The sequence below is a fragment of the Variovorax sp. SRS16 genome, assembly GCF_901827165.1.
Classification (GTDB): domain Bacteria; phylum Pseudomonadota; class Gammaproteobacteria; order Burkholderiales; family Burkholderiaceae_C; genus Variovorax.
Window position 1 is genome coordinate 226,157 of sequence record NZ_LR594666.1, and the last position, 111,001, is coordinate 337,157.

At 68.2% G+C, this 111,001-nt stretch carries 111 protein-coding genes and 1 pseudogene (2 of these 112 cut by a window edge); 60 read left to right on the forward strand and 52 right to left on the reverse strand.

Going from position 1 to position 111,001, the window contains the following annotated elements; all coding sequences use genetic code 11:
• Together E5P2_RS01090 and E5P2_RS01095 are read left to right on the forward strand one after the other, a co-directional pair.
• On the forward strand, positions 1-277 hold the end of the coding sequence (locus E5P2_RS01090; RefSeq protein WP_162565337.1) for a molybdopterin cofactor-binding domain-containing protein. Its footprint begins 3,449 nt before the window's first position; 277 of the gene's 3,726 nt are visible here — the last part of the coding sequence; its start codon lies off the left edge, out of view; its stop codon occupies positions 275-277.
• A 62-nt stretch (positions 278-339) separates the two neighbouring features.
• Positions 340-1,524 carry a fumarylacetoacetate hydrolase family protein gene (locus tag E5P2_RS01095; RefSeq protein ID WP_162565338.1) on the forward strand — a complete coding sequence of 395 codons (1,185 nt, stop codon included), beginning with the start codon at positions 340-342 and terminating at the stop codon, positions 1,522-1,524.
• Positions 1,525-1,552: 28 nt separating this feature from the next.
• Here the strand turns inward: E5P2_RS01095 and E5P2_RS01100 are convergent, their stop codons facing one another.
• From E5P2_RS01100 to E5P2_RS01140, 9 genes are read right to left on the reverse strand one after another with little or no spacing between them, the layout of a single operon-like run.
• Complete coding sequence (locus E5P2_RS01100) at positions 1,553-2,707, reverse strand: UxaA family hydrolase (RefSeq protein WP_162565339.1); 1,155 nt, start codon at positions 2,705-2,707, stop codon at positions 1,553-1,555.
• Positions 2,704-2,994 (reverse strand): UxaA family hydrolase, encoded by a 291-nt coding sequence (locus tag E5P2_RS01105; RefSeq protein WP_232080543.1) that lies wholly within the window; start codon positions 2,992-2,994, stop codon positions 2,704-2,706. Before E5P2_RS01105 ends, E5P2_RS01100 begins: the two co-directional genes overlap by 4 nt.
• Positions 2,963-4,396: an MmgE/PrpD family protein gene (locus E5P2_RS01110; protein ID WP_162565341.1), complete on the reverse strand. Its 1,434-nt coding sequence runs from the start codon at positions 4,394-4,396 to the stop codon at positions 2,963-2,965. The genes E5P2_RS01105 and E5P2_RS01110 overlap by 32 nt, the downstream gene beginning before the upstream one ends.
• A gap of 5 nt (positions 4,397-4,401) precedes the next feature.
• Positions 4,402-6,414, reverse strand: coding sequence for a hydantoinase B/oxoprolinase family protein (locus E5P2_RS01115; protein ID WP_162565342.1), 2,013 nt, complete (start codon positions 6,412-6,414; stop codon positions 4,402-4,404).
• A gap of 16 nt (positions 6,415-6,430) precedes the next feature.
• Positions 6,431-7,639, reverse strand: a complete 1,209-nt coding sequence (locus tag E5P2_RS01120; protein WP_162565343.1) for a mandelate racemase/muconate lactonizing enzyme family protein — start codon at positions 7,637-7,639, stop codon at positions 6,431-6,433.
• The gene (locus E5P2_RS01125) at positions 7,636-8,931 is read right to left on the reverse strand and encodes an aspartate aminotransferase family protein (protein WP_162565344.1); all 1,296 of its coding nucleotides are present in this window, start codon (positions 8,929-8,931) and stop codon (positions 7,636-7,638) included. The genes E5P2_RS01120 and E5P2_RS01125 overlap by 4 nt, the downstream gene beginning before the upstream one ends.
• Positions 8,932-8,973: 42 nt before the next feature.
• Positions 8,974-9,684: an FCD domain-containing protein gene (locus E5P2_RS01130; RefSeq protein ID WP_162565345.1), complete on the reverse strand. Its 711-nt coding sequence runs from the start codon at positions 9,682-9,684 to the stop codon at positions 8,974-8,976.
• 28 nt (positions 9,685-9,712) lie between these two features.
• Positions 9,713-11,149, reverse strand: a complete 1,437-nt coding sequence (locus E5P2_RS01135) for an aldehyde dehydrogenase family protein (RefSeq protein ID WP_162565346.1) — start codon at positions 11,147-11,149, stop codon at positions 9,713-9,715.
• Between the two features lie 27 nt (positions 11,150-11,176).
• Positions 11,177-13,243, reverse strand: coding sequence for a hydantoinase/oxoprolinase family protein (locus E5P2_RS01140; RefSeq protein WP_162565347.1), 2,067 nt, complete (start codon positions 13,241-13,243; stop codon positions 11,177-11,179).
• A 304-nt stretch (positions 13,244-13,547) separates the two neighbouring features.
• Between E5P2_RS01140 and E5P2_RS01145 the strand changes: the two genes are divergently transcribed.
• The 5 genes from E5P2_RS01145 (at position 13,548) to E5P2_RS01165 (ending at position 17,980) form a co-directional block, all read left to right on the forward strand.
• The gene (locus E5P2_RS01145) at positions 13,548-14,324 is read left to right on the forward strand and encodes an amino acid ABC transporter ATP-binding protein (RefSeq protein ID WP_162570296.1); all 777 of its coding nucleotides are present in this window, start codon (positions 13,548-13,550) and stop codon (positions 14,322-14,324) included.
• An 85-nt stretch (positions 14,325-14,409) separates the two neighbouring features.
• Complete coding sequence (locus E5P2_RS01150; protein ID WP_162565348.1) at positions 14,410-15,306, forward strand: ABC transporter substrate-binding protein; 897 nt, start codon at positions 14,410-14,412, stop codon at positions 15,304-15,306.
• A 21-nt stretch (positions 15,307-15,327) separates the two neighbouring features.
• Positions 15,328-16,023, forward strand: a complete 696-nt coding sequence (locus E5P2_RS01155) for an amino acid ABC transporter permease (RefSeq protein ID WP_162565349.1) — start codon at positions 15,328-15,330, stop codon at positions 16,021-16,023.
• Complete coding sequence (locus tag E5P2_RS01160) at positions 16,016-16,678, forward strand: amino acid ABC transporter permease (protein WP_162565350.1); 663 nt, start codon at positions 16,016-16,018, stop codon at positions 16,676-16,678. The genes E5P2_RS01155 and E5P2_RS01160 overlap by 8 nt, the downstream gene beginning before the upstream one ends.
• A gap of 192 nt (positions 16,679-16,870) precedes the next feature.
• The gene (locus tag E5P2_RS01165) at positions 16,871-17,980 is read left to right on the forward strand and encodes an ABC transporter substrate-binding protein (RefSeq protein WP_162565351.1); all 1,110 of its coding nucleotides are present in this window, start codon (positions 16,871-16,873) and stop codon (positions 17,978-17,980) included.
• 36 nt (positions 17,981-18,016) lie between these two features.
• On the opposite strand, the gene E5P2_RS01170 is transcribed toward E5P2_RS01165, so the two are convergent.
• A complete protein-coding gene (locus E5P2_RS01170) occupies positions 18,017-19,558 on the reverse strand; it encodes a YifB family Mg chelatase-like AAA ATPase (protein ID WP_162565352.1) in 1,542 nt (513 codons plus the stop codon).
• Between the two features lie 158 nt (positions 19,559-19,716).
• Here E5P2_RS01170 and E5P2_RS01175 point away from each other — a divergent pair, with 158 nt between their 5' ends.
• The 7 genes and pseudogenes from E5P2_RS01175 to E5P2_RS01205 all read left to right on the forward strand — a co-directional run bounded on the left by E5P2_RS01175 (position 19,717) and on the right by E5P2_RS01205 (position 26,525).
• Positions 19,717-20,583, forward strand: a complete 867-nt coding sequence (locus E5P2_RS01175) for a TorF family putative porin (protein ID WP_443083542.1) — start codon at positions 19,717-19,719, stop codon at positions 20,581-20,583.
• 60 nt (positions 20,584-20,643) lie between these two features.
• Positions 20,644-20,982 carry a P-II family nitrogen regulator gene (glnK, locus tag E5P2_RS01180; RefSeq protein WP_162565354.1) on the forward strand — a complete coding sequence of 113 codons (339 nt, stop codon included), beginning with the start codon at positions 20,644-20,646 and terminating at the stop codon, positions 20,980-20,982.
• A gap of 26 nt (positions 20,983-21,008) precedes the next feature.
• Entirely contained in the window at positions 21,009-22,541 is a 1,533-nt protein-coding gene (locus tag E5P2_RS01185) for an ammonium transporter (protein ID WP_174262629.1), read from the forward strand.
• Between the two features lie 163 nt (positions 22,542-22,704).
• Positions 22,705-23,625 (forward strand): SMP-30/gluconolactonase/LRE family protein, encoded by a 921-nt coding sequence (locus tag E5P2_RS01190; RefSeq protein ID WP_162565355.1) that lies wholly within the window; start codon positions 22,705-22,707, stop codon positions 23,623-23,625.
• Between the two features lie 20 nt (positions 23,626-23,645).
• Positions 23,646-24,763: pseudogene (gene glcE / locus E5P2_RS01195) on the forward strand (glycolate oxidase subunit GlcE).
• Between the two features lie 17 nt (positions 24,764-24,780).
• The gene (gene glcF / locus E5P2_RS01200; RefSeq protein ID WP_162565356.1) at positions 24,781-26,019 is read left to right on the forward strand and encodes a glycolate oxidase subunit GlcF; all 1,239 of its coding nucleotides are present in this window, start codon (positions 24,781-24,783) and stop codon (positions 26,017-26,019) included.
• A gap of 86 nt (positions 26,020-26,105) precedes the next feature.
• The gene (locus tag E5P2_RS01205) at positions 26,106-26,525 is read left to right on the forward strand and encodes a carboxypeptidase-like regulatory domain-containing protein (protein ID WP_162565357.1); all 420 of its coding nucleotides are present in this window, start codon (positions 26,106-26,108) and stop codon (positions 26,523-26,525) included.
• A gap of 13 nt (positions 26,526-26,538) precedes the next feature.
• Here the strand turns inward: E5P2_RS01205 and E5P2_RS01210 are convergent, their stop codons facing one another.
• The 3 genes from E5P2_RS01210 to lplT are packed head-to-tail and all read right to left on the reverse strand — an operon-like array spanning position 26,539 to position 29,241.
• Positions 26,539-27,024, reverse strand: a complete 486-nt coding sequence (locus E5P2_RS01210) for a glutathione peroxidase (RefSeq protein ID WP_162565358.1) — start codon at positions 27,022-27,024, stop codon at positions 26,539-26,541.
• On the reverse strand, positions 27,021-27,923 hold the full coding sequence (locus tag E5P2_RS01215) for a DMT family transporter (protein WP_162565359.1): 903 nt from the start codon (positions 27,921-27,923) through the stop codon (positions 27,021-27,023). The genes E5P2_RS01210 and E5P2_RS01215 overlap by 4 nt, the downstream gene beginning before the upstream one ends.
• 13 nt (positions 27,924-27,936) lie before the next feature.
• Positions 27,937-29,241, reverse strand: coding sequence for a lysophospholipid transporter LplT (gene lplT / locus E5P2_RS01220; RefSeq protein WP_162565360.1), 1,305 nt, complete (start codon positions 29,239-29,241; stop codon positions 27,937-27,939).
• Positions 29,242-29,411: 170 nt separating this feature from the next.
• Between lplT and alr the strand changes: the two genes are divergently transcribed.
• Complete coding sequence (gene alr / locus E5P2_RS01225; RefSeq protein WP_162565361.1) at positions 29,412-30,521, forward strand: alanine racemase; 1,110 nt, start codon at positions 29,412-29,414, stop codon at positions 30,519-30,521.
• Here alr and E5P2_RS01230 read toward each other — a convergent pair.
• From E5P2_RS01230 to hpaR, 13 genes are all read right to left on the reverse strand, one after another.
• Positions 30,515-31,492, reverse strand: a complete 978-nt coding sequence (locus tag E5P2_RS01230; RefSeq protein WP_162565362.1) for a 2-dehydropantoate 2-reductase — start codon at positions 31,490-31,492, stop codon at positions 30,515-30,517. The genes alr and E5P2_RS01230 overlap by 7 nt on opposite strands.
• Positions 31,489-32,280 (reverse strand): class II aldolase/adducin family protein, encoded by a 792-nt coding sequence (locus E5P2_RS01235; RefSeq protein WP_162565363.1) that lies wholly within the window; start codon positions 32,278-32,280, stop codon positions 31,489-31,491. The genes E5P2_RS01230 and E5P2_RS01235 overlap by 4 nt, the downstream gene beginning before the upstream one ends.
• Positions 32,281-32,322: 42 nt before the next feature.
• Positions 32,323-34,056: a dihydroxy-acid dehydratase gene (gene ilvD / locus E5P2_RS01240; protein ID WP_162565364.1), complete on the reverse strand. Its 1,734-nt coding sequence runs from the start codon at positions 34,054-34,056 to the stop codon at positions 32,323-32,325.
• A gap of 7 nt (positions 34,057-34,063) precedes the next feature.
• The gene (hpaI, locus tag E5P2_RS01245) at positions 34,064-34,879 is read right to left on the reverse strand and encodes a 4-hydroxy-2-oxoheptanedioate aldolase (RefSeq protein WP_162565365.1); all 816 of its coding nucleotides are present in this window, start codon (positions 34,877-34,879) and stop codon (positions 34,064-34,066) included.
• An 8-nt stretch (positions 34,880-34,887) separates the two neighbouring features.
• On the reverse strand, positions 34,888-35,688 hold the full coding sequence (hpaH, locus tag E5P2_RS01250; RefSeq protein WP_162565366.1) for a 2-oxo-hept-4-ene-1,7-dioate hydratase: 801 nt from the start codon (positions 35,686-35,688) through the stop codon (positions 34,888-34,890).
• A 1-nt stretch (position 35,689) separates the two neighbouring features.
• Positions 35,690-36,094 (reverse strand): 5-carboxymethyl-2-hydroxymuconate Delta-isomerase, encoded by a 405-nt coding sequence (locus tag E5P2_RS01255; RefSeq protein WP_162565367.1) that lies wholly within the window; start codon positions 36,092-36,094, stop codon positions 35,690-35,692.
• Positions 36,095-36,113: 19 nt separating this feature from the next.
• The gene (locus E5P2_RS01260; protein WP_162565368.1) at positions 36,114-36,941 is read right to left on the reverse strand and encodes an extradiol ring-cleavage dioxygenase; all 828 of its coding nucleotides are present in this window, start codon (positions 36,939-36,941) and stop codon (positions 36,114-36,116) included.
• 85 nt (positions 36,942-37,026) lie between these two features.
• Positions 37,027-37,362, reverse strand: coding sequence for an aromatic ring-opening dioxygenase subunit LigA (locus tag E5P2_RS01265; RefSeq protein ID WP_162565369.1), 336 nt, complete (start codon positions 37,360-37,362; stop codon positions 37,027-37,029).
• Positions 37,363-37,378: 16 nt separating this feature from the next.
• A complete protein-coding gene (locus E5P2_RS01270; RefSeq protein WP_162565370.1) occupies positions 37,379-38,353 on the reverse strand; it encodes a tripartite tricarboxylate transporter substrate binding protein in 975 nt (324 codons plus the stop codon).
• A complete protein-coding gene (gene hpaE, locus E5P2_RS01275; RefSeq protein WP_162565371.1) occupies positions 38,350-39,810 on the reverse strand; it encodes a 5-carboxymethyl-2-hydroxymuconate semialdehyde dehydrogenase in 1,461 nt (486 codons plus the stop codon). Before hpaE ends, E5P2_RS01270 begins: the two co-directional genes overlap by 4 nt.
• A 61-nt stretch (positions 39,811-39,871) precedes the next feature.
• On the reverse strand, positions 39,872-40,627 hold the full coding sequence (locus E5P2_RS01280; protein ID WP_162565372.1) for a fumarylacetoacetate hydrolase family protein: 756 nt from the start codon (positions 40,625-40,627) through the stop codon (positions 39,872-39,874).
• A complete protein-coding gene (locus tag E5P2_RS01285) occupies positions 40,624-41,247 on the reverse strand; it encodes a fumarylacetoacetate hydrolase family protein (RefSeq protein ID WP_162565373.1) in 624 nt (207 codons plus the stop codon). The genes E5P2_RS01280 and E5P2_RS01285 overlap by 4 nt, the downstream gene beginning before the upstream one ends.
• A complete protein-coding gene (hpaR, locus tag E5P2_RS01290) occupies positions 41,244-41,675 on the reverse strand; it encodes a homoprotocatechuate degradation operon regulator HpaR (RefSeq protein ID WP_162565374.1) in 432 nt (143 codons plus the stop codon). The genes E5P2_RS01285 and hpaR overlap by 4 nt, the downstream gene beginning before the upstream one ends.
• A 184-nt stretch (positions 41,676-41,859) precedes the next feature.
• On the opposite strand from hpaR, the gene E5P2_RS01295 reads away from it, so the two are divergent.
• The 6 genes from E5P2_RS01295 to E5P2_RS01320 all read left to right on the forward strand — a co-directional run bounded on the left by E5P2_RS01295 (position 41,860) and on the right by E5P2_RS01320 (position 46,177).
• Positions 41,860-43,098, forward strand: a complete 1,239-nt coding sequence (locus tag E5P2_RS01295; RefSeq protein WP_174262630.1) for an MFS transporter — start codon at positions 41,860-41,862, stop codon at positions 43,096-43,098.
• A gap of 25 nt (positions 43,099-43,123) precedes the next feature.
• On the forward strand, positions 43,124-44,512 hold the full coding sequence (gene radA / locus E5P2_RS01300) for a DNA repair protein RadA (RefSeq protein ID WP_162565376.1): 1,389 nt from the start codon (positions 43,124-43,126) through the stop codon (positions 44,510-44,512).
• Between the two features lie 46 nt (positions 44,513-44,558).
• Positions 44,559-45,038: a glycerate kinase gene (locus E5P2_RS01305; RefSeq protein ID WP_162565377.1), complete on the forward strand. Its 480-nt coding sequence runs from the start codon at positions 44,559-44,561 to the stop codon at positions 45,036-45,038.
• Positions 45,039-45,240: 202 nt separating this feature from the next.
• On the forward strand, positions 45,241-45,579 hold the full coding sequence (locus tag E5P2_RS01310; protein ID WP_162565378.1) for a hypothetical protein: 339 nt from the start codon (positions 45,241-45,243) through the stop codon (positions 45,577-45,579).
• 2 nt (positions 45,580-45,581) lie between these two features.
• Positions 45,582-45,956: a hypothetical protein gene (locus E5P2_RS01315; RefSeq protein WP_162565379.1), complete on the forward strand. Its 375-nt coding sequence runs from the start codon at positions 45,582-45,584 to the stop codon at positions 45,954-45,956.
• Between the two features lie 8 nt (positions 45,957-45,964).
• A complete protein-coding gene (locus tag E5P2_RS01320) occupies positions 45,965-46,177 on the forward strand; it encodes a hypothetical protein (RefSeq protein WP_162565380.1) in 213 nt (70 codons plus the stop codon).
• 54 nt (positions 46,178-46,231) lie between these two features.
• Here E5P2_RS01320 and E5P2_RS01325 read toward each other — a convergent pair whose 3' ends face one another.
• Positions 46,232-47,221, reverse strand: a complete 990-nt coding sequence (locus tag E5P2_RS01325; protein WP_162565381.1) for a recombination-associated protein RdgC — start codon at positions 47,219-47,221, stop codon at positions 46,232-46,234.
• Positions 47,222-47,345: 124 nt separating this feature from the next.
• Between E5P2_RS01325 and E5P2_RS01330 the strand changes: the two genes are divergently transcribed.
• Both E5P2_RS01330 and E5P2_RS01335 read left to right on the forward strand, forming a co-directional pair.
• A complete protein-coding gene (locus tag E5P2_RS01330) occupies positions 47,346-48,284 on the forward strand; it encodes a branched-chain amino acid transaminase (RefSeq protein WP_162565382.1) in 939 nt (312 codons plus the stop codon).
• Positions 48,285-48,289: 5 nt separating this feature from the next.
• Positions 48,290-48,502, forward strand: coding sequence for a zinc-finger domain-containing protein (locus E5P2_RS01335; RefSeq protein WP_162565383.1), 213 nt, complete (start codon positions 48,290-48,292; stop codon positions 48,500-48,502).
• Here the strand turns inward: E5P2_RS01335 and E5P2_RS01340 are convergent.
• Positions 48,465-49,736, reverse strand: a complete 1,272-nt coding sequence (locus E5P2_RS01340) for an O-antigen ligase family protein (RefSeq protein WP_162565384.1) — start codon at positions 49,734-49,736, stop codon at positions 48,465-48,467. The genes E5P2_RS01335 and E5P2_RS01340 overlap by 38 nt on opposite strands.
• A gap of 135 nt (positions 49,737-49,871) precedes the next feature.
• On the opposite strand from E5P2_RS01340, the gene E5P2_RS37630 reads away from it, so the two are divergent.
• Positions 49,872-50,603, forward strand: a complete 732-nt coding sequence (locus E5P2_RS37630) for a hypothetical protein (protein ID WP_232080544.1) — start codon at positions 49,872-49,874, stop codon at positions 50,601-50,603.
• Here the strand turns inward: E5P2_RS37630 and E5P2_RS01350 are convergent.
• The 8 genes from E5P2_RS01350 to E5P2_RS01385 all read right to left on the reverse strand — a co-directional run bounded on the left by E5P2_RS01350 (position 50,587) and on the right by E5P2_RS01385 (position 58,613).
• Positions 50,587-51,774, reverse strand: a complete 1,188-nt coding sequence (locus tag E5P2_RS01350) for an ATP-binding protein (protein ID WP_162565385.1) — start codon at positions 51,772-51,774, stop codon at positions 50,587-50,589. The genes E5P2_RS37630 and E5P2_RS01350 overlap by 17 nt on opposite strands.
• Positions 51,774-52,487 (reverse strand): response regulator, encoded by a 714-nt coding sequence (locus E5P2_RS01355; RefSeq protein WP_162565386.1) that lies wholly within the window; start codon positions 52,485-52,487, stop codon positions 51,774-51,776. Before E5P2_RS01355 ends, E5P2_RS01350 begins: the two co-directional genes overlap by 1 nt.
• A gap of 79 nt (positions 52,488-52,566) precedes the next feature.
• Entirely contained in the window at positions 52,567-54,198 is a 1,632-nt protein-coding gene (locus E5P2_RS01360) for an NAD(P)/FAD-dependent oxidoreductase (RefSeq protein ID WP_162565387.1), read from the reverse strand.
• A 10-nt stretch (positions 54,199-54,208) separates the two neighbouring features.
• Positions 54,209-55,075 (reverse strand): beta-ketoacyl synthase chain length factor, encoded by an 867-nt coding sequence (locus E5P2_RS01365; protein ID WP_162565388.1) that lies wholly within the window; start codon positions 55,073-55,075, stop codon positions 54,209-54,211.
• The gene (locus tag E5P2_RS01370; protein WP_232080545.1) at positions 55,072-56,265 is read right to left on the reverse strand and encodes a beta-ketoacyl-[acyl-carrier-protein] synthase family protein; all 1,194 of its coding nucleotides are present in this window, start codon (positions 56,263-56,265) and stop codon (positions 55,072-55,074) included. Before E5P2_RS01370 ends, E5P2_RS01365 begins: the two co-directional genes overlap by 4 nt.
• Positions 56,266-56,400: 135 nt before the next feature.
• On the reverse strand, positions 56,401-56,844 hold the full coding sequence (locus E5P2_RS01375) for a type II toxin-antitoxin system VapC family toxin (protein WP_162565389.1): 444 nt from the start codon (positions 56,842-56,844) through the stop codon (positions 56,401-56,403).
• 61 nt (positions 56,845-56,905) lie between these two features.
• Positions 56,906-57,226, reverse strand: coding sequence for a FitA-like ribbon-helix-helix domain-containing protein (locus E5P2_RS01380; protein WP_162565390.1), 321 nt, complete (start codon positions 57,224-57,226; stop codon positions 56,906-56,908).
• Between the two features lie 22 nt (positions 57,227-57,248).
• Positions 57,249-58,613: an AmpG family muropeptide MFS transporter gene (locus E5P2_RS01385; RefSeq protein ID WP_162565391.1), complete on the reverse strand. Its 1,365-nt coding sequence runs from the start codon at positions 58,611-58,613 to the stop codon at positions 57,249-57,251.
• A gap of 140 nt (positions 58,614-58,753) precedes the next feature.
• Between E5P2_RS01385 and E5P2_RS01390 the strand changes: the two genes are divergently transcribed.
• From E5P2_RS01390 to E5P2_RS01435, 10 genes are all read left to right on the forward strand, one after another.
• Positions 58,754-59,974 (forward strand): MFS transporter, encoded by a 1,221-nt coding sequence (locus tag E5P2_RS01390; RefSeq protein WP_162565392.1) that lies wholly within the window; start codon positions 58,754-58,756, stop codon positions 59,972-59,974.
• Between the two features lie 82 nt (positions 59,975-60,056).
• A complete protein-coding gene (gene atzF / locus E5P2_RS01395; protein ID WP_162565393.1) occupies positions 60,057-61,775 on the forward strand; it encodes an allophanate hydrolase in 1,719 nt (572 codons plus the stop codon).
• Complete coding sequence (gene hpxZ, locus E5P2_RS01400; RefSeq protein WP_162565394.1) at positions 61,772-62,152, forward strand: oxalurate catabolism protein HpxZ; 381 nt, start codon at positions 61,772-61,774, stop codon at positions 62,150-62,152. Before atzF ends, hpxZ begins: the two co-directional genes overlap by 4 nt.
• 115 nt (positions 62,153-62,267) lie before the next feature.
• Positions 62,268-63,380, forward strand: coding sequence for a BMP family ABC transporter substrate-binding protein (locus E5P2_RS01405; RefSeq protein WP_162565395.1), 1,113 nt, complete (start codon positions 62,268-62,270; stop codon positions 63,378-63,380).
• Between the two features lie 27 nt (positions 63,381-63,407).
• Positions 63,408-64,493 (forward strand): ABC transporter permease, encoded by a 1,086-nt coding sequence (locus tag E5P2_RS01410; RefSeq protein WP_162565396.1) that lies wholly within the window; start codon positions 63,408-63,410, stop codon positions 64,491-64,493.
• The gene (locus E5P2_RS01415; protein ID WP_162565397.1) at positions 64,490-65,410 is read left to right on the forward strand and encodes an ABC transporter permease; all 921 of its coding nucleotides are present in this window, start codon (positions 64,490-64,492) and stop codon (positions 65,408-65,410) included. The genes E5P2_RS01410 and E5P2_RS01415 overlap by 4 nt, the downstream gene beginning before the upstream one ends.
• 10 nt (positions 65,411-65,420) lie before the next feature.
• Complete coding sequence (gene biuH, locus E5P2_RS01420) at positions 65,421-66,122, forward strand: biuret amidohydrolase (protein ID WP_162565398.1); 702 nt, start codon at positions 65,421-65,423, stop codon at positions 66,120-66,122.
• A gap of 14 nt (positions 66,123-66,136) precedes the next feature.
• The gene (locus tag E5P2_RS01425; protein ID WP_162565399.1) at positions 66,137-67,777 is read left to right on the forward strand and encodes an ABC transporter ATP-binding protein; all 1,641 of its coding nucleotides are present in this window, start codon (positions 66,137-66,139) and stop codon (positions 67,775-67,777) included.
• A 20-nt stretch (positions 67,778-67,797) separates the two neighbouring features.
• The gene (locus E5P2_RS01430) at positions 67,798-68,463 is read left to right on the forward strand and encodes a cysteine hydrolase family protein (RefSeq protein ID WP_162565400.1); all 666 of its coding nucleotides are present in this window, start codon (positions 67,798-67,800) and stop codon (positions 68,461-68,463) included.
• 10 nt (positions 68,464-68,473) lie between these two features.
• Entirely contained in the window at positions 68,474-69,223 is a 750-nt protein-coding gene (locus tag E5P2_RS01435) for a GntR family transcriptional regulator (protein ID WP_162565401.1), read from the forward strand.
• On the opposite strand, the gene E5P2_RS01440 is transcribed toward E5P2_RS01435, so the two are convergent.
• The 4 genes from E5P2_RS01440 to E5P2_RS01455 are packed head-to-tail and all read right to left on the reverse strand — an operon-like array spanning position 69,220 to position 74,530.
• Positions 69,220-70,806 carry a tannase/feruloyl esterase family alpha/beta hydrolase gene (locus E5P2_RS01440; protein ID WP_162565402.1) on the reverse strand — a complete coding sequence of 529 codons (1,587 nt, stop codon included), beginning with the start codon at positions 70,804-70,806 and terminating at the stop codon, positions 69,220-69,222. The two genes, E5P2_RS01435 and E5P2_RS01440, sit on opposite strands and share 4 nt — an antisense overlap.
• Before the next feature lie 16 nt (positions 70,807-70,822).
• Positions 70,823-72,256, reverse strand: coding sequence for an alpha/beta hydrolase (locus E5P2_RS01445; protein ID WP_162565403.1), 1,434 nt, complete (start codon positions 72,254-72,256; stop codon positions 70,823-70,825).
• A 5-nt stretch (positions 72,257-72,261) separates the two neighbouring features.
• On the reverse strand, positions 72,262-73,224 hold the full coding sequence (locus E5P2_RS01450) for a tripartite tricarboxylate transporter substrate binding protein (protein ID WP_162565404.1): 963 nt from the start codon (positions 73,222-73,224) through the stop codon (positions 72,262-72,264).
• 46 nt (positions 73,225-73,270) lie between these two features.
• Entirely contained in the window at positions 73,271-74,530 is a 1,260-nt protein-coding gene (locus tag E5P2_RS01455; RefSeq protein WP_162565405.1) for a flavin-dependent oxidoreductase, read from the reverse strand.
• A gap of 109 nt (positions 74,531-74,639) precedes the next feature.
• Between E5P2_RS01455 and E5P2_RS01460 the strand changes: the two genes are divergently transcribed.
• Positions 74,640-75,545, forward strand: a complete 906-nt coding sequence (locus E5P2_RS01460; RefSeq protein WP_162565406.1) for a LysR family transcriptional regulator — start codon at positions 74,640-74,642, stop codon at positions 75,543-75,545.
• Positions 75,546-75,573: 28 nt separating this feature from the next.
• Here the strand turns inward: E5P2_RS01460 and E5P2_RS01465 are convergent, their stop codons facing one another.
• Positions 75,574-76,641 (reverse strand): aminoglycoside phosphotransferase, encoded by a 1,068-nt coding sequence (locus E5P2_RS01465; RefSeq protein ID WP_162565407.1) that lies wholly within the window; start codon positions 76,639-76,641, stop codon positions 75,574-75,576.
• A gap of 35 nt (positions 76,642-76,676) precedes the next feature.
• Positions 76,677-77,138, reverse strand: coding sequence for a GNAT family N-acetyltransferase (locus E5P2_RS01470; protein ID WP_162565408.1), 462 nt, complete (start codon positions 77,136-77,138; stop codon positions 76,677-76,679).
• A gap of 88 nt (positions 77,139-77,226) precedes the next feature.
• On the opposite strand from E5P2_RS01470, the gene E5P2_RS01475 reads away from it, so the two are divergent.
• Positions 77,227-78,372 (forward strand): flavin-containing monooxygenase, encoded by a 1,146-nt coding sequence (locus tag E5P2_RS01475; protein WP_162565409.1) that lies wholly within the window; start codon positions 77,227-77,229, stop codon positions 78,370-78,372.
• On the opposite strand, the gene E5P2_RS01480 is transcribed toward E5P2_RS01475, so the two are convergent.
• A complete protein-coding gene (locus tag E5P2_RS01480; RefSeq protein WP_162565410.1) occupies positions 78,354-79,157 on the reverse strand; it encodes an exodeoxyribonuclease III in 804 nt (267 codons plus the stop codon). The two genes, E5P2_RS01475 and E5P2_RS01480, sit on opposite strands and share 19 nt — an antisense overlap.
• A 13-nt stretch (positions 79,158-79,170) precedes the next feature.
• Between E5P2_RS01480 and pyrE the strand changes: the two genes are divergently transcribed.
• Both pyrE and E5P2_RS01490 read left to right on the forward strand, forming a co-directional pair.
• On the forward strand, positions 79,171-79,872 hold the full coding sequence (gene pyrE, locus E5P2_RS01485) for an orotate phosphoribosyltransferase (RefSeq protein WP_162565411.1): 702 nt from the start codon (positions 79,171-79,173) through the stop codon (positions 79,870-79,872).
• Positions 79,873-79,897: 25 nt separating this feature from the next.
• Positions 79,898-80,569 (forward strand): DUF4124 domain-containing protein, encoded by a 672-nt coding sequence (locus E5P2_RS01490; RefSeq protein WP_232080546.1) that lies wholly within the window; start codon positions 79,898-79,900, stop codon positions 80,567-80,569.
• Between the two features lie 43 nt (positions 80,570-80,612).
• Here E5P2_RS01490 and gatB read toward each other — a convergent pair whose 3' ends face one another.
• The 3 genes from gatB to gatC are packed head-to-tail and all read right to left on the reverse strand — an operon-like array spanning position 80,613 to position 83,889.
• Positions 80,613-82,103, reverse strand: coding sequence for an Asp-tRNA(Asn)/Glu-tRNA(Gln) amidotransferase subunit GatB (gene gatB, locus E5P2_RS01495; protein ID WP_162565413.1), 1,491 nt, complete (start codon positions 82,101-82,103; stop codon positions 80,613-80,615).
• Positions 82,100-83,593: an Asp-tRNA(Asn)/Glu-tRNA(Gln) amidotransferase subunit GatA gene (gene gatA, locus E5P2_RS01500; protein ID WP_162565414.1), complete on the reverse strand. Its 1,494-nt coding sequence runs from the start codon at positions 83,591-83,593 to the stop codon at positions 82,100-82,102. Before gatA ends, gatB begins: the two co-directional genes overlap by 4 nt.
• Positions 83,590-83,889 carry an Asp-tRNA(Asn)/Glu-tRNA(Gln) amidotransferase subunit GatC gene (gatC, locus tag E5P2_RS01505; protein WP_162565415.1) on the reverse strand — a complete coding sequence of 100 codons (300 nt, stop codon included), beginning with the start codon at positions 83,887-83,889 and terminating at the stop codon, positions 83,590-83,592. Before gatC ends, gatA begins: the two co-directional genes overlap by 4 nt.
• Before the next feature lie 227 nt (positions 83,890-84,116).
• On the opposite strand from gatC, the gene E5P2_RS01510 reads away from it, so the two are divergent.
• The 4 genes from E5P2_RS01510 to mrdA all read left to right on the forward strand — a co-directional run bounded on the left by E5P2_RS01510 (position 84,117) and on the right by mrdA (position 88,841).
• Positions 84,117-85,160, forward strand: coding sequence for a rod shape-determining protein (locus E5P2_RS01510; protein WP_162565416.1), 1,044 nt, complete (start codon positions 84,117-84,119; stop codon positions 85,158-85,160).
• 145 nt (positions 85,161-85,305) lie between these two features.
• Positions 85,306-86,304, forward strand: coding sequence for a rod shape-determining protein MreC (gene mreC, locus E5P2_RS01515; protein WP_162565417.1), 999 nt, complete (start codon positions 85,306-85,308; stop codon positions 86,302-86,304).
• A complete protein-coding gene (gene mreD / locus E5P2_RS01520; protein ID WP_162565418.1) occupies positions 86,301-86,822 on the forward strand; it encodes a rod shape-determining protein MreD in 522 nt (173 codons plus the stop codon). Before mreC ends, mreD begins: the two co-directional genes overlap by 4 nt.
• A gap of 54 nt (positions 86,823-86,876) precedes the next feature.
• On the forward strand, positions 86,877-88,841 hold the full coding sequence (gene mrdA, locus E5P2_RS01525; protein WP_162565419.1) for a penicillin-binding protein 2: 1,965 nt from the start codon (positions 86,877-86,879) through the stop codon (positions 88,839-88,841).
• Positions 88,842-89,073: 232 nt separating this feature from the next.
• On the opposite strand, the gene E5P2_RS01530 is transcribed toward mrdA, so the two are convergent.
• Complete coding sequence (locus E5P2_RS01530; protein WP_162565420.1) at positions 89,074-90,702, reverse strand: GMC family oxidoreductase; 1,629 nt, start codon at positions 90,700-90,702, stop codon at positions 89,074-89,076.
• A gap of 166 nt (positions 90,703-90,868) precedes the next feature.
• Between E5P2_RS01530 and E5P2_RS01535 the strand changes: the two genes are divergently transcribed.
• The 5 genes from E5P2_RS01535 to E5P2_RS01555 are packed head-to-tail and all read left to right on the forward strand — an operon-like array spanning position 90,869 to position 95,071.
• Positions 90,869-92,038: an MlaE family ABC transporter permease gene (locus tag E5P2_RS01535; protein ID WP_174262631.1), complete on the forward strand. Its 1,170-nt coding sequence runs from the start codon at positions 90,869-90,871 to the stop codon at positions 92,036-92,038.
• On the forward strand, positions 92,035-92,901 hold the full coding sequence (locus E5P2_RS01540; RefSeq protein ID WP_162565421.1) for an ABC transporter ATP-binding protein: 867 nt from the start codon (positions 92,035-92,037) through the stop codon (positions 92,899-92,901). The genes E5P2_RS01535 and E5P2_RS01540 overlap by 4 nt, the downstream gene beginning before the upstream one ends.
• A gap of 5 nt (positions 92,902-92,906) precedes the next feature.
• Positions 92,907-93,893, forward strand: a complete 987-nt coding sequence (locus E5P2_RS01545) for an MlaD family protein (protein ID WP_162565422.1) — start codon at positions 92,907-92,909, stop codon at positions 93,891-93,893.
• Between the two features lie 11 nt (positions 93,894-93,904).
• A complete protein-coding gene (locus E5P2_RS01550; protein WP_162565423.1) occupies positions 93,905-94,582 on the forward strand; it encodes an ABC-type transport auxiliary lipoprotein family protein in 678 nt (225 codons plus the stop codon).
• A 12-nt stretch (positions 94,583-94,594) separates the two neighbouring features.
• A complete protein-coding gene (locus tag E5P2_RS01555) occupies positions 94,595-95,071 on the forward strand; it encodes a metallophosphoesterase family protein (protein WP_162565424.1) in 477 nt (158 codons plus the stop codon).
• Between the two features lie 10 nt (positions 95,072-95,081).
• Here E5P2_RS01555 and E5P2_RS01560 read toward each other — a convergent pair whose 3' ends face one another.
• A complete protein-coding gene (locus E5P2_RS01560) occupies positions 95,082-95,744 on the reverse strand; it encodes a MarC family protein (RefSeq protein WP_443083386.1) in 663 nt (220 codons plus the stop codon).
• Positions 95,744-96,490, reverse strand: coding sequence for an SDR family oxidoreductase (locus E5P2_RS01565; RefSeq protein WP_162565425.1), 747 nt, complete (start codon positions 96,488-96,490; stop codon positions 95,744-95,746). Before E5P2_RS01565 ends, E5P2_RS01560 begins: the two co-directional genes overlap by 1 nt.
• Before the next feature lie 47 nt (positions 96,491-96,537).
• Here E5P2_RS01565 and E5P2_RS01570 point away from each other — a divergent pair, with 47 nt between their 5' ends.
• Positions 96,538-97,185 carry a 2-hydroxychromene-2-carboxylate isomerase gene (locus tag E5P2_RS01570; RefSeq protein WP_174262632.1) on the forward strand — a complete coding sequence of 216 codons (648 nt, stop codon included), beginning with the start codon at positions 96,538-96,540 and terminating at the stop codon, positions 97,183-97,185.
• 2 nt (positions 97,186-97,187) lie between these two features.
• The gene (locus tag E5P2_RS01575) at positions 97,188-97,871 is read left to right on the forward strand and encodes a dienelactone hydrolase family protein (protein WP_162565427.1); all 684 of its coding nucleotides are present in this window, start codon (positions 97,188-97,190) and stop codon (positions 97,869-97,871) included.
• Between the two features lie 31 nt (positions 97,872-97,902).
• Here the strand turns inward: E5P2_RS01575 and E5P2_RS01580 are convergent, their stop codons facing one another.
• The gene (locus E5P2_RS01580; protein WP_162565428.1) at positions 97,903-98,838 is read right to left on the reverse strand and encodes a LysR family transcriptional regulator; all 936 of its coding nucleotides are present in this window, start codon (positions 98,836-98,838) and stop codon (positions 97,903-97,905) included.
• A 212-nt stretch (positions 98,839-99,050) separates the two neighbouring features.
• Here E5P2_RS01580 and E5P2_RS01585 point away from each other — a divergent pair, with 212 nt between their 5' ends.
• Together E5P2_RS01585 and E5P2_RS01590 are read left to right on the forward strand one after the other, a co-directional pair.
• Positions 99,051-99,401, forward strand: a complete 351-nt coding sequence (locus E5P2_RS01585) for an alpha/beta hydrolase (RefSeq protein WP_162565429.1) — start codon at positions 99,051-99,053, stop codon at positions 99,399-99,401.
• A 223-nt stretch (positions 99,402-99,624) separates the two neighbouring features.
• Entirely contained in the window at positions 99,625-99,990 is a 366-nt protein-coding gene (locus E5P2_RS01590; RefSeq protein ID WP_162565430.1) for a DUF4148 domain-containing protein, read from the forward strand.
• 70 nt (positions 99,991-100,060) lie between these two features.
• On the opposite strand, the gene E5P2_RS01595 is transcribed toward E5P2_RS01590, so the two are convergent.
• Both E5P2_RS01595 and hemB read right to left on the reverse strand, forming a co-directional pair.
• Entirely contained in the window at positions 100,061-101,203 is a 1,143-nt protein-coding gene (locus tag E5P2_RS01595) for a magnesium transporter CorA family protein (protein ID WP_162565431.1), read from the reverse strand.
• A 32-nt stretch (positions 101,204-101,235) separates the two neighbouring features.
• On the reverse strand, positions 101,236-102,240 hold the full coding sequence (hemB, locus tag E5P2_RS01600; RefSeq protein WP_162565432.1) for a porphobilinogen synthase: 1,005 nt from the start codon (positions 102,238-102,240) through the stop codon (positions 101,236-101,238).
• A 328-nt stretch (positions 102,241-102,568) separates the two neighbouring features.
• On the opposite strand from hemB, the gene E5P2_RS01605 reads away from it, so the two are divergent.
• The 9 genes from E5P2_RS01605 to tuf all read left to right on the forward strand — a co-directional run.
• Positions 102,569-102,997, forward strand: a complete 429-nt coding sequence (locus E5P2_RS01605) for a CopD family protein (protein WP_162565433.1) — start codon at positions 102,569-102,571, stop codon at positions 102,995-102,997.
• Between the two features lie 5 nt (positions 102,998-103,002).
• The gene (locus E5P2_RS01610) at positions 103,003-104,115 is read left to right on the forward strand and encodes a VanZ family protein (protein WP_162565434.1); all 1,113 of its coding nucleotides are present in this window, start codon (positions 103,003-103,005) and stop codon (positions 104,113-104,115) included.
• Between the two features lie 24 nt (positions 104,116-104,139).
• Positions 104,140-104,493, forward strand: a complete 354-nt coding sequence (locus E5P2_RS01615) for a (2Fe-2S) ferredoxin domain-containing protein (protein WP_162565435.1) — start codon at positions 104,140-104,142, stop codon at positions 104,491-104,493.
• 10 nt (positions 104,494-104,503) lie between these two features.
• The gene (locus E5P2_RS01620; RefSeq protein WP_162565436.1) at positions 104,504-105,136 is read left to right on the forward strand and encodes an alpha/beta hydrolase; all 633 of its coding nucleotides are present in this window, start codon (positions 104,504-104,506) and stop codon (positions 105,134-105,136) included.
• An 83-nt stretch (positions 105,137-105,219) separates the two neighbouring features.
• Complete coding sequence (locus E5P2_RS01625) at positions 105,220-106,332, forward strand: D-alanyl-D-alanine carboxypeptidase family protein (protein ID WP_232080880.1); 1,113 nt, start codon at positions 105,220-105,222, stop codon at positions 106,330-106,332.
• Between the two features lie 396 nt (positions 106,333-106,728).
• Entirely contained in the window at positions 106,729-107,106 is a 378-nt protein-coding gene (gene rpsL / locus E5P2_RS01630) for a 30S ribosomal protein S12 (RefSeq protein ID WP_028249584.1), read from the forward strand.
• A gap of 149 nt (positions 107,107-107,255) precedes the next feature.
• On the forward strand, positions 107,256-107,729 hold the full coding sequence (gene rpsG / locus E5P2_RS01635; RefSeq protein WP_093104188.1) for a 30S ribosomal protein S7: 474 nt from the start codon (positions 107,256-107,258) through the stop codon (positions 107,727-107,729).
• 84 nt (positions 107,730-107,813) lie between these two features.
• Complete coding sequence (gene fusA / locus E5P2_RS01640) at positions 107,814-109,913, forward strand: elongation factor G (RefSeq protein WP_162565438.1); 2,100 nt, start codon at positions 107,814-107,816, stop codon at positions 109,911-109,913.
• Between the two features lie 137 nt (positions 109,914-110,050).
• Positions 110,051-111,001: the 5' portion of an elongation factor Tu gene (tuf, locus tag E5P2_RS01645; protein ID WP_162565439.1), read on the forward strand. It continues 243 nt past the right edge of the window; 951 of the gene's 1,194 nt are visible here — the first part of the coding sequence; it begins with the start codon at positions 110,051-110,053; its stop codon lies beyond the right edge, outside the window.

The following is a 111,001-nucleotide window of genomic DNA, read 5'->3' on the forward strand; positions in this document are numbered from 1 at the left end:
CGGCGATGGCCCGACGCTGCTGGGCGTCAACACGCCGCTCGCGCTCAACAGCAATCTCACCAGCGCACGGCCCGACAACCTGTTGCGCACCATCCTCGACGGCGTGCGCGAACCGGCCGCGCGCGACATCGGCTTCATGCCGGCGTTCGGCGATGCGCTCGACGATGCGCAGATCGCCGAGCTGGCCGGCTACATGCGCGCGCGCTTCGCGCCGCAGGCGCCGCCGTGGAACGACCTCGCGCGCGAGGTCGCGCGGCTGCGCGCCGCCGCGCGCTGAGCGTCCCTTACGATCGGCACCACACGGGCCGACCCGCCGGCTCGCCCTGATGGAGACGCCGCATGCCTTCGACCCTTTCGCCCACTCCGACCCTGCCTCGCGATGCCGAACGCGCCACGCTGATCGGACGCCTCTGGCAGCCCAATGTCGGCCCCGTGCTGGTCGCGGTGCACGAAGGAGGGCTGCACGACCTGTCGCGCATCGCGCCCACCTGCAGCGATCTGCTCGAACGCGACGATCCGGCGGCTGTCGTGCGCCAGGCGCTGCGCGACAAGTCCGCGCCGCATGTCGTCGCACTCGACGCGGCGCTGGCCAACAGCGACGAGGTGAAGCGTGATGCCGCGCAGCCCTGGCTGCTCGCGCCCTGCGACCTGCAGGCCATCAAGGCCAGCGGCGTGACCTTCGTCGCCAGCCTGCTCGAACGCGTGATCGAGGAGCAGTCGCGCGGCGATGCGTCGAAGGCCGAGTCGATCCGTGCCGCACTCGGCAGTGTGCTGGGCGACAACCTCGCGGGCATCGTGCCGGGCTCGCCGCAGGCGCAGAAGGTCAAGCAGGTGTTGATCGCGCAGGGCGCGTGGTCGCAGTACCTCGAGGTCGGCATCGGCCCCGATGCCGAGATCTTCACCAAGGCGCCGGTGCTGTCCGCGGTCGGCAGCGGTGCCGATGTCGGCATTCATCCGGGGTCGGTCTGGAACAACCCCGAGCCCGAGGTCGTGCTCGCGGTCGACAGCCGCGGCCGCACGCTCGGCGCGGCGCTCGGCAACGACGTCAACCTGCGCGACTTCGAAGGCCGCAGCGCGCTGCTGCTCGGCAAGGCCAAGGACAACAACGCATCCTGCGCGATCGGCCCCTTCATCCGCCTCTTCGACGATCGCTTCGGCATCGGCGACGTGCGCCGCATCACGGTCGGCCTGCGCGTCGCGGGGCCGGAGGGCTTCGTGCTCGAAGGCGCGAGCTCGCTGGCGAAGATCAGCCGCGATCCGCTCGACCTGGTATCGCAGGCCATCGGCCCGCACCATGCGTACCCGGATGGCCTGATGCTGTTCCTCGGCACCATGTTCGCGCCGACGCAGGACCGGCACGGGCCGGGCCAGGGCTTCACGCACGTGGTGGGCGACCGCGTGACCATCTCGGCGCCCGAACTCGGCGCGCTGGAGAACCGTGTCGTCCATTCGGACCAGGCGGCGCGCTGGTCCTTCGGCATCGGCGCGCTGATGCGCAACCTCGCGGGGCGCGGGTTGCTCTGATCGCCGCGAGGGCCTGTGTGAACAGGCCCTAGACCGTGGGTTGAATGCGGCTGATCGCGATCTCCTCGTCGCCGAAGATCTCGGCCCGCGTGAGGCGTCCGCTGGCGGTCTGCAGAAGGCATTCGAGCAGCTGCGCGCCCACCGTCTCGAGCGCTTCGCCCGCGAGGAGGGACGAGACATCGACATCGACGTTGTCGGCCAGCCGCTGCGCGGTCCGCGGGTTGCCCGTGATCTTGATCGTCGGCGCGATGGGGCAGCCCATGATGTTCATCTGGCCGGTGGTGAAGACGATCAGCTGGGCGCCGCCCGCGGCCAGGCCGGTCATCGACTCGGCCGCGGGCGCGGGCGTGTCCATCAGGTACAGGCCCTTGCCGGATGCGCGCTGGCCGTAGGGCAGCACGTCCTGGATGGTGCCGGTGCCGCCCTTGATGATGGCGCCCAGGGACTTCTCCTCGATGCTGCTGATGCCGCCGCGGATGTTGTCCGGCACCGGGTTGGCGCCGCGGATGTCCACGCCGCGCGCATGCGCGTCGTCCTCGATCCGCTTCACCGCGGCGAAGATGGATTTCGCCACGCTCTCGTCGCGCGCGCGGCGCGCCAGCACGGTTTCGGCGCCCATCCATTCCGAGGTTTCCGACAGATAGACCACGCCGCCCGCATCGACCACCTGGTCGGCCACCCAGCCGAGCGCGGGATTCGAAGCCAGGCCCGAGGTGGTGTCGGTGCCGCCGCATTCCACGCCGAGCGTCAGCGCCGAGAGCGGACATCGTTCGGGGCGCTGGGCCGTGGCGTTCTGCACCATCGACGCGAGGATGCGCATGCCCTTGGCGATGGCCTCCACGGTGCCGCCCACGTCCTGGATCGAGATGGACTCGACCGGCTTGCCGCTGGCGGCGATCGCCTCCGCGACCTTGCGCGCGGACACCTGCTCCAGGCTCACCACCAGCACGGCGGCGATGTTGGGATTGGATGCGAGTCCGACCTGCGTGCCGCGGAACAGTTCGTCGTCAGCGCCGAACTGCCCCCGGCCGTACCACACCGGCAGCGGCAGCGTGCCGCGCACGAGCTGCGCCAGATGACGGACCACGCCGTTGGCGTTGTCCATCACCGCGAGAATGGCGACGTGGTTGCGGATGCCGACCCGGCCGTCCGGGCGCCGGTAACCCCAGAAGGTGTGCGTCATGGCCGGCCCCCCGCGCTCTGGATGTCGCCGCGTCCGCGCTGGCTCTCGAGGTTGTGGACATGGACCAGCGCGCCTTCGCGGATCTCGCACATCGCTCGGCCGATCGATTCGCCGTACTTGATGATCTCGCCGTCCTGCGCGATGCGGCACAGCGCGATCTTGTGGCCGAAGGGCACTGCCTCGACGGCCGTCACCTGGGCGTCGCGCGTGCGCACGACCTCGCCCGATTCGACGTCGGCCAACAGGGTCGCGACGTTATCCTGCGGATGCAGGACGCTGGCTTTCATGTCCATCGTGGGTCTCCGGGAGTAGGGCGGCTGCAAGTGCCGCGTTGAACCGATCCATGTCCTGCGCATCCGGCAATGCGCGCAATGCCAGATGCAGCCGCCGCGCCGCGGAACGGCCCACGGCCGGTTCGGCGCAGGCGAGAAACTTGGCGCCGAGCTGCGCTTCGTCCATCGGGTTGGCCGGGCTGCCGAGGTTGTGCCGGACGTAGGCCTCGTGCACCCGCCCGCCGCGCAGGGTCACGCGAACGCGTGCGGGAAACGAGGCGGGGTATTCGGGCAGCGCCGCGACCTTCCAGGTCACGCGGCTCGCGATCGCCCGCGCAATGGGATCCGCGCGCTGGGCCGCATCGAAGCTGCCGTTGTCCAGATGACCATCGAGCAAGGCCCGCGCCATGCAGTACGGCGCCGAGAAGCGCGCCTCGTACGCGGTCTGCACGTTCAGCTTGCGCTCGCGCGGTTCGTACACGAGCGGCACGTACAGGTCCGGCACCTCGCAGGCGATCTCCTCGATGTCGTCCCATCGCTCGGCTGCGATCGAGCCGGCCTCGCGCAGCTGAAGCATCGCCTGCACCTGCGGATGGACGCACAGACAGGCGGGATAGGGCTTGGGGCCCATGAGCTCGACTTCCCAGGGCTCGCCGATGCGCGCGTCGATTCGCGACGCATCGACCTCGGCGCGCGCATAGGAACGGAAGATGCCGAAGCGGCCCTCGAACACTGTCGCCGGCCCGGTGAATCCGGCCTTCGCCAGCTGCGCCGCCTTGATGCCGGCCGATGCAGCCCAGCCGGGATGCATCTGCTTGACCGAACTGCCGTCCGCCAGGAATTCCATCGAGCCCGCCGCCATGCTGCCCGCGATGCCGAAGGCATGAAGCGCCTGCGCTGCATCGAGCCCGAGCAGGCGCGCGGCGACGCTGGTCGTCGCGAAGGTGCCGAGCACCGACGTGGACTGGAAGCCATGCAGTTGGAAGCGCCCGGGTGCCAGCCGTCCGAGACGCGCGGCGACTTCGTAGCCCACGATGGCGGCGGCCAGCATCTCGCGCGGACTCGCACCGAGATGCTGCGCGAGCCCGAGCGCGGTCGGAACGATCGCGGCGCTGGAATGCATCACCGCCGCCGCATGCAGGTCGTCGAAATCGAGCGCGTGCGCCAGCATGCCGTTGGCGAGGACCGCGTCGGACAGCGGCGCGCCGAGGCCCGCGCCCCAGACGCTCACCCGGCCCGGGCCGGCCTGCCGCGCCAGCGCGACACCCGCGGTGCCGGCGCCGCTGGCCAGCGCCGCCAGCGCGACGCCGAGCGTGTCTTCCATGCACAGGGCCGCGCGCGCATGCACGCGCGGCGGAATGTCCGACGCGGGCAAGCCGTGCAGCTGATTCACCAGCTTGCTGGCGATCGTTTCCATGGGCGTCAATCGATGCGCCGCAGTTCGAAGCGGCTGCCTTGCTCGCAGCGCAGGATCGCGCAGGCGAAGGGGCCGAGCGGCAGCGCGTCGTTCGAGCGCTGCGCATCGACCCGCACCCAGCCGCGCAGGCTCGGACCGTCGGGGTTGGCGATCTCGCACAGCACGCCGTCTGTCGCGTCCAGCCGTTGGGCCGACGCCGTCGAAAGGCTGAAGATGCGACGCGCGCCGTCGTACTGGTCGCTCTCGGTGGATTGCACCTGGAGCCGGACGCGCGCATCCATCATCGCGCGGCGAAGCCTGTCGGTGGCGCGTTCGTCCACCTCGCCGACGTCGGTCAGCGCCACGCCGTAGCGCGCGCGTGCCATCGCGGCGCTGGTCACGCCGATGGCGACGTCGGCCGCCACGCGGGCCGGTTCGCGCAGCGCCGGGTCGCCCCAGCCGCCGCCGCCGGCGGTCTCGATGCGCAGGATGTCGTCCTGGTGCAACTCGAAGGCCGCGATCTTGCCGGGAATGGGCGAGGTCTCGATCGCCTTGCCTTCGCGCAGCACCGTGTAGCGGTTGCCCTGGCCGGCGCTGGCTCCCGCCACGCCGTAGGGCGGAATCGTGTTGCGGTCGGACAGAACCGAAAGCACGGCCTTCGCGTCCAGCACCCGGACTTCGCGCCGCATGCCGCAGCCGCCTCGGAAGCGGCCGTGGCCGTGGCTGTCGGCGCGGATCGCGATCTGCTCGACCTGCAGCGGCATCTCGCTTTCGATGACTTCCGCCGAGCCGATCGAATTGAAGTCGCCCTCGGTGTAGGTGCGCGTCACGTGGCTGCCGTCGCCGCGCCCGGTCGCTGCGGTGCCGCCGGCCGGGTATTCGTAGAACAGGTAGAAGGGACGCGCGCCCTGGCGGCCGCCGCCGCCGCCGGCGATGGAGGTGTGATTGCCGCTGCCCTTGAGGTCGCCCACCATCTTGGCCGGCACCGCCTGCCCCAGCGCGCCCGCGATGAGCGAGTCCAGCAATGTCTTGACCTCGACCGAGCCGGCACAGGCCACCGGTGCGCGGGCGTTGATGAAGCTGCCCTCGGGCGCGTGCACGCGGATCGGCTGGAAGGAGCCGTGGTTGATGGGCGTGTCCGGGTCGAGGAAGGCCTTCAGGATCGTCCCGGCCGAGTTGATCGCCATCGCCGGCCCCACGTTCGTCGGTCCCGCGGTCTGGGGCGAGGCGTCGAAGAAGTCGACGTCGATGGTGTCGTCGTGCACCGTCATGCGAAGCCGCGCGACCAGCGGTTCGGCCGTGTGGCCGTTGCTCTCCACATAGCCTTCGGCGCAATAGACGCCGTTGGGGCAGGCGCGGATGCGTTCGCGCATCACCAGCTCGGCATTGGCGATCAGGGTGGCGATCGCGTTCAGCATCGTCGCCGTGCCGAAGCGCGTGCACAGCCGGCGCACGTGCTCGCCCGCCTTGGTGGCCGCGCCCATCATGGTCTCGAAGTCGCCGCGCCGCTCCGCCGGTGCGCGCATGTTGGCGAACAGCAGCTCCATGATCTCGCGGTGGATCCTGTGGCCGGTGGCGATCCGCGTGGGCGGTATGCGCACGCCTTCCTGGTAGATCTCGGTCGAGCGGCCGGTGATGCTGCCCGCCGTCATGCCGCCCACGTCGCCCCAGTGGCTGCGCACCGCGGAGAACGCGACCAGCGTCGTGTCCACGAAGATGGGCTGGATCAGCAGGATGTCGTTGAGATGGGTGCCGCCGGTGTACGGGTCGTTGTGCAGGAAGGCGTCGCCGGGATGCATGTCGCTGCCGTAGCTGCGGATGATCTCGCCGGCCGAATGCGGCACCGCGAAGATGTGGATGGGGTTGTCGTCGAGCGATTGCGCCAGCAGCTTGCCGTCCGCCGTCAGCAGCGCGCACGAGAAGTCGTGGCCCTCGTAGATGATCGACGAAAAGGATGCGTGAATCACGTTGGCACGCATCTCGTTGACCACGGACACCATGGACTCGCGGATGAGTTCGAGCTCGCCGAACCTGGACATCGTCGGATCTCCTTGTCTACAACACGGAATGGAACGCGCGGAAGCTGCGCGCTGCGGGCGGGCGGTAGGTCTGCGCGCGGATGAAGGCCTCGTCCACCGTGATGCCCAGTCCCGGCTTGCGGGGCAATTCGATATGGCCCTGGACCGGCACCAGCGCATCCGGGGCGACCTGGTGCGAGATCGATTCCAGCGGAACGAAATACTCGGTGATGAGGAAGTTCGGCATCGTCGCCGCGGCCTGGACCGTCGCGGCCAGCGCCACCGAGGTCGAGTTGTAGTTGTGCGGCGAGACGGCCACCATGAAAGGCTCGGCCATCGCGGCGATTTCCTTGAGCTCGAGGATGCCGCCGACGTTGGACACGTCCGGGTTGATGATGTCCGCCGCCTCGGCCTCGAACACGGGTCGGAAGGCCGACTTGGTGTAAAGCTCCTCGCCGGTCACGATCGGCGTGCGCAGGCGCCGGCGGATCTGGGCCATGGCCTGGAGGTTGTGCGCCTGGCAGGGCTCCTCGAACCAGTAGATGCCGTATTCCTCGTAGCGCTGCGCGAGCGCGATCGCATGCATCGGCGCGAGCCGCCGATGGTTGTCGATCAGGATCTCCACGCCGTCGCCGACCGCGCTGCGCACCTCGGCCAGGATCTTGACGGCGACGTCCATCTGCTCCCGGGTGGCGAAGGTGCGCCAGGGCTTGGGCAGGGGATCCATCTTGATGGCGTCGAAGCCCTGCGCCACCATCCTGGCGGCAGCCTCGGCGTGCTCGCGTGGCGTCTCGAGTCCGTAACCCCATCCGTTGGCATAGACGCGGAAACGCTCGCGCATGGGACCGCCCAGCAGGTTGTAGACCGGTTGCCCGAGCGTGTGGCCCGCCGCGTCCCACATCGCCTGTTCCAGCGCGCTCAGCGCGGCGAAGAACTCGAGCGAGCCGCGCCGCTGCGCAAAGTCGTCGAAGGCGATCTGGCAGAAGTTCTTGATGCCGAAGACGCTGCGGCCCTTCAGGCAGCGGCTCAGCTCGGCGATCTGCTCGACGATCGCCCGATCGCGGTCGTATTGCGTGTAGGCCTCGCCCCATCCGACCACGCCGTCGGCGGTCTCCACGCGCACGAACACGAGGTTCTTGCGCCAGTCCGGATTGATGACGAAGGTCTCGATGCGCTCGATGGCCGTCCCCGGCGGACATGGCGTTTCTGCGATCGCCGTCGCGACGGCCGTCGCTGTCGAGCTCATGATTCGCCGGCTTCCGCGATGCTGGCATCGAGCGCCTCGCAGGCGCGGTCGATCTGCGCATCGGAGATGACCAGCGGCGGCGTGATCCGCAGCACGTTGGCATTGACGCCGGTGGTGGAGATCAGCCCGCCGCGCGCGACCATGGCGTGCTCGATCTTCTTCGCCGCGGCGGCGGCAGGCTCCTTGCCGCCGCGCTCCACGATCTCCAGGCCGATCATCAGCCCCTTGCCGCGCACGTCGCCGAGCATCGGCCTGCGGCGCTGGATGTCCTGCAGGTTCTTCATGAAGCGCTCGCCCGCCTTCTGCGCACGCTCGATCAGGTTCTCGGACTGGAGCACATCGAGCACCGCGTGCGCGGCCGCCATGCCGAGCTGGTTCTTCGCGCCATAGGTGGTGAAGTGGTCCGGCGGGTCGAAGGCGGTGCCGAGTTCCTCGGTCGCGATGAAGCCGCCCAGCGGCACGCCGCCGCCGATCGTCTTGGCGAAGGTCACGATGTCGGGCTTGGCGCCATACCACTCGTGCGCGAACCACTTGCCGGTGCGGCCGAAGCCGACGAACACCTCGTCGTGGATCAGCGTGACCTTGTACCTCGCCAGGATCTCCTGCACCTTTTTCCAATAGCCTTCGGGCGGCGTGATGACGCCGCCCACGCCCAGGATCGGCTCGGCGATCATCACCGCCGCATCGCCCGGCATGCGGGTCTTGATGGCGTCCTCGATGGCGTCCGCGCATTTCATTGCGCAGCTGTCGTTCTGGAGTCCGAACGGGCAGCGATAGCAGTAGGGCGCATGCACGTGCACGACCCCGGGGAAGATGCCGAAGGTGGCCATGCCGCGCTTCTGCTTGGACAGGCCGGTGAGCGCGGAGCTGAGCGACAGCCGGCCGTGAAAGCCGTGGTCGAAGGCGATGATGCCGTAGCCCTGCTTGCGCGTGTTGACGGCATGCTTGAGGCTGGCCTTGATCGCCCCCTCGTTGGATTCGGCGCCGCTGTTGGCGAAGAAGGTGCGCTTCAGGCGGTTGTCCGTGAGCCCGGCCAGCCTCTCGGCCAGCGTGAGGGTCATGCGGCTGTGGTAGCGCCCGGGCACCTGCAGCAGCAGATCGGCCTGCTTCTTGATGGCCTCGACCACCTTCGGGTGGCAGTGGCCCACCGAGGCCACGCCCGGGCCACCTTCGAGGTCGATGTACGAGCGGCCTTCCTCGTCGAAGATTTCCGCGCCGACGCCCCTGGTCAGCACCGGCTCGATGTTCTGGTTGACGACGAGGTAGTCGTTCAGCGATGTTGCGCTCTTCATGGAATCTCCTTGGGTCATGGGTGCGATGCGGTTTCGCGAAGATCAGGCGGGGTTCTTGCGGGGCCGTCCGCGGCGCTTCGGCGGCGGCGGCTCCTGCCGGTCGACGGTGGAAAGAAAGCGGTCGCGGCCGGCGAGGATGTGCTGCTCGAACAGGCGCCCGGCGAGTTCGGGGTTGTGGTCGATCAGCGCGGCGAGGATTTCGCGATGCTCTTCCTTGGAGGTGTTCATGCTGTTGCCCGAACGCAGGCCGCGCAGGCGATAGAGGCGCAATTCCTTGCTGAGCGAGATCTCGAGCTGGGCCAGGCGCGGGTTGTCGCTGAGCAGGAAGATCTGGCGATGGAATTCCAGGTTGAGCGGCAGGTATTCTTCCGCGCTGCTCGCGGCGTCCATGCGCTCGAGCAGGCCGCCGAGTGCCTTCGCGGAGACTGCCGTCATGCGGCGCGCGGCCTCGGTCGCGGCCAGCCGCGCCAGGGCCATGCGGATGTCGAAGATCGCCACCACGTCCTTGAGGTTGACGTTGCGAACGAAGACGCCCCGGTTGCGGATGATCTCGACCAGCCCGATCTGCTCGAGCGCGCGCGTGACCTCGCGCACCGGCGCGCGGCTGACCTTGAGGTTCTCGGCCAGCCGCTTTTCGTTGATGCGCGAGCCGGCCACGAGCTCGCCTCTCACCAGCATGCCTTCGATCTCGCGCTGGATGAGGTCGGTGAGGGAATGCTCTTCGAGGCTTTCGATGCTTTCTTTGTCTGACATGGTGTGTGTGCTTTTTTCGGCGGCATCCTCAGTTCGAAAAGACGACCAGCTTCTGCTCCGTCATTTCCAGGATCGCGTGGTGCGGGCCTTCGCGGCCCAGCCCACTGTTCTTGATGCCGCCATAGGGAACCTGGTCCGGACGGAAGGTGGAGGTGCCATTGATGATGACGCCGCCGCATTCGATTCTCCGGATCGCCTCGAAGGCGGTGGCGATGGAGGCCGTGAAGACGCCGCAGTTCAGGCCGAACTCGGTGCTGTTGATCCAGCGGATCGGCTCGTCGAAATCGTCATACGCGCGCACCACGATGACCGGGCCGAAGATCTCCTGGCAGACCACCTTCATGCTGTCCGTCACGTCGGTGATCACGGTGGGTTCGACGAAGGCGCCGCGGCGCTTGCCGCCGCACAGGATCTTCGCGCCGGCGGCCTCGGCTTCGCGCAGCCATGCCTCGATCCGCTCGGCGGCGGCTTCGTTGATGACGGGGCCGACATCCGTCTTCGCATCCAGCGGATCGCCCAGCACCATCTCGCGCACCACCGGCACGTGCAGGTCGAGGAAGCGGCCCAGCACGCTGCGATGGACGAACAGGTTCTGCACCGAGATGCAGCTCTGTCCCGCCAGCCGGGTGCCGTGCAGCGCCGTCATCCTGGCGGCGCGCTCGAGGTCGGCGTCGGCATGCACGATGTTGGGCCCGAGGCCGCCGAGTTCGAGCAGCACGCGGCGCATGCCGGCGGCCTGCCGCACGGCCGCGCCGCCGCGCGAACTGCCGGTGAAGGTGATGAAGTTCACCTTGGGGTTGCGCACCAGCGCCTCGCCCACGGGCGTGCGTCCATGCAGCAGGTTCACCGCGCCCGATGGCGCACCCGCATCGGCGAACAGCTCGATGGCGAGCCGCGCGCAGCTCGGGGCCTCGGGCGCCGACTTCAGCACCACCGCATTGCCCGCAGCGAAGGCCGGACCCAGCTTGTGGCACGTGAGGTTGAACGGCGCGTTGAAGGGCACGATCGCGCCCACCACGCCGACCGGAAAGCGCAGCATCATCGCAAGCTTGCCGGCGCCCGCTGCGCTGCCATCCAGCGGCAGGTGATCGCCCTGGATGCGGATGGCTTCCTCGGCGCACAGGCCGATCGTTTCGCTGGCGCGGCGGACTTCCTCGCGGGTGTCGCGCAGCACCTTGCCGGTTTCGCGCGTGATGGCCACCGCGATCTCCTCCAGCCGTTCGAGGATCGCGGTCTGCACGCGGCGCAGGACCGCGGCGCGTTCGTAGCCCGGCATCGCCGCCATGGCTGCCTTGGCGCGCGCGGCGGCCTCGACGGCCTCGTCGACCATGGCGCTCGACGCTTCGAGCGCGCGGCTGACGACCTGGCCGTTGTAGGGTGCGACGACGTCGAAGGGCGTGCCCGCATCCGACCAGCGGCCGTCGATGAAATTGCGCGCAAGAGCTTTGGAGGAGTCAGAAGTCATGTGGAAGCATCCCAGGTGGAAACGTGCCTATTCGGCGCTGTCTTGCCATTCGCAGACCAGCGCCTTGGATTCGTGCACGGTGGCGCGCCATCCGGGCGGCAGATAGGTGGTGGCGCCGAAGTCCTCGATGACGGCGGGTCCGTCGAACTGGTCGCCGGTGCGGCAGGCCGCGCGATCGATCACGCCGGCGCTGCGCCATTCGGTGCCGTCGAAGACCTCGCGCGAGATCGAGCCGGGCATGCGCGCGCCCTGCGCGAAATGTGCATAGGTCTCTTCGAACACGAGCGAGGGCTTCTCGATGTCGCCGGTCGCGGCCAGCCGCAGCGTGGTCACTTCCAGCGCGCTTTCGTCGCTGGCATAGCCGAAGGTTTCGCGGTGGCGCTGGTGGAAGCGCGCCGCCAGGTCCGATGCCTGATCCTCGGCTTCGTGCCACGGAATGGACAGCGTGAACGACTGGCCGGCGTAGCGGATGTCCACCGAGTGGCTGAACGAGCGCTGCGCCGCGGCCACGCTTTCCGCTTCCAGATAGGCGTGGCCCTGCGCCAGCAGTTCGACGGACAGCTCGCGCATCTGCGCCACGGCCGTGGCTTCGAGGGTGCCGATCCATGGGACGCTGAAGTCGCGGCGGTAGTCGGCGCACATCTGGCCGAGCGCCGAGATATGGCCGGGAAAAGGCGGCACGATCACCCGGCGCATGCCGAGCTCCGTCGCCACGAGAAAGGCATGCAGCGGCCCGGCGCCGCCGTAGGGGATCAACGCGAATTCGCGCGGATCGAAGCCGCGATGCACCGAGATCTCGCGCACGGCGGCGGCCATTTTCGAGATCGCGATCTCCACGGCGACCGAGGCCAGCTTCACCGTGTCGGGCAGCACGGCCGCGCCCCCGAGCTTGTCGCGCAATCCTTCGAACGCACTCTGCGCCGCCGGCACCGACAGGCGCAGCTCGCTGGCGATCGCATGGTCGGCCGGCAGACGGCCGAGCACCAGGTTGGCATCCGAGATGGTGGGGAGCGTGCCGCCTCGCCCGTAGCAGGCCGGGCCGGGAAAGGCGCCCGCGCTTTCGGGGCCGACGTCCAGTGTGCCGTCCTCGCGTGCGCGCACGATGCTGCCGCCGCCGGCGCCGATGGTGTGGATGTCGAGCTGCGGCGCGCGCAGCGGATAGGCATAGACCTGGTTGTCGAACGACAGCCGCGGTTGCCCGCGATGCACCAGCGCCACGTCGGTGCTGGTCCCGCCCATGTCGAAAGTGATGAAGTCCTCCACTCCCATCTGACGGCCCAGCGCCATCGAGGCGATGACGCCGCCCACGGGACCGGACAGGAAGGTGCCGACCACGAACCTGGCGGCCTGGTCGAAGCTCATGGCGCCGCCGTTGGAGCTCATGATGCTCAGAGGCACGTGCACGCCGCGCGCCACCAGCGCGTCCTCGAGTGCGCCGAGATAGCGCTGCATCGTCGGCATCAGGTAGGCGTTCAGCACGCAGGTGGAGGTGCGCTCGTACTCGCCGCGTTCCCGAACGATCTCGGTGGACATGACGACCGGCACGCCCGGCAGATGGCGCGACAGCATCTCGCACAAGGCCCGCTCGTTGGCCGGATTGCGATGCGCGTTGATCAGGCAGACGGCGACCGCCTGCACGTCCTTCTCAAGGATGCGCTCGGCGAGTGACGACACCTGCGCCGGGTCCACCGGACGCAGGACCTCGCCGCTGCCGGTGATGCGCTCGTCGATCTCGAAGCGCCGGTCGCGCGGCACGAGCGGCGGCGTGCGCCGGAAGAACATGTCGAACAGTCCGCCTAGCAGGCGGCGCGTGCGGCCGACCTCGAGCACGTCGCGAAAACCGGCCGTGGTCACCAGCGCCGTGCGTGCGCCCTTGAGCTCCAGCAGCGCGTTGGTCGAGATGGTGGTTCCGTGCGCGACGCGCATCACGTCGGCGCCATGCACCTGCAGGCTGTCCAGTGCGGACACGATGCCTTTCCATTGTTCGCCGGGAAACGACGGCACCTTGGCCACACGAAAGCGGCGGCTGCGCCGATCGAAACACACGATGTCGGTGAAGGTGCCCCCGACATCGATGCCCACCATCAGGTACATGAAGCGTCCTTGCTCATAAATAATCTCTGATCGTCGACAATATTATCGAATTTCTGCGTTAAGGGTTGCGCGGAGATGTTGGTGATTTCCCTATGAAATTCGATCGAAACAGTCGTTGACCAAGTTGCCGACATAGAAGACGATATTCCATGATGCTTGGTCGTTAGCGAAAAAGGCTGCAGGGCCTCTTTCGGGTCTAAGGAGATATTGCTTGATCTTTGCCGACAATATGGTGGAAATACATCCGCAGACCGGCGAACGCCTCGCCGGTGCCGGCGCCGCGCCGGGCGAGCCGGCGGCGGTGATGGTGCGCATCGAGGGACTGCGCAAGTCCTTCGGCACCCAGGAGGTGCTCCGGGGCATCGATCTCACGGTGCGCAAGGGCGAAGCCATCTCCGTCATCGGCCCGAGCGGGTCCGGCAAGAGCACGATGCTTCGCTGCATCAACTACCTGGAAGAGCCGGACGGCGGGTCGATCTATCTCGACGGCCATCTGCTGGGCCAGGAGGAGCGCAACGGCCGGCGCGTCGCGATGAAGGCTGCGCGTCTGAACGCACTTCGCGCGGAAACAGGCATGGTGTTCCAGCATTTCAACCTGTGGCCGCACATGACCGTGCTGGACAACCTGGTCGAAGCACCGATGCGCGTACGCCACCGCAGCCGTGCCCAGGCGGTGGAGACGGCGCGCGAACTGCTCGCCCGGGTCGGCCTGTCCGAGAAGGAAAAGGAATATCCGCTTCGCCTGTCCGGCGGACAGCAGCAACGTGTGGCGATCGCCCGGGCGCTCGCGATGAGCCCGAAGATCATGCTGTTCGACGAGGTCACCTCCGCGCTCGATCCCGAACTCGTGGGCGAAGTCCTTCAGCTCATGCAGGCGCTCGCACGCGGCGGCATGACCATGATCGTCGTCACCCATGAGATGGATTTCGCGCGGCAGGTGTGCGATCGGGTGGTCTTCATGGACAAGGGCCAGATCGTCGAAGCCGGCGCGCCCGATGTCGTCTTCCGCCATCCGAGCGATCCCCGCACCCAGCAGTTTCTCTCGCGCGTGCTTCACCGGCTCGGTGACGGCGAGCGATGAGGGTGGCGTTTCGACGCGATCGGAACCCGTTGGCCGTGGCACTGGGCTGCGCCTGCCAGAAAGTCTTTATTACGAAGGAGTGGTCATGACGAATTCGACAGTGATTCAGGCCGGCGCATCGGTCGCAGGCACCATGCTCAAGCGCAGCGCGCGCATCGCATTGCTCGCCCTCGCGGTACCCGCGGCCTGGGCCCAGGGTGCCAGCCAGTGCATGACCGTGGAGAAGGTCCGCGCCGCGGGCGGATGGAACATCGTGACGCAGGTGCCGCAGTTCGAGCCGTATTGGTATGCCGACGACAAGGGCACGCTGCAGGGCATGGACCACGACATGCTGACCGAGGTCAACAAGGTGCTGAACATTCCCGCCACGCGCTACACCACCGTGGCCTGGGCCGGTGTGCTGCCGGCGCTGCAGGCCGGCAAGAGCGACTTCGTGCCATTGGCCATCGCCGTGACAGACGCGCGGCGAAAGACCTTCGCGTTCTCCTATCCCGAGGGCGACAACTCGATCGTGATCTTCACGCGCCCCGACGCCGGCATCAAGGGGCCGGCCGATCTGGTCGGCAAGACGGTCGGCGTCGAGATCGGTTCGGCCGGCGAGTCCACTGCCATGGCGCTCAGGGAAAAGGCCAAGGCCGACGGCAAGGACATCAGCATCAAGGCCTACCAGCACAACGTGGATGAATTCCTGGACCTGGGCAACAAGCGCATCGATGCGGTGCTGATCAACGGCGCGCCGGTCGCGGCCTACATGAAGAAGCATCCCGGCAAGTTCGTCAATGCCGGCCTGGCGGACAAGCCCTTGTATGCGTCCTGGGTGTTCCGCAAGGAGGACTTCGGCGCACCCGGCTGCATCGGCGACGAAGTGAATCGCGCGCTCAAGGTCTTGCGCGAGAAGGGGGCCACCAAGGCGATCCAGATGAAGTGGTTCGACCATGAAATGCAGCTGCCGGACTATGCGACCTGGAAGAGCGTCGAGTAAGACCGAGCGACGGAGACCCTCGTGAACATCGATCTGCAAGCGTTCTTCGATCCGCGCCAGGTGCTGGACAACACCGATGTCCTTCTCGCCGGCGCCTGGACCACGATCGAGCTCTCGGTGGTGTCGGCGGTGATGGCCGGCGTCGTCGGCGTGATCCTGTCCACCACGCGCTCCTCGCGCTGGCGCATGGTGTCCGGGGTCACGCGAACGTGGATCGAGCTGGTGCGCGGCACGCCGCTGCTGGTGCAGATGTACCTGCTTTATTACGGCCTGCCTTCGCTGGGCATCACCTTGTCGCCGCTGGTCGCGGCGGCGCTGGCGCTGGGGCTGAATTCGGGCGCCTATGTGTGCGAGATCCTGCGCTCCGCATTGACGGCGGTCGTGCGTGCGCAAAGCGAAAGCGCAAGGGCGCTGGGCATGGGCCATGCGATCACGCAGATCCGCGTGGTGTACCCGCAGGCCATCCCGATCGCCTTGCCCGGCCTGATTGGCGAGGTGATCGACATCGTGAAGTGGAGTTCGATCGCCTCCATCGTCGTGGTGCCGGAAGCGACCCAGGTCGTTTCGCAGATCGTGGCGCAGAGCTACCGCGGCTTCGGCATCATGTTTCTGACGCTGGCGCTGTTCTACCTGGCGCTGACCTTCTCGCTGTCGACGCTGAGCCGCCGTCTGGAAAAGCGCATCACGCGCTATCGGGTCAGGGTGGCACATGCTTGAGCTGAATTTCGCGCCGGTCTTCAAGGCCTTCGACCAGCTCATGGCCGCGGCCATGTACAGCCTCGCCATCGGCGTGGCGGCGATGGTGCTCGCCATGCTGGTCGGTACGCTGGGCATGGCGCTTTCGCAGATGCGATCCAGGGCCGCCAGGCGCGCCGTGCTCGTCTATGTGGACCTGTTCCGCGGCACGCCGCTGCTGGTGCAGATCCTGGTCCTGTTCTACGGACCTTCGGCACTGGGCGTGCCGATCCCTCCCTACGCCTCGGGGATCATTGCACTCGGGCTCTACTACGGCGCCTACATCATGGAGATCATGCGCGGCGCGTTCGAGAGCATCCCCGCCGGCCATGTCGATGCCGCGCGCGCGATGGGCATGCCGGGCTCGCGCATCTTCTGGCGCATCCAGTTGCCGCAGACGATCGCCGTCGTCGTCTCGCCGCTGTCGGGTCAGTTCGCGCGCCTGTTCAAGGCCTCATCGCTGCTGTCCGTGATCGGTGTCACCGAGCTGACCGTGCGCGGCCACGTGATCATGACCAACACGCTCGCGCCCATCGAAACCTGGCTGGTCGTCGCCGGGATCTATCTGTTCTTCAACACCATCGTCGTGGTCGGTGCCCATCTTCTCGAGCAGCATCTGACGCGCGGGCGGCGCTGACAACGGTTCATGCGCCAAGCTGATCGCCTGGGGCGAGGACGACGAGCGTGTCATTACGCACAACGACCGAAGCGGCAGAGTAAGACGAATTCCTGAAAGGGTTTATCCCGGCTGACTGCGACAGGTCATCCGTAACAATTGAACACAATTCTGGCCACCTTTTCCATGCCGGCCATCGCTTGAAGGAGCGTCATGAAGACCGTGCGTGTTCTCTGTTGCGCCGCTGCGCTGGCCCTCGCCGGCGCCGGCGCGAGTGCCCAGATCCTGGTCGGGCAGTCGGCCGACATGTCGGGCCCGGTCGCCGCCAGCGTGAAGGAGACGATCGCCGGCTCTCAGCTTGTCATCGACGATGTCAACGCCCATGGCGGCGTCAATGGCGAGCAGATCGAGGTGATCCGTCTCGACGACGGCCTCGATGTCAAGCGCTCGGTCGAGAACACGCGCATCCTGATCGAGGACAAGAAGGTCGTCGCCTTGCTGCTCAATCGCGGCACGCCCAACACGCTGGCGGTGATTCCGCTGCTGGACAAGTACGGCGTGGCGCTGATCGGCCCTTCCACCGGCGCGATGGCGCTGCACAAGCCCTTGCAGAAGAGCGTGTTCAACGTGCGCTCGACCTACCAGCGCGAGGCCGAGAAGGCGATCCAGTACCTGTCCACCGTCGGCATCCAGCGCATCGCGGTCGTCCAGGCCGACGACTCCTTCGGCAAGGACGCGATGGAAGGCGCGGTGAAAGGTTTTGCGCAGGCGAAGATGAAGCCGATCGTGGTGGTGATGGCCGACCGCAACAAGCCCAACTACGCGACCATGGTGCCGCAGCTGGTCGACTCGAAAGCCCAGGCGGTCGTGTGGATCGGCTCGGGCACCGCGGTGACCGACGGCGTCAAGGCGCTGCGGGCGGCGGGTTCGGCGGCGCAGATCATCACGCTCTCGAACAACGCCGCCTCGGGCTTCATCAAGGAACTCGGCACCGCCAGCGCGGGCGTGATCGTGACCCAGGTGCTGCCCTACGAGCGTTCCTTCGGCCATCCGATGATCAAGGAGGCGATGGCGCTGGCGAAGGCCAAGGGCCAGAACGAGCTGTCGCCGGCGCTGCTCGAAGGCTTCGTCGCCACCAAGGTGCTGGTGGAGGTGCTTCGCCGCGCCGGGCCCAAGCCGACCCGCGCCCGGGTGCTCGCGGCGCTCAACAACTTCCAGTTCGACGTGGGCGGCGGCCTCGATGTGAGCTACACGCCGCAGGATCACTCGGGCATCAGCTACGTCGATCTGTCGATCATCAGCGGCGGACGGTTCAAGCGCTGAGGCGGCGGGCAGAGGCGGGACTGTCGCACCCGGCGCTCAGGCGCCGGCACGCAGCGCGCGCCGATATTGAACCGCCTCCGCCACATGCGCGGCCTGCACCTCGCCGGCGCCGGCCAGGTCCGCGATCGTGCGCGCGACCTTCAGCGCGCGGTGCGTGCTGCGCGCCGACCAGCCGAGCCTTGCCGCGGCCGCGTGCATGAACTTCAACGCTGCCGGCTCGAGCGCGGCATGGCGGTCGATCTCGGTGCCTTGCAGCGCCTGGTTGGGCTTGCCCTGTCGCGCCAGCGCGAACGCGCGCGCCGCCGCCACGCGCGCACGGATGCCCTCGGTCGCGTCGCCGGCCGGCACGTCGAGCAACTGCTGTGCCGAGACCGCGGGCACCTCGATGTGCAGGTCGATGCGGTCGAGCAGGGGACCGCTGAGCTTGCCCTGGTAGCGCAGCACCTGGTCCGGCGTGCAGCGGCAGGCCTTGAGCGTCGAGCCGAGGTAGCCGCACGGACACGGGTTCATGGCCGCGATCAACTGGAAGCGCGCGGGAAATTCGGCCCGGCGCGCGGCGCGCGCGATCGTGATGCTGCCGGTCTCCAGCGGCTCGCGCAGCGCCTCGAGCGCGGAGCGGCTGAACTCGGGAAACTCGTCGAGAAAGAGCACACCGTGGTGCGCCAGCGAGATCTCGCCCGGCCGCGGCGGCGAGCCGCCGCCGACGAGGGCCACGGCGCTGGCGGTGTGATGCGGGCTCACCGTGGGCCGGCACATCCAGCGCTCGACCGCGAAGCGGCCGCCCAGGCTGGCGATGGCAGCGCTTTCGAGCGCTTCGTCGACGCTCATCGCCGGCAGCACACCGGCGAAGCGCTGGGCCAGCATGGACTTGCCGGAGCCCGGCGGCCCGACCATCAGCAGGCTGTGGTTGCCGGCGGCCGCGATTTCGAGGGCGCGCTTGGCGCCCGCATGCCCTTTCACATCGGCGAGATCGGCGGGCCGCACCGCCGGTCGCGCGGCCTGCGGCACAACCCGCGCCCATCCGTCTGCGCCGGCTTCGGGCAGCGGCTGGGCTGCATCGGCCGCGAGAAACTGCCGTACGACGTCGAGCAGGTGCGCCGCGCCATACACCTCGGCGCCGGGCACCAGCGCGGCTTCCTGGGCGCTGTCGGCGGGCAGCACCAGCCGCGTCGCGATCCCGCGCATGTGCAGGGCCAGCGCCATCGCGAGCGCGCCGCGCACGGGCCTGAGTTGACCCGATAGCGAGAGCTCGCCTGCGAACTCGTTACCCGCGAGCCGCGACGATTCGATCTGGCCGCTCGCCGCGAGGATCCCGAGCGCGATCGGCAGATCGAAGCGGCCCGAATCCTTCGGCAGGTCGGCCGGCGCGAGGTTCACCGTGATGCGCTTGTTGTTGGGGAATTCGAGCCCGGCGTTCTGGATCGCCGAGCGCACGCGTTCGCGTGCTTCCTTCACTTCGACATCGGCCAGGCCTACCAGCGTGAAGCTCGGCAGGCCGTTGGCCAGATGCACCTCGACCGTGACGCTCGCGGCTTCCAGGCCCAGCAAGGCACGGCTCTGCACCAAAGACAGACTCATTCCTCTCCCTTTCCCCAAGATGGTGCTTTCCATCTCTTGTTCGATCTGCTGCATGCCCGGCCCGGCGGCGTTGTTACAGCCTTTTGACAGTTTGGCACGCTCCCTGCTTTGACCTGGATTCCATTCCATTTCAAAACACTCCGAGGAGTCTCTCGATGATGCACCGTAAAACCGTCCGGCTGCTGGCCGCGGTCGCCTTCGCCGCCCTGCCGATGCTCGCGAGCGCGCAGACCGCCGACGCCAGCGCAGCGCCGGCGGCGGCCCCAGCCCCGAACCTCACCGGCAACGTCTCGCTCACCAGCGACTACAAGTTCCGTGGCCAGGACCAGGACGTGATCGGCAGCAACGGCTTTGCCAAGACCCGCTCGGTCAAGCCCGCCGTGCAGGGCGGCTTCGACTACACCTTCGGCGACAGCGGCTTCTACGTCGGCAACTGGAACTCCAGCGTCAACTGGCTCAACGGCAACAGCATCGAGACCGACCTGTACGGCGGCTACAAGATGAAGGCAGGCGTCTTCGACCTCGACTTCGGCGTGCTCACCTACCTGTACCCCGGCAACACGCGCGGCAACACCACCGAGCTCTACGGCTCGGCCGGCTACACCGACGAGGTGATCGGCTCCTTCACGCTGAAGTACTCGCACACCGTCTCCAAGGACTACTTCAACTACGCGGGCAACAAGGACGGCTCGGGCCTGAGCGGGCGCAACACGGGCTACCTGAACCTGGCCTATTCGAAGGAGATCATGCCCAAGCTCACGCTCAAGGCCGCCCTGGGCTACACGCACATGAGCGCGGACATCCGCAGCCTGGGCTACAAGAGCTACGTCGACTACAACGTGGGCGCCTCCTACGACTTCGGCAACGGCCTGTCGCTGGCCGGCTCGGTGCAGGGCGCGAACCAGAAGAACGCCTACCTGCTGACCGCCAGCCCGGGCGTGGACTTCGGCTTCGGGCCCATCGGCGCCACCACCTACTCGCCCAACAAGGCGCGCTTCATCGTCACGCTGACCAAGACGCTCTAGTCATGAAGAAGCGCGGCCCGCGCGGCCGCGCCGTCCCGTTCCATCGTTAGGAGATACACCATGAAGCTGGTCACAGCCATCATCAAACCGTTCAAGCTCGACGAAGTGCGCGAAGCGCTCTCGGCGATCGGTGTGCAGGGCATCACCGTCACCGAGGTCAAGGGCTTCGGCCGCCAGAAGGGCCACACCGAGCTGTACCGCGGCGCCGAATACGTCGTCGACTTCCTGCCCAAGGTCAAGATCGAAGCGGCCGTGGCCGACGAGCTCGTCGAGCGCGTGATCGAGGCTGTCGAGAGCGCCGCCCGCACCGGGAAGATCGGCGATGGCAAGGTCTTCGTCTACGACCTGGAGCAGGTCGTCCGGATCCGCACCGGCGAAACAGGGCGCGAGGCGCTCTGACCGCAAGGCACGAAAGAAAAAACCAAATGAAAAAACTGCTTGTCTCACTCGCGCTCGGCCTGAGCGTTTTCCTGGCCGGCACGGCCGGCTTTGCCCAGACGACGGCGCCTGCAGCCGACGCCTCGGCCGCGGCACCTGCGGCTGCTGCGCCCGCTCCGGCAGCCGCCGCTGCACCGGCCACAGCCGCCGCCGCATCCGCGCCGGCCGCCGATGCGTCGGCCGCCGCGGCACCCAGCTTCAACAAGGGCGACACCGCCTGGATGATGGTGTCGACGCTGCTCGTGATCATGATGACCGTGCCCGGCCTCGCGCTGTTCTACGGCGGCCTGGTGCGCAGCAAGAACATGCTGTCGGTGCTGATGCAGGTGATGGTCACCTTCTCGATGATCGTGGTGCTGTGGCTCATCTATGGCTACAGCCTCGCGTTCACCGAGGGGAATTCCTTCGTCGGCGGCTTCGATCGGCTCTTCATGAAGGGCATCTTCGATGCGGCCACCGGCGTGTTCGCGCCGGGTGCGACCTTCAGCAAGGGCGTCTACATCCCCGAACTGCTGTTCGCCGCCTTCCAGGCCACCTTCGCCGGCATCACCTGCTGCCTGATCGTCGGTGCCTTCGCCGAGCGCATCAAGTTCTCGGCCGTGCTGCTGTTCATGGCGATCTGGTTCACCTTCAGCTATGCACCGATCGCGCACATGGTCTGGTTCTGGATGGGCCCCGATGCCTACGCCAACAAGGACGTGGTCGATGCGATGAACGCCAAGGCCGGCCTGATCTGGCAATGGGGCGCGCTCGACTTCGCGGGCGGCACCGTGGTGCACATCAACGCCGCCGTCGCCGGCCTCGTGGGCGCGGTGCTGGTCGGCAAGCGCATCGGCTACGGCAAGGAAGCCTTCACGCCGCACTCGCTCACGCTCACCATGGTCGGCGCCTCGCTGCTGTGGGTCGGCTGGTTCGGCTTCAACGCGGGCTCCGCGCTCGAAGCCGGCACCAGCGCGGTGCTGGCCTTCATGAACACCTTCTCGGCCACAGCCGCGGCGGTGCTGGCATGGTGCATCGGCGAAGCGCTGATGCGCGGCAAGGCCTCGATGCTCGGCGCTGCGTCGGGTGCCGTCGCCGGCCTGGTGGCGATCACGCCGGCCGCCGGCAATGTCGGCCTGATGGGCGCGATCGTGGTCGGCTTCGTCGCCGGCTTCGCCTGCCTCTGGGGCGTCAACGGCCTCAAGCATCTGCTGAAGGCGGACGACTCGCTCGACGTCTTCGGCGTGCACGGCGTCGGCGGCATCGTCGGCGCGCTCCTGACCGGCGTCTTCAACACCCAGGCGCTCGGCGGTCCTGGCCTGGTGGGCGACTGGGTCACGGCAGCCGTGACCTCCAACGGCATCGGTGCCCAGGTCTGGATCCAGCTGAAGGCCGTGGTGCTGACCATCGTGTGGTCGGGCGTGGTGGCCTTCATCGCCTTCAAGATCGCCGACCTCACCATCGGCCTGCGCGTGACCGAGGAAGAAGAGCGCGAAGGCCTCGATATCTCGTCGCACGGCGAAACCGCCTACAACCGCTGAAGCGAACCGGCCGCCGCGCGCGGCCCGCTTCTTGCAACGGAAACAACGGGTTCTCCTTTGGATGTTCAGCCCGCCAGCGCTTCGGTGCCGGCGGGCTTCTTTTTTGCGTGCGTGTCGGTGGCGCATCCGGCCCGGTTCCGGTTTTGCGGGTAGATTCATCGCCATGTGGACGACGCTCGACGACAGCCTCTGCCAGCTCGGTGAATCGCCGTTCTGGCATCCGCACGAAGGTGCGCTCTACTGGCTCGACATTCCCGGGCGCGCCGTGTTGCGAACGCGCGGCGGGATCGGTGCTGCCACCGTCGAACGATGGAGCCTGCCCACCGAGCCGGGCTGCATGGCGCCGGCGCGCAGCGGCGGCCTGGTGATCGCGCTGCGCGACGGCATCTACCGCGCGCCGCAATGGGGCAGGCCGCTGCGATTGCTCGCGCGCGCCGACTACGACACACGCACCATGCGCTTCAACGACGGCAAGTGCGATCCGCTGGGCCGCTTCTGGGCCGGCACGCTCAACGAGGCCAAGGACCGGCCGAACGCCGCGCTCTACTGCCTCGACGCGCGCGGCGGCCGCGCGCCGGTGCTCACGCAGATGGCCAACGAAGCCACCACCGCGAACGGGCTCGCGTTCTCGCCCGATGCCTCGACCCTCTACTGGTCCGACACCGCGGCGCACCGCGTGCGCGCGTGGGACTGGGCGGCCGCGTCCAACGTGCTGTCGCGTCCCCGCGTGTTCCGCCAGTTCGAGGGCAAGCCCGCGGGCTGGACGCCGGAATCGCCGGTGCGCTACGAGGGCCGGCCGGACGGCGCCACGGTCGACGCCGTGGGCTGCTACTGGGCCTCGATGTTCGAAGGCGGTCAGCTGCTGCGCTTCGCAGCCTCGGGCGAACAACTGACGGCGCTGGCGACGCCGGTACAGTGTCCGACCATGCCCTGCCTCGGCGGCGACGACCTGCGCACGCTGTTCGTCACCTCCGCGCGGCAGGGCCGGCCCGCATCGGAACTGGCGCAGCGTCCGGCGTCGGGCTACGTGGTGTCGATGCGCGTCGAAACGCCGGGGCTGCCGGTCCACTTCTTCGAGGATTGAGGACCGTCGTGGGCGCTACGATGGCGGCCATGGACCCTGCCCTCGCCCCGCTCACCGATCGCATCCGCGCCGCCGCCGCCGATGGACATCGGCTTCGCATCCGCGGCGCCGGCACCAAGGACTTCTACGGCGAATCCCCGCAAGGCGAGCTCCTTGCCACCGGCGCCCTCACCGGCATCACCAGCTACGAACCCAGCGAACTCGTCGTCACCGCGCGCGCCGGCACGCCCCTGGCCGAACTCGAAGCCGCCCTCGCTGCCTGTGGCCAGTGCCTGCCCTTCGAGCCCCCGCGCTTCGGCCCCTCGGGCACCGGCACCGTCGGCGGCATGATCGCCGCCGGCCTCTGCGGCCCCGCGCGCGCCAGCGCGGGCGCCGTGCGCGACTACGTGCTGGGCGCCACCCTCGTCAACGGCCGCGGCGAAGTGCTCGCCTTCGGCGGCCAGGTCATGAAGAACGTCGCCGGCTACGACATCTCGCGCCTGCTCGCCGGCTCCCTGGGCACGCTCGGCCTCATCGCCGAAGTCAGCCTCAAGGTCCTGCCCATCGCCCCCGCCGAGGCCACCCTGCGCTTCGAATGCACCCAGTCCGATGCCCTGCGCCTGCTCAACGGCTGGGGCGCCCAGCCGCTGCCCCTCAACGCCAGCCGCTGGAGCGAACAGGACGCCACCGGCAGCCTCTGGCTGCGCCTGCGCGGCGCCGTGGCCGCGGTCGATGCCGCCTGCAGGCACCTGGGCGGCGAGCGTCAGCCCGATGCACAGGCCCAGGCCGACTGGCAGGCCGCACGCGACCAGCGCCTGCCCTGGTTCGGCATCCCCGGCGCGCACAGCCTCTGGCGCCTCTCGGTGCCCCAGACCGCGCCCGCCATCGACTTCGAGACTGCGCCCCTCCTCGAATGGCACGGCGCCCAGCGCTGGTACCTCGCCTCGGCCAACCAGGGCGCGCGCCTGCGCGCCGCCGCGCGCACCGCCGGCGGCCATGCCACCCTGTTTCGCATCGCCGACGACGCCAGCCAGGCCGCGCGCTCCGTGCCGCGCTTCGACGCGCTCAGCGCCCCCTCGCGCGCATCCACCGCGCGCTCCTGCGCGAGTTCGACCCGCACGCCGTCTTCGACCACGCACGGCTGCTCGGCGCCGACTGATCCACCCGTCCTCCTTCATGCAAACCGAACTCGCGCCCGAATACAAGAACACGCCCGAAGGCCTGCAAGCCGAAGCCATCCTGCGCAAATGCGTGCACTGCGGCTTCTGCACCGCCACCTGTCCCACCTACCAGCTGCTGGGCGACGAGCTCGACGGCCCGCGCGGGCGCATCTACCTGATCAAGCAGGTGCTCGAAGGCCACGCGCCCACGCGCAGCACCCAGCTGCACCTGGACCGGTGCCTGACCTGCCGCAACTGCGAGACCACCTGCCCGAGTGGCGTGCAATACGGCCACCTGGTCGACATCGGGCGCAAGATCGTCGACGACAAGGTCCCGCGCCCGGCCCTCGAATCGGCCACCCGCTGGCTGCTCAAGGAAGGCCTGACTTCGCCGCTCTTCGGCCCCGCGATGAAGCTGGGCCAGTCCGTGCGCGGCCTGCTGCCCGACGCCCTGAAGGCCAAGGTGCCCGCGCCGCAGCCCTCGGGCCACTGGCCCGCGCGCATCCATGCGCGCAGGATGCTGCTCTTGGCCGGCTGCGTGCAGCCCTCGATGGCCCCCAACATCAACAAGGCCACCGCGCGCGTGCTCGACGCGGCCGGCATCCAGAGCGTGATCGCGCCCAAGGCCGCCTGCTGCGGTGCGGTGAAGTTCCACCTCGACGACCACGAAGGCGCCCGCATGCAGATGCGCGCCAACATCGACGCCTGGTGGCCGCACATCGAGGGGGACGGCGGCCACGCGGTGGAGGCGATCGTGATGAACGCCTCGGGCTGCGGCGTGACCGTGCGCGAGTACGGCCACCTGCTCAAGGACGATGCGGCCTATGCGGCCAAGGCACAGCGTGTCAGTGCGCTCACCAAGGACCTGAGCGAGCTGCTGCCCGAGCTGGCCGCGGCGCTGAAAGACCGGGTGAAGGCGCCCCCGGGCGTGATCGCCTACCACCCGCCGTGCACGCTGCAGCACGGCCAGCAGCTGCGCGGCGGGGTGGAGGCGAGCCTGCGCGCGCTGGGCTTCGACGTGCAGCTGGCCCGCAACGAGTCGCACCTGTGCTGCGGCTCGGCGGGCACGTACTCGGTGCTGCAGCCGGCGCTGGCCTATGCCCTGCGCGACCGCAAGCTGGGGCACCTGGCCCAGCTGCAGCCCACCACCATCGTGTCGGCCAACATCGGCTGCATCACGCACCTGCAAAGCGCAGGCCACACGCCCGTGCGCCATTGGGTGGAGTTGCTGGACGAGGCCATGGCAGTGGCCTGATCGCACATGCAAAGGGGCTGCGGTCCGACTCGCGGCCGGCCCGCGCGGCCCGATCCTGCAGGACTGTTCACTTCGGGAGCCCCTCCATGCGAGCCTCTTTCCAGACTTTTCTTCTTCGCGGCGCCGTCGCCTGCGCCTGCATCGCCGCGCCATGGGCGGCGCAAGCCCAGCCCGCAGGCATGCCCGCGATGAGGTCGCAGGGCGCCGTGCAGTACGTGTGCGGCGGCATCGGCTCCGACGAATCCACCGCCATGCGCGCCGCGATGAAGGACCATCCGCTCGCACTGCTGTTCGCGCGCGCCGGCGGCGAGTACCTCGCGAACGTCGATGTGACGGTGCAGGACGCCAAGGGCGGCACGGCGCTGTCCATGCGCGCTTCGGGCCCGGTGTGCCTGATCGATCTGCCCGCCGGCCGCTACACCGTCCAGGCCACCAGCGAGGGCACGACCAAGAGCGAGGCCGTGACCGTCGGCAGCGGGCCGAAGACCGCGGACTTCCGCTTCTGAGCGCCGGCCGCGCTCAGGCCGCCAGCGCCGCCTCGATGTCGGGCCCGAGCGACTCCGGCTTGTCGAGCGGCGCGTAGCGCTTGCGCACCTGCCCGTCCTTGCCGACCAGGAACTTGGTGAAGTTCCATTTGATCGCCGTGCTGCCGAGCAGCCCGGGCGCCTCGCGCGTGATCCACTTGTAGAGCGGCGAGGCGCCGGGGCCGTTGACCTCGATCTTCTCCATCATCGGAAAGCTCACGCCATAGTTCTTGGTGCAGAACGCGCCGATCTCCTCGTTGCTGCCCGGGTCCTGGTTGGCGAACTGGTTGGACGGGAAGCCGAGCACCGCGAAACCCCGGTCCGCGTATTTCTCGTACAGCGCTTCCAGGCCCTCGAACTGCGGCGTGAAGCCGCACTTGCTGGCCGTGTTGACGATCAGCAGCACCTTGCCGCGGTAGGCGGCGAGCGGCACAGGTGTGCCGTCGATCTGCTTCGCCTCGAAGTCATAGACGCTGGTCATGGCATGTCCTTCAGGATGGGAATGCGCCGATCATCGTCGCCGTCCGGCGTTCCTGCAAACGCCGACCAGGCGGCCGCCGCCACGATCAGCGCGCCGCCGACCCAGATGCGCATGCCGAGCACCGCGGCGCCGAGCGCGACCGAGGACGCGCTCGCGAACAGCACTTCGGACAGCATGATCACCGAGGTCGTGCTGGCCACCAGGCGCCCCGCGCCGTACTGCAGGCAGACGTTGGCGACCACGAAGCCCGTGCCCAGCAGCAGCGCCCAGCCCAGCCAGCCCGGCGTCGCCAGCGCCGGCGGCGCGATGGCGCCGACGGCCGAGCCTGCGAGCGCCGTCAGCGTCGCCACTCCCGCGCAGCCGCCGAACATCGCCAGTGCGCGCGATTCGCCCGGCGCCGCGCGCAGCCGGCGCAGCAGGATGTTGGTCACCGCGAAGCAGAAGCCGGCCGCGACGCCGAGCCAGTCCGCCAGGCTCGCGGGCACCGGCCAGTCGGTCCCCGGCGACTTGAGCACCACCGCCACGCCGGCCAGCGCCAGCACCATGCGCGCCAGCGCCGCGGCGCTCGGACGCTCGCCGAGGAAGACCCAGGCCAGCAGCACGCTCCACAGCGGCATCAGGTAGAACAGCAGCACCACGCGCACCACGTCGCCCTGCGTCACCGCCCAGTTGAAGCCGACATTGGTCAGGCCCGCCGCCACGGCCAGCAGCACCAGTCCGCGATGCGCGACGAAGCCCCGCAACGCCTGCCGCCGCACCAGCGACATCGCGACGAAGATCGCGGCATAGATCAGGCTGGTGGCCCACACCGGATGCAGGCCGTGCGCCTCGAGCTGCCGAAAGGGAAACCACGAAACGCCCCACACGAAGGCGTTGAAGATCAGTGCGAGTGCGGGCAAGCCTGGGGGGTGCTCAATGGTGTTTGTCGCTGCGTGCGATGGCCAGCAAGTGTTCGACCTCTTCCGGATACTTGCGCAGGTTTCTCTGGTGCAGCCGCTTGATCATCCACATGAAGGTCGCCACGATGAGCCCGAAGGCGGTGATCGCCCAGTACGCGGAGAAGCCGAGCCCGGTGCACACGCTGTAGAACACGCCGAGGCACAGGATGCTCGCGTTCTCGTTGAAGTTCTGCACCGCGATCGACCGGCCGGCACCCATCAGGTTGTGGCCGCGGTGCTGCAGCAGCGCATTCATCGGCACCACCAGAAAGCCGCCCAGGCCGCCCAGCAGGATCAGGAACGGGATCGCGACCCACAGGTTGCTGATGAAGTTCATGCCGATCACCAGCAGGCCCATGCCGATGCCCAGCGGGATCACGCGCGTCGCCACGTCCAGGCGCATGCGCATCGAGGCCACGATCGCGCCGACGGCGGTGCCGATGGCGACCACGCCGGTGAGCGAAGAGGCCTGCGCCGTGTTGTAACCGAGCGCGAGCGATGCCCAGGCCAGCACGATGTACTTGAGGTTCGAGCTGGCGCCCCAGAACAGCGTCGTGGTGGCGAGCGTGATCTGTCCCAGCTTGTCGCGCCACAGCCGCGCATTGCAATGCCAGAAGTCGGGCAGCAACGCGAACACGTTGCGCGCGAGGCCGTGCCGCAGGTTCGCCCGCAAGGGCCGCATCTCGACCCCGGTATGGGGAATGCGGGTGTTGAACCACGCCGCCAGCACGTAGATGAAGATCAGCGTCGCGATCGCGGCTTCGGGCGGCGTGTCCACGCCAGTGTCGATCAGCGGAAAGTCGAACGCGAGCAGATGGCTCGACAGCGCATGGCCGACCAGCTGCCCGCCCAGCACGATGCCCAGGATGATCGAGGCGATCGTCAGGCCTTCGATCCAGCCGTTGGCCTTGACCAGCTGCGACGCCGGCAGCAGCTCGGTGAGGATGCCGTACTTGGCCGGGGAGTAGGCCGCGGCACCGAGCCCGACGATCGCGTAGGCGACCAGCGGATGCGAGCCGAACAGCATCATCACGCAGCCGACCACCTTGATCGCATTGGCGACGAACATCACCTGGCCCTTGGGCAGCGCATCGGCGAAGGCGCCGACCAGCGGTGCCAGCAACACATAGAAGACGGTGAAGATCGGCACCAGCGCCGCGCGCTGCCACTCGGGCGCACCATGGGCCCGCAACAGTTCCACGGCAGCGACGAAGAGCGCGTTGTCGGCCAGCGACGAAAAGAACTGCGCCGACATGATCGTGTAGAAACCGCGCTTCATCGATGGGCTGGCTGGCCAGGAAGGGGGACTGCTGGCATTAGTGGGAAAGTAACCGTTTCGGGGGCGGCTGCGCGGTTATAGCATGGGGGTGTGGTGCCAAAATGGCAGGGCGTACCCGGTGTTCCGGGTGTTTTTGTGTGAGCGTTTTCAGCTTTCCTGCGGGTTTCTCCGTGCCTCGTCCCATCCTCGCCACCATCCATCCCGCTGCACTGCGCCACAACCTCGACCGGGTCCGGCGCGCCGCGCTCGACGCCCGCACCTGGGCCGTCGTCAAGGCCGATGCCTACGGGCACGGCATCGAGCGTGTGTTCGACGCCTTCCGTGCCGCCGACGGCTTCGCGCTGCTCGACCTGGCCGAGGCCGAACGCGTGCGCGCGCTCGGGTGGCGCGGGCCGGTGCTGCTGCTCGAAGGCGTGTTCGAGTCGCGCGACCTCGAGCTGTGTTCGCGCCTGGACCTCTGGCACACGGTGCACTGCGAGGTCCAGATCGACATGCTGGCCGCGCACAAGACGCAGGCGCCGCAGCGCGTCTTCCTCAAGATGAACTCGGGCATGAACCGGCTCGGCTTCGCGCCCGAGCGCTTCCGTGCCGCCTGGACGCGCCTGAATGCGCTGCCGCAGGTCGACGAGATCTCGCTGATGACCCATTTCAGCGATGCCGACGGCGAGCGCGGTGTCGCGCACCAGCTCGCGCTGTTCGAGCGCATCACCCAGGATCTGCCCGGCGAGCGCTCGATCGCCAACAGCGCAGCCACGTTGCGCCATGCGGCCGACACGCGCGCTGACTGGGTCCGTCCCGGCATCGTGCTGTACGGCAGCGCGCCCGACTTCCCGGAACACGACGCGGCGCACTGGCAGCTGCAGCCGGCGATGACGCTGGCGACGAAGCTGATCTCGGTGCAGCAGCTGAAGGCTGGCGACACCGTGGGCTACGGCTCGCGCTTCACGGCCGAGGGCGCGCTGCGCATCGGCATCGCCGCGGTCGGCTATGCCGACGGCTATCCGCGCCATTGCGACACCGGCACGCCGGTGCTGGTCGACGGCGTGCGCACGCGCATGGTGGGGCGCGTCAGCATGGACATGATCACGGTCGATCTCACGCCCGTGCCCGATGCCGGCTTCGGCAGCGAAGTCACGCTGTGGGGGCGCGCATCGAACGGCGCCGTGCTGCCGATCGATGAAGTGGCGCAAGCCGGCGGCACCGTCGGCTACGAGTTGATGTGCGCCGTGGCGCCGCGCGTGCCGAAAGTGGTGGAACAGCCCCGAAGCGCGGCTCAATAAAGACCGCGCTGTCGCGCCTGCAGTCGCGCCAGGCCCAGCAACGCATCGGTGAAGGGCGTCGGCACGCCCGCGCGCTGGCCGAGTTCGCGCACCGAGGACACCAGCGCATCGAGCTCGACCGCGCGGCCCGCCTCGACGTCCTGCAGCATCGAGGTCTTGAATGCACCGAGCTTGCGCGTGACCGCGTGGCGGTCTTCCGGCGTCTCGGCGATCGGGACGCCGATGCGCGCGCCGATGTCCCTGGCCTCCAGCATGATCGCCGAGATGAAGCCGCGCACCAGGTCGTCGTTGAGGATCAGGTCGGTGGTGGCGCCGGTCAGCGCGCTGATCGGGTTGACCGTCATGTTGCCCCAGAGCTTGTACCAGATGTCCTTCTGGATCTGCGGCGACAGGCGGGCGTCGAGGCCCGCGCGCGCGAGCAGCTCGCACAGCGCCTGCGCGCGCGGCGTCGCTTCGCCCGAAGGCTCGCCGACGATCAGCCCGTTGCCGAAGTGATGCCGCACCACGCCCGGCGCATCGAGCGAGCAGCTCGCATGCACCACGCCGCCGATCACGTGCCGCGCCGGGATCGCCGCATCGATGCGGCCGCCCGGATCGATCGCCTCCAGCTGCGCGCCCGCCAGCGGGCCGCCGAAGCCGCCCTGCAGGAACCACCAGGGCACGCCGTTCATCGCGGTGAGAACGATCGTCTCGGGGCCGAGCAGTGGCGCGATCTGCTGCGCGACCATCGGCAGCGCCGGCGCCTTGACCGCGACGATCACCGCCTGCTGCACGCCCAGCGCCTTCGGATCGGCACTGGCGCGCACCGGCACCGCCGTGCGCGCGCCGCCGCTCACCAGCGCGAGGCCGTTGCGCTGCAACGCCTCGAGCGTCGCACCGCGCGCCACCACGTCGATCTCGCAGCCGGCCTGCGCCAGCTTCACGCCCAGCCATCCGCCGATCGCGCCGGCGCCGTAGATGCAGACTTTCATGCTTGGTACGCGTCGTCGATGCGGTCGACCTGCCGGACCAGCGCGTCGAACAGGTCCTGCCCCGCGCCGTGATTCGCACTGAGCTGGAAGGAATCGCGCGTGCACTTGCGCGCGATCTCCTCGGACACCGGGATCGCGGCGCCCATCGAGAAGGTCGCCATCTGGATCTCGCAGGCGCGCTGCAGCGTCCAGAGGATCGCGAAGGTCTGCGGCAGCGTGTGGCCCCAGGCCAGCAGGCCATGGTTGCGCAGGATCACCGCGCGCCGGTCGCCGATGCTCTGGATCAGGCGCGGGCCTTCGTCGGCATGGATGGTGATGCCCTCGAAGTCGTGGTACGCGACCATGTCGTACAGCTGCGCGGTGTAGAAGTTGGTCTGCTGCAAACCGCCCTGCAGGCAGGCCACCGCGACGCCGGCCGTGGTGTGCGTGTGCATCACGCAATGCGCATCGGGCAGGCCGTCGTGGATCGCGGCGTGCACGGTGAAGCCGGCCGGGTTCACCGGCCAGGTCGAGCCGTCGAGCACCCGGCCCTGCAGGTCGATCTTGACCAGGTTGCTCGCCGTCACCTCGCTGTAGTGCAGGCCGAAGGGATTGATCAGGAACTGCTTGTCGCCGCCGCTCACGCTGTCGGGCAGCCGCACGGTGATGTGGTTGTAGATCATCTCGGTCCAGCCCAGCATCGCGAACACGCGGTAGCAGGCCGCGAGCTGCAGCCGGGCTGCGCGCTCGTCGGGATGCATCGCGGAGGGGACGCGCGCCGTGGGCGGCGCGGAAAGAACGGTGGTCATCGGCAGTTCCCTTTCATTCGTGCTTGCGTCGCGGACGCGTGGTCAGGATTCGTCGCGCAGCCAGGTGACCGCGCCGGAGTGCGTCACCGCGCCCTGGTGGCCGGGCCGCACCGTGAGCGCGTATTTCTCGAGCACGCCGCCGCGGTGCAGGTTCGCAGGCGGCTTGCGCCGCGCGAGCCGCGCACCGATCTCGTCGGCAGCGAGTTCGACGGTGATGCTGTGGGCCTCGGCCCGCGCGTCGATCGCGATCATGTCGCCATCGGCCAGTGCCGCGATCGGTCCGCCGTCGGCCGCTTCGGGGCCGGCGTAGCCGATGCACAGGCCGCGCGTCGCGCCCGAGAAGCGGCCATCGGTGAGCAGCGCCACGCGGTCGCCCATGCCCTGGCCGTAGAGCAGCGCGGTGATGCCGAGCATCTCGCGCATGCCGGGGCTGCCGCGCGGGCCTTCGTTGCGGATCACGATCACGTCGCCAGCCTCGTAGCGCCGGTTCTGCACCGCGGCCTGTGCTTCTTCCTCGGAGTCGAAGACGCGTGCCGGTCCGCGATGCACCAGCGTCTTCAGGCCCGCGGTCTTGAGCAGCGCGCCGTCGGGGCAGAGGTTGCCCTTGAGCACCGCGAGCCCGCCGTCGCGGCTGATCGCGTCGCCGGCCCTGCGCACCACGCGGCCGTCGGGCTCGCCCGCATCGGCCACTTCCTCGGCCAGCGTGCGGCCGGTGAAGGTGAGGGCGCCGCCGTGCAGGAAGCCCTGCGCCAGCAACGTGCGCAGGATCACGCCGGCGCCGCCGATGTAGTAGACGTCGCGCGCCAGGTACTGGCCGCCCGGGCGCAGGTCGGCGATCAGCGGCGTGCGTGCGAACACCTCGGCCACGTCGTCCAGATGGAAGCGGATGCCGGCCTCGTGCGCGATCGCCGGCAGGTGCAGCGCGGCGTTGGTCGAGCCGCCGGTGGCCGAGACCAGCGCGCAGGCGTTCTCGAGCGACTGGCGCGTCACGATGTCGCGCGGCAGCGGGCCGTCGCCGAGCACCGCCTTCATCAGCGTCTTCGCGGCGCGGCGCATCAGCGGCGCGCGTTCGCTGAACACCGCCGGCACCATGCTGGAGCCGATCGGCGCCAGGCCCAGCGCCTCCGACACCATGCCCATCGTGTTGGCGGTGAACTGGCCCGCGCAGGCGCCTGCGGTCGGCAGGCAGGCGCGGCTCATCGCATCGAGCTCGTCGGCCGTGGCGGTGCCGGCGAGCACCTTGCCGATGGTCTCGTAGGTGTCGACCACGTTGAGGTCGCGGCCGTCCGGCCCCGGCATCTGGCCCGGCAGCGCGGAGCCGCCATGCACGAACACGCTCGGCACGTTGCAGCGCACCATGCCCATCATCAGGCCCGGCAGGTTCTTGTCGCAGGCACCGATCGCGAAGATGCCGTCCCACTGATGCCCGCGCGTCGAGGTCTCGACGCTGTCGGCGATCAGCTCGCGCGAGACCAGCGAGAAGCGCATGCCCGAATGCGCCATCGACAGGCCATCGCTCACCGACATCACCGGGCATTCGTGCGGCGTGCCGCCGCCGGCGTAGATGCCGGTCTTGGCGTGCTGCGCCTGCTCGCGCAGGTTCAGGTTGCACGGGCTCATCTCGCCGCCGGTGTGGAACACGCCGATGTGCGGCCGCGCGATGTCCTCGTCGTCCTGGCCCAGCGCCTGCAAGAAGCTGCGCGTGGTGGCGCGGATGATGCCGTCGCGGATGATCGCCGAGCGGAAGCCGCGGGCCTTGTCGCCGATGTCGGTCATGGCAGGCTCAGTAGCCGGGTGCGTCCGGTCCCGGCGCGTCCTTCTTGTAGCGCGCCAGCAGCTGCTTGGCCGCGGCCACCAGCAGTGCCGTGTCGACGCCCACCGCGACGAACAGCGCGCCGGCCGCGAGCCATTTGCGCGCCTGTTCCTCGGTGGTCGACAGGATGCCCGGCACCTTGCCGGCCTTGCGGATGCGCGCGATGGCGTCGGCGATCGCGGCCTGCACCTCCGGATGGCCTGGCTGTCCGATGAGGCCCATCGAGGCCGAGAGATCGGCGGGGCCGATGAAGACGCCGTCGATGCCCGGCGTCGCCGCGATGGCGTCGAGATTCTTCAGCGCCTCGACCGTCTCGGCCTGCACCAGCAGGCAGGTCTGCGCGTTGGCCTCATTCAGGTACTTCGGATAGCTCTGCCAGCGCGAGGCGCGCGCCAGCGAGCTGCCGATGCCGCGCACGCCCTCGGGCGGATAGCGCATCGCCTGCACCAGGCGTGCGGCCTGCTCGGGCGTGTCGACCATCGGCACCAGCAGCGTCTGGGCGCCGATGTCGAGGTACTGCTTGATCAGCGCGGTCTCGCCGACGGGCACGCGCACCACCGGCTGCGAGCGGTGCGCGAGGCCCGACCATGCGCTCGAAATGCCTTGCAGCTGCGCAAGCACCGAACGCACGTCGTTGGGCGCATGCTCGCCGTCGATCAGCAGCCAGTCGTAGCCGGCGCCCGCGAGCATCTCGGCAGCGTAGCCATCGGCCAGCCCGACCCAGAGGCCGATCTGCGGCTGGCCTGCCTGCAGGGCTTGCTTGAAGGTGTTGAGGGGGGTTTGCATGGAAGGCCTCAGACGAAACGGAAGGAGATCGAACCGAGCGGACCGTAGTCCGCGTGAAAAGTGTCGCCGGCCAATGCCGTGGTCGGTCGCGTGAACGAACCGCCGAGCACCACCTCGCCGGCCTCCAGGCATTCGTCCCAGGGCGCGAGCTTGTTGGCCAGCCAGGCCACGCCGGTCGCGGGATGGTTCAGCACTGCGGCCGCGACGCCGGATTCCTCAATGATGCCGTTCTTGTACAGCAGCGCGCCGACCCAGCGCAGGTCGACCGCGTCCGGCTTCACCGGCCGGCCGCCGGTCACGATGCCGGCATTGGCCGCGTTGTCGGCGATGGTGTCGAACACGCGGCGCATGGCCTTGGTGTGGCGGTCGAACTGCTCGATGCGCGCATCGATGATCTCGATCGCCGGCACGACGTACTCGGTGGCGGCCAGCACGTCGAAGATCGTCACGTTCGGCCCCTGCAGCCGCTTGCCGAGCACGAAGGCGAGCTCGACCTCCACCCGCGGCGCGATGAAGCGCTGGAAGGGGATGTCGCCCTGCTCGAAGAACATGTCGTCCAAGAGCGTGCCGTAGTCGGGCTCGGTGATCTGGCTGGCCTGCTGCATCGCGCGCGAGGTCAGGCCGATCTTGTGGCCCTTGACCACGCGACCCTCGGCGATCTTGGCCTTGACCCATTCGCGCGAGATCGCGTAGCCGTCCTCGATGGTCATGGCGGGAAAGCGCTTGGAGAAATGCTCGACCTGCACGCGCGACTTCTCGCTCTCGTGCAGTTCGGCGGCGAGCTGCTGGATGAGGGGCCTGTCGAGCATGCTATTTGTTGAAGAGTGGATGCAGGTTGCCGTACTTGCCGTCGTAGATCAGGCCGGGGCTTTCGTCGACCTGCAGCGTGATGCCGATGTGGCGCTTCGCAAGCAGCGGTTCGAAGTGCTGCTTGACGCTGGCCAGCAGCGCGTCGCCGGCGCGTTTCTTTACCGCGTCGGTGCGGCCCGCCGCCATCCGCAGATTGAGGTAGACGAAGGCGTAGTCGGCCTTGCCGTCCGCCACCGCGTAGTGCGCGGCCGGATAGGCCAGCACGCGCGTGCCGCCGGTCGGATAGACCTGCCGGCCTTCGTCGTCGCGCTGCGCGAGCATGGTGTCGGCCAGGCTGCGGCACAGCGCCGGCATGTCGGTCTCGCGTTCGATGTTCGGCGTGTAGAGGATCACCAGATGAGGCATGGCCGCTCTCCTTCGTTGTTCATGCGATCGTCATCGTAGCGGCCGTGCAGGTCACCGCGAAGATCGGGATGGCTTTCATGTGGAAGACTTCGCCCTTGCCGCGCGCGGCCGCGGCCACGGCGATGAAGGTGCGGATCTCGAAGCCGCCCTGGCCGGCTTCGCGGTAGGTGGCTTCGTCGTTGTAGCGGTCCATCGACAGCAGCGCTTCGCGGTCGTTGGCGCACCAGCGGTCCATGAAGTCGCGGTCCCAGGCCTCGTTGACCTTGCCCGAATCGGGCGTTGCTGGCCAGTGCGAGATGCCGCCGGTGCCGATGATCGCGATGCGCTCGGGGGCCTTGTCGCAGGCCCGGCGCAGCGCCTCGCCGAACGCCCAGGCGCGGTGCAGCGGCGTGAGCGGCGGGCCCTGGCAGTTGATGTTGACCGGGATGATCCTGGTGTCGAACTTCGGCGTCAGGAAGTGCAGCGGCACGATGATGCCGTGGTCGAACTTCCACTCTTCGGCATAGGCCACGTCGACGGTCTGCATGACCTCGCGGATCAGGCGCTGCGAGAGCGCGGCATCGCCGGGGACCTTCGTCTTCTCGATGCCGAGCCACTTCGGATCCTCGATCGGACCTTCGTAGCTGTCGGCCATGCCGATCGCATAGGCCGGCATGTTGTTCATGAAGAAGTTGGCGAAGTGCTCGGCCGCGATCACGATCACCGCGTCGGGCTTCGCCGCATGCAGCGCCGCGCCGAGGCGATGGAACTGCGCGTGGAATTCGTCCTTCACCGCCGGGTCGGCGAGATGCGCGCGGCCGGTGATGCCGGGGGCGTGGCTGCACACGCCTGCGAAGACGAGGCTCATCTCGATGCCCGCCCGGCCGCCCGAAGGGCATCGAGCACCCCCTCGGGGGGCAGCGAACCACACGAAGTGGGGAGCGTGGGGGTCTTCATATTCCTGCCACCTTTTCGTCGTGTGTCGTCGTCATCGCATAGATGCCCGCGCGCACCGGCCCGTACTTGCGCACGCCTTCGCGCATGGCCGCGATGTAGTCGGCCCAGGGCATGCCCAAGAGCGGCGCGAAGTGCATCAGCAGCTGTCCGTTGCAGCCCAGCACGTAGAGCTTGCCGATGTCGCCGCCGTCGATGGCCTCGCGCTCCTCGTCGCTGAAGTCGTAGCCGCCCAGCAGCGCGGCGCGCGCCGCGCCGCCTTCGGCATAGCGGCGCTGCACCTCGGGCTCGCGGTTGAGCGCGAACAGGAATTTCTGCATGGCATAGAGGCTCATCGCATGGGCTCCTCGTTCAGCCTTCGACTTCGATGTGCGCCTGGCGGATCACGTCGCCGTACTTCGCGATCTCGCTCTGGATGAAAGTCGCGAAGCTCTGCGGCGTGCCCGACAGCGATGCGATGCCGCCCTTGCGGAAGGCTTCGGTCACCACAGGCCCGGCCAGCGCGCGGTTCACCTCGGCATTCATGCGCTGCACCACCGCGTCCGGCGCGGCCGCGGGCGCCAACAGGCCGTTCCACGAATTGGACTCGACCGGCACGCCCTGTTCGGCCAGTGTGGGTATGTCGGGCGCATACACCGACCGCTTCGCGGTGGCCATGCCGAGTGCGACCAGCTTGCCGGCCTGGATCTGGCTGCGGAACTCGGGCCAGTTGCCGAACATCATCGTGACCTGGCCGCCGAGCAGATCGGCCAGCGCCGGGCCCTGCCCCTTGTACGGCACATGCACGAGGTCGATGCCCATCTGCAGCCGCAGCATTTCGCCCGCGAGGTGGGCCGAGGTGCCGTTGCCGAAGGAGGCGTAGCTCAGCGTGCCGGGCTTGGCGCGCGCCTGCGTGCGCAGGTCGGCCAGCGTCTTCAGGCCGCTCGCCGGATGGGTTGCGAGCACATGCTCCGACATGCCCATCAGCGCGACCGGGCGCAAGTCCTTCAGCGTGTCGTAGGGCAGCTTCTTCTGCAGCGTCCGGTTGGCTGCGAAGCTGTTGGCCACGCAGACGAAGGAGTAGCCATCGGGTGCCGACCTGGCGACCGCGTCGACGCCGATCACGGTGCCGGCGCCCGGTTTGTTCTCGACCACGACCGCCTGGCCCAGCGCCTTGCCGACCTCGGTGCCGACCAGCCGCGCGACATAGTCGGTGGTGCCGCCGGGCGGGAAGGGCACGACGATGCGGATCGGCCTTGCTGGCCACGCCGGCTGCGCGCGTGCGAACAGCGGCAGCGCTGCGAGCGCGGCAGCGCCTTGAATCAAACTGCGGCGCGAGGCGCTCATGCCACCCCCCAATGCGGGATGTGGTGCGAGCCGAGCGACACCGCCACGTTCTTCGGCTCGCAGAACACCTCGTAGCTCCAGGTGCCGCCTTCGCGTCCGGTGCCCGAGGCCTTGGTGCCGCCGAAGGGCTGGCGCAGGTCGCGCACGTTCTGGCTGTTGACGAAGCACATGCCGGCCTCGACGGCCGCGGCGACGCGGTGCGCGCGGCCGACGTTCTCGGTCCACACGTAGCTCGACAGGCCGTAGTCGATGTCGTTGGCGATGCGGATCGCATCGGCCTCGTCCTTGAACGGAATCAGGCAGGCGACCGGGCCGAAGATCTCGTCCTGTGCGATCTTCATGCGGTTGTCGACATCGGCGAACACGGTCGGCAGCACGTAGTTGCCCTTCTTCACGCGATCGGGCAGCACGGGCGCGCCGAGGCCGCCGCACAACAGCGTCGCGCCTTCCTTCGGACCGAGCTCGATGTAGCTGCGCACCTTGGCCAGGTGGGCCTGCGAAATCATCGGGCCGACGATGGTCTTCTCGTCGAGCGGATCGCCGACGGTGATGCGCCTGGCGCGCTCGACGAACTTGGCGACGAAGTCGGCATAGATCGATTGCTGCACCAGGATGCGCGAGCCGGCCGTGCAGCGCTCGCCGTTGTTGCTGAAGATCATGAACACGGCGGCGTCGAGCGCGCGCTCGAGATTGGCGTCGTCGAAGATCACGAAGGGGCTCTTGCCGCCGAGCTCCATGCTGAATTTCTTGAGTCCCGCGCTCTTGACGATGCGGTTGCCGGTGGCCGTCGATCCGGTGAAGGAGATGGCGCGCACGTCGGGATGCGCGACCAGCGGCTCGCCGGCTTCCTTGCCGTAGCCGTGCACGAGGTTCAGCACGCCGGCCGGAATGCCGGCTTCGAGCGCGAGCTCGCCCAGGCGCGCGGCCGAGAGCGGCGACAGCTCGCTCATCTTCAGCACCGCGGTGTTGCCGAAGGCCACGCAGGGCGCGACCTTCCAGGTGGCGGTCATGAAGGGCACGTTCCACGGGCTGATCAGCGCGCACACGCCGACCGGGTGGAACAGCGTGTAGTTCAGGTGCGTGGGCGTGGGGTAGGTGTGGCCGTCGACGCGCGTGCACATCTCGGCGAAGTAGTAGAAGTTGTCGGCCGCACGCGGCACCAGCTGCTTGCCGGTCTGCGCGATCACCTGGCCGCAGTCGTTGGTCTCGGTCTCTGCGATCTCGGGCACGTGCCTGGCGATCAGGTCGCCGAGCTTGCGGACCAGCTTCGCGCGCTCGGGCGCCGGCATGCCGGCCCACTTGGGGAAGGCGTCCTTGGCGGCGGCGACGGCGGCGTTGACTTCGGCCTCGCCGCCCGATGCGACCTCGGCCAGCACCTCCTGCGTGGCGGGATTCACCGTCTCGAAGTAGTCGCGCCCCGCGACCGGCTTGCCGTTGATCAGATGCTCGATTCTCATTAGATAACCTCCGCCCTTCGGGCTACGGTGCGAACTTGCTTGGGGCGGCCCGGCGCTGCGTTCATGCTTGTCCTTGGATGGTGTTGACGAGCGCACCGACGCGCTCGATCTCGGTCACGATGACGTCGCCCGGCCGGCAGTCAACCACCCCGTCGGGCGTGCCGGTGAGGATCAGGTCGCCGGGCGAGAGCGTCATGAAGCTGCTGAAGTACTCGATCAGGAAGGGCGCGTCGAAGATCATGTCCTTCGTGTTGCCCGACTGCGTGAGCTTGCCGTTGACGGTGGTCTGCAGCGCCAGCGCCATGGGATCGGGCACGTCCTTCGCGTCGACCCGCCAGGGGCCGATCGGCGTGCAGGTGTCGCGGTTCTTCACGCGCAGGTTGGGGCGGTACCAGTTCTCGAGGTAGTCGCGGATCGCGTAGTCGTTGGCCACCGTGTAGCCGCCGATGAAGTCGTAGGCATCGTCGCGCCGCACCTTCTTCGCGGTCTTGCCGACCACGATCGCGAGCTCGCATTCGTAGTGCATGAACTGCACGCCCGACGGGCGGTTGGTGAGCTGGCGATGGCCGATCAGCGCGCTCTCGCCCTTGATGAAGACCAGCGGCTCCTCGGGCGCCTTGAACGCGAGTTCCTTGGCATGGTCGGCGTAGTTGAGGCCGAGCGCGAGGATGGTGCGCGGCCGCGGCGCAGGCGCCAGCGGCGGCAGCCAGGTCACCGCATCGAAAGCCGCCGTGCGGCCGTCGGCCAGCAGCAACTGGCCGTCGCGCTCGGTGGCGTCGTGCACAGCGCCTTCGAACAGGATGCGTGCGTGCTTCAAGATGCTTCTCCCACCAAGGTGTTGACCAGGCTCTCGAAGCCCGGCGCACTGATCTCGATGCGATCACCGGCGCGCGCGAGCGGCCGGCCGGCATCGCAGCCGAGCATCAGCACCTCGCCGTGCGCGAGCGTCATGAAGGCGCCGACGTCCGCCAGCAATTGCGAGGCGCTGCGCACGGTCTGCGAGAAATCCACCGACTGGCGCAACTCGCCGTTGATGCGCACCTCGAGCCTGAACTGCGCCGGATCCGCCACCTCCTGCGCATCGCGCAGCGCGGGGCCGACGCCGAGGAAACCGTCGAGGCACTTGAACTTGACCGGCGGGCGGTAGAAGCTCGCATGCGGGATCGAGAGGTCGTTCATCAGCACGAAGCCTTCGACATCGCCGTCGGCGCCGATCACCATCGCGATGGTGGCGCCGACCTCGACCTCGGGCACATGCTGGGGCACCGTGATGGCCGCTTCGTGCGGACTCCAGGTGTTGGCCGTCTTGACGTAGAGCACCGGCGCCTTCGGCGGCGCCTTGTAAGGGGGTTGGTCCATCTGCGGTGCCATCGCCTCCACTTCCGCGCGGAAGTTCAGCAGCACACCGTAGACCGTGCCGGCAGGCAGGAAGCTCATGGTTGTTCCAATGCAATCAATTCGTCGAGCAGCGCATAGACCTGCATCAGCTTGGCCTTGCCGAGCTTCTGCTCCATCCAGTCGTAGTGCGCTTCGATGGTGGTGGACAGGCGCTTGACCAGCTTGCGCCCCTGGGCCGTGGCCTCGATCATGGTGCTGCGCTGGTCGTCGGGATGGCGGCTGCGCTGGATCAGCCCGTCGCGCTCCATGCGCGAGAGCACGCCGGTGAGGCTGGGGCCGAGGATGAAGGCCTCGCGCGCCACGCGGCCGGTCTCGACCGCGCCATGCTCGCCGAGCACGCGCAGCACCCGCCACTGCTGATCGGACAGCGAATGCTCGCGCAGGCTGGGACGCGTGTGCGCCATGACGGCTTCGCGCGCCTGCAGCAGCAGGCGGGGCAGGTTGCGGTGCGCGAAGGTGGTGCTCATGGTGTCCAGGAATTTACTTAATATATTAAATGTTTCGCCACAAAGGGGGCTACGGGATAACCCTCTGCGCTCTCGGGTATCGGTCGCCGGCCGCGCGCTCGTGCAGACATCCGCCATCGGCGAGACAATGGCTGCGCCTTTGTCCGCCGGGCGGCCCGGGGCAGTCCAACCCAGCTCCTTGCGCATGTCATCTCCGCCCGCCGCTTCGACCTCCTCCTCCTCTTCGCCCTCATCCTCGTTCTCCCTGCGACGCATCGCGGTGGCGGCCTTCGGCCCGTCGCTGCTGTTCGGGCTGGGCGAGGGCGCCATCCTGCCCATCGTGCCGCTGACGGCGCGCGGCCTGGGCGCCTCCGTCTCGATGGCGGCGCTGATGGTGGCGATGATCAGCATCGGCTCGCTGCTCAACAACGTGCCGGCCTCGGTGATCACGACGCGCTGGGGCGAACGCTGGGCCATCGTCGCGGCGGGCGTGTGGAGCGGTCTCGGCATGGCCCTCTGTGTGTGGACCTCGCACCTCGGCCTGTTCGCTGCGGGATGCTTCATGGTCGGCATGTCGCAGGCCGTCTACAACCTGGCGCGCCAGAGCTACATGAGCGACGCGGTGCCGATCGAATACCGTGCGCGGGCGTTGTCGACCCTGGGCGGCGTGATGCGCATCGGCATGTTCATCGGCCCCTTCCTGGCGGCGGGCGCGGTGCAGGCGTTCGGCCTGTCGGCGGCCTATGCGGTCGGTATCGTCGCGGTCATGAGTGCGGCGGCGCTGGGTGCGCGCATTCCCGACCTGGAGGCGCCGCCGCTCCCCGCCGGGCATGAGCCGCCCGCGCCGACGACCATCGTCTCGACGCTGCGGGATCACCGGCGCGTGCTTCTGACGCTGGGCTTGGGCGTGATGCTGGTCAGCGCGGTGCGGGCGTCCCGCCAGGCTGTGATCCCGTTGTGGGCCGACCACCTCGCGCTGGCGCCCTCGACGGCTTCGCTGATCTACGGGCTGGCCGGCGGCATCGACATGCTGGTGTTCTATCCGGCCGGCCAGGTGATGGACCGCAAGGGCCGGCGCTGGGTCGCGGTGCCGTCGATGGTGATCATGGGGCTGGCGATGCTGCTGATGCCGCTGACCGCCGGTGCATTCACGCTGTTGCTGGCATCGCTGGCCATCGGCTTCGGCAACGGCATCGGCTCGGGGATGATCATGACCCTCGGCGCCGACCACTCGCCGCGCCACGGACGCGCGCACTTCCTCGGCGTGTGGCGCCTGATGTCCGACATCGGCGGCTCCTGCGGGCCGGCGCTGCTGTCGTTCCTGGCGGCGGCCTTGTCCCTGGCGACGGGTATCGCGATGACCGGGCTGATCGCCTTCGGCGCGGCGTGGACCCTGGCGTACTGGATTCCGCGGCACGGCGACCACGGCGGGCGCGGGCGCTGAGCAGCGCGCTCTCTACACTCAGCCCATGGCCAAGGACAAAACGCTTTACGTCTGCAGCGAATGCGGCGGCACCAGCCCCAAGTGGCTCGGCAAATGCCCGAGCTGCGGCGCCTGGAACACGCTGATCGAGCAGGTCGCGCAGCCTGCGGGCGGCGCCAACAACCGCTTCGGCACGCAGTTCGCCGCGCTGGCCGGATCGGCCGAGCTGGCCACGCTGTCCGAGATCGAGGCCACCGACATCGCACGCACGCCGACCGGGCTCGATGAACTCGACCGCGTGCTGGGCGGCGGCATCGTCGATGGCGGCGTCACGTTGATCGGCGGCGACCCCGGCATCGGCAAGTCGACGCTGCTGCTGCAGGCCGTCGATGCGCTGCAGCGCGCCGGGCGCAATGCGATCTACGTCACCGGCGAGGAAAGCGGCGCCCAGGTGGCGCTGCGCTCGCGCCGGCTCGGGCTCGATCATTCGCAGGTGCAGGTGCTGGCCGAGATCCAGCTGGAGAAGATCCTGGCCACGCTCGACGCCACGCGGCCGGCGATCGCGGTGATCGATTCGATCCAGACCGTCTACTCCGACCAGCTCACCTCGGCGCCCGGCTCGGTGGCCCAGGTGCGCGAATGCGCGGCGCACCTCACGCGCTTCGCCAAGGCCAGCGGTACCGCGGTCGTGCTGGTCGGCCATGTGACGAAGGAGGGGGCGCTCGCCGGCCCGCGCGTGCTGGAGCACATGGTCGACACGGTGCTCTACTTCGAGGGCGATACGCATTCGAGCTTCCGCCTCGTGCGCGCCATCAAGAACCGCTTCGGCGCGGTCAACGAGATCGGCGTCTTCGCGATGACCGAGCGCGGCCTGAAGGGCGTCGCCAACCCGAGCGCGATCTTCCTGAGCCAGCATGCCGAGCCGGTGCCCGGCAGCGTGGTGCTGGTCACGCTCGAGGGCACGCGGCCGATGCTGGTCGAGATCCAGGCGCTGGTCGACAACGGCGGCCCGAGCCCGCGGCGCCTGTCGGTCGGGCTCGACCGCGACCGGCTCGCGATGCTGCTCGCGGTGCTGCACCGGCATGCGGGCGTGGCCTGCATGGACCAGGACGTGTTCGTCAACGCGGTCGGCGGCGTGCGCATCAGCGAGCCGGCGGCCGACCTCGCGGTGATGCTTGCGATCACCTCGAGCCTGCGCGGCAAGCCGCTGCCCAAGGGCTTCATCGCCTTCGGCGAAGTCGGCCTCGCGGGCGAAGTGCGGCCCGCGCCGCGTGGCCAGGAGCGCCTGCGCGAGGCCGCCAAGCTCGGCTTCAGCGTCGCCGTGGTGCCCAAGGCCAATGCGCCGCGCCGCGGCGCCAAGGAGATCGAAGGGCTGACCATCCATGCCGTCGAGCGCATCGAGGAGGCGATGGACATCGTGCGGCAGCTGCAGTGACGGCGTTTACCATCGGCGTCCTGCAGGCGACCCTGACAATACAAGCATGAAATACGGAAAAATCCTGACCCCCCTGATCGGCCTCGTGCTGCTCGGCGTGGCCTACCGCACCTATGGCTGGGCCGGCGTCGCGCTGGTCGGCGGCGCGCTCGTCATGTTCATGCTGCTGACCTTCAACCGCGCGATGCAGGTGCTGCGGCGCGCGGGCGATGCGCCCATCGGCTACGTGGCGAGCGCGGTGATGCTCAACGCCAAGCTCAAGCCGAAGGTCAGCCTGATGCACGTGATGGCGCTCACGCGCGCGATCGGCGAACTGCGCTCGCCCAAGGACACGCAGCCCGAGCTGTTCCGCTGGACCGACACCGGCGGCTCCTGGGTCGACGCGACCTTCGTCAATGGCAAGCTCACGGAATGGAAGCTGGTGCGGCCCGAGGTGGCGAGCGATGGGATGCCGGTGGCTGACGATGCGCCGAGCGCCGATGCGGTCAGGCCCGGTGCGGCCGACGCGCTGCGGCCGCCGGTGTAGCTGCCTGCTCAGCGGGAGGCATGACAGATCCATTTCTTGCCGCTGCCAAATCTCCCGATCGGTGCCTTGATTGAGCCACAGACGATTGAATAGACTCTTCTGGCAGCGATGAATCTGTCGCTGTAGTGATCAATCAGGGAGGTACTTCATGTTTAAAAAGCCAAGAAGTAATTGTCAGTCGAGTTGCTCGAGTTTTCGTGAGTTGAGCCCCTACGAAATACAGTTTGTCAGTGGGGGAGACGACGGCGACGGCAGCTGTGGCGTGGGGGGGGGTGACGGTAGCGTGGGCGACGCAGTGTCAGCCGGTACGCTGTCGGAAGTGACGGTGACGGCGACCGCCGATCCGGTGGGGTTCGCTGGCCCCGCCGCCACTTCACCTGCCTCCAATGTGCTATGGGCCGGATCGGGCATCACCGCTTTCGGTGCCGCGGCTCTGGCTGCAGTCGCAGCGCCCGAGTTGGCCGCCGCCGCGGCGCTGTTCGCCGCGACCGCGGCAATGTTCGGCATTGGGGCAGCCATCGTGGGTGCAACAGGCAACTGAGATTGATCGAGCATTTCTTGATCGCAACCAATTTCGGTTCGTGCTACATCAGGGTGGATGCCAAGTGGAAGCGTGCCCTGCGCCTTGCTCCATGGATCGTGATGTTGCTCATGCTCAGCATTTCCATGGCGCTTGTGGCTGCTTCTTCGCAGCCGCAAAAAGCCGGCCTCGCCTCGTTCTTCGTGGCCATCGGACTGGGCACGTTGAGCACATTCCTGATCTACGCCGCGTTCTTCTCATGGCGGATCGCTTTGAGCGCGATTCAAACCAAACAGTCGCCTGCGAACCCCTCCGAACAGATTGAGAAGATCGAATGGCGACCGTTTGGGTTTGTGTTGCTCGCGCTTGCGGTGTCTTCATGCCTTCTTGTTCGCTGAGAGCCCTCATGAAAGAAAAGCTGCGGAGTTATGTCCGCGCCTTCTTGTACCTTGTTGTCGCGCTACTTGTATTGACAAGCGCCTATTCAAGATTCAAGGTCTACGGCGCGAACCAAGACGCAACTGCCCTGTGGTGGGTTGCGCTCCTGGTCTGCTGTGCCATCGCGATCGCGTGGCAGGCCGTGCGGGCCATCAAAGCAAGCCGCACTGGCGGACGTTGATGCAACGGATCGGGGGGTGACCGTCCGATCCCCGCAGCGACAAATGAATGTCGCCTAGAACGGCGCCGATTCGTCGGCGAGTTCTTCCGCTGCATCGGCCGCCTTGGCCTTCGGCCCTGCGGCCTGATCCACCGGCGCCGCACCCAATTGCATCTCGCCCCCCAGCGCCTCCAGCAACGCCGGCACCAGCTGCCCCAGCTCCCCAGTCGCGATCGCCGCGTCGGCATCGAAGTTGTCTTCCTTGCCCGAGGCCGGCGCATCGTCGAGCGTGCCTTCGAGGAACACGAGCTTGCGCAGCTGCAGACCTTCGGTGAGTTCGAAGGACACGCGGTCGTCCCAGGTCATCGCGAGGCGCGTGGGGCGCTTGCCGTCGGCGATGTGCTGGCGCACCTCGTCGATGTCCAGCGGGTGCTTGGCGTAGCGCACCACGGCCTTCGATTCGTCGCTGGCCTTGAGCTCGCATTCGCGGTCGATGGTGAAGCCGGCCGGCGGCTCCTGCGTCGACAGCCAGCCCGACATGGCGGCGGCCGGTTCGACCTGCGTGTTGACCAGCGTGACGGCGAAGCCGTCGAGCGCCTTCACGAGGCTGGTCACGACCTCGTCGGCGCGTGCCGGGTTGCTGGCGTTCACGACCAGCCGGCGCGCCGCCGGATCGATCCAGGCCGCGATGCGCACATGGCGCGTGAAGGCCAGCGGCAGCAGCTCGTGCGTGACGTCTTCCTTCAGCTCCTTCTTTTCCCGCTTGCCGGGCTTGCGGCCGGTCGTGGCCTCGATCTGCGCGGCGCGCTCGTCGACCTTGCGGCGCACCACCGAGGCCGGCAGCGTCTTGCTCTCGACCATGAATTCGAGCAGCCACTGGCCGCCGACCGATTCGACCAGCGGGCCGTGGTCCTCGCCGCGCGGCTCGGTCCAGCCGGCGGACTTCTCCTGCGACGGGCTGCAGGGGACGAAGCGCTGCGTGCCGAGGGCCTGCTCGACCTGGTCCAGCGGCTGCGACCATGAAGCTTCGATGCGATAGACGATGACGTTCTTGAAGACGGACACTGAGACGAACCCTTTTCTGGCTGGTTGGCAAAGCCGTGCATTGTCGGTGCGACGGCTTCGGGCGGCGCCGCTAAAATCGAAAGCTTTTGCGACATCCCTTCCCCGGCCCCAAAGGACACACAACATGAGCGCGCTGCCCCCCGCATTGGACGATCGTGACGGCAAGATCTGGATGGACGGCGATCTCGTCGAGTGGCGCGATGCCAAGATCCACGTGCTGAGCCATACGCTGCACTATGGCTGCGGCGCCTTCGAGGGCGTGCGCGCCTACAAGACCGCGGGCGGCACCGCGATCTTCCGCCTGGCCGACCACACCGAACGCCTGTTCAACAGCGCCAAGATCCTGCGCATGAAGATCCCGTTCTCGCCCGAGCAGCTCAACGAGGCGCAAAAGCAGGTGGTGCGCGAGAACCAGCTCGACAGCTGCTACCTGCGCCCGCTGGTGTGGATCGGCTCCGAGAAGCTCGGCGTCAGCCCCAAGGGCAACCGCATCCATGCGATGGTCGCGGCCTGGGCCTGGGGCGCCTACCTCGGCGAAGAAGGCATGAAGCGCGGCATCCGCGTCAAGACCTCGAGCTACACGCGCCACCACGTCAACATCACGATGACGCAGGCCAAGGCGGTCAGCAACTACAGCAACTCGATCCTCGCCAACATGGAAGCGCTGGACGACGGCTACGACGAGGCCCTGCTGCTCGATGCCAGCGGCTTCGTGTCCGAGGGCGCGGGCGAGAACGTGTTCGTGGTCAAGGGCGGCGTGGTCTACACGCCCGACCTCTCGGCCGGCGCGCTCAACGGCATCACGCGCAACACCGTCCTGCACATCTGCAAGGATCTCGGCATCGAGCTGGTGCAAAAGCGCATCACGCGCGACGAGATCTACATCGCCGACGAAGCCTTCTTCAGCGGCACGGCAGCCGAGATCACGCCGATCCGTGAACTCGACCGCGTCGAGATCGGCATCGGCTCGCGCGGTCCCGTCACCGAGAAGATCCAGAACGCGTTCTTCGACATCGTGAATGGGCGCAATCCGAAATACGCGCACTGGCTGACGAAGGTCTGATCGCCATGCCCACCAATTCCGTGATCGAACTGCTGGCCAAGGATCTCAACGACCAGGGCGGCGTGTTCTGCCCGAACCCCAAGGCCGACATGCAGCTGTGGAGCGCACACCCCAAGGTGTACCTCGACGTCGCACGCACCGGCGAGGCCAAGTGCCCGTACTGCGGCAACGTCTACCGCCTCAAGGCGGGCGAGGCGGCGGGACACCACCACCACTGAGGGCGGCGGGCGGCGGCCCGCTGCGGTGCGGCAGCAGCCCGCGCCATGCATTGCCGGGCTCCTGCGCGAGCCGCAGGTAGACCATCGCGACCCACAGGATGCTCAGGCCGATCTGCGCATCGCGCAGCGCCGAATTGAGGCTGGTTGCGATCAGCACGACCAGCAGCGCGACGAAGGCATAGCGGCCCGGTAGGTCGTCGCGGCGCCAGGCCTGCCAGAGGCCCGCGAGCAGGATCACCAGCAGGCTCAGTGCACCGGGAACGCCGGCCTGCGAGCCCATCCACAGGAAGTCGTTGTGCGGCATGTTGTAGTCCGCCAGCAGCTTCGGCCCGCGCAGGTGCCATTGCTGGGTCCAGCCGCCGATGCCCCAGCCTGCGAAAGGCCGGTCGATGATCATGCGCGCGGTGTCGCGGTACATGTAGAAGCGCACCACCCAGCTGCCTTCTGACACGGCACCGGCTTGTGCCTGTTCGAGCTCGTGCACGCCGAGCTCGAACTTCTGCTGCACCGTCGGCGTTTTCCAGAGGCCCGCGGCCACGACCACGGCGCCCAGCACCATCACCACCGCGAGCACCTTCAGCTGGCGCCGCCACTGGTGCACGCAAGCGGCCGGCAGCGCCACCAGCAGCGCCAGCAACGAGGTGCGCGAGGGCAGGTTGAGCGTGATGATCGCGAGCACCGCCCCGATCAGCGCAACGCAAGGCACGACCCGCCAGGGCCGATGTTCGGTCAGCGCCTTCAGGCCGAAGACCGCCGCCGTCGCCGCCAGGATCGTGAAGAGCAGCGCGTTGCTGATCGACTTGTTGCCCACCAGCACCAGCACGCCGCGCCACGCTTCCCAGAGCGGGAAGCCGACCGAGTAGAAGAGCCCGATCATCACGATGTTCACGAGCGCGATCGCGATGAAGCCGCGCAGCGCCCAGATCGCTTCATCGCGCGTGAGCGCCAGCGCCATGAACACGGTGGCCGCGATGCGCAGCCCGTGCGTCAGGTTCGAGGCTGTCTCCGGATAGTGCGGTTCGAGCGCCAGCACCACCAGCGTCCACACCACGTAGGCCATCACGGGCCACCAGAGGACATTGCCGCGCAGCCGCAGCGCCCGTTCGCGCCAGCCGCCGGCCGCGACCAGCGTCACGAGCATCGCGAAGGCCGCGAGATAGACCACGCCGACCGGCATGAACACCGTGAACCCCCAGAACGCGGCCGCGGGGCGGACGATGTTCGATCTCTGCATGGCGGCGATTTTAGGTGGCACCGCATCGGGCTTTGTTCCGGCAGCGTGAGCGGCAGGATCTTTGTTGATCTTGCGCCGATATTTGCTATCGCAGTTTCTGCCGTCCCTCTATATTCAGCCGCCGCATGGCGGTTGATGGCGCTCGCACGCGAGCTCGCCGACAGGGAGAAGACATTGAGCGAAGACCCGTTCACCCAGTTCCTCGATGCGCGCAGCCCCGATCTGCGGCGCATCAGTCGCGCGACCCAGGGTGAAGCATCGCTGGAAGACGTGCAGGCCGAAGCCTGGCTGATGGTCGCAGACTTCGCGCGCAAGGGCGTCGCGATCGACTTGCGGCAGCGGGAGCACCAGCAATTGCTCATCTCTCACCTGTTCCAGCATCTGGTGCGCTACACCGAGGTGAAGGTGCGCCATGGGATTCGCCTGGATCACTCGCCGGGCGGCGCGGAGGGCGAGGTCCACCCGCTGGCGCGTCTGCTCGCCGCTGACGAAGGTTCGGACCCTTTGGTGACCTTGTTGGATCTGGAGGAGCGACGCAGGCTCGATGCGCAAGCGGATCTCGGCCCCCACCAATCGCTGGCCGGCGCATACCTGTACTTGCTCGACCGTCTCGGCAATCGGATGACCGCACTTGCGGAGCATCTGCTGATCTCGCTGTCGTACTGTTATCAGCGATGCGCACATGCGCGGACCCTGGCCGTGTATCAACAGGTGCTGCCTTCAGCCGCCATGGTCTCCGATCCTGCCTTCGTCCCGGGTGCCTGGCGGCACTTCCGCCTCGAACGGCAATCTGTTCAATTGAGCTTCGATTTCGATTCGGATGTGACCTTGTTCGCCGAAGGGCCGTTGTCTAGCGCGGCAAGGTGATCACGAAGCTCGCGCCGCCACCGGGCCGATCCTGGCATCGCACACTGCCCCCATGCCGCTCGGCAATCGACTTCACCAGCGCCAGCCCCAGCCCGACACCGCCATTGCGCTCGCTCGCACCCGGCAGCCGGTAGAACGGTTCGAAGATGCGCTCGCGCAGCGCCGCCGGCACGCCGGGCCCGCGGTCGTTGACGCGGATCTCCGCCAGCCCGGCGCGGCTGCCGAGCTCGACGCTGGTCTGGCCGGCACCATAGCGGCGCGCGTTCTCCAGCAGGTTGCGGATCGCGCGGCGCAGCAGGCGCGGCACGCCGCGCACGGTGAGCGCGTCGCTGTCGGTGTTCTCGGCGACTTCGAGTTCGGCATCGGCGCGCGCGCATTCCTCGGCGGCGAGGCCGGTGAGGTCGACCGTCTCGACGGTGCCCATGTCGGCCTCCTTGGCGTCGAGCCGGCTGGCCAGCAGGATCTCGTCGATCAGCTGGTCGAGCTCGCCGATGTTGCGCGAGATCTCGTCGCGCGCGCCGGCGCTGGGCCGCTCGCCCATCAACTCCAGCCCCATGCGGATGCGCGTGAGCGGCGAGCGCAGTTCGTGCGAGGCATTGGCCAGCAGCGACTTGTGCGAGCGCACCAGTTGCTCGATGCGCGCGGCCGCGGCGTTGAAGCGACCGGACAGATCGGCCACCTCGTCCTGCCCGTCCTCGGCGACACGCACCGACAGGTCGCCTTCGCCCCAGCGCTGCACGCCGCGCTGCAGCGCTTCGAGCCGCTTGGTGATGCGGCGCACGATGGGGTAGACGCCCAGCGCCACGGCAACGCCCACCAGCGCCACCATCCAGCCGAGACCGAAGGGCGTGCGCCACGGCGCCATGCCCGGCGAGCCGCCGGGCGGCCGGTCGCGCGGCGCCACCTGCAGCGTGATGGAGCGGCCATCGCCCAGCGTGACGTCGAATTCGAGGCCCTGCCCCGGCACCCGCAGCGCCTTGCCGCTGCCGATGGGCCGGTCCTTGTCGTCGAGCACCACGACGTCGCGCGGCACCGGGGCGAGCCGCTCGCGTTCGCTTTCCGCCGCTTCGCGCACGATCCAGTTGGCCATCAGCGTGAGGATGAACACACCGGCCACCACCGCCAGCCAGATGCGGACATAGAGGTGGCGCCGGTAGAGGTTCAGCAGCATCAGTCTTGCTGCTTGGCGAAGACGTAGCCGACGCCGCGCACGGTCAGGATGCGCTTGGGCGTCTTGGCATCGACCTCGATGGCTGCGCGGATGCGGCCCATGTGGACGTCGATCGAGCGGTCGAAGGCTTCGAGCTCGCGGCCGCGCACGGCTTCCATGATCTGGTCGCGCGTGAGCACGCGGCCGGCGCGTTCGGCCATCGCGACCAGCAGGTCGAACTGGTAGGACGTGAGGTCTGCCGGTTCGCCGCCGACGGTGACGGTCCGCGCATTGCGGTCGATCTCGAGCGTGCCGAAGCGCATCACCGTGGCGGCGGTGGCCTGGGTCGCTGTCTCGCCGCGCCGGCGCAGCACCGCGCGGATGCGCGCCAGCAGCTCGCGCGGCTCGAAGGGCTTGGGCAGGTAATCGTCGGCGCCGATCTCGAGACCGACGATGCGGTCCATCGGATCGCCTTTGGCCGTCAGCATGAGCACCGAGACCTTCGACAGGCCGTTGGGCAGCGCGCGGATGCGCCTGCAGATCTCCAGGCCGTCGGTGTCGGGCAGCATCAGGTCGAGGATCACGAGGTCGGGCGAGCGCTGATGCAGCTGCTCGAGGCCGGTCGCGCCATCCAGCGCGTGGGCGAAGCCGAAACCCGACTGGGTCAGGTACTCGCCGACCATCTGGGCCAGGCGGGCGTCGTCTTCGATCATCAGGAGTTGGGGCGTGCTCATGGTCTTAGCGTGGTCCTGCCGCACCAAGCGGGGTTGAAGGCTGCGTAAAGTTGGGTAAACCTCGCCGTCGTGCGGCGTGTCAGACGGCCGCGAAGAGCATGTCTTCGGCCGCCGCGCCGGCGGCGCAGGGGGCGGCCGGCTCTTCGGCCAGCAGCGCGCGCAAGGCCGTGCCTTCGAGGTCGGGATGGTCGCCGGTGGCGCGCTCGAGGATCTCGCGCGCCAGCGCGCCGAGCTGTGCGGTGGAGGCCCGCACGCGGGCCTTGAAGGCGTCGTCGTCGAGGTCGTCGTTGAGGCTGCGGTTGAGTTCGGCGAACCAGGGCAGCGCGGCCTGATCGTGCATCACGGCCGCGTTGCGCTTGTCGCTCACGCCGGACCATGCGCGCAGGAAATCCTGTACCGCGAAGTTCAGGCGCTGGCAGTGCTGAAGCTCGTCGCGCACGCTGCCCAGCAGCGCCAGGTCGGTCAGCCGCCGATGGAAGAAGATCTGCGAGAGCACGCCCCAGTAGTAGGTGTAGTCCCAGAGCACTTTCACCGGCAGCACCACGGGGTCGCCGAACAGCGGGTACTGGTCGGTGTAGAGCGCGAGGGTGCTCTCGTAGAACGAGTGGTAGATCTGGTCATAGAGCTGCGCGCGGGCTTCCAGCGCATGGCCGGCCCGGTCGTGCGCGACCAGGTCGGTGATGTAGGTGTTGCTCATCGCGATGAAATCGCTGCCCGGCGAATAGAACGGGTCGAGAAACAGCCCGGCCTCGCCGGTCAGCGCCCAGCGCCGGCCCGAGAACACCTGCTTGCAGCCATACGAGAAATTGCGGAAGAACGCGAAGTCCTGCAGCAAGTGGCGCTTGCCGTCGAGTTCGTCGTAAAGGCGCGGCTGGTAGGTCTGGAACCATTGCATCGCCTTGTCGAAGGTGTCGATGGTGTCCAGCGGATGCAGCCGCGGATCGGCCACGATGCCGATCGAATGCGAGCCCGAGGCCAGCGGGATCAGCCAGACCCAGTAGCCCGCGCCGACGAGGTGGTTGGTCGACAGCCAGCGCGCCTGCGGATTGCAGCGCGCGCGCCATGCGGGATCGTCGGACCAGTCGTCGATGGTGATGCGGTCGCCGATGCGGAACCACACCGCGTTGCAGTCGTGCGCGTTGGGCTGCGCGAGTCCGAGCTTGCGCTTGAGCATGCCGGCGCGGCCGCAGGCGTCGATCAGCCAGCGCGATTCGATCACGTGCGTCACGCCGTCCTGCGACCAGCGCAGCCGGTGCAGCTCGCGCGCGTCGGTTGCCAGCTCGATCTGGCCCACCAGTGCGCTGTCGATGAAGTTCACGCCATGGCGTGCGGCCTCTTCGGCCAGGTAGTTCTCGAAGATGCCGCGGTCGATCTGGTAGCTCGGCACCGACAGATAGCGGCTGGCGCCGATCTCGGTCACCTGGTCGATGTCGCGCCGGCCCTCGCTGAAGAAGAAGCGAAAGCCGAACTTGCGCAGCTGCGCGCCATGCATGTGCGGCTTGAGGCCGAGCACGGTGTCGAAATAGTGGGCGCCGATCTCGACCGACGATTCGCCGACCTTGTGCGTCGCATGAGGCACCGGGTGCGTGCGCCGCTCCAGCACCACCACGTCGATGTCGTCGAAGCGGCGCTTGAGCTGCAATGCGAGCGTCAGGCCCGCGAGGCCTCCGCCCATGATCACGACATCGTGCCGGCGGAGGAGGGTGTTCATCGATAGGGGCTCAGGGTTGCGGCATGAGCCGCAGTTGCAGGGACAGCACGGCCGACATCGGCATGCTCACGGATTCGGCGCCGCCGCGCGCCAGCGCCTCGAACAGCGGCAGCGCGTCGGCCATCGCATTGGCGTTGAGCGCGCGTGCCGCATCGGACTGCGCGGCCGCAGGCAGCGGTGCGCCGGAAACCAGCGACCACTCGAAGGCCGCGACCGTGCGTTCGGTGCGCTCCGGTGCCACCACGAGTGCCACGGCCAGCAGCTCGCGGCTGGTCGTCACGGAGGACAGCGGCCCCACTGCCGGCATGTCGTAGCCGGCCAGCAGCACCGCCTGCCGGTCGGCGGCGCACTGGGCCGCGGCTTCGAGCAGGCCGGCCGCGAAGCTGCTTTCGTAGGCCGAGAGCGAGTTGCTGGCCGCCATGCAGCCGGTGCCGATGGTCCAGTAGCCGACCGCGGCGTTGTGCACCGAGTTGTGGAACTTGATCGGCGACAGCAGCTTCGGGTCGCTGGCCAGCGTGCTGCACATGTAGTCGTTGATGCCGAGGTCGCCGTGCGCGGAGGCGAACACGCAAGGCAGGTCGGCGGCCTGGCGGCCGGAGGACTCGACGGCCGCGGCCGCAACCTCGAGCGCGAGCGCCACCGTGTCGGGCGCGCGCCGCCGCTCGGCCGGTGCCAACAGCTGCGGCGAAGGCCGCTTGGCCGGCGGATCGGCCGGCGCGGCCTCGCCGCGGAACACCGCGCGCGCGCTTTCCCAGCCGGGCAGCGTCGGCGCCCAGAACGCGGGGCCTTCGATGTAGAGCGTGGGCGTGCTGCTCACTGGAGTACCTTCGCGCAGCAGCGCTTCGGTATTCGCCTTCGGAACGGCCGGGCGGCTCATGCCGCGGCTCCCTTGCCGAACACCAGCGAGCAGTTGTTGCCGCCGAAGCCGAAGGAATTGCTGAGTGCGTAGCGCACCTCGCCGCGCGCGGGTTTCAGCCGGATCTGCGGCCCGCAGTCGGCGTCGACCGTGGTGGTGTTGACGGTGCCGGGCTTGAGCCCGGTTTCGATCGCGAGCAGGCTGATCACGGCCTCGACGATGCCGGCCGCGCCCAGGGTGTGGCCGGTGAAGCCCTTGGTCGAGCTGGCATGCGTGCCGGCCGGAAAGCGGCGCGCGACGAGTGCGCCTTCGACCTCGTCGTTCTTCGCGCTGGCCGTGCCGTGCATGTTGATGTAGTCGATCGCATCGGTGGCCAGCCCGGCGCGCGCCAGCGCGTCGTCGAGCGCGCGCTCGGCGCCCAGGCCTTCGGGATGCGGCGTCGACATATGGTGGGCATCGCTCGCTTCGCCATAGCCCAGCAGCTCGAGCCGGCCCGCGCCGCGTTCGATCAGCGCGAAGCCGGCGGCCTCGCCGAGGCTGATGCCGTTGCGGTCGGCATCGAAAGGCCGGCATCGTTCGGGCGACACCAGTTCGAGCGAGTTGAAGCCGAACAGCACGCTGCCGCACAACGTGTCCACGCCGCCGACCACGGCCGCGTCGACCAGCCCGAGGCGGATCAGGCGCTCGGCCGAGGCGAAGGCCTTGGCGCTCGACGAACAGGCGGTCGAGATCGTCTCGGCCGGCCCTTCGAGGCCCAGCGCTTCCTGCACGAACAGCGCGAGCGAGTGCGGCGTGTGGACCGCCGGGCGCTGCTGGTCGGGCGGAAAGCGGTCGTCCACCAGCTGGGTATAGGACAGCTCGGTCTCGCCGATGCTGGAGGTCGAGGTGCCGAGCACCAGCGCGATGCGCGCCGGGCCGTAGCGCTTGCGCGCTGCCGCCACGGCGTCGAGGAAGCCATCGGCCTGCAGGCCCAGCCACGCGAGGCGGTTGTTGCGGCAGTCCCATTTCGCCAGCGTCGCGGGCAGGCGCAGGTCTTCGAGGCCGTCGACACGGCCGATCCAGGTCGGCAGCGGCTGCGGTCCGAAATCATTGGCGCGCAGTCCGCTGCGCGACGCTTCGAGCGCGGCGACCAAGGGGGCCTTGCCGACACCGACCGCGCAAGTCGCGGTGTAGGCACTGATCTGGAGGGGTTGGATGCGAGAGGGCGGCACGATGAAAAGGCGGCAGGGGAAGAGGAAGGGGGTGAATTGTGAAAAACGTCACAGCCTACCAGCTGATGGCCCTGTCGCGGCGTCGGTCGAAACCCTGCGGTCGCGGCGCAGGGACATTGCGTCGCGGGCCCGCATTCAAGGCAGCGTGCTGAGGTGTGCCTGCGCGGCGGCCGCAAGCCGCTGGTCGAAGGTGGCCAGCGGCGCCCTGAGTTCCGCGGCCAGCCAAAGGTAGGCCGCGTCATGAGCCGAGAGCTCGTAGCGCGCGGCCAGCGCGTACTGCCCGGCGAGGTCGATCGGATGGAGTTCGATGTCATGGGCCTCGTAGTCGGCCAGTGCCTGGGCGAGCGAGTGCTCCGGCCAGCCCTGCCGGCGCTTCTTCAGGGCGACGCTGACGATCTCGTGGTCGAGCAGGCCGGGCGCCATGAGGCTCCGGCCCGCCAGACGCGCCAGCGCCTCGTCGCGCGCTGGCTCGTCGAACAGGACGGCACTGAGCGCGCTGCAGTCCACCACCATCGGCGGGCGCGGCAGGTACGCGGCCGGCGGCTCCGCGACGAAGACGGGGCGCGGCGCCGGGCTCATAAGGCAACCTCCGTGCTTCGCACTGCGGTGCGAGCTTGCTTGGGGCGGCCCGGCGCGGCGCTCAACGAGCGTCCCGTTCAGCGCGCAGGATATCGACCGCGAGCGGGCCGGCGGTGATCGGCTGCGGAAAGCGCACGCGGTGCTCGGCGGCGATCTGCTCGGTCGTCTTTGAACCGCGGCGGATGATTTGCTGGCCATGGCCGCGCGTCGTTGCAGTGGCCGGCGACGCGACGGCGCCAGCCACGGTGCTATCTGCGCCGCGAACCGCCTGTTCGATGATGGCCATCAGCTCGCCCTGCAGCGAGCGGTGATTGCGCGCTGCGCGCTGGCGAAGCTGCTCGGCGAGGGCCTCGGGAACGTCTTTCAGGGACAGGCTGACCATCCAAATCTCCCAAATGGCGCCATTATGGCGCCATTTGGGATCCTTGGCCCGACGGCGTGGTCGATCTGTTTCTCGCCCTTGCCGCCAGCGCCACCAGCACCAGCACCGGCAACCCCAGCGCTGCGGTGCCGACGAAGAAGGCCTTGTACCCATAGGCATCCACGAAAACCCCCGAATACCCGGCAATGAACTTCGGCAGCAGCAGCATCAGCGAGCTGAAGAGCGCGTACTGCGTCGCCGAATAGCTGATGTTGGTCAGGCTCGACAGGTAGGCGATGAAGGCCGCCGAAGCGATGCCGCCGGCCAGGTTGTCGGCCGACACCACCAGCACCAGCGCCGTGACGTCGTGCCCGCGCGAGGCGAGGCCGGCGAACAGCAGGTTGCTCGCCGCGCTCAGCACCGCGCCCAGCATCAGCACGCGCATCACGCCCAGGCGCACCGACAGCACGCCGCCGACGAAGGCACCCGCCAGCGTCATCACCACGCCGTAGATCTTGCTCACGGTGGCGACCTCGTCCTTGGTGAAGCCCATGTCCACGTAGAAGGGGTTGGCCATGATGCCCATCACCACGTCGCTGATGCGGTAGATCGCGATCAGCGACAGGATCAGCGCGGCTTGCCAGCGGTAGCGGCGGATGAAGTCGGCGAAGGGCTCGACCAGCACCTCACGCAGCCATGCGGTCGCGTTCTTCGGCGCCGGCAGCGCGACGCGCACCGGCTCGGGCGACAGCAGCACGGTGATCACGCCCACCGCCATCGACGCCGCCATCACGAGGTAGGCGGTCTTCCAGGCGCCGTTCTGGTAGCCCGCCGCGCCGGTGATCTCGGCCCAGGCCGCGATCCAGAGCACGCCGGCGCCGGCCCAGATCATCGCCAGCCGGTAGCCGGTCTGGTAGGCCGCCGCCAGCGCTGCCTGCTTGCGCGTGGCGGCGGATTCGATGCGGAAGGCGTCCAGCGCGATGTCCTGCGTGGCCGAGCCGAAGGCGACCAGCAGCGCGCACCAGACCAGCGGCGGCAGGCCGTCGCGCGGATCGTTGGACGCCATGCCGACGAGCCCGGCGATCACGACCATCTGCGCCAGCAGCAGCCAGCCGCGGCGGCGTCCGAGCAAGGTGGTCAGAGGCGGGATCGGCAGCCGGTCCACCAGCGGCGCCCAGGCCCACTTGAAGCCGTAGGCCAGGCCGACCCAGCTCAGGTACCCGATGGTGGCGCGGTCGACGCCGGCTTCGCGCAGGCGAAAGCTCAGCGTGCCCAGCACCAGCAGCAGCGGCAGGCCGGCGGAGAAGCCCAGCGCCAGCATGCGCAGGGTTGCGGGTTCGAGATAGACCTTGAGCGCGTCGCGCCAGGGTGGGGCAGGGGAGGCTTCGGCAGCCGGTGGTGCGGACATGGACGACGGTCGTTGAGGGCCGCCCATTATTCCCGCATGCACCGGCGCCCTTCGCGCAGGCTTCGGTGGCATGTCCGGAAACGGCCGGCGCGCGCGGCCTTCGAGCGCACCATCGGGTCTCACAAACGAACAGACATGCCATGGCGTCACGCCTTCCCCCTTCCTTCGCTTTCCTCGCCGGCGCCAATTTCGCGGCGCAATCCGCCGAACAACTGAGCCTCGCGGCCGCGCCGATCGTGGCCGTGCTGCTGCTGGGCGCAGGGCCCGGCGAGATCGGCTTTCTCGCCACCGCGCAGACGCTGCCTTTCCTGTTGATGTCGATTCCGCTGGGCCTCGTGGCCGACCGGACTTCGCGCGCCCGGCTCATGCGCTGGGCCGAAGCCGTGCGCATGCTCGCGTTGCTGGCCCTGCTCGCCGCGGTGCTGTGCAACCGGCTGTCGGTCGGCCTGCTCGCCGTGCTCGGCTTCGTCGGCGCCGTCGGCACCGTGGCCTTCAGTGTCGCGGCGCCGGCCATCGTGCCGGCGCTGGTGCCGCGCGAGGCGTTCGCGCAGGCCAATGGCCGGCTCGAGCTGGTGCGCAGCGCGGCCTTTGCCGCCGGGCCGGCGCTTGCGGGCGCCCTCGTGGCCTGGGCCGGCGCCTCGGCGGCCTTCATCCTGGCTTCGATGCTGTCGGCGGCCGCGCTGGCGCTGCTGCTGCGGCTCGTCGAGCCGCCGCGCAAGCCGGCACCCGCGCACCGGCCGCTGGCCGCGCTGCGCGAGGGTGCGGCCCTGGTGTGGCGCGATGCGATGCTGCGGCCGATCCTGCTCACGGCAGTCGCGTGGAACATCTCGTGGTTCGTGCTGCAGGTGGCCTACGTGCCGTATGCGATGCGCATGCTCGGCCTCAGCGTCGGCACCGTGGGCGTCACGCTCGCGAGCTACGGCGCCGGCATGGTGGTGGGCGCGCTGCTGGCGCCGCGCGTCGTCGCGGCCATGCCTTTCGGCCGCGCAATCCAGCTCGGGCCCGCCGTGTCGGTGGTGGCGGCGGCGGCCACGCTGCTCACGCTGGTCTTTCCGTTCGCGGCGCTGGCGGCGCTGGCCTTCTTCCTGTTCGGCGCCGGCCCGATCATCTGGACCATCACCTCGACCACGCTGCGCCAGACGGTCACGCCGGGCGCCATGCTGGGGCGCGTGTCGGCGATGTTCCTCACGGTCAATGCCGGTTCGCGGCCGCTCGGTGCGGCACTCGGCGGACTGGTCGGTGCATGGTGGGGTGAGCCCGCCTGCCTGTTCCTGGCCAGCGCGGGCTTCGTGCTGCAGGCCGCGGTGATCTTGGCCTCGCAGGTTCGCACGCTGCGGCAGCTGCCCGCGGCCGCCGGCTGATCCCGACAGCGCATACCGCCGGGCCGCGCCGCCTGGCACGCCGTTTGCAAGCCATCTTGTACACAAGACAGGATGCTTGAAGATGGTGCATGAAGGAGGCCCGCGCCCCGGCGCGGCGAATGGCCCGGCCGGCGGACTCGCCGCCGAGGCATGGATCACGCGGCTCGACCCGCCGCTGCACGGCGCGAGCTCGGGCCCGCTGGCCGGGCTGCGCTTCGCAGCCAAGGACAACATCGACGTGGCCGGCGTGCCGACCACGGCGGCCTGCCCGGCCTTCGCACGCACGCCGGACGTGCATGCCGCGGTGGTGCGGCGGCTGCTCGATGCCGGTGCGAGCCTGCTCGGCAAGACCAATCTCGACCAGTTCGCCTGCGGGCTGAACGGCACGCGCTCGCCCTATGGCGCGGTGCCCAATAGCTTCGATGCGCGCTGCGTGTCGGGCGGGTCGAGCTCCGGCTCGGCCTACGTGGTCGCCACCGGGCAGGCCGACTTCGCGCTGGGGACCGACACCGCGGGCTCGGGCCGGGTGCCGGCGGGGCTCAACAACATCGTCGGCATCAAGCCTTCGCGCGGACTGGTCAGTGCGCGCGGCGTGGTGCCGGCGGCGCAGAGCGTGGACTGCGTGTCGATCTTCGCGCGCACCGTCGGGCTTGCCGCGCGTGTGCTGCAGACCGCGATGGGCTTCGATGCGGAAGATCCCTACGCGCGCCAGCTGACGCTTGCGACGCAGGCACTGCCGGCGCGCTTTCGCTTCGGCGTTGCGTCGGCACCGCGCTTCTTCGGCGATGCGCTTTCCGCCGCGGCCTTCGAGCGCGCGATCGAACAGATGCGCGCGCTCGGCGGGGCGCCGGTCGCGATCGACTACGCACCGCTGGCCGCAGCGGCGGCGCTGCTCTACGACAGCGCACTCGTCGCCGAGCGCTACGCCGCCGTGCGCGACTTCTTCGACGGGCACGAAGCCGAGGTGCTCGAGCCGGTGCGCAGCATCCTTGCGCAGGGCCGCAACTACAGCGCCGCCGACTACGTCGATGCGCGCACCCGGCTGCATGCGCTGGGCCAGCGCGCCGGTGCGATGTGGCGCGACATCGACGTGCTGCTGGTGCCGACCGCGCCCACGCACTGCACCATCGCGGCGATGCAGGCCGATCCGGTCGCGCTCAACCGCGCGCTCGGCGAATACACCAACTTCGTCAACCTGCTCGACTATGCGGCGATCTCGGTGCCGAGCAGCCTGCGCGCCGACGGCTTGCCTTTCGGCATCACGCTGATCGGCCGCTCCGGCAGCGACTTCCAGCTCGCCGAACTCGGCCAGCGCTTTCATCATGCGACGGGTCTCGCGCTCGGTGCGACCGGCGAGCCGATGCCTGCGCCCGAGGCCCTGCCCGTGATCGCGCCGGTAGCCACGACCCGGGTCGCCGTCGTCGGCGCCCATCTCAGCGGCATGCCGCTGAATGCGCAACTGACCGAGCGCGGCGCGTGCCTGCGCGCGGCCACCGAGACCGCGCCCGTCTACCGCCTCTATGCATTGCCCGGCACCGTGCCGCCCAAGCCCGGCCTCGTTCGCGTCGCACCGGGCGAAGGCGCTGCGATCGCCGTCGAGGTCTGGGAGATGCCGCTCGCGCATTACGGCGGCTTCGTCGCGCTGGTCCCGTCGCCGCTGGGCATCGGCAGCATCCTGCTCGCCGACGGCAGCAGCGTGCAGGGCTTTCTCTGCGAAGCGGCCGCGCTGGCCGGCGCGGCCGACATCACCCATCACGGCGGCTGGCGCGCCTTCATCGCCTCCAAGGGAGCCATCGCATGACACTCGCCATCAATCTTCCCGACATCGTCGCCGAGGTCACGGCCGCCAGCGATCGCTACGAGGATGCACTGGTCCACAACAGGACCGGGGTGCTCGACGAATTGTTCTGGGACAGCCCGCACACGCTGCGCTACGGCGACAGCGGCAATCAGTACGGCCACGCCGAGATCCGCGCCTTCCGCGCGGCGCAAGCGCCGCAAGGCATGAAGCGCGCGCTGCTGCGCACCGTCATCACCACCTACGGCACCGACTTCGCGACCGTCAATCTCGAGTTCCGGCGCGAGGCAAGCACAAGGACGGGGCGTCAGAGCCAGACCTGGATGCGCACCGCCCAAGGTTGGCGCGTGGTGGCCGCGCACGTGAGCCTGCTGGGCTGATTTCAGGCCCTAAAACGCGGCACGACGCTGGTACGGTTTATGCACACCATCTTGTATCCAAGTTGACTTCACTCCCGTTCCCTTCGACTTCATCCTCATTTCCTGGAGCACGCCCATGAGCCAGTTCAACCGTCGCGATTCCCTCAAGTCCCTGGCCGCGCTGGCTGCCGCCGGCACGCTCGGCGGATGGCGCACGCACGCCAATGCGCAGACACCGCTGACCGTCGGCGTCATCTACGTCGGCGCGCGCGATGACTACGGCTACAACCAGTCCCATGCCCAGGCCGCCGCCGAGCTCAAGAAGATGCCCGGCATCAAGGTGGTCGAGGAAGAGAACGTGCCGGAGACCGCCGCCGTGCAGAAGACCATGACCGGCATGATCGCGCAGGACGGCGCCAGGCTGCTGTTCCCCACCTCCTTCGGCTACTTCGATCCCCACATCCTGGCCGTGGCGCCCAAGCATCCCGACGTGCGCTTCGCGCATTGCGGCGGCCTCTGGACCGACAAGAACCCGAAGAACGTCGGCAGCTTCTTCGGCTACATCGACGAGTGCCAGTACCTCAACGGCGTGATCGCCGGCCACATGACGAAGAGCAACAAGATCGCCTTCGTCGCCGCCAAGCCGATCCCGCAGGTGCTGCGCAACATCAACGCCTTCGCCATGGGCGCGCGCTCGGTCAAGCCCGGCATCACCTGCAGCGTGATCTTCACCGGCGACTGGTCGATGGCCGTGAAGGAGGCCGAGGCCACCAACAGCCTGGCCGACCAGGGCTGCGACGTCTTCACCATGCACGTCGACGGCCCCAAGGTGATCGTCGAGACCGCGGCCAAGCGCGGCAAGATGGTGTGCGGCTACCACGCGAGCCAGGCGAAGCTCGCGCCCGAGGCCTATCTCACCGGGGCCGAGTGGAACTGGCTCACCGCCTACAAGGCCGTCGTCGATGCGGCGCAGGCCGGCAAGCCGCATCCCAACTTCCTGCGCGGCGGGCTGAAGGAAGGCTACGTGAAGATGTCGGCCTACGGCCCGACGGTCACCGACGCCGCGAAGAAGCAGGCCGACGAGATCAAGGCGAAGATGCTCGCCGGCAACTTCGACATCTTCCAGGGTGGCCTGAAGGACAACAAGGGTGCGGTCGTGATCCCCGCCGGCAAGACACTCAAGCAGACCGACCTCGAGCTCGAGAAGATGAACTACCTCGTCGAAGGCGTCGTGGGCTCGGCCGCCTGATCCGATCTCTTCCATCGCGAGCCGACGATGACCCACGCATTGAAAGAAGCCGCGCTGCCGGCGTTCGCCATTGCGGCGGCGCTGCTGCTGTTCGGCGTGTTCGTCTGGTTCGCCGGGGTGAGTCCGGGCCAGACCTGGGTCATCCTCTTCAAGGGCGCGTTCGGCGACTGGTTCTCGTGGCAGAACACGCTGCAGCGCTCGGCGCCGCTGATGCTCACCGCGCTGTGCGTTGCGATCCCCGCGCGCGCCGGCCTGGTCATCATCGGCGGCGAAGGCGCGCTGGTGCTGGGCGGACTGGCGTGCGCCGCATTGCCGTATGCAATGCCGCTGCCGGCCAACATCGCCGGCACCGTGCTGCTGTGCGTGGCCGGCGCGGTCGCGGGCGGACTCTGGATCGCCTTCGCGGGCTGGCTGCGCCAGTACCGCGGCATCAACGAGACCATCAGCAGCCTGCTGCTCGCCTACATCGCGATCGGCCTCTTCAAGCACCTCGTCGAAGGCCCGCTGCGCGATCCGGCCAGCCTCAACAAGCCCGCGACGCATTCGCTCGCGGACGGCCTGGGCATCGGTGGCATCGGCGGCTCCGACGTGCACTGGGGCCTGGTGATCGGCATCGTCGCCTGCCTGGCCTCGGGGCTGTGGCTGCGCTTCACCGCCTCGGGCTTCTCGGTGCGCGTGGTGGGCGGCAACCCGCGCACCGCGCAACTCGTGGGCCTGCGGGCGAACCGGCTGGTGCTTGCGGCCTGCGGGCTCGGCGGCGCTTGCGCCGGCGTCGCGGGCGCGGTCGAGGTCGCGGCGGTGCACACCAATGCCAATGCCGCGCTGATCGCGGGCTATGGCTATTCCGGCATCCTGGTGTCCTTCATCGCGCGCCACAACCCCGTCGCGGTGATTCCGGTCGCGATCCTGTTCGGCGGCTTCGGCGCGGCGGGCAGCCTGCTGCAGCGTCGGCTCGGGCTGCCCGATGCGTCGGTGCTCGTGCTGCAAGGCATGGCCTTCGTGCTGATCCTCGCCAGCGAAGGGTTGCGCATGATCGATTGGAAGGCCATGGTCCGCAACCGCGCGCCGCGTGCGACGCAGCCGGCGCCGCTGGCCGAGAAAGCCGCGCAATGAGCCTGGACGCATGGATCGCTCTCGTCGCCGGCATCGTGGGCGGCGCGCTGCGCGTCGGCGCGCCCTTCCTGTTCGTGAGCCTGGGCGAATGCCTGACCGAGAAATCGGGCCGCATCAACCTCGGGCTCGAAGGCGTGCTCGTGCTGTCGGCGATGGCCTCCTTCGGCGGCGCCTGGCTGACCGGCTCGCCCTGGCTCGGCGTGCTGGCCGGCGCTGCGGCCGGTGCGGCGCTGGCGCTGCTGCACGGGCTTTTGTGCTCGCTCGATCGCGTCAACGACGTCGCGACCGGCATCGCGCTGATGCTGTTCGGCACCGGCCTCGCTTTCTATCTGGGCAAGCCGCTGATCCAGCCGCAGGCGCCGCAGCTGCCGGCGATCCCGCTCGGCGGCTGGAGCGACAACCCGGTGATCCGCTCGGCGCTGCAGGTCAATGCGCTGGTGCCGGTCGGTGTCGCGCTCGCCGTGCTGCTGTGGTGGGGCTTCGCCCGCACGCGCGCCGGCCTGCTGGTGCGCATGGCCGGCGACTCGGCCCATGCGACGCGCGCGCTCGGCTACTCGGTCGCCGGCCTGCGCATCGCCGCGACCACCGCGGGCGGCGCCATCGCCGGACTGGGCGGCGCATCGCTGACGCTCTTCTATCCGGGCAGCTGGAACGAAGGCATTTCCAGCGGCCAGGGACTGATCGCGGTGGCGCTGGTGATCTTCGCGCGCTGGAGTCCGCTGCGCTGCATCGGCGCGGCGCTGCTGTTCGGCGGCGCAGGCGCGATCGGCCCGGCGCTGCAATCGATCGGCGTGGGCTGGGGCTATCACCTGTTCAACACGGTGCCCTACGTGCTCACGCTCGTGATCCTGGTGCTGACCTGCAAGCCGGGCAGCGTGGCTGTCGGCAGCCCGGGCGAACTCTCCTCCACACGGTAAAGGCCCACCCATGCCATCCGAATGCTTCGTCGCCGCCGAACCCTACGCGTGGCCGTACAACGGCGCGCTGCGCCCGGACAACACGGCGCTGATCGTGATCGACATGCAGACCGATTTCTGCGGCAAGGGCGGCTACGTCGACGTGATGGGTTACGACCTGTCGCTGGTGCAGGCGCCGATCGCGCCGATCGCGCGCACGCTGGCGCGCCTGCGGCCGCTCGGCTTCCACGTCATCCACACGCGCGAAGGCCATCGGCCCGATCTCGCCGATCTGCCGGCCAACAAGCGCTGGCGCTCGCGCCAGATCGGCGCCGGCGGCGTGGGCATCGGCGACGACGGTCCCTGCGGCCGCATCCTGGTGCGCGGCGAACCGGGCTGGGAGATCATTCCCGCGCTCGCGCCGCTCGCGGGCGAGGTGGTGATCGACAAGCCCGGCAAGGGCTCCTTCTACGCGACGGACCTCGAGCTGGTGCTGCGCACGCGCGGCATCGAGAACCTGATCCTGGCCGGCATCACCACCGACGTGTGCGTGCACACGACGATGCGCGATGCCAACGACCGCGGCTTCGAATGCCTGCTGCTGTCGGACTGCACGGCAGCGACCGACCACGGCAACCACCTCGCCGCGCTGAAGATGATCACCATGCAGGGCGGCGTGTTCGGCGCTCACGCGTCTTCGGGCGCCTTGCTCGAAGCGCTGTCGGCGATGTGAGACACGGGAGCCGCATGTCCGAGGCCTCGCACACGCCGATCGGCGCATTGCCCGCCGGCACCGGCGCGCTCGCACTCGGCACCTATGAACTGACCAAGCGCTTCGGCAGCTTCACCGCGATGGACCGCGTGACGATGAATGTCGCGCCCGGCACGGTGCATGCGCTCCTGGGCGAGAACGGCGCCGGCAAGAGCACGCTGGTCAAGTGCGTGGCCGGCTTCCAGCGCGCCGAGGAAGGCAGCATCCTGATCGACGGCCGCGAGCAGGACATCGCCAACCCGGTGGTCGCGCGCGCGCTCGGCATCGGCATGGTCTACCAGCACTTCACGCTGGCGCCCGGCATGACGGTGGCCGAGAACCTGCTGCTGGCCGGCGGCAAGACGCCGGCGCTGATCGACTGGAAGACGAAGCGCATCGAGCTCGCGGACTTCCTCGCGACCACGCCCTTTCGCCTCGACCTCGATGTGCGGCCATCGGAGCTCGCGGCCGGCGAGAAGCAGAAGCTCGAACTGCTCAAGCAGCTGTACCTGAAGCCGCGCCTCCTGATCCTCGACGAGCCGACCTCGGTGCTGACGCCGCAGGAGGCCGACGAGGTGCTGGGCCACGTGCGCGCGTTCGCACGCAGCGGCCAGTGCACCGTGCTGATCATCACGCACAAGTTCCGCGAGGTGATGGCCTATGCCGACAGCGTCACCGTGCTGCGGCGCGGCCGGGCCGTGCATCACTGTGCCGTGGCCGACACGGAGCCGGCGCGGCTGGCCGCGGCCATGATGGGCGAGGGCGATGCGCCGCCGCCGGAGGGTGACGCTGCGGCGCGGGTCGGGCGCGCGCTGCATGCGGCGAAGGACACCGCGGCGGATGCGCCGATCACCCTGCAGGTCGAGGGCCTGCAGGCGCAGGGCGATCGCGGCACGCTCGCCGTGCACGACCTGAGCCTTGCGGTGCGCGCGGGCGAGATCCTCGGCGTGGCCGGCGTCTCGGGCAACGGCCAGCGCGAACTGGTCGAGGCGCTGGTCGGCCAGCGCGCGCGGCTGGCCGGGCGGGTCAGCGTGATGGGCGAGCCCTACCGCGCGCGGCGCGAGGAGAACCGCCGCCTCAAGGTGCGCAGCCTGCCCGAGGAGCCGCTGCGCAATGCCTGCGTCGGCGATCTGAGCGTGGCCGAGAACATGGCGCTGCGCGACTTCGACCAGCCGCCGCTGGCCTGGCGCGCGATGGGCGCGGGCCTGCTCGACTTCGCGCAGTGGCGCCGCCGGGCGCGTGCGTGGATCGCCGAGTACGGCGTCAAGACGCAGGGCGAGGGCGCGCCGATGCGCAGCCTGTCGGGCGGCAACGTGCAGCGCGCGGTGCTGGCGCGCGAACTGGCCGGCGACATCAACGTGCTGATCGCGGCGAACCCCGTGTTCGGCCTGGACTTCGCGGCGGTGGCCGAGATCCACGGCCGGATCATGCAGGTGCGCGCGAAGGGCGGCGCGGTGCTGCTGATCAGCGAGGACCTCGACGAGCTGCTCGAGATGGCCGACCGCATCGTCGTGATGAGCGAAGGGCGGATCGTCTTCGAGACCGCTGCCGCGACGGCCGAGCGGCACGTGCTCGGGGCGCACATGGGCGGCGGCGATCACCACGCGCCTGCGAGCGATGGTGTCTTGCCCCACTGATCGTTCCACCGAAAGCCCCCATGCGCATCGACGCCCAGCCCTTCGCCTACGACTTCGAGATTGCGCACACCGCGCTCGTGCTGATCGACATGCAGCGCGACTTCATCGAGCCCGGCGGCTTCGGCGAGACGCTGGGCAACGACGTCTCGCTGCTGCAGGCGATCATTCCCGCGGTGCGGGCAACGCTCGATGCCTGGCGGCAGGCCGGTGGCCTCGTGGTCCATACCCGCGAGGCGCACCGCGCCGACCTGTCCGACTGCCCGCCGGCCAAGCGCCTGCGCGGCCATCCGAGCCTGCGCATCGGCGACGCCGGGCCGATGGGCCGCATCCTCATCGCCGGCGAACCCGGCAACCAGATCATCGATGCGCTCGTGCCGCGCGACGGCGAGCTCGTGATCGACAAGCCCGGCAAGGGCGCCTTCTACGCCACCGCGCTGCACGAGACGTTGCGGCAGCGCGGCATCACGCACCTGCTGTTCGGCGGCGTCACCACCGAGGTCTGCGTGCAGACCAGCATGCGCGAGGCCAACGACCGCGGCTACGAAGGCCTGTTGCTGGAGGACTGCACCGAGAGCTACTTCCCCGCCTTCAAGACGGCCGCCCTCGAGATGATCCGCGCCCAGGGCGCGATCGTCGGCTGGACCGCGCCGAGCGCCGCGCTGCGGGCCGCGCTCGGCAACGACTAACATCCTTCGCGTGCCCCACGTCCGACCCCGCCCCAAGTCCCGGCCCGCCGCGGCGGCGCCCGCGGAAGAACCGATCGCGTTCCGAACCCGCGCCGACGAGGTCTACGCACAGCTCAAGCGCGATGTCGCCGAATTCCAGCTCGTGCCCGGCGACCGCTTCACCGAGAACGAGATCAGCGAGCGCCTCGGCGTCTCGCGCACGCCGGTGCGGCAGGCGCTGTTCAGGCTGCAGCAGGAGGGCTTCGTCGAGGTGCTGTTTCGCAGCGGCTGGCGCGTGCTGCCTTTCGACTTCGACAAGTTCGAGCAGCTCTACGATCTGCGCATGGTGCTCGAGACCACGGCCGTGCACCGCCTGTGCGAAAGCGATCACCACGTCGATCGCAGCCTGCTCGATCAACTGGCCGGCATCTGGCTGGTGCCGGCCGCGCAGCGCAGTGCCGACACGGTGCAGGTCGCGCAATGGGACGAGGCCTTTCATTGCGCACTGGTCGCGGCCGCGGGCAACGGCGAGATGGCGCGCGTGCACCGCGACGTCACCGACCGCATCCGCATCATCCGGCGGCTGGACTTCACCAAGCAGCCGCGCATCGATGCGACCTACGACGAGCACGCGAAGATCCTGAAGGCGATCCGCGCCAACCGCGGCGACCAGGCCGCGATGCTGCTGCGCGCGCACATCGAAACCAGCCAGGCCGAGGTGCGCAAGATCACGCTGCACCAGGTGCACATGGCGCGGCACGCGGGCCGCGCGCCGCGCTAGCTGACGGGCGCCTGGCAGCGGAAATTCTTCGCCTCGTCGCTGCTGCCGCTGCCGTCGTAGACCGCGACCTTGGGATAGGCGCACAGCGGACGCGTGCGATCGACGGCGCCGCGGGTCTTGTGCGTGACCAGCACGCGTTCGGGCGCCGTGCCTTTCTCCACCCAGCGCGTGAGCGTATCCATCGGGTCGAACACATCGGGCAGGTCGCCCGTGCTCGCGCAGCCATTGGAGCCCGGCACCATGAAGAGGCGATAGAACTTCTGCGTGCGCGCGATCGCCTGCTCGCGGTCGCCGCGCGCGTCGAGCGCGGACAGCACCGACTCGTAGTACCCGACGCTGCGCATCGCCGGATGCACCGTGTCCTTCCAGCCGTGGTACTGGAACAGCTTGCCGCCGCGCTGCGCGAAGGCACGCAGGTCGGGGTCGGTGGCATTGAGGATGCGGTCGAAGCCGGTGCGCGACGTGACCCAGTCGGCATCGAAGTCATAACTGCGCCAGTCCCAGTCGGGCCGCTTGAAGACCATGTACTTGAAGAACTGGTCCGCCGTCGCATAGATGTTCGGGCCGTTGACCACGCCGCCCCAGCCGAGCTCGCTGCCGGGCGTGAGGCCGGGGTAGATCTCTTCGCCGGTGCGTGGGTTGCGCGGCCCGGCATAGAGCTTCTTCAATGCGCCGACCTGTTCGCCGCTCAGGCAGGCGGCCGCGTCCTGGCCGGACTGGCACTGCAGCACCGCAGGATCGAAGCCGCAGCGGCGAGGGTCCTCGATGGAGTTGTCGGTGACGCCGTCGAGTGCGTCGCAGGCCTTCAGCACCGCCTTGTTGACGAGCGACAGCTGCGCCGACGACAGCCTGGTCGCCGGATTGGCGAAGGTCGCCTGGCCGTTCCACACGTACTGCGCGCGGTTGCCGATCTGGTCGAAGTTCGCATCGCCGACGCTGATGCCGTCGTAGTCGGCCGGGTAGCGCTGCGCTTCGGTCAGCGCCTGCTTGCCGCCGGTCGAGCAGCCGTTCCAGTAGGCATGGTGCGCGGCACGGTCATAGAAGGCGTTGACGAGGGTCTTGGCATTGACCGTCATCTCGTGCACGGCGCGATAGCCGTAGTCGGCCAGCTGCTGCGGGTTCTGCATCCAGGGCAGCGGGTCGTTGCCCGCATGGCCGGTGTCGGTGCTGGCGACCGCGTAGCCGCGCGCCAGCTGCCAGGCCATGTCGCCATAGTCAAGCGTGCCTGCGAAGCCGTGGTTGCCCACGCCTTCGAAGCGGCCGTTCCAGCCGGTGAACGGCATCCAGAGCTCGAAGCCGATCGACGGCGCGACCACGGCCTTGACCTTGCAGAACGCCGGCAGTCGGGTGGCCGGCGTGTTCGGCGGGAAGGTCGGCACCGGCGTGCCCGAGGGCAGCGGGCCGGCGGGCACTTCGAGCGCGCTCTGCACGGTGGTTTGCGGCAGCTTGAGCTGTTCGAGCTCGGCGCAGGCCATCGGTGCGGCCCGTGCGCTGCCGCACCAGGCCGTGGCGCAGGCGAGGAGCGCCAGCGTGAACCTGAAGCGCGTCGCCGTCGACGTGTGGGAATCGCTCTGCGAATGCATGCCGGTGCTCCTCGAATCAGAAATGCGCGCCGATCCAGTCGGCCACATAGGCGAAGGTCCGGCCCGCGGTGTCGCCGAACTGGCCCGGCGTTTTCGCGCAGGGCTGGCAGGGCGCGAAGCCGTGCGTCGCCCCTTCGACGAAGGCGATCGACTTGTCCTTGCTGGCCGCATGCCGGTAGGCGGTCTCGGCCGAGACCAGCCAGTAGTGGCCGGTCATGCCCATCACCAGCAGCGGCACCTTGACGCCCTCGACATTGCCCGGCATGCTGGTGTACGAAGAGTTCCAGTCGATGCCGCTCACCGAATCCTCGGTGATGTCGTAGTCGGCCGTAGCGCGCGTGGCGAAGGTGCTCAGGAAACGCTTCACGGTGGTGTCGAGCGAGCCGCCGAGCAGCAGCGGGCGCGCCGGTGCGCTCGCCGCGCCGGTGCCGGCATTCGAGGCCGCGCTGGCCGGCCGATCGGCTTCGCGATCGTTGCGCGCGACCACCGTGGGCGTGAGGCCGGACGGCACGCGCAGCGTGTGGATCACCTCGGTGCTGTGCGTGCCATCGCCGCGCAGCAGCGTGTAGCTGCCCTGGGTGTGCGACAGCAGATGGAGGTCCGGCCGCCACAGCCGGGGCGTGCGCGTGGCGCCGGGCACCACGAAGGGCGCGTCGTCGGCGAAGGCGCCGCGGCCCTCGGCGATCGCCTGGCGCTGCTGCAGCGCGCGCTCGACGAGCACGGCATTGCGTGCGGCCTGCGCCTTCAGGAAGCGCTTGCGAAAGGCGTCGGAGTAGGTCGCGCCCGTGGCCGTGAAGCCATTGGCCGGCGCATAGATGTCGAGCGACGGGTCGGCCGGCGTGCTGCCGTCGGCCAGCGAGGGATCGACCGAGGTCAGCACATTCGCGCCCAGCCCGAAGATCGGGTCCAGCAGCACCAGCGCATCGGCCGGGCGCAGCGCCGCCATCGCATCGGGACAGGGGACAATTTTCTCCGGACCCTGGCAGGCCTTGACGCCGTTCTCGGCGATGTTCTGGTAGGCCGCCGCCAGCGGCGCGCCCGAACTGTGGCCGAGCAGCACCACGCGGTCGATACCCGCGAGGCCGCGCGCATAGCGCACCGCCGAGGCGAGATCGAGCAGTGCCGCGTCCCAGTCCATGTCGCGGTCGTCGAGGTCGGGCGCATAGCGCGGGTTGGCCGCGAGCACCGTGAAGCCGCGCGATGCGAGTTGCACGGTCGAGGGATGGTCGAGGAAGTCGTTGTTGTCATGCATCACGACGACCGCCACATGCCGGTGCGGCGATGCGGCGACCGGCGTGTACAGCACACCCGCTACGCGCGGCGCGATGCGAACGAAGTGGTTCTCGACCGACGGCGTCTGCGCTACAGACATCGACGGCAGCCCCAGCGACAGGGCCAGGCACAGCGCGGCGGCGGCACGCGCGAGCGGGCGCCCGGTACGGTGCGGCATCGCCCTCACTCCGCCGTGATGTTGCCGCGCTTGACCACGTCGGCCCAGCGCTGCGCGTCCTTGGCGACCAGCGCGCCGAATTCGGCCGGCGTCGAGGAGGCCGGCACCATGCCCTGGGCCTCGAAGGAGGTCGCGACCTCGGGCTGCTTCAGCACGGTCGCGATCGCCTTGTTGAGCCGGTCGACGATGTCGGCCGGCGTGCCCTTGGGCGCCAGCACGCCGTACCACATGTCGAGGTTGCCGGTGTTCACGCCGGCCTCGGCCAGCGTCGGCACCTCGGGCAGCTGCGGCAGGCGCCGGCTGCTGCCGGTCGCGATCGCGCGCAGCTTGCCGGCCTGGATATGCTGCAGCGCGACGTGCACCGGCAGGAACATGTAGTCGATGCGGCCGCCGAGCATGTCGGTCACCGCGCCGGCGGTGCCCTTGTACGGCACGTGCAGCATCTCGGCGCCGGTGCTCTGCAGCAGCAGCGCCATCGAGAGGTGGTGCGGCGTGCCGACGCCCGGTGTCGCATAGGTGAGCTTGCCGGGCTGCGCCTTCGCCGCGGCCACCATCTGCGCGACGGTCGTCGCCTTCTGCACCGTCGGATTGGTGACCAGCAGCAGCGTGCCCCAGGAGGTCAGCGTCACGGGCGTGAAGTCACTGACCGGATCGTAGGCGAGCGACTTGTAGAGGCTCTTGTTCATCACCAGCGTGTTGACCTGCACCATCAGCGTGTAGCCGTCGGGCTTGGCACGCGCCACGCGCTCGCTGCCGATGTTGCCGCTGGCGCCGGCCACGTTCTCCACCACCACCGGCTGCCCGAGCAGCGCCGGCAGCCGCGCCGACAGCTGGCGCGCGACAAGGTCGATGCCGGTGCCCGGCGTGTAGGGCACCACCAGCGTGATCGGCTGGTCGGGCCAGGCATGGGCCGCTACCGCGCTGACCGCGACGAGCAGCGTGGCAAGGGTCTTCGTCAAAAGGCGCATGAAGGTCTCCGCATTGTTCTTGGATGGAAAGTCGAATGGCTCGCACTCAGAGGAAGGACGCGCGGGCCTTGAGCGCGTCCGGATCGAAGCCCGTGGCGCGCTTGTAGTTGTCGGAGATCGCCTGCAACTCCGCTTGCGTCACGATCTCGTCCAGCCGGTCGAAGCGCTTGCCGCCGGTGCGCTCGAACACCTCGCGCAGGATGGTGTCGGGCGGATTGCTGCGGTTGGTCAGCACCACGTGGGTGGTCGCCTTCACGCGCACACCGTCGTAGTCTTCGAGCGCCTGCGCGCCGACGCCGAACCGGCGCAGGGCACCGGCGAGGTAGCGCGCATCGATGATGGCCTGCCCGGCGCCGTTGGAGCCGCGCGGCACCATCGGATGCGCCGCGTCGCCCAGGAGCGTGAGGCGGCCATGCGTCCACTTCGGCAGCGGCTCCTGGTCGACCATCGGGTACTCGAGGATGGCGTCGGAGGAACGGATCAGCGCCGGCACGTCGAGCCAGTCGAAGTGCCAGTCCACGAAGGCCGGCAGGAAGTCTTCGAGCTTGCCGGGCCGGCTCCAGTCCTGCTGCGCGGGCTGCGGCGCATGGATCTCGGCGACCCAGTTGACCAGCTGATTGCCCTCGGCATCGACGTTGTCGCGGATCGGGTAGATCACCATCTTGCCGAGGTCCAGCCAGCCGGCGCGCACCATGCTCGCGCCCGAGAGAAAGGGCTTGTGCTTCGCGGTGCCGCGCCACATGTTGATGCCCGAATAGCGCGGCGGCCCTTCGTTCGGATAGAGCTGGCGGCGCAGCGCCGAATGGATGCCGTCGCAGCCCACCGCGACCGCGCCGCGCACGCCCGGCAGCGCCGCGCCGCCGGGTGCCGCGAAGCGGGCCGTGACGCCGCTCGCATCCTGCTCGACGCCGGTGCAGCGGTGGCCGCAGACCACGCTGCCGGGGCCCAGGCGCTCCAGCGTTGCGGCGAGCAGTGCGGCATGCAGGTCGCCGCGGTGGATCGAGTACTGCGGCCAGTCGTAGCCGGCCGCGATGCCGGCGGCTTCGCGGAACACCAGCTGGCCGTGGGAATTGAAGAACACCGATTCCTGCGTGCGCACGCCGATCGCATCGAGCGCGGGCAACAGGCCCAGTTCGCTCAGCTCGCGCGTCGCATGCGGCAGCAGGTTGATGCCCACGCCCAGCGGCCTGAGTTCGGCGACTGCCTCGTAGACGCGGCAGGCGATGCCCGCCTGGTGCAGGCTCAGCGCCAGGGTCAGTCCGCCGATGCCGGCGCCCAGCACGATGACTTCGGTGTTTTCGCTCATGTCTTGTCTCGCCGTTCGGCAGGCCCCGGCGTTTCCGGTGGATGGGATTAGATCGGTGCCGTGGTCATTTGGGAAATTTAGATGTCGTATGGATTTATCATGAAGCCATATGAATCTGTCGATCCGCCAGATGCGCGCCTTCCTGCATGTCGCGCGCATCGGCAACTTCACGCGTGCCGCCGAGCAGGCCCACATGACGCAGGCCGGCCTGAGCACGCTGGTGCGCGAGATGGAGCGCCAGCTCGGCTGCCGGCTGTTCGACCGCACCACGCGCATGGTCGTTCTCACCGCGGCGGGCCGGCGGCTGCTGCCGGTGGTGGAGCGCGTCGTGACCGACCTCGACGATGTCACGGCGCACCTCGGCATCGAGGGCGACGAAGCGCGCCAGACCTTGCGTGTCGCGGCCACGCCGCTGGTCTCGTCCCATCTGCTGCCGCAGGTGATCCACGGTTTTCGCGAGAGCCATCCGACAGTCAGCGTCAAGCTCTTCGATGCCGACCTGCGCGACGTGGAGGCGATGGTGACGGCCGGCGAGGCCGACATGGGCCTGGGTTTCTTCTTCAAGGCCGCGCCGGGGCTGGAGCGCACGCCGGTCGGCCGCTTCCACCTGATGCGCGTGGCACCCGCCGAGGCGCAACAGGCGCCGGCGACCACCGGCAGCGTGCCCTGGGCCTCGCTGCGCGCGGCGCCACTGCTGGGGCTGCCGCAGAGCAATCCGATCCAGAAAGTCATCGACCAGCACCTGGCGACCATCGGCCGCGCGGATGCCCAGCGGCCGGCCTTCAACTTCTTCGGCACGCTGATCTCGATGGTCGAAGCCGGCTTCGGCACCGCGGTGATGCCGACCTTCGCGCTCGCCGCCTGCCGGCGCCATCGGGTGCGCACCGACGTGCTGATGAAGCCGAAGGTGGGCATGGACTTCTATCGCATCACCCGCCGCGGCACGCACGAGACCGAGGCCATGCAGGCCTTTGCCGCGACGCTGGTCAAGGCGCTGCCGGCGCTCTCGCGATGAGCATCCGGCGTTGCGCGCCGGCTCTCCGCTAACCGGCGAGCAGTTCGCGGCAGCCCAGATCTGCGGCGGCGAGGTGCACGCGCTCGAAGTTGTTCCACCAGATCACCGAAGGAATATCGATCGCGTGCTGGTGGATCGGTGTCGTGGTCTGCCAGAGCACCGACAGACGATAGTCTTCGTGCAGCGCCCGGCGGTCGTAGCCGCGCACGCCGCGCGCCAGCAGCTCGTCGTGGTAGCAGTCCAGCAGATGCTTCTCGAACCGGCGCCGCAGATCGGGGTACCAGTGGATCGCCATCATGTAGGCGAGGTCGTCCGAGCCGACATCGATGCGCCACGAGTCCCAGTCGAACAGCCGCGCATCGTCGGCGCCGCCGGCCTTCGGCAGGAAGCAGTTCCAGACGTGCGCATCGCCCTGGACGATGGTCATGTGGCGATGCGTGTGGTAGCGCGCCATCAGGCGCGGCATGGCGTCGAGCAGTCGCGCATGGAAGTCGCGGCGCTCGGGCGAGAGCCGATCGCCGAGATGATCGGCAAAGCGCGCAAACTGGCCGGCCAGGGCCTTCATGGACGCGTCGCTGGTGGCGTCGTCGTGCCAGCGTCCTACTGTCACGCCCAGGCGAGGATCGTCCCACCACGCGGCGTGCATGCGCGCCCGTGCACGCACGATGCTTTCGCACTGTGCGAGCGTCGGCGGCAGCGGCCAGCGCGTCGCGGCGAGATGCGAATCGCCAAGGTCCTCCAGCAGCAGATGCCACGCACCGGTGTCCGCATCCCAATGGGCATCGAAGCAGCGCGGCGCGATGCCCGCGGGCATCGCGGGCGCGACCTCGGTGTAGAACGCGACCTCCTGCCGCCCGCCGGGCCAGGGGCCGCCGGGCCGGTCGGGCAGGCCGGCCTTCAGGAAGAGCGTTGCGGGCGCATGGGCCGCTGCGCCTTCGTAACTCAGGCGCAGCTTGAAGATGTGCGAAAGGATGGTGGCGAACGAGTGTTCGACCGTGACCGAGGTGACGCGGCCCGGGTCCAGCGCGCCGCATCGGCGAAGCGCCTCGTCGATGTACCTGGCCTCGGTCACTTCGGACAGCGGGATGGTGGTCATGCGTGCCTTTTGCTTCGGGACTTTTGCGTCGGCGCTCAGAGCATTTTCCGGTAGACGACGAAGCCTGATCGGTCGGCCACCTTGTCGTAGAGCTTCATGGCCGCCGTGTTGGTCTCCTGCGTCTGCCAGTAGACGCGCGGGGCGCCCGCGGTCTGCGCGCGCCGATAGACCGCCTCGATGAGCGCGCGGCCGACGCCTTGGCCGCGTACGGCCGCCGTGGTGAACAAGTCCTGCAGATAGCAGCTCGGGCCGATCTGCGTCGTGCTGCGATGAAAAAGAAAATGCGCCAGGCCCACCAACGCGCCGCCGCGTTCCGCGACGAGCGCATGCACCGGCTCGTAGGCATCGAAGAAGCGCGACCAGGTCATGGCCGTCACCGCGGCCGGCAAGGCGGTGTCGCCGTGCCGGCCATAGAAAGTGTTGTAGCCGTCCCAGAGCGTCTTCCAGGCCGGGTGGTCGTCTTCGGCGACGGGTCGGACAAGGACAGGGTCATTCATGCGTGGCTGCCTTGAAAAATCCGCAGGATAGCGCGGCGCGGCAAGCTGCTGGTCCCTCACTAAGATCGGCATCGTGGAGGCAACCCGGATGAGCGACGAGGACATCGTGGTGGTGGGTGCCGGGCCGGCCGGGCTGGCGGTTTCCGCGTGTCTGCGTGCGCAAGGGCTCGTCCATCGCGTGCTGGAGCGCGAAGCCGACGTGGGCTCCGCCTGGCGCCGCCACTACGATCGCCTTCATCTGCATACGGCCAAAGGGAGCTCGGGCCTGCCGTTCGCGCCATGGCCGGCCGATGCGCCGCGCTATCCCTCGCGCGAGCAGGTGGTCGGCTATCTGGCGCGCTATGCGTCGCAGCACGCGATCGCGCCGCGCTTCGGTATCGAGGTGCGCCGCATCCGGCGCCGGGAGGAACGCTTCGCGATCGACACCAGCGGCGGTCCGTTGTCGCCTCGCTTCGTCGTCGTCGCGACCGGTTCCAATGCGGTCGCGAACCGGCCTGCGTTGTGCGGCCTCGAGCGCTTCGAGGGCAGCGTGATGCACGCCGCGGCCTATCGAAATCCGTCGCCCTTCATCGGCAAGCGCACGCTGGTCGTAGGCTGCGGCAACTCGGGCGCGGAGATCGCGCTCGACCTCGCGGAGCAGGGCGTCGAGGTGGCGATGGTGGTGCGCGGTCCGGTGCACGTCGTGCCGCGCGATCTGCTCGGCGTGTCGACGCAGCAGATCGGCGTGCTGCTGTCGGTGCTGCCGCTGGGCCTGCGCGACGCGATCGTCGCCGCGGTGATGCGCATGGCCGTCGGCGATCTGTCGCAATGGGGCGTCGTGCGGCCGCGCACCGGGCTCAACCGGATGATCGAGGAGTCAGGGCGCATACCCCTCCTCGACATCGGGACGATCGCGATGATCAAGGCCGAGAGGATTCGCGTGCGGCCTGCGGTCGACGAAGTGCTGGCCGATGGCGTGCGTTTCGCGGATGGCGCCGTGCATCCGTTCGAGGCCATCGTGCTGGCCACCGGCTATACGCCAGGATTGCAGCGCATCGTCGAGGGCTTCGATGCGATCGCCGATGGGCACGGCCGGCCCGATCGCTTCGGCGCCGAGAGCGCGATCCCGGGTTTGTTCTTCGTCGGGTTCAGGAATCCGCCCACGGGGGCGCTGCGCGAGATCGCGATCGAGGCGCGCCGTGTCGCCCGCGCGCTTGCCTCGCACGCGGGCAGGCCTCAGAGCGTGAAGTCGTAGTCCACCGTGATCGGCGCGTGGTCGCTGAACTTGAGCGTCTTGAAGATCTGCTCGTTGCGCGCGAGCTTCGCCAGCGCCGGCGTCGCGAGGTGGTAGTCCAGCCGCCACCCCACGTTCTTCGCATAGGCCTGGCCGCGGTTGCTCCACCAGGTATAGGCCTCGTCGGTGGTGTCGGGCTTGAGCATGCGGTACACATCGACCAGGCCGGCACCCTCGGCGCCGGTGTCGAGCAGGTTCGTCATCCAGGCGCGTTCCTCGGGCAGGAAGCCGCTGTTCTTCTGGTTGCTGCGCCAGTTCTTGAGGTCGATCTCCTGGTGCGCGATGTTGATGTCGCCGCAGAGGATGAAGTCGCGCTCGCGCTTGAGCGCGACCAGGTGCGGAAAGAAGCCCTTGAGGAAGCGGAATTTCGCAGCCTGCCGCTCCTCGCCCGAGGAGCCGCTCGGAAAGTAGCAGCTGATGATGGAGCGCTTGCGTTGGGGCGTGTCGAAGCGCAGCTCGAGGTAGCGGCCCTCGGCATCGAATTCCGGATCGCCCCAACCCACCACGACCTTGCTGGGCGCGTGCTTCGTGTAGATCGCGGTGCCGGCATAGCCTTTCTTCTCGGCGAAATGGAAGTGGCCTTTCAGCTCCGCCATCTCCTCGAAGCGGCCTTCGATGTCGCTCGCCTGGACGCGGATCTCCTGCATGCAAATACAATCCGGCGCGAGTTCGGCCACCCAGTCGGCGACGCCCTTGGTGGCGGCCGAGCGCAGGCCATTGAGGTTGAGGCTGGTCAGTTTGAACACGAGGATATTTCCGATGACTGAGGCGGTTTCCGGAGTTGAAGGGCAGGACGCAGGCGGCGCGTTGGCGCAGGAATTCGTGCAGTTCGCGCTGGAGTCGGGGGTGCTGCGCTTCGGCGAGTTCAAGACCAAGGCCGGCCGCATGAGCCCCTATTTCTTCAACGCGGGCCTGTTCGACGACGGCGCCAAGCTTGCGCGGCTGGCTGGATTCTATGCAGACCGGCTGATCGCCAGCGGCCTCGAATTCGACATGATCTTCGGCCCGGCCTACAAGGGCATTCCGCTGGGCGCGACCTTGGCCGCCGAGCTCGCCCGGCGCGGCCGCAACGTGCCCTTCGCCTACAACCGCAAGGAAGCCAAGGACCACGGCGAGGGCGGCACGCTGGTCGGCGCGCCGCTGCGGGGCCGCGTGCTGATCGTCGACGACGTGATGTCGGCCGGAACCGCCGTGCGCGAGTCGATCGCCGCCATCCGCAGTGCCGGCGCCACGCCGCATGCGGTCGCGATCGCCCTCGACCGACAGGAGAAGGCGACGGAAGATGGCATCGATGTGGCCCACAGCGCCGTGCAATATGTACGAAATCGGCTGGGACTCGAGGTGATCGCGATCGCCACGCTCGATGACTTGCTACAGTACCTTTCGGGCCGCACGGACAGCGAACTGGGCGTCCACCGGCAGGGAGTATTGGCTTACAGGGCGCGCTACGGCGTCGCTTGATTCAACCCCTGTCTGGAGGCGGACGTTGGCGCGCACCCGAGCATTCATCGCATCATGGGCCTTGCTGTTGGCCGCAGCCGGCACGGCCCACGCACAAAAGGCGCCGGCTCCCGGCGCCCCACCGGCTGCCGGCATCTACACCTGCACCGATGCGCGGGGCCGCACCATCACGGCCGACCGACCGATCGCGGACTGCAACGACCGCGAGCAGCGCGAACTCGGCCCCAGCGGCACCGTTCGCCGCAAGATCGAGCCCACCTACACGGCGCGCGAGCAGGCCGAGCGCGACGAGGCTGCGCGCCAGGCGGCGCTCGCGGCCTCGCGGCAGGTCGAGGAGCGACGCCGCGAGCGCGCCTTGCTGATGCGCTACCCCAACCCGGCGGCGCATGACCGCGAGCGCGCCGAGGCGCTGATCCAGATCGACGCGGTGATCCAGGCGGCGCAGAAGCGCCTGGGCGAGCTGTCCGACGAGCGCAAGTCGATCGACGACGAGCTCGAGTTCTACAAGAAGGACCCGACCAAGGCACCCGATTCGCTGCGCCGCAAGGCCGACGACAACGTGAAGAGCGCCGCGGTGCAGAACCACTTCATCAGTGACCAGATGGAGGAGAAGAGGCGGGTCAACGACCGCTTCGACGAAGAGCGCGCGCGCCTTCGGCCCTTGTGGGCGACCGCGACGGGCTCGGCCGCACGCTGAGCCGGCCCGGTCCCGCCGCGCGGCCGCCGACGGGCCGCTTCGTTCAGCCCAGCCGTGCTTTCAGCAGCGCATTGACCTGCGCGGGATTGGCCTTGCCCTGGCTGGCCTTCATCACCTGGCCGACCAGTGCGTTGAAGGCCTTGTCCTTGCCGGCGCGGTATTCGTCGATGTTCTTCTGGTTCGTGGCCAGCACGCCGTCGACGATCTTCTCGAGTGCGCCGGTGTCGCTCATCTGCTTCAGGCCCTTGGCTTCGATGAGTGCGTCGACGTCCCGGCCTTCGCCGGTCCAGAGCGCATCGAAGACCTGGCGTGCGGCATTGTTCGAGACCGTGCCGTCGCCGATGCGCCCGATCAGCGCGGCCAGCTGCGCGGCCGTCACCGGCGCGGCATCGATCGCCATGTCCTGCTGGTTGAGCCGGCGCGCGATCTCGCCGGTGATCCAGTTGCTGGCGAGCTTGGCATGGGCGCCGGCCGCCACAGCGCTCTGGAAGTAGTGCGCGAAGGCCGGGCTCTGCGTGAGCTGCGCGGCGTCGTAGGCCGACAGTCCGTGGTCGCGCACATAGCGCTCGGCCATCGCGCGCGGCAGCTCGGGCATCGCGGCGCGCACGCGCTCGATCCATTCGGCGGCGATCGCCAGCGGCGGCAGGTCGGGATCGGGGAAGTAGCGGTAGTCGGCCGCGTCTTCCTTGGTGCGCATCGCACGCGTCTCGCCGCTGTCGGGGTCGAACAGCACGGTGGCCTGCTGGATGGCGCGGCCTTCCTCGATCTCCTCGATCTGCCAGCGGATCTCGTAGTCGATCGCCTGCTGCATGAACTTGAAGCTGTTGAGGTTCTTGATCTCGCGCCGCGTGCCCAGCGGCGCGCCGGGCCTGCGCACCGACACGTTGGCGTCGCAGCGAAAGCTCCCTTCCTGCATGTTGCCGTCGCAGATGCCGATCCAGGTCACGATCTTGTGCAGCTCGCGCGCATAGGCCACGGCCTCGGCGGTGGAGCGCATGTCGGGCTCGGTCACGATCTCGAGCAGCGGCGTGCCGGCGCGGTTCAGGTCGATGCCCGATTGGCCGACGAAGTCCTCGTGCAGCGACTTGCCCGCGTCTTCCTCGAGGTGCGCACGCACCAGGCGCACGGTCTTGGGCTCGTCGCCGAGGAAGAAGCTCACCGTGCCGCCCTGCACGACCGGGATCTCGAACTGGCTGATCTGGTAGCCCTTGGGCAGGTCGGGGTAGAAGTAGTTCTTGCGCGCGAACACGCTGCGCGGCGCGATCGTCGAGCCGAGCGCGAGGCCCAGGCGGATGGCGCGCTCGACGGCGCCCCTGTTCATCACCGGCAGCGTGCCGGGCAGCGCGAGGTCCACGGCGCAGGCCTGCGTGTTGGGCGCGGCGCCGAACGCGGTGGAGGCGCGGCTGAAGATCTTCGATGCGGTGGACAGCTGGGCGTGCGTCTCGAAGCCGATGATGACTTCATAGCCCCGCACCAGCGGGCCGGTCGGGCGCCCTTCCTGCATCTGTTCGAAGGAGGTGGTGGTCGTGCTCATTGCTCGAAGCCTCCGGGCGTGCGCAGGTGCCAGTCGGTGGCTTGCTGGAAGCGGTGCGCCGCATTCAGCAGCCTCGACTCGCCGCAGTAGTTGCCGATGAGCTGCAGGCCCACCGGCATGCCGCCGTCGAAGCCGGCCGGCACGCTCATGCCGGGCAGGCCGGCGAGCGAGGCGGGCAGCGTGAAGATGTCGGCCAGGTAGTCGGCCACCGGATCGTCGCCGTGTTCGCCGAGCTTCCAGGCGACGCTCGGCACGGCCGGGCCGGCGATCAGGTCGCATTGCGCGAAGGCCTGCTGGAAATCGTCGGCGATCATGCGGCGCACCTTCTGCGCCTGCAGGTAGTAGGCGTCGTAGTAGCCGTGCGAAAGCACATAGGTGCCGATCATGATGCGGCGCTTGACCTCGTCGCCAAAGCCTTCCTCGCGGGTCTTGCCGTACATGTCGGCGAGGTCGCGGTAATCCCGCGCCCGGTGGCCGAACTTGACGCCGTCGAAGCGGCTCAGATTGCTCGAGGCCTCGGCCGCCGCAATGATGTAGTAGACGGGGATCGAGAGCTCGGTGCGCGGCAGCGTGATCTCGACGCGCCGGGCGCCCAGCTTTTCGTACTCGGCCAGCGCGGCCTCGATGGCGGCGCGCACGCCCGGGGCCACGCCCTCGCCGAGGAACTCGGTCGGCACGCCGATGCGAAGGCCTTCGATCGAACCGTTCAATGCGCGTGAGAAGTCTTCGGCCGGCCGGTCCAGCGAGGTCGAGTCGCGGTCCGGGTCCGGGCCGCACATCGCGGACAGCAGCAGGGCGCAGTCCTCGGCCGAGCGCGCCATCGGCCCGGCCTGGTCGAGGCTGGAGGCGAAGGCGACCATGCCGTAGCGCGACGCACGCCCGTAGGTCGGCTTGATGCCGGTCACGCCGCAGAAGGAGGCCGGTTGGCGGATCGAGCCGCCGGTGTCGGTGCCGGTCGCGGCTGGCGCGAGGCGCGCGGCGACCACGGCGGCGCTGCCGCCCGAGGAGCCGCCCGGAATGCGCCGCGGGTCCCAGGGATTGCGCACCGGCACCGCGCGCTCGAAGCCGACGGCGGGCACGGCGACGTTCTCGTTGGCCGAGCCCATCGCGAATTCGTCGCAGCTGAGCTTGCCCAGCGTCACGGCGCCGGCCTCGGCGAGCCGGCGCACCACGGTGGCGTCGAAGGGCGAGCGGTAGCCGGCCAGGATGCGCGACCCTGCGGTGGTCGGGAAATCAGTGGTGACGAAGATGTCTTTGTGGGCGATCGGCACGCCGGCCAGGGCCGGCGCGTTGCCGGCGGCGAGCTGTGCGTCGGCCGCGCGGGCCCGGGCCAGCGTGAGGTCTTCGTCGATGGCGACGAAGGCGCCCAGGTCCTGATGGCGGCGGATGCGGGCCAGGTGGTGCTGGGCGGCCTCGACCGCCGAGACCTTGCGTTCGCGCAGCGCCGTGGCCAGCCCGGCCACGCCCAGTTGATGCAACGCTGCGCTCATTCGATCACCTTCGGCACCAGGAACAGCCCGTTCTCGACCGCCGGCGCGCTGCGCTGGTTGGCTTCGCGGTTGTCCGGCTCGCTCACCACGTCGTCGGCCAGGCGCAGCGTCACGTCCTGGACCGCGGCCACCGGATGGGCCAGCGGTTCGATGCCGGCGGTGTCGACCGCCCGCATCTGCTCGACCAGGTCGAAGAAGCCATTGATCTGGCCGCGCATGCGTTCGCTCTCCTCGGGTGCAAGCTGCAACCGGGCGAGCGAGGCGATGCGCGCAATATCGGAAGAAGTGAGGGACATCGAAAAAAACGAGAGAACGAACGGCGTACAACAGCACGACAGACCCCATAAAGAGGTGCACCGAACACTGGAGCGACAGGGGGATTCGGGTATTATCCCGCCTTTGCCGCAACCCCCGCGAACGCGGCGGCCTTTGCCGCAAAAACGTTTCAAACCACCCCGTCAAACGACCCAGCAAGAGGGCGACGACATGCCGACGCGCATGCCGTGCTCCAGAGGATTCCACCATGTTTGGAGCTTTCCGTCGGTACTTCTCTACCGACCTCGCGATCGACCTCGGCACCGCGAACACCCTGATCTTCGCGCGCAACAAGGGCATCGTCCTGGACGAGCCTTCGGTCGTCGCCATCCGCCACGAAGGCGGCCCGCACGGCAAGAAGGTGATCCAGGCCGTGGGCCGCGAAGCCAAGGCCATGCTCGGCAAGGTGCCCGGCAACATCGAGGCGATCCGTCCCATGAAGGACGGCGTGATCGCCGATTTCGTGATCACCGAGCAGATGATCAAGCAGTTCATCAAGATGGTCCATCCGCGCTCGCTGCTCACGCCGAGCCCGCGCATCATCATCTGCGTGCCCTGCGGCTCGACCCAGGTCGAGCGCCGCGCCATCAAGGACGCGGCCGAGGCCGCCGGCGCCACCTCGGTCTACCTGATCGAGGAACCCATGGCCGCGGCGATCGGCGCCGGCCTGCCGGTGTCGGAGGCCAGCGGCTCGATGGTGGTCGACATCGGCGGCGGCACCACCGAGGTCGGCGTGATCTCGCTCGGCGGCATGGTCTACAAGGGCAGCGTGCGCGTCGGCGGCGACCGCTTCGACGAGGCCATCATCAACTACATCCGCCGCAACTACGGCATGCTGATCGGCGAGCCGACGGCCGAAGTGATCAAGAAGACCATCGGCTCGGCCTTTCCGGGCTCCGAGGTCAAGGAAATGGAAGTCAAGGGCCGCAACCTCAGCGAAGGCGTGCCGCGCAGCTTCACCATCAGCAGCAACGAGGTGCTGGAAGCGCTGACCGATCCGCTCAACAACATCGTCTCGGCGGTCAAGAACGCGCTCGAACAGACGCCGCCGGAGCTGGGCGCCGACATCGCCGAGCGCGGGATGATGCTGACCGGCGGCGGCGCGCTGCTGCGCGACCTCGACCGCCTCCTGGCCGAGGAAACCGGCCTGCCGGTGCTGGTGGCCGAAGACCCGCTGACCTGCGTGGTGCGCGGCTGCGGCATCGCGCTCGAACGCATGGACCGTCTCGGCAGCATTTTCACGAGTGAATAGGCTCGCCCCCAGGCTTCGCGCACTTCGTGTCGCTGCGCCTTCCCCCGGCCGGGGGCGGCGCCTGCGGCCCGGCGGAGCCGGTTCCGCGGCACCCCACGAACATACAAATAGCGCTGCCTGCTCGCAACTCGTGGCATAAAGCGTCATGCCGCTCGGCACTCTTGATCGCACTGCCCCGCCCCTGTTCAACCAGGGGCCGTCGGCGCTCAGCAAGCTGATCTTCTTCAGCGCGCTGGCGCTGTTCCTGATGGTGGCCGATGCGCGCTTCAACATCGTGCAGCCGCTGCGTGCGGGGATCGGGGCGGTGCTCTATCCGATCCAGTGGCTGGCGCTCAAGCCGGTGCAGCTGATGATGGGCGGCGGGCGCTACCTCGAAGACCTGCAGGCCGCGCAGAACAACGAGGCGCAGGCGCGCAAGGCGCTGGCGCTGCAGTCCGAGCGCGCGAGCCAGGCCGACACGCTGGCACAGGAAAACGCGCGGCTGCGCTCGCTGCTCGAACTGCGCCAGACCACGCAGACGCCCGGCCGGGCCGCCGAGGTGCTCTACGACACCGCCGATCCCTACACCCGCAAGGTCGTCATCGACCAGGGGATGACCAACGGCATCGCCGCCGGCTCGCCGGTGATCGACGAATACGGCGTGATCGGCCAGGTCACCCAGGTCCTGCCCTTCACCAGCGAGATCACGCTGGTGATCGATCGCGATCTGTCGATGCCGGTGCAGAACACGCGCACCGGCGCGCGCAGCGTGGCCTTCGGCGATGCCAGTGCGCATGGCGGCGGGCTGGAGCTGCGCTTCATGGCGGCCAATGCCGACCTGCAGGAAGGCGACATCCTCGCCACCAGTGGCGTCGACGGCGTCTACCCGGCGGGGCTGCCGGTCGCGAAGATCGACCGCATCGAACGGCGCGCCGACTCCGCCTTCGCGCGCATCCATTGCGTGCCGCTGGCCCACGTGACGGCGGCGCGCTACGTGCTGGTGTTGGCCCCCGCCAGCGTAGCGCCGCGCCCTCCGGCGGCCGCAGCCGACCTGACCCCGGCCGCCAGGAAGAAGGCCGAGCGGGCCGAGCGCGCGGATGCCAAGGCCGACAAGGCCGACAAGCCGGCCGCCAGGGCCGACAAGAAGGAAAGGCGCACGCGATGATCATGCGTCCCGGCCAGCAGCAGCTCCTGCTGCCCTTGAGCCCCGTGTTCATGTGGGGCAGCCTCGTCGTCGCGCTGCTGCTCGACATGGTGCCGGTCGGCCGCGCCGCCTGGACGCCCGATCTGCTGGCGCTGGTGATCGTGTTCTGGAGCGTGCACCAGCCGACGCGCATCGGCATCGGCGCGGCCTTCGTGTTCGGCCTGCTGATGGACGTGCATCAGGCCGCCATGCTCGGCCAGCATGCGCTGTCCTATACGACCCTCGGCTTCTTCGCGATCATGATCCATCGGCGCCTGCTGTGGTTTCCGGTGCTCTCGCAGGCGCTCCAGGTGCTGCCGCTGTTCGCCCTGTCGCACCTGATCGAACTTGCGATCCGGATGATCGGCGGCGGGATCTTTCCGGGCTGGACGATCCTGATCTCGCCCGCCATCGAAGCGGCACTGTGGCCGGTGGTGAGCGCGCTGCTGCTGGCGCCGCAGCGACGCACGCCGGAACCGGATGCCAATCGACCACTCTGAGTGCTGGCGGCGCGATTTGCGTCGAGTGTTCAAGCGGCCTAAGCTTCTTCCCCCATGACAGAGATTCGCAACGTCGCTGCCGACCTTCTGCGTTTCAAGCGCCGCGTGGTCGTGATCGGCCTCGTCGTGCTCACGGCCTTCGGTCTGCTGTGCGCGCGGCTGGTCTACCTGCAGGTGACGCGCCACGAGGATCTTGCCGAGCAGGCCGAGAGCAACCGCACGGCGATCGTGCCGATCGTGCCGAACCGCGGCCTGATCCTCGATCGCAACGGCATCGTGCTGGCGTCCAACTATTCGGCCTACACGCTCGAGATCACGCCTTCCAAGGTCGACGACCTGGAGGCGACCATCGACGGCCTCGCACAGGTGATCGAAGTTTCACCGCGCGACCGGCGCCGCTTCAAGCGGCTGCGCGAGGATTCGCGCAGCTTCGACTCGGTGCCGATCCGCACCCGCCTGAGCGACGAAGAGGTCGCGCGCTTCGCGGCGCAGCGCTATCGCTTCCCGGGCGTCGAGATCAAGGCCCGGCTGTTCCGCAACTATCCCAACGGCGAGACCGCCAGCCACGTGCTGGGCTACATCGGCCGCATCAACCAGGCGGAAAAAGCCGCCATGGAAGATTGGGATGACGAGGACCTGGCCAACTACAAGGGCACCGAGTACATCGGCAAGCTCGGCGTCGAGCAGAGCTACGAGAAGACCCTGCACGGCCAGACCGGCGTCGAGCAGATGGAAACCTCGGCCGGCGGGCGCGCGGTGCGCCGGCTCGCGAGCCATCCGGCGACGCCTGGCAACACGGTCATGCTCTCGCTCGACATCAAGCTGCAGAAGCTGGTGGAGGATATGTACGGCGACCGCCGCGGCGCGCTGGTCGCGATCGATCCGAAGACCGGCGAGGTGCTGGCTTTCGTGAGCAAGCCGAACTTCGACCCCAACCTGTTCGTCGAAGGCATCGATTCCGAGAGCTGGAAGGAGCTCAGCGAATCGATCGACAAGCCGCTGCTCAACCGCGCGCTGCGCGGCACCTATCCACCGGGTTCCACCTACAAGCCCTTCATGGCGATGGCCGCGCTGCAGACCGGCAAGCGCGGGCCGAGCGTGGTCGTCAACGATCCCGGCTACTTCAACTTCGGTGGCCATCGCTTCGGCAGCCCCGAGGGCAACCTGGGCGGCGTCGACATGCGGCGCGCGATCCAGCTGTCGAGCAACATCTACTTCTACTCGCTGGCCAACGAGATGGGCGTGGACATGATCCACGACTTCATGAAGCCGCTGGGCTTCGGCCAGATCACCGGCATCGACCTCGGCGGCGAGCTGCGCGGCGTGCTGCCGAGCACCGAGTGGAAGCGCAATGCCTACAAGCGGCCCGAGCAGCAGAAGTGGTATGCGGGCGAGACCATCTCGCTGGGCATCGGCCAGGGCTACAACGCCTTCACGATGCTGCAGCTCGCGCAGGCCACCTCGATCCTGGCCGAGGGTGGCATCAAGCACCGTCCGCACCTCGTGCTCGCCACGCGCGACACGGTCAGCGGCGACGTGAAGCCGGTCGCGCAGCCCCCTGCAGAGAACCTGGGCTTCACGCCGGCCAACGTAGGCGTGGTGCGCGATGGGCTGGTGGCCGTGGTCACCGGCGGCACCGCACGCGCCGTGTTCGCCGGTGCCGGCTACCAGGCGGCGGGCAAGACCGGAACGGCGCAGGCCGTGACACAGGCGGCCAATACCAAGTACAACGCGCACGCCCTCGAGGAGCACCAGCGCGACCACGCGCTCTTCATGGCCTTCGCGCCGGCCAGCGATCCGAAGATCGCGGTGGCGCTGATCGTCGAGAACGCCGGCTGGGGCGCGGGTGCCGCTGCCCCGATCGCGCGCCGCGTGTTCGACTACTGGCTGATGAACCAGTATCCGAACGATGCCGACATGGCGGCCGTCCGGGCCGGCAAGGCGACCGCGCCGATCGGCAAGCCGCTGGTGGCGAGCGAGGTCGCATGGCCTGCGCCGCCCGCGCCGCCGTCCCCCTGAAAGCGGGCGGCGCAAAAAAGAAAAGGCGCCGACCGGCGGCGCCTTGTTCAAAAAAACGGCATCTCGTGCGGATGCCTTGTCTGGATATTGTTCTGATTCTCCGAAAGATGTCTCCTCGGTCCCCCGCGCAGCGGGCTGGCCCGTTTGCGAGTGGCGCGACTTTAGGCGGTGCACCGCGGCAGTGCATCGGGGATTACCCGTCACTCGGCCACGGCTGGCAACGAACCCAGGGTTAACGCGGGGCTTCGCGGATCCAGCCCGCGACCTTCTCCGCCATCATCAGCGTCGGGCTGTTGGTGTTGCCGCTGGTGATGGTGGGCATGGCGCCGGCATCGACCACGCGCAACCGCGCGATGCCGCGCACGCGCAGCCGGGCGTCGAGCACGGCCATCGGATCGTCGTCGGCGCCCATCTTCGTGGTGCCGACCGGATGAAAGATGGTGGTCGCGATGTCGCCGGCCAGCCGCGCCAGTTCGTCGTCGCTCTGGTACTGCACGCCCGGCTTCCACTCCTCGGGCCGGTACTTCGCGAGCGCCGGCTGCGCCGCGATGCGGCGCGTCACGCGCAGCGAATCGGCGGCCACCCGGCGGTCCTCGTCGGTGCTGAGGTAGTTGGGCGCGATCGCGGGCGCATCCTCGAACTTCGGGCTCTTGATGCGCACCGTGCCGCGGCTGGTCGGGTTCAGGTTGCACACGCTGGCGGTGAAGGCCGGGAAGCTGTGCAGCGGCTCGCCGAAGGCATCGAGCGAGAGCGGCTGCACGTGGTACTCGAGATTGGGCCATTCGTGCTCGGGCGAGCTGCGCGTGAAGGCGCCGAGCTGCGAGGGCGCCATGCTCATCGGCCCGGTGCGCCTGAGCAGGTATTCGAGGCCGATCTTCGCCTTGCCGTACAGCGAGGAGGCCAGCACGTTGAGCGTTGGCGCGCCGTCGATCTTGTAGACCGCGCGGATCTGCAGGTGGTCCTGCAGGTTGGCGCCGACGCCCGGCGCGTCGACCAGCACCTCGAGGCCGTGCTGCCGCAACAGGTCGGCCGGGCCGATGCCCGAGAGCTGCAGGATCTGCGGCGAGCCGATGCTGCCTGCGCACAGGAGCACCTCGCGGCGCGCATGGGCATGGACTTTCTCGTGGCCGTCCCAGACCTCGACGCCGGTGCAGTAGCGGCCGCCGTCGCCGCCGATGTCGAACAACAGGCGCGACACCTGCGCGCTGGTCCAGAGCTCGAAGTTGGGACGCCCGTAGCAGGTCGGCCGCAGGAAGGCCTTGGCGGTGTTCCAGCGCCAGCCCTTCTTCTGGTTGACCTGGAAGTAGCCCACGCCCTCGTTGCTGCCGCGGTTGAAGTCGGTGCTGTGCGGGACGCCGGCCTGCACCGCGGCTTCGGCGAAGGCATCGAGGATGTCCCAGCGCAGGCGCTGCTTGTCGACATGCCATTCGCCGCCCGCCCCGTGCAGTTCGTCGGCGCCGAGATAGTGGTCCTCGTGCTTCTTGAACGCGGGCAGCACGCGGTCCCAGCGCCATTCGTCGTCGCCGGTGAGGCGCGCCCACTGGTCGTAGTCGCGCGACTGGCCGCGCATGTAGATCATGCCGTTGATGCTCGACGAGCCGCCCAGCGTCTTGCCGCGCGGATAGCGCAGCGTGCGGCCGTTGAGGCCGGCGTCGGGCTCGGTGTTGTAGAGCCAGTCGGTGCGCGGGTTGCCGATGCAGTAAAGGTAGCCGACCGGGATGTGGATCCAGTGGTAGTCGTCCTTGGGGCCGGCTTCGACCAGCAGCACGCGGTTCTGCGGGTCCGCGCTCAGGCGATTGGCCATCAGCGCGCCCGCGGTGCCGGCGCCGATGATGATGTAGTCGAAGGTGGTGTCGCTCATAGCGCCTTGTCTCGTTGTCGCAATGGTTCTGCTGCCCGAGGCCGATTGTGGCAAACCCGCGGATTGCGCGACGGCCTGCGCGAAGTGGCGGCGATCGGCAGCGGTGGCGTCGACGCACGCGGTTACGATGTTGTGTTCATCACCGCCAGGCCCTTCGCACCGTTCCATGCCCATCGCCTCGTCGCCGCCCGCCGACGCGCAAGACGCCGACCCTGCGTTGCCGCGCGTCCGCCAGCATGACGAGGAGGGGCGCGACTGGGCCGTCGCGAGCGGCCGCTGGACCGCGCTGGCGATGTCCTATCCGAGCACCTGGAATGCGCTTGCGCTGAACCTCGATGGCGTGCCGCCGAAGGACGATCGGGCCTGGGACCTGCGCCCCATCGAGCAGCTCGACCACATCGGCGCGCAGCTGCTGTGGAACCACTGGCGCCAGGCCTGGCCGGCGCAGCTCGAGATGGACTCGCAGCACAAGGCTGTGCTGGACCAGGTCGCCCAGTACACCTGCAGCCTGCCGGGCGAGGCCCGTCCCACGCTGACCGACCGCTTCAAGGCCTTCGCGCACAACGGCCCGCGCATGATGTTCGTGGCGCGCGATTTCCTGCGCCTCATCGGCCAGCTCACGCTGGACATCGGCAAGCTGATCCGCGCACCGCACCGCGGTCCGTGGCGCGATTTCTCGGGCCATCTCTACCATTTCGGCGCCACCGCGCTGCCCATCACCGCGCTGGTGGGTCTCCTGATCGGCGTGGTGCTGGCCTACCTCACGTCGCAGCAATTGCGCCAGTACGGCGCCGAGACCTTCATCGTCAACATCCTCGGCCTGTCGCTGATCCGCGAGCTCGGGCCGGTGCTGGCCGCGGTGCTGATCGCGGGGCGTTCGGGTTCGGCCATCACGGCGCAGATCGGCGTGATGCGCGTGACCGAGGAGCTCGACGCCATGCGCGTGATGGGCATTCCGCACGGCTTCCGGCTGGTGATGCCGCGCGTGCTGGCGCTGGCCATCGCGATGCCGCTGATCAGCATGTGGACCTCGATGGCGGCGCTGTTCGGCGGCATGCTGGCGGCCGATCTCTCGCTCGACATCTCGCCGGCCTATTTCATGTCGGCGCTGCCGCGCGCGGTGCCGATGTCGAATCTCTGGCTCGCGATGTCCAAGTCGGCCGTGTTCGGCATCCTGATCGCGCTGATCGGCTGCTATTTCGGCATGAAGGTCAAGCCCAACACCGAGAGCCTCGGGCGTGGCACCACCTCGTCGGTGGTGACCTCGATCACGGTGGTGATCCTGGTCGATGCATTGTTCGCGGTGCTGTTCAAGGGCATAGGATTTCGCGGATGAATGGCAACGACATCTCCGGCCACTCGAGCGTCGCGACGAACGTGGTCGAGATCCGCAAGCTGTGGACGGTGTTCGAGTCGCCCGACGGCGACCAGGTCGTGCACCGCGATCTCGACCTCACGATCGTGCGCGGCGAAGTGCTGTCGCTGGTCGGCGGATCGGGCACCGGCAAGACCGTGCTGCTGCGCCAGATCCTCGGGCTGGAGCACCCCACGAAGGGCGAGGTCACGGTGCTCGGCCATCCGCCCGGACAGCTCAGCGCGATGGGCGCGGCCAACGTCGGCATGCTGTTCCAGCACGGCGCGCTGTTCTCTGCCTTCACCGTGCTCGACAACATCGCGTTTCCGCTGCGCGAGCTCAAGCTCCTGCCCGATGCGCTGATCCGCGACGCGGCGCTGGTCAAGCTGCAGATGGTCGGGCTCAGCCCGCAGCAGGCCACCAAGAGCCCGGCCGATCTGTCGGGCGGCATGATCAAGCGCGTGGCGCTGGCGCGGGCGCTGATCATGGACCCGCCGCTGCTGCTGCTCGACGAGCCCTCGGCCGGGCTCGACCCCGAAAGCGCCGACGGCTTCTGCGATCTGCTGCGCGGCCTGCACCGCGAGCTCGGGCTCACGGTGGTGATGGTCACGCACGATCTCGACACGCTGTTCGATCTGAGCACGCGCATCGCGGTGCTGGCCGACCAGAAGGTGATCGTCACCGGCACCGCGCGCGACGTGATCGCCTATCCGCATCCGTTCATCCACGAGTACTTCCTCGGCGGCCGTGGCCAGCGCGCCATGGAAGCCCTCCACGAGCACGCCACGCCGGCGATCGCCGCGGGGCGTAACGGCGAGAGCCGGTCCCCACCCACTGAAAGGTAGCCGCCATGGAAAACAAGGCCCATGCCCTCGCTGCCGGCGTTTTCGTGCTGGGCCTGATCGCCGCGCTGGTGGCGCTGGTGGTCTGGCTGACGCACGACAGCACGGTCCGCAACATCTACGAACTCTCGACGCGCGACGCGGTGAGCGGCCTGCAGCCTCAGGCCATGGTGCGCTACCGCGGCATCGCGGTCGGCAAGGTGGTGTCGATCGACTTCGACCCGAAGGTCAAGGGCAACGTGCGCGTGCGCATCAGCGTCGACGAGCGCGTGCCGCTCACCACCTCGACCTTCGCCTCGCTGAGCTACCAGGGCGTGACGGGGCTGGCCTTCATCGCGCTCGACGACAAGGGCGAGTCGCAGGTGGCGCTGAAGCCCGACAACGACAACCCGCCGCGCATCCCGCTCAAGCCCTCGTTGCTGGCGCAATTGCAGGACCGCGGCGAAGCCATCCTCAACCAGGTCGAGGAAGTGACCCGCCGCGCCAACACGCTGCTGAGTGACGACAACCAGAAGCGCTTCGCCGGCGCGCTGGAGAACATCTCCGAGGCCGCGGCCGGCGCCAACCAGCTCACGCGCTCGCTCGACAACACGGTCAAGACCGGCCTCAACCCGACGCTCGCCGCGCTACCCGCGATGGTGGACCGCACGAAGGACACCATGGGCACAGTCAAGAAGGCGGCCAGCGACGTCTCGCGCGTGGCCAACAACTTCAACACCACGGTCGGCCGGCTCAATGCCAAGGACGGTCCGGTCGAGCGGCTGGGTGACGGCACCAAGGCGCTGTCGCAGGCGGTCGAAGCCTTCAACGGCGCGACGCTGCCGCGCCTGAACCGCGTCGCCGACGACACCTCGCACGCCGTGCGCCGGCTCGGCCGGACCGCGGACAACATCAACGACAACCCGCAATCGCTGCTGTTCGGCAACGGCGGCGTGGCGCCCGGCCCGGGCGAGCCCGGCTTTTCTGCGCCGACCGCTGCGCCGGCGCGGCCCTGATGGTGAACACGATGAACACATTGCACTCGCTCGCCGCCTGCGCTCGCCGGGCGCGCCGCTTCGGCCTTGGGGGATTCGCCGCCGCCGTGCTGCTGGCGGGCGGCTGCGGCGCCTTGCCCGACAAGCCTTCGCGCACCACGCTGTACGACTTCGGCCCCGGGACTGCCAACACCGCGTCGGCGCCGGCCGATGCGACGACGCTGTCGCCGATCGCGCTGGCCGAGATCGAGGCCAGTGCGCGGCTCGAAGGCACGCAGGTGCTCTACCGCCTGGGCTATGCGGACGCGAACGAGCTGCGGCCCTATGGCCAGGCGCGCTGGAGCGTGGCGCCCGCGCAGTTGCTGCGCCAGCGCCTGGGCGACGTGCTGTCAGCCCGGCGCACGGTGCTCGGTCCGGACGAGAGCGCCACCATCGCGCGCACGCAGGGCAAGGCGCCCGACATGCTGCGGGTGTCGCTCGACGAGTTCAGCCAGTACTTCGAGTCGGCCGCCAGCAGCGTCGGCCTGGTGCGCCTGCGCGCCACCCTGATCCGCAGCGGCCCCGGCGGCGATCGGGTGGTGGCTCAGCGCAGCTTCACGGCCCGGCGGCCCGCGCCGAGTGCGGACGCGGCCGGCGGCGTGAAGGCGCTCGCGGCAGCGAGCGATGCCGTGGTCGCCGATCTGGTCGCGTGGGTGGACCAGGCTCGCTGATTCACGTCCCGGATGCAGCGCATCGGCCTGATCTCCGACACGCACGGCCTGCTGCGTCCGCAAGCCATGGAGTTCCTGCGCGGCTGCGACCACATCGTGCATGGCGGTGACATCGGCGCGCAGCACGTGCTCGACGCGCTGGCCGCCATCGCACCCCTGACCGCGGTGCGCGGCAACAACGATGGCGCGGCCTGGGCCGATGCGATTCGCGAGACGGAGCACATCGAACTCGGCGGCGTGTGGCTCTACGCGATCCACGATCTTGCCCGGCTGGACATCGACCCCGCCGCCGAAGGCATCCGGGTCGTGGTGTCGGGGCATTCGCACCGGCCTGTGATCGAGGAGCGCGAAGGCGTGCTGTACATCAACCCTGGCAGCGCGGGTCCGCGCCGCTTCAGGCTGCCGATCTCGGTCGGCGAACTGATCATCGAAGGCGGCGCCATCACGCCCCGAATCGTGGAGATGGATACCGCCTCCCCTGCGCGCTGAAGCGCCGACCTCAGCTGCCGGCCGCGCGGCTCAGGATCGGGAACAGCTTGCCGAGCCCGTCGGCCATCACCTCGACCGCCAGCGCCGCGAGGATCAGGCCCATCAGCCGCGTCATCACGTTGATGCCGGTCTTGCCGAGCACGCGGGCGATCGGCTCGGCGAGCGAGAACGCGACGCCGGTCGCCAGGCCGATCACCACGCCGTAGCCGACCAGCACCGCGAGCTCCCAGAGGTGCTGCGTCTTCTCGGCGTAGATGACCACGGTGGACATGGTGGCCGGCCCGGTCAGCAGCGGAATGGTCAGGGGCACCACCGCGATCGACGCGCCAAGCGAAGCCTTCACCTCCGCGGCGCGGATCTCGTCCTGGTTGGTCTTGGCTTCGGCGGGCTGCGCATTGAGCATGTTCAGCGAGCTGATCAGGAGCAGCATGCCGCCGCCGACCTGGAAGCTCGCGATCGAGATGCCGAAGAAGGACAGCAGCTGAAGCCCGATCAGCGCACTGATCGCAATGACCACGAAGGCGCTGAAGGCCGCGATCCATGCGGTGCGCTGGCGCTGGCGGTCGGTGTAGCCCTGCGTGTAGTGGATGAAGAAAGGAACGATCGCCAGCGGATTCACGATGGCCAGCAGCGTGATCAGCGGCTTGATCAGGTCCATCGCGGGCGTTGCCATCAGCGCCCGCCCCCGACGTCGAGGATCGAGGTGGTGGTGTAGCTGGCCTCGGCCGAGAGCAGCCACAGGATGGCGCGGGCGACTTCCCCGGCGCTGCCGGTGCGCTTCATCGGCACGCCCGGTGCGAGCTGGGCCGCGCGATCGGGCAGGCCGCCGGAGGCATGGATGTCGGTGTCGATCAGGCCGGGTCGCACGGCGTTGACGCGGATGCCTTCGTCGGCGACCTCCTTGCCCAGGCCGATGGTGAACGTGTCGATCGCGCCCTTGCTGGCCGCGTAGTCGACGTACTGGCCCGGCGAGCCGAGATGCGCGGCGGCGCTCGACAGGTTGACGATCGCACCGCCGCGGCCGCCGTGCTTCGTGCTCATTCGCCGCACGGCCTCGCGCGCACAGACGAAGCTGCCGATCACGTTGATGCGGAACATGCGCTCGAGCCTCGCCACGCTCATGGCGTCGACCCGTGCCTGCAGGTCGACCACGCCGGCGTTGTTGACCAGCGCGTCGAGGCGGCCGAACTTGGCGTCGACCTTGTCGAACATGGCCATCACCTGCGCCTCGTCGCCGACGTCGGCCTGGACGCTGATCGCGCTGCCGCCGCCGGCGCGGATCGTGCGCACCACCTCGTCGGCGGCCAGCGAGTTGTTCGCGTAGTTGACGGCCACGGCATAGCCGCGCTGCGCCGCGAGCAGCGCCGTGGCGGCGCCGATGCCGCGGCCGCCGCCGGTGATCAAGAGAACCTGGTTCAAATCCCGCCTCCTGCACAGAAGCTGTGCCTCAGTTAAAACGCGTGCGGATGGATTACATCATCGAGGAGACGCCCTTGAGCCGCAGCATCGACTACTACTTCACGCCCCAAAGCCCCTGGACCTACCTGGGCCATGCGCGCTTCGCCGAGATCGCGAAGGCAGCCGGCGCCGCCGTGCGGGTGCGGCCGATCGATTTCGGCGCCGTGTTTCCGGTCTCGGGCGGGCTGCCGCTGGGCAAGCGCGCGCCGCAGCGGCAGGCCTATCGGCTGGTCGATCTGGCGCGGATCTCGAAGCACCTCGGCATGCCGCTCAATCCGACGCCGAAATTCTTTCCGGTGGTGGGCGATGACGCGGCCAAGCTCATCATCGCCGTCGACCTCAACGACGGCATCGACGCCGCGATGAAGATCTGCGCCGCGCTGTTCGAATCGGTCTGGGTCCACCAGCGCAACATTGCCGACCCGAAGGTGCTTGAAGCGCTGCTGGACGAATGCAGCCTTTCCGGGCGGCGCATGGCGCAGTCGCTGAGCCAGACCGTGCAGGAGCTGTACGAGGACTACACGCAACAAGCCATCGACGCCAAGGTGTTCGGTGCACCGAGCTACGTGATCGACGGGGAGATTTTCTGGGGGCAGGACCGCCTGGACTTCGTCGAGCGCGCATTGAAATCCCAACCACCCCGCCAAGGAGCATGACCATGGGTCAATTCATCGATCTCACCGCCAAAGACGGCTTCACCTTTCCTGCCTATGTGGCCGAGCCCGCAGGCAAGCCGAAGGGCGCGGTCGTCGTGGTGCCGGAGATCTTCGGCGTCAATTCGCACATCCGCTCGGTGGCCGACGGGTACGCGGCCGACGGCTATCTCGCGGTCTCGCCTTCGACCTTCCATCGCGTGAAGGCCGGCGTGGAGCTCGGCTACAGCGAGGACGACATGAAGACCGGCTTCGGATTCAAGACGGCCGTCGAAGCCTTGCCCGCGCCCGGCGTGCTGCAGGACGTGCAAGCCGCGGTCGACTTCGCGGCGAAGGCAGGCAAGGTCGGTATCGTGGGCTATTGCTGGGGCGGCCTGCTGACCTGGCGCGCTGCGGCAGGCGTCACGGGGCTTTCAGCGGCCGCGCCCTATTACGGCGGCGGGATGACCACGCCGGAAGAAATCGCACGCAGCCCCAAGGTGCCGGTGCTGGCGCATTTCGGCAGCCAGGACCACTGGATTCCGCTCGATACGGTCGAGGCCTTCAAGAAGGCGCATCCGGAGGTCGAGGTCCACATCTACGAAGCCAACCATGGCTTCAATTGCGACCAGCGCGGCTCGTACGATGCCGCGGCCGCGAAGCTGGCCCGCGAACGCACGCTGGCGTTCTTCGGCAAGCATCTGGCCTGATCGATCGATCCCGCGTCCGCGCCGCACGCCCTCAGGCGAGGGCGGGTTGCCGCGAGCGCTTAGGGGCCGGCGCGGCGGCAGGTGCCGTGCGAATCCGGGCTTCCAGAAAATCCAGCAGCGCGCGCAGGGCGGCGCTGTTGTGGCGGCGCTGCGAATAGGCCGCGTACAGCCAGAGGTCGCGCGGCATGTATTCCTTGAGCACCGGCACCAGCGCGCCGCGCTCGATGTGGGGCTGCGCCATCATCGCCGGCACGCACACGGCGCCGAGCCCGGCGAGCGCCACGCCGATCAGCGGCGCGGCGTCGTTGGCATCCATGCGGCTGTGCACCGGCACGCTGTAGGGCTGGCCATCGACTTCGAAGGGCAGGTGCGGCGTGGGCCCGGCGAGCGAATAGGTGAGCACGTCGTGCGCGCGCATGTCGTCGGGTTTCTTCGGCAGCCCGCGCCGAGCCCAGTAGGCCGGGGTTGCGCAGAGCACGAGGTCCATCAGGCGCAGGCGCCGGACGATCAGGTTCTCGTCGCGGATGCGGCCGAGCCGCACGGCGATGTCGACGCCTTCCTCGACCAGGTCGATCACGCGGTTGCTCAGCTGCAGGCTCACGTGCACGTCGGGGTAGCTGGCGATGAATTCACCGAGGATGCTGGGCAATGAACTCTGTCCCAGGCCGTGCGGTGCGGTCACGCGCAACCGGCCGCGCGGATGGCCTGCATGCTCTTGCAGCTCGCTCTGGGTGAGTTCGATCATTTCCATCAGCGGTTTGCTGCGCTCGAGCAGCAGCTGGCCCGCGTCGGTGAGGCTGACCGAGCGGGTCGATCGATTGAGCAGACGCACGCCGAAGCGCGCTTCGAGCTGGGCCACGTACTTGCTCACATTGGCCTTCGACATGTTGAGCACGGTGGCTGCGCGGGAAAAGCTGCCGCGCTCGGCGACTTCACGAAAGGTTCTCAGCAGGTCCAGACCGTCCATTCAGGCTTCCATTGTTTCGATTTGATGAACACCGCGGTTCGAAATCCAAGGGTTTTCACCTACTCATTCAAGGCAAACTTCAAAGCACAGACCGGCCACCAGGCTGATCTGGGTGAACAGGACTCCGAGCGAGGTGGCCGCGACCCCAACGGGACGGTGACCCACGCAAGACCGGTTCGACATCATCCAAAGCCAATTGAAGGACATTGAAAATGAACGCCTCGAAGATCATCGCCGCAGCCGCTCTTTCCATTCTCGCCGCCGCCGGCGCTCAAGCCGAAACCTATGAAGGCGTGCACGCGCCGGTGTCGGCCAACAACCGCGCCAACGTGGCCGCGCAAGCCACCGAAGCCGCGCGCAGTGCCAACCCGTATGCCGAAGGCTATGCTGCCGGTCCTGCAGCGAGCCTGAACAGTTCGGTCGCCCGCGCCACGGTGCGTGCCGAAGCGGTGGCCACCGCGCACGAGGCGAACCAGAACCTGGATCGCAAGGCTTTCGTGAACAGCGTGATTCCTGCGCAATACAAGATCGTTCGTCCGGTGACGCAACAAGCCGGCCTGTAAGCCGACACAACGGTCGCGCGACGAGCCGGGCCCGCGAGAGCGGGGCCGGCTTTTTTGTGCGTGCTTCATCACGCGTTCAGGATTGTTTCGGTACCGGAAACACGGTGTCTCTTTTCTCAGTGTTTTCCCGAGGTCAATCGCCAGGAAACTGCGTTCCACAGGCCAGCCATACCGATAGCGAGCCTGGTTTGAAAACCACTGCCAAGAATCCAAAGGAACTGAAATGAAGACCTCCTACATCCTCGCTGCTGCCGCTCTGTCCGTCCTCGCTGCCGCCGGCGCACAAGCTGAAACCTACCAGGGCGTGCAAACCTCCGTGTCGGCCAAGAGCCGGACCGAGGTCAACGAAGAAGCGGTCCGCAGCGCTTCAGCACCCAACCAGAACGTGGTGCGCGGTTCGCGCGGCGCCGAACCGTTCAAGTCGGTGGCCGATCCGGCTGCCGTGCGTGCGCAGGCCATCGCGACGGCGAATGCGCCGGATCAGAACGTGGTCGGCGGCTCGCGCGTCAACAGCCGCGTGATCTCGACCATGGCCCGTCCCGCCGAAGTGCGTGTCCAGGCCCAAGAGGGCGCGACCACGGCCAAGTGATACGGACGCGGTCACGCGAAGCCGGCCGGTGTGCGAGCGCCGGCCGGCTTTTTCGTTGGCCGGGCGATTCTCAGCGCGCCCGTGCCAGGTAACGCTTGCGCCAGAACACCACGACCAGCAGCACCGCGATCACGCCCATCGAGGCCATCGCGATCCAGAACCCATCGGTCTTGTGCACGAGCGGGATGAACTCGAAGTTCATGCCGAAGATGCCGGCGATCAGATTGAGCGGCAGGAAGACCGCGGTCAGCACCGTGAGCACCCGCATGATGTCGTTGGTGCGGTGGCTCTGCACGCTGAAGTGCATCTGGACCGCGGCTTCGGCATTCTGTTCGAGTCGCCGCACGTGATGCACCACGCGCTCGATGTGTTCGAGCACGTCGCGGCTGCGGACCATGACGAGCTCGCGTTCGCGCAGTTCGACGGCGCCGGTCGGCGCCGGCAGCGTTTCGAGGGCGTCGATCCAGTCCTGGATGCAGGCACGCTGGTCTTCGCAGATCTCGTCCAGATGGTGCAGGGACTGTTGGGCACCCATCAAGGCGCTCCAGTTGGTGAAGCGGCTGCGCGGGTCGATCAGCTCGGCCTGCCAGTGGTCGAGCTGCCGGGTCAGTTCGCGCCGCAATTCGAGGTACGCATCGACGATCTGGTTGATCACGCGCAGCATCAGATCCGCGGGTCCGGTCGGCAGGCGAGAGGAAACGGCGCGGACATCGATCGCAGGGAGCACTGCGTGGCTGAGCGCGTCCGGCGTGGCGGCGGCCAGCAACTTGGCCGCGAAGGTATCGCGCACGGTGCCGTCTTCCGGATGCACGGACAGCAGCACGCGGTCGAACACCGCAAAGCCGACCGGTCGTGTATCGATGCGACGCAGGACGGGCGGCCCCGTGCGCGGCAGCGCCAGCTCGTCAGCCTTCGGCACGAGGGCGTTGCCGTTCGACGCGGCAAGGCGCCGAAAAACGAGGAGGTCGTATTGCGAGGTGTAGTCGTAGCGTGAAGGCAGCTGGTCGTTCAGGAGATCGCTCACGTGAAGGTCGACCAGATGCGTGTTGCACAGCGACTGCAGAACGGCCTGCACCTCGGCCAGCGACGTACGGAATTCGTCCCGCGTGAGTGACAGCCACAGATAGCCTTGACCGCATGCATCCGGCACGGCCATCGGCGCCAGTGCGTCGTGCTCGGTGACCCGCGAGGCTTCGATCTTGAAGATGCGCATGAGGTGGCTGAACTGCGGACCGCCTCGTGGCGCTACGGGTTTTTCAGCAGCCGCGCGACGTCGAGCGCAAAGTAGGTGAGGACGCCATCGGCGCCTGCGCGCTTGAAGGCGAGCAGGCTCTCAAGCATCACCGCATCGTGATCGAGCCAGCCGTTCTGCGCCGCGGCCTTGAGCATCGCGTATTCGCCGCTGACCTGGTAGGCGAAGGTCGGCACGTGGAATTCATCCTTCACGCGGCGCACGATGTCGAGGTAGGGCATGCCGGGCTTGACCATCACCATGTCGGCGCCTTCGGCAATGTCGATCGCCACTTCGCGCAGGGCCTCGTCGCTGTTGCCCGGGTCCATCTGGTAGACCTTCTTGTTGCTCTTGCCCAGGTTGGCGGCAGAGCCGACGGCATCGCGGAACGGGCCGTAGAAGGCGCTCGCGTACTTGGCGCTGTAGGCCATGATCCGGGTATGGATGTCGCCGCGCGATTCGAGTGCGTTGCGAATCGCGCCGATGCGGCCGTCCATCATGTCGCTGGGCGCCACGATGTCCACGCCGGCCTGCGATTGGGCGAGGGCTTGCTTGACGAGGATCTCGACCGTCGGATCGTTGAGGATGTAGCCGCTGTCGTCGAGCAGGCCGTCCTGGCCATGGCTGGTGTAGGGGTCGAGCGCGACGTCGGTCATCACGCCCAGTTCGGGGAAGCGCGATTTGAGCGCTGCAACCACGCGCGGGATCAGGCCGTCGGGATTGAATGCTTCGTCGCCTGCCGGCGTTTTCAGGCCGGCGTCGATGACAGGGAACAGTGCCATCACCGGGATGCCGAGCGCCACGCATTGCTCGGCGACGGGCAGCAGGAGATCGAGGCTCAGCCGGTCGACGCCCGGCATCGACGGCACTGCGTGGCACTGCTTCGTGCCCTCTTGGACAAAAACGGGATAGATCAGGTCGTTGGCGGAGAGTGTGTGCTCGCGTACGAGATTGCGCGTGAACGCATCACGGCGTAGCCGACGCGGCCGGCCCGATGGAAAGGGCGAATGAAGGGTCATGCCCAAAATTGTGCCCGAACTGTCTGATGCGGAATTTCGCATGGCCCATTGCGTCCGGGAGCACTTGTTAATCTGAAGCGGTTCGTATTATTTTTTGTACGACAAAAAGGCAAAAAATTCCGCAACTTGCTTGATAGGTTGTTTTGCCTTTGTTAAATTCTGCCCTGGGCGGCTTGCCGCTCCCCGCTTTTCCTCCCTGAGCGGGTGCCTTGATGTGTGACAGCAAAAGGGCTTCCCAGCCCGGCGTTTTGACGCCGGGCTTTTTTTTGACCTGTCAGGCCAAAGTACTGCGCGGGCTCCCAGCGGGTTGCACCACTAAACTGCCCCCATGCTTTGGATCAAGTCGCTGCATATCGTATTCATCGCGAGTTGGTTCGCGGGACTTTTCTATCTGCCGCGAATCTTCGTCAATCTGGCGATGGTGGCGCCCGAATCGGTCGCTGAACGCGCGCGGCTCCTCCTCATGGCGCGCAAGCTGTTCCGGTTCACCACCTTCCTGGCCGTACCGGCCCTCGGCTTCGGGCTGTGGCTCTGGCTCGGCTACGGGATCGGACGCGGACCGGGCAATGGCTGGATGCATGCCAAGCTGGCGCTGGTTCTGGTGGTGATCGGCTATCACCACGGCTGCGGCGTGCTGCTGCGCCGTTTCATCGCGGGAACCGATCGGCGCAGTCACCGCTGGTACCGGTGGTTCAACGAGTTGCCGGTGCTTCTGCTGCTGGGCATCGTGATCCTGGTCGTGGTCAAGCCTTTCTGAGCGCCGTGGCAACGCAGCACAAGTCCGCGGCATTGCCTCTTGCGCTCGCCTATGCCGCGCTGATCGTCTATGCGAGCCTCTATCCCTTCGCCGACTGGCGCGATCAGGGCATCGCGCCCTGGGCCTATCTTGCGGCGCCGTGGCCCAAGTACTGGACCGGGTTCGACTTCGGCATCAATGTCGTCGGCTACATGCCGCTCGGTTTCCTGGCTGCGATCGTCGTGCTGCGCACCCGGCCGGCCGCGGGCGGTGTGCGCGCCGTATTGCGCGCCACCGTCGCAGGCGTGGCGATTTCGTTCTGCATGGAGACATTGCAGAGCTATCTTCCGGCGCGCATTCCCTCCAATGTCGACCTCGGGCTGAACAGCCTCGGCACGCTGGTCGGCGCAGTGCTGGCGGCGGCGCTCGAGCGTGTGGGGGCCGTGGCGCACTGGCACCGGACCCGTGCCAACTGGTTCATCGAGGATGCGCGCGGTGGGCTGGTGTTGCTCGCGTTGTGGCCGATCGCGCTGCTCTTCCCGGCTGCCGTCACTTTCGGGCTGGGACAGGTGTTCGAGCGCCTGGAAACGGCGATCGCCGAATGGCTTCTGGACACACCCTTCATCGACTGGATGCCGCTGCGCCAGTTCGAGTTGGAGCCGCTGGTGCCCGGCGTGGAACTGTTGTGCGTCATGCTGGGTGCGCTGGTGCCGTGCCTGCTGGCCTTCCTGGTGACCCGTTCGATCGCGCGACGCGCCATCCTGCTTCCGCTGACGCTGATGACCGGTGTGGCGGTCACGGCCCTGTCCGCGGCATTGAGCTATGGACCCTCGCACGCCTGGGCATGGCTGAGCCTGCCGGTGCAGGCCGGGATCGCGGCCGCGTTGTTCGTCGGAGTGCTGCTACTGGCGGTGCCTCGCCGGCTCTGCGCGGCGTTGCTGCTCGTCGCACTCGTGGTGCACCTGAGCCTGTTGAATCAGGCGCCGGAAAGCGCCTACTTCGCACAGACGCTGGCGACCTGGGAGCAAGGCCGCTTCATCCGCTTCCATGGTCTGGCGCAATGGCTCGGCTGGGTTTGGCCATTCGCAACGCTCGGCTATGTGCTCGTTGCGCTGTCGCGCCGCGCGAGGCCCCACTAGACTGTTGCTCTACAGAAGGATCCGATGTCCAGTTCCAGCACTTCCTCCCCGCGCGGCTACTACGGTCGCCACATCTTCTTCTGCCTGAACGAACGCAAGAACGGAGAGGACTCCTGCTCGAAGCACGATGCACAGCAAGGTTTCGATCGCTGCAAGGCGCGGGTGAAGGAGGCCGGGCTGGCCGGGCCCGGCAAGGTTCGCGTCAACAAGTCGGGATGCCTCGACCGCTGCGCGGGCGGCCCCGTGGCCGTGGTCTATCCCGAGGCGGCCTGGTACACCTTCGTCGACGAGGACGACATCGACGAGATCGTCGAATCGCATCTGAAGCACGGGAAGGTGGTCGAGCGTTTGTTGCTGCCGCCGGATGTGGGGCGCTGAGCAGGCGTCCATGAACTCCCATACCGAAAAGCTTCGGCTGCAAGGCGCAGCGGGCGCCATCGAAGCACTTCGCGATTCGGCGGCCGAAGGTGCGCCGGCACTCGGCGTGGCGCTGATCACCCATCCACATCCGCTCTTCGGCGGCACCATGGACAACAAGGTGGTGCAGACGCTGGCGCGGGCGTTCGTTGCCTGCGGATGGAATGCGGTGCGCTTCAACTTCCGTGGGGTCGGTGCCAGCGAAGGCGTTCATGACGAAGGACGCGGCGAGTGCGAGGACATGCTGGCCGTTGTCGAGCAAATAGCGCCCGAAGGCCCCCTGGCCATCGCCGGCTTCTCGTTCGGCGCCTTCGTTGCGAGCTGCGCTGTCGAGAGGCTGTGGGTGGCGCGCGATGTCCGCCATCTGGTGCTCGTCGGAACGGCGGCTTCGCGTTTCCCGGTTGCGACCTTGCCTGCGGCATCGCATGAACGCGCGCTCATCGTGCACGGCGAACAGGACGATACGGTGCCGCTCGCTGCCGTGATGGATTGGGCGCGCCCGCAGTCACTTCCCGTCACAGTCATCCCCGGAGGCGGCCATTTCTTTCACGGACAATTGCCGCTGCTCAAGAATCTCGTCGTCCGCCACCTTCGCGCGGGCTAGCCTTTCGTCTCCTCCCATCCCCCATGTATCGTTTTTCCGGCGTGTTGCGCGCGCTGATATGTGCCGCCTCTGCATCTTTTTGCATGCTCGTGGGGGCCCAGACGCCGGCGCCGCCCGAAGTCGCCGCGCGGAGCTATCTGCTGCTCGACGTGACGGCCAACCAGATCCTGACGCAGAAGGACATTGACAGTCCGGTCGAGCCCGCCTCGCTCACCAAGCTGATGACCACCTACCTGGTCTTCGACGCGCTCAAGGCCAGGAAAATCACGCTGGAACAGACCTTGCCGGTCAGCACCCGCGCCTGGAAGATGCCCGGTTCGCGGATGTTCATCGACCCCAAGATGCAGGTGCCGGTCGAGGATCTCATCAAGGGGCTGGTCGTGCAGTCGGCCAACGATGCGACGATCGTTCTGGCCGAGGCGGTCGGCGGCACGGTCGAGCACTTCGTCGAGCTCATGAACGAGCAGGCCAAGGCGCTCGGCATGAAGAACACGACCTACAAGAACCCTGAAGGCACCACGGCGCCGGGACACACCACCACAGCGCGTGACCTCAGCATTCTGGCGAGCCATCTGATCCGGGATTTTCCGGAATACACGCACTATTCCGCCATCAAGAAGTACCGCTATCCCGGCACGCCGTCGACCAACGACACCAACCGCAATGTGCTGCTGTTTCGCGACCCGACCGTCGATGGCCTCAAGACCGGCCATACCGAAGCGGCCGGCTATGGCATGGTCGTGACCGCCAAGCGTGAATTCCCGAATCTGGGCGGTGGTGGCCGGCGTCTGCTCGCGATTCTCCTGGGAGCGTCGAGCGAAAATATGCGAGCCAACGAGTCGCAGAAGCTGCTGAACTGGGGCTACACCGCCTATGACGCGGTCCGCCTGTTCGACGCCAATCAAGCCGTCGCGACCCCTCCGGTCTGGAAGGGCAAGGCGAACACCATTAAGCTGGGCCGCCAGGAAGCCATCGTGGTGGACGTTCCCGCAGGGTCTGCAGGCAAGATCAAGACCCAGGTCGCACGTCCTGATCCGCTGGTCGCGCCATTCGCGCGCTATCAGCCGGTCGGTTCGCTCAAGGTCAGCCTGGCCGACCAGCAGATCGCGGAAGTGCCGCTGGTCGCGCTCGAGCCTGTGGAGCAGGCAGGCGTGCTGGGTCGCGCCTGGGATGCCGTGCGACTCTGGATAAAGTAGGCTCACCCCCAGGCTACGCGCACTTCGTGTCGCTTCGCCTTCCCCCTGCCGGGGGCAACACCGGCGGACCGGCGGAGCCGGATCCGCGGTGTTTCACCAGGGGGCCGGGCTTTGCCGGCCAAGACCGAAGACCAGTGAATTTTTCTTTCAGCGGCCGCGCGCAGCGCGCCGCGTTCGTGGGCTGCCGTGGAACCGGCGCTGCCGGGCCGCCGGCAGCGCCCCCGGTAGGGGGAAGGCGAAGCGACACGAAGTGCGCGAAGCCTGGGGGCGAGCTCTGCCAGTGCTATAATCTTTGGCTTTTCGGAAAAATCCGAAGGGTTTCACGTTTTCGTCATCTTCCGGTACCTCATGTCACGATGAGGGTCGCATTGCCGGAGTTTTGGGACTTATTCATTCATGCCAACCATCAATCAACTGGTGCGTCAGGGTCGCGAGGTCGAAAAGATCAAGTCGAAGAGCCCTGCCATGCAGAACTCGCCGCAACGTCGTGGCGTCTGCACCCGGGTCTACACCACGACCCCCAAGAAGCCGAACTCGGCGCTGCGCAAGGTCGCCAAGGTGCGCCTGACCAACGGCTTCGAAGTCATCTCCTACATCGGCGGTGAAGGCCACAACCTGCAGGAACACAGCGTGGTGCTGGTTCGCGGCGGTCGTGTCAAGGACTTGCCCGGCGTGCGCTATCACATCGTGCGCGGTTCGCTCGACTTGCAAGGCGTGAAAGACCGCAAGCAGTCGCGTTCCAAGTACGGCGCAAAGCGCCCCAAGAAGGCTTAAGGCTTTCAGGTTTCATCCACGGTGTTCGGCGTGCCTTGGCGGGCGCATCGGACGAAGTGACCCGCTGTTGGGTCGAGTAAGTGAGAGTTCTTGTTGGCTCTCGCGGTGCCGCAAAAAGCGGCGCCAACTGAAGCAAAGAGGTTAGAAAAATGCCACGTCGTCGCGAAGTTCCCAAACGTGAAATCCTGCCGGACCCGAAGTACGGCAATGTCGAGCTGTCGAAATTCATGAACGTGATCATGGAAGGCGGCAAGAAGGCGATCGCCGAGCGCATCATCTATGGCGCGCTCGACCAGATCGAGAAGAAGAACCCGGGCAAGGACCCGGTCGAAGCCTTCACCATGGCCATCAACAATGTGAAGCCGATGGTCGAAGTGAAGTCGCGCCGCGTCGGTGGCGCCAATTACCAGGTGCCCGTCGAAGTGCGTCCCGTGCGCCGCCTGGCGCTGTCGATGCGCTGGATCAAAGAAGCAGCGCGCAAGCGCGGCGAGAAGTCGATGGCCCTGCGTCTGGCCAACGAACTCATGGAAGCCACGGAAGGTCGTGGCGGCGCCATGAAGAAGCGCGATGAGGTGCATCGCATGGCCGAAGCGAACAAGGCCTTCAGCCACTTCCGCTTCTAAGAGCCGTCCCCCAATCAAGACAGGCTGGAAGCCCGATCCACCGAGCGCGGTGGACGGGCTTTCATCCGTTAACGGAGTATTTTCATGGCACGCAAGACCCCCATCGAGCGATACCGCAACATCGGTATCTCCGCGCACATCGACGCCGGCAAGACCACGACGACCGAGCGCATCCTTTTCTACACCGGTGTGAACCACAAGATCGGCGAAGTGCACGATGGCGCCGCGACGATGGACTGGATGGAGCAGGAGCAGGAGCGCGGCATCACGATCACGTCCGCGGCCACCACCTGCTTCTGGAAGGGCATGGCCGGCACGTTCGACGAACATCGCATCAACATCATCGACACCCCGGGCCACGTGGACTTCACGATCGAAGTCGAGCGCTCGATGCGCGTGCTCGATGGCGCCGTGATGGTGTATGACGCCGTCGGCGGTGTCCAGCCCCAGTCCGAAACGGTCTGGCGCCAGGCCAACAAGTACAAGGTTCCGCGTCTCGCGTTCGTCAACAAGATGGACCGTACCGGTGCCGACTTCCTGCGCGTGCGCCAGATGATGGTCGACCGCCTGAAGGCCAACCCCGTCGTGATCCAGATCCCGATCGGCGCCGAAGAGCGCTTCCAGGGTGTGGTCGACCTCGTCAAGATGAAATCGATCATCTGGGACGAAGACAAGGGTGTGACCTTCAAGTATGGCGAGATTCCGGCCGATCTGGCCAAGGTCTGCGCCGAGTACCACGAAAAGCTGGTCGAGGCCGCTGCTGAATCGAGCGAAGAGCTCATGAACAAGTACCTCGAAGGCGAGGCGCTGACCGAGGCCGAAATCAAGGCGGGCATCCGGCAGCGCACCATCGCCGGCGAGATCCAGCCGATGTTGTGCGGCTCGGCCTTCAAGAACAAGGGCGTGCAGGCGATGCTCGACGCGGTCATCGAATACATGCCCGCGCCGACCGACATTCCGCCCGTCACCGGCACCGACGAGGACGAGGCGCCCGTCACCCGCAAGGCAGACGACAACGAGAAATTCTCGGCACTGGCGTTCAAGCTCATGACCGACCCGTTCGTCGGCCAACTGACCTTCGTGCGTGTCTATTCCGGCGTGCTGAGCAAGGGCGACAGCGTCTACAACCCGGTGCGCGGCAAGAAGGAGCGCATCGGCCGGATCGTCCAGATGCATGCGAACAACCGCGAAGAAGTCAGCGAAATCCGCGCCGGCGACATCGCTGCCTGCGTGGGCTTGAAGGAAGTGACCACGGGTGAGACCCTGTGCGATCCGACCTCGATCGTGACGCTCGAGCGCATGGTCTTCCCGGAGTCGGTGATCTCGCAGGCCGTGGAGCCCAAGACCAAGGCCGACCAGGAGAAGATGGGCATCGCGCTGCAGCGCCTGGCTCAGGAAGATCCGTCCTTCCGCGTCAAGACCGACGAGGAATCGGGTCAGACCATCATCGCCGGCATGGGCGAGCTGCACCTCGAAATCATCGTGGACCGCATGAAGCGCGAGTTCGGTGTCGAGGCCAACGTCGGCAAGCCGCAGGTGGCTTACCGCGAGACCATTCGCAAGACGGTCGAAGACGCCGAAGGCAAATTCGTGCGCCAGTCGGGTGGCAAGGGCCAGTACGGCCACGTCGTGCTCAAGATCGAGCCGCAGGAAGCCGGCAAGGGCTTCGAGTTCGTCGACGCCATCAAGGGCGGCGTGGTTCCTCGCGAATACATCCCGGCCGTCGAGAAGGGCGTGATCGAAGCGCTGGGCCAGGGCGTGCTCGCCAACTACCCGGTGGTCGACGTCAAGGTCACGCTGCACTTCGGCTCGTACCACGACGTGGACTCGAACGAAATGGCGTTCAAGATGGCCGCGATCTTCGGTTTCAAGGAAGGCTGCCGCAAGGCCAACCCAGTGATCCTCGAGCCGATGATGGCCGTGGAAGTCGAGACGCCGGAAGACTACGCCGGCAACGTGATGGGCGATCTGTCCTCGCGCCGCGGCATGGTCCAGGGCATGGAAGACATGATGGGCGGTGGCAAGGCCATCAAGGCCGAAGTGCCGCTGTCGGAAATGTTCGGCTACTCGACGACGCTGCGCTCGATGTCCCAGGGTCGTGCCACCTACACGATGGAGTTCAAGCACTACGCCGAAGCGCCGCGCAATGTGGCCGAGGCGATCGTCGCTTCCCGCGCGAAATGAGGCTCGCCCCCAGGCTGCGCGCTGGTTGATTTTTTGTTGTCTGCGATCGTGTGCCTCTCGTTGCCCGTGGCGAGGGAATCAGCAACATGGTGCAGACGTTAAACCGTACACGGGCACTGCTCTTTCAAGGATAGAAAATGGCAAAAGGAAAATTCACCCGCACGAAGCCGCACGTGAACGTGGGCACGATCGGTCACGTTGACCATGGCAAGACGACGCTGACGGCGGCCATTGCGACCGTGCTGTCTGCCAAGTTCGGCGGCGAAGCCAAGGCCTACGACCAGATCGACGCGGCGCCCGAAGAAAAGGCGCGCGGCATCACCATCAACACCGCCCACGTCGAATACGAAACGGCCAACCGCCACTACGCGCACGTCGACTGCCCGGGCCACGCCGACTACGTCAAGAACATGATCACCGGTGCCGCCCAGATGGACGGCGCCATCCTGGTCTGCTCGGCCGCCGACGGCCCCATGCCCCAGACCCGCGAGCACATCCTGCTGGCGCGCCAGGTCGGTGTCGGCTACATCATCGTCTTCCTCAACAAGTGCGACATGGTCGACGACGCCGAACTGCTCGAGCTCGTTGAAATGGAAGTGCGCGAGCTGCTCGACAAGTACGAATTCCCCGGCGACGACACCCCCATCATCCACGGCTCGGCCAAGCTCGCCCTCGAAGGCGACAAGGGCAAGCTCGGTGAAGAAGCCATCATGAAGCTGGCCGACGCCCTCGACAGCTACATCCCCACGCCCGAGCGCGCGGTCGACGGCACCTTCCTGATGCCCGTCGAAGACGTCTTCTCCATCTCCGGACGCGGCACCGTGGTGACTGGCGCCGTCGAGCGCGGCGTCATCAAGGTCGGCGAGGAAATCGAGATTGTCGGCATCCGCCCGACCGTCAAGACCACCTGCACCGGCGTCGAGATGTTCCGCAAGCTCCTGGACCAGGGCCAGGCGGGCGACAACGTGGGCGTGCTGCTGCGTGGCACCAAGCGTGAAGAAGTCGAGCGCGGCCAGGTGCTGTGCAAGCCCGGCTCCATCAAGCCGCACACGCACTTCACCGCCGAGGTGTACGTGCTGAGCAAGGAC

Bases quoted from the DNA above. Each gene is read 5' to 3' on its own strand.
- E5P2_RS01235 (WP_162565363.1), bottom strand. From the start codon at position 32,280: ATGACCACCGTTCTTTCCGCGCCGCCCACGGCGCGCGTCCCCTCCGCG.
- E5P2_RS01410 (WP_162565396.1), top strand. From the start codon at position 63,408: ATGACCCACGCATTGAAAGAAGCCGCGCTGCCGGCGTTCGCCATTGCG.
- gatC (WP_162565415.1), bottom strand. From the start codon at position 83,889: ATGTCCCTCACTTCTTCCGATATTGCGCGCATCGCCTCGCTCGCCCGG.
- E5P2_RS01095 (WP_162565338.1), top strand. From the start codon at position 340: ATGCCTTCGACCCTTTCGCCCACTCCGACCCTGCCTCGCGATGCCGAA.
- E5P2_RS01510 (WP_162565416.1), top strand. From the start codon at position 84,117: ATGTTTGGAGCTTTCCGTCGGTACTTCTCTACCGACCTCGCGATCGAC.
- gatA (WP_162565414.1), bottom strand. From the start codon at position 83,593: ATGAGCGCAGCGTTGCATCAACTGGGCGTGGCCGGGCTGGCCACGGCG.
- E5P2_RS01110 (WP_162565341.1), bottom strand. From the start codon at position 4,396: ATGGAAACGATCGCCAGCAAGCTGGTGAATCAGCTGCACGGCTTGCCC.
- gatB (WP_162565413.1), bottom strand. From the start codon at position 82,103: ATGAGCACGACCACCACCTCCTTCGAACAGATGCAGGAAGGGCGCCCG.
- E5P2_RS01135 (WP_162565346.1), bottom strand. From the start codon at position 11,149: ATGACTTCTGACTCCTCCAAAGCTCTTGCGCGCAATTTCATCGACGGC.
- E5P2_RS01230 (WP_162565362.1), bottom strand. From the start codon at position 31,492: ATGAAAGTCTGCATCTACGGCGCCGGCGCGATCGGCGGATGGCTGGGC.
- E5P2_RS01105 (WP_232080543.1), bottom strand. From the start codon at position 2,994: ATGAAAGCCAGCGTCCTGCATCCGCAGGATAACGTCGCGACCCTGTTG.
- E5P2_RS01265 (WP_162565369.1), bottom strand. From the start codon at position 37,362: ATGAGCCTCTATGCCATGCAGAAATTCCTGTTCGCGCTCAACCGCGAG.
- E5P2_RS01210 (WP_162565358.1), bottom strand. From the start codon at position 27,024: ATGACCAGCGTCTATGACTTCGAGGCGAAGCAGATCGACGGCACACCT.
- E5P2_RS01560 (WP_443083386.1), bottom strand. From the start codon at position 95,744: ATGGCAACGCCCGCGATGGACCTGATCAAGCCGCTGATCACGCTGCTG.
- E5P2_RS01305 (WP_162565377.1), top strand. From the start codon at position 44,559: ATGAAATACGGAAAAATCCTGACCCCCCTGATCGGCCTCGTGCTGCTC.
- atzF (WP_162565393.1), top strand. From the start codon at position 60,057: ATGGTGCATGAAGGAGGCCCGCGCCCCGGCGCGGCGAATGGCCCGGCC.
- hpxZ (WP_162565394.1), top strand. From the start codon at position 61,772: ATGACACTCGCCATCAATCTTCCCGACATCGTCGCCGAGGTCACGGCC.
- E5P2_RS01440 (WP_162565402.1), bottom strand. From the start codon at position 70,806: ATGCATTCGCAGAGCGATTCCCACACGTCGACGGCGACGCGCTTCAGG.
- E5P2_RS01540 (WP_162565421.1), top strand. From the start codon at position 92,035: ATGAATGGCAACGACATCTCCGGCCACTCGAGCGTCGCGACGAACGTG.
- E5P2_RS01580 (WP_162565428.1), bottom strand. From the start codon at position 98,838: ATGGACGGTCTGGACCTGCTGAGAACCTTTCGTGAAGTCGCCGAGCGC.
- E5P2_RS01460 (WP_162565406.1), top strand. From the start codon at position 74,640: ATGAATCTGTCGATCCGCCAGATGCGCGCCTTCCTGCATGTCGCGCGC.
- E5P2_RS01335 (WP_162565383.1), top strand. From the start codon at position 48,290: ATGCCCACCAATTCCGTGATCGAACTGCTGGCCAAGGATCTCAACGAC.
- E5P2_RS01160 (WP_162565350.1), top strand. From the start codon at position 16,016: ATGCTTGAGCTGAATTTCGCGCCGGTCTTCAAGGCCTTCGACCAGCTC.
- E5P2_RS01530 (WP_162565420.1), bottom strand. From the start codon at position 90,702: ATGAGCGACACCACCTTCGACTACATCATCATCGGCGCCGGCACCGCG.
- radA (WP_162565376.1), top strand. From the start codon at position 43,124: ATGGCCAAGGACAAAACGCTTTACGTCTGCAGCGAATGCGGCGGCACC.
- E5P2_RS01260 (WP_162565368.1), bottom strand. From the start codon at position 36,941: ATGAGCCTCGTCTTCGCAGGCGTGTGCAGCCACGCCCCCGGCATCACC.
- hemB (WP_162565432.1), bottom strand. From the start codon at position 102,240: ATGACCCTTCATTCGCCCTTTCCATCGGGCCGGCCGCGTCGGCTACGC.
- E5P2_RS01360 (WP_162565387.1), bottom strand. From the start codon at position 54,198: ATGAACACCCTCCTCCGCCGGCACGATGTCGTGATCATGGGCGGAGGC.
- E5P2_RS37630 (WP_232080544.1), top strand. From the start codon at position 49,872: ATGGCGCTCGCACGCGAGCTCGCCGACAGGGAGAAGACATTGAGCGAA.
- E5P2_RS01450 (WP_162565404.1), bottom strand. From the start codon at position 73,224: ATGCGCCTTTTGACGAAGACCCTTGCCACGCTGCTCGTCGCGGTCAGC.
- E5P2_RS01190 (WP_162565355.1), top strand. From the start codon at position 22,705: ATGTGGACGACGCTCGACGACAGCCTCTGCCAGCTCGGTGAATCGCCG.
- rpsL (WP_028249584.1), top strand. From the start codon at position 106,729: ATGCCAACCATCAATCAACTGGTGCGTCAGGGTCGCGAGGTCGAAAAG.
- lplT (WP_162565360.1), bottom strand. From the start codon at position 29,241: ATGAAGCGCGGTTTCTACACGATCATGTCGGCGCAGTTCTTTTCGTCG.
- mreC (WP_162565417.1), top strand. From the start codon at position 85,306: ATGCCGCTCGGCACTCTTGATCGCACTGCCCCGCCCCTGTTCAACCAG.
- fusA (WP_162565438.1), top strand. From the start codon at position 107,814: ATGGCACGCAAGACCCCCATCGAGCGATACCGCAACATCGGTATCTCC.
- E5P2_RS01365 (WP_162565388.1), bottom strand. From the start codon at position 55,075: ATGAGCCGCCCGGCCGTTCCGAAGGCGAATACCGAAGCGCTGCTGCGC.
- E5P2_RS01445 (WP_162565403.1), bottom strand. From the start codon at position 72,256: ATGCCGCACCGTACCGGGCGCCCGCTCGCGCGTGCCGCCGCCGCGCTG.
- ilvD (WP_162565364.1), bottom strand. From the start codon at position 34,056: ATGACCGACATCGGCGACAAGGCCCGCGGCTTCCGCTCGGCGATCATC.
- hpaR (WP_162565374.1), bottom strand. From the start codon at position 41,675: ATGAGCACCACCTTCGCGCACCGCAACCTGCCCCGCCTGCTGCTGCAG.
- E5P2_RS01570 (WP_174262632.1), top strand. From the start codon at position 96,538: ATGGATTACATCATCGAGGAGACGCCCTTGAGCCGCAGCATCGACTAC.
- E5P2_RS01295 (WP_174262630.1), top strand. From the start codon at position 41,860: ATGTCATCTCCGCCCGCCGCTTCGACCTCCTCCTCCTCTTCGCCCTCA.
- E5P2_RS01430 (WP_162565400.1), top strand. From the start codon at position 67,798: ATGCGCATCGACGCCCAGCCCTTCGCCTACGACTTCGAGATTGCGCAC.
- hpaH (WP_162565366.1), bottom strand. From the start codon at position 35,688: ATGCTCGACAGGCCCCTCATCCAGCAGCTCGCCGCCGAACTGCACGAG.
- hpaI (WP_162565365.1), bottom strand. From the start codon at position 34,879: ATGCAAACCCCCCTCAACACCTTCAAGCAAGCCCTGCAGGCAGGCCAG.
- E5P2_RS01550 (WP_162565423.1), top strand. From the start codon at position 93,905: ATGAACACATTGCACTCGCTCGCCGCCTGCGCTCGCCGGGCGCGCCGC.
- mrdA (WP_162565419.1), top strand. From the start codon at position 86,877: ATGACAGAGATTCGCAACGTCGCTGCCGACCTTCTGCGTTTCAAGCGC.
- E5P2_RS01605 (WP_162565433.1), top strand. From the start codon at position 102,569: ATGCTTTGGATCAAGTCGCTGCATATCGTATTCATCGCGAGTTGGTTC.
- E5P2_RS01465 (WP_162565407.1), bottom strand. From the start codon at position 76,641: ATGACCACCATCCCGCTGTCCGAAGTGACCGAGGCCAGGTACATCGAC.
- E5P2_RS01475 (WP_162565409.1), top strand. From the start codon at position 77,227: ATGAGCGACGAGGACATCGTGGTGGTGGGTGCCGGGCCGGCCGGGCTG.
- E5P2_RS01350 (WP_162565385.1), bottom strand. From the start codon at position 51,774: ATGCTGCTGAACCTCTACCGGCGCCACCTCTATGTCCGCATCTGGCTG.
- pyrE (WP_162565411.1), top strand. From the start codon at position 79,171: ATGACTGAGGCGGTTTCCGGAGTTGAAGGGCAGGACGCAGGCGGCGCG.
- E5P2_RS01385 (WP_162565391.1), bottom strand. From the start codon at position 58,613: ATGTCCGCACCACCGGCTGCCGAAGCCTCCCCTGCCCCACCCTGGCGC.
- rpsG (WP_093104188.1), top strand. From the start codon at position 107,256: ATGCCACGTCGTCGCGAAGTTCCCAAACGTGAAATCCTGCCGGACCCG.
- E5P2_RS01615 (WP_162565435.1), top strand. From the start codon at position 104,140: ATGTCCAGTTCCAGCACTTCCTCCCCGCGCGGCTACTACGGTCGCCAC.
- E5P2_RS01165 (WP_162565351.1), top strand. From the start codon at position 16,871: ATGAAGACCGTGCGTGTTCTCTGTTGCGCCGCTGCGCTGGCCCTCGCC.
- E5P2_RS01590 (WP_162565430.1), top strand. From the start codon at position 99,625: ATGAAGACCTCCTACATCCTCGCTGCTGCCGCTCTGTCCGTCCTCGCT.
- E5P2_RS01130 (WP_162565345.1), bottom strand. From the start codon at position 9,684: ATGTCAGACAAAGAAAGCATCGAAAGCCTCGAAGAGCATTCCCTCACC.
- E5P2_RS01575 (WP_162565427.1), top strand. From the start codon at position 97,188: ATGGGTCAATTCATCGATCTCACCGCCAAAGACGGCTTCACCTTTCCT.
- E5P2_RS01170 (WP_162565352.1), bottom strand. From the start codon at position 19,558: ATGAGTCTGTCTTTGGTGCAGAGCCGTGCCTTGCTGGGCCTGGAAGCC.
- E5P2_RS01175 (WP_443083542.1), top strand. From the start codon at position 19,717: ATGCACCGTAAAACCGTCCGGCTGCTGGCCGCGGTCGCCTTCGCCGCC.
- glcF (WP_162565356.1), top strand. From the start codon at position 24,781: ATGCAAACCGAACTCGCGCCCGAATACAAGAACACGCCCGAAGGCCTG.
- E5P2_RS01115 (WP_162565342.1), bottom strand. From the start codon at position 6,414: ATGTCCAGGTTCGGCGAGCTCGAACTCATCCGCGAGTCCATGGTGTCC.
- E5P2_RS01375 (WP_162565389.1), bottom strand. From the start codon at position 56,844: ATGAGCCCGGCGCCGCGCCCCGTCTTCGTCGCGGAGCCGCCGGCCGCG.
- E5P2_RS01380 (WP_162565390.1), bottom strand. From the start codon at position 57,226: ATGGTCAGCCTGTCCCTGAAAGACGTTCCCGAGGCCCTCGCCGAGCAG.
- E5P2_RS01625 (WP_232080880.1), top strand. From the start codon at position 105,220: ATGCTCGTGGGGGCCCAGACGCCGGCGCCGCCCGAAGTCGCCGCGCGG.
- glnK (WP_162565354.1), top strand. From the start codon at position 20,644: ATGAAGCTGGTCACAGCCATCATCAAACCGTTCAAGCTCGACGAAGTG.
- E5P2_RS01205 (WP_162565357.1), top strand. From the start codon at position 26,106: ATGCGAGCCTCTTTCCAGACTTTTCTTCTTCGCGGCGCCGTCGCCTGC.
- E5P2_RS01125 (WP_162565344.1), bottom strand. From the start codon at position 8,931: ATGAAGAGCGCAACATCGCTGAACGACTACCTCGTCGTCAACCAGAAC.
- E5P2_RS01145 (WP_162570296.1), top strand. From the start codon at position 13,548: ATGGTGCGCATCGAGGGACTGCGCAAGTCCTTCGGCACCCAGGAGGTG.
- E5P2_RS01585 (WP_162565429.1), top strand. From the start codon at position 99,051: ATGAACGCCTCGAAGATCATCGCCGCAGCCGCTCTTTCCATTCTCGCC.
- biuH (WP_162565398.1), top strand. From the start codon at position 65,421: ATGCCATCCGAATGCTTCGTCGCCGCCGAACCCTACGCGTGGCCGTAC.
- E5P2_RS01620 (WP_162565436.1), top strand. From the start codon at position 104,504: ATGAACTCCCATACCGAAAAGCTTCGGCTGCAAGGCGCAGCGGGCGCC.
- E5P2_RS01320 (WP_162565380.1), top strand. From the start codon at position 45,965: ATGAAAGAAAAGCTGCGGAGTTATGTCCGCGCCTTCTTGTACCTTGTT.
- E5P2_RS01100 (WP_162565339.1), bottom strand. From the start codon at position 2,707: ATGACGCACACCTTCTGGGGTTACCGGCGCCCGGACGGCCGGGTCGGC.
- E5P2_RS01185 (WP_174262629.1), top strand. From the start codon at position 21,009: ATGAAAAAACTGCTTGTCTCACTCGCGCTCGGCCTGAGCGTTTTCCTG.
- E5P2_RS01535 (WP_174262631.1), top strand. From the start codon at position 90,869: ATGCCCATCGCCTCGTCGCCGCCCGCCGACGCGCAAGACGCCGACCCT.
- E5P2_RS01150 (WP_162565348.1), top strand. From the start codon at position 14,410: ATGACGAATTCGACAGTGATTCAGGCCGGCGCATCGGTCGCAGGCACC.
- E5P2_RS01355 (WP_162565386.1), bottom strand. From the start codon at position 52,487: ATGAGCACGCCCCAACTCCTGATGATCGAAGACGACGCCCGCCTGGCC.
- E5P2_RS01120 (WP_162565343.1), bottom strand. From the start codon at position 7,639: ATGAGCTCGACAGCGACGGCCGTCGCGACGGCGATCGCAGAAACGCCA.
- E5P2_RS01140 (WP_162565347.1), bottom strand. From the start codon at position 13,243: ATGTACCTGATGGTGGGCATCGATGTCGGGGGCACCTTCACCGACATC.
- E5P2_RS01555 (WP_162565424.1), top strand. From the start codon at position 94,595: ATGCAGCGCATCGGCCTGATCTCCGACACGCACGGCCTGCTGCGTCCG.
- E5P2_RS01425 (WP_162565399.1), top strand. From the start codon at position 66,137: ATGTCCGAGGCCTCGCACACGCCGATCGGCGCATTGCCCGCCGGCACC.
- E5P2_RS01340 (WP_162565384.1), bottom strand. From the start codon at position 49,736: ATGCAGAGATCGAACATCGTCCGCCCCGCGGCCGCGTTCTGGGGGTTC.
- E5P2_RS01545 (WP_162565422.1), top strand. From the start codon at position 92,907: ATGGAAAACAAGGCCCATGCCCTCGCTGCCGGCGTTTTCGTGCTGGGC.
- E5P2_RS01270 (WP_162565370.1), bottom strand. From the start codon at position 38,353: ATGAGCGCCTCGCGCCGCAGTTTGATTCAAGGCGCTGCCGCGCTCGCA.
- E5P2_RS01255 (WP_162565367.1), bottom strand. From the start codon at position 36,094: ATGCCTCATCTGGTGATCCTCTACACGCCGAACATCGAACGCGAGACC.
- E5P2_RS01455 (WP_162565405.1), bottom strand. From the start codon at position 74,530: ATGAGCGAAAACACCGAAGTCATCGTGCTGGGCGCCGGCATCGGCGGA.
- E5P2_RS01470 (WP_162565408.1), bottom strand. From the start codon at position 77,138: ATGAATGACCCTGTCCTTGTCCGACCCGTCGCCGAAGACGACCACCCG.
- E5P2_RS01595 (WP_162565431.1), bottom strand. From the start codon at position 101,203: ATGCGCATCTTCAAGATCGAAGCCTCGCGGGTCACCGAGCACGACGCA.
- hpaE (WP_162565371.1), bottom strand. From the start codon at position 39,810: ATGAGAATCGAGCATCTGATCAACGGCAAGCCGGTCGCGGGGCGCGAC.
- mreD (WP_162565418.1), top strand. From the start codon at position 86,301: ATGATCATGCGTCCCGGCCAGCAGCAGCTCCTGCTGCCCTTGAGCCCC.
- E5P2_RS01330 (WP_162565382.1), top strand. From the start codon at position 47,346: ATGAGCGCGCTGCCCCCCGCATTGGACGATCGTGACGGCAAGATCTGG.
- E5P2_RS01405 (WP_162565395.1), top strand. From the start codon at position 62,268: ATGAGCCAGTTCAACCGTCGCGATTCCCTCAAGTCCCTGGCCGCGCTG.
- E5P2_RS01285 (WP_162565373.1), bottom strand. From the start codon at position 41,247: ATGAGCTTCCTGCCTGCCGGCACGGTCTACGGTGTGCTGCTGAACTTC.
- E5P2_RS01415 (WP_162565397.1), top strand. From the start codon at position 64,490: ATGAGCCTGGACGCATGGATCGCTCTCGTCGCCGGCATCGTGGGCGGC.
- E5P2_RS01390 (WP_162565392.1), top strand. From the start codon at position 58,754: ATGGCGTCACGCCTTCCCCCTTCCTTCGCTTTCCTCGCCGGCGCCAAT.